This window comes from Serinicoccus hydrothermalis (assembly GCF_001685415.1).
Lineage (GTDB): Bacteria > Actinomycetota > Actinomycetes > Actinomycetales > Dermatophilaceae > Ornithinicoccus > Ornithinicoccus hydrothermalis.
On the sequence record NZ_CP014989.1, the window covers coordinates 1,304,094 to 1,419,104 of the forward strand.

At 72.7% G+C, this 115,011-nt stretch carries 103 protein-coding genes, 2 tRNA genes, 2 pseudogenes and 1 riboswitch (2 of these 108 running past the window's edge); of the genes and pseudogenes, 30 read left to right on the plus strand and 77 right to left on the minus strand.

Going from position 1 to position 115,011, the window contains the following annotated elements; genetic code table 11:
• The 6 genes from SGUI_RS06000 to SGUI_RS06025 all read right to left on the minus strand — a co-directional run.
• A protein-coding gene (locus tag SGUI_RS06000) for a molybdopterin-dependent oxidoreductase (RefSeq protein ID WP_083190527.1) crosses the window boundary here: on the minus strand, window positions 1-1,438 show its 5' portion. 185 nt of this gene lie to the left of the window's left edge; 1,438 of the gene's 1,623 nt are visible here — the first part of the coding sequence; it begins with the start codon at window positions 1,436-1,438; the stop codon falls past the left edge of the window.
• A gap of 144 nt (window positions 1,439-1,582) precedes the next feature.
• Entirely contained in the window at window positions 1,583-2,827 is a 1,245-nt protein-coding gene (locus SGUI_RS06005; protein WP_066637529.1) for a mechanosensitive ion channel, read from the minus strand.
• A gap of 145 nt (window positions 2,828-2,972) precedes the next feature.
• On the minus strand, window positions 2,973-3,734 hold the full coding sequence (locus tag SGUI_RS06010) for an MBL fold metallo-hydrolase (protein ID WP_066637531.1): 762 nt from the start codon (window positions 3,732-3,734) through the stop codon (window positions 2,973-2,975).
• A gap of 40 nt (window positions 3,735-3,774) precedes the next feature.
• Window positions 3,775-4,791 (minus strand): hemolysin family protein, encoded by a 1,017-nt coding sequence (locus SGUI_RS06015; protein WP_066637533.1) that lies wholly within the window; start codon window positions 4,789-4,791, stop codon window positions 3,775-3,777.
• Complete coding sequence (locus SGUI_RS06020; RefSeq protein ID WP_066637536.1) at window positions 4,788-6,236, minus strand: hemolysin family protein; 1,449 nt, start codon at window positions 6,234-6,236, stop codon at window positions 4,788-4,790. Before SGUI_RS06020 ends, SGUI_RS06015 begins: the two co-directional genes overlap by 4 nt.
• Before the next feature lie 145 nt (window positions 6,237-6,381).
• Window positions 6,382-7,953 carry an inorganic phosphate transporter gene (locus tag SGUI_RS06025; RefSeq protein WP_157621751.1) on the minus strand — a complete coding sequence of 524 codons (1,572 nt, stop codon included), beginning with the start codon at window positions 7,951-7,953 and terminating at the stop codon, window positions 6,382-6,384.
• A gap of 76 nt (window positions 7,954-8,029) precedes the next feature.
• On the opposite strand from SGUI_RS06025, the gene SGUI_RS17630 reads away from it, so the two are divergent.
• Both SGUI_RS17630 and SGUI_RS06030 read left to right on the plus strand, forming a co-directional pair.
• Window positions 8,030-8,167: a hypothetical protein gene (locus SGUI_RS17630; RefSeq protein ID WP_191090953.1), complete on the plus strand. Its 138-nt coding sequence runs from the start codon at window positions 8,030-8,032 to the stop codon at window positions 8,165-8,167.
• Window positions 8,164-8,541: a type II toxin-antitoxin system VapC family toxin gene (locus SGUI_RS06030; RefSeq protein WP_066637538.1), complete on the plus strand. Its 378-nt coding sequence runs from the start codon at window positions 8,164-8,166 to the stop codon at window positions 8,539-8,541. Before SGUI_RS17630 ends, SGUI_RS06030 begins: the two co-directional genes overlap by 4 nt.
• On the opposite strand, the gene murI is transcribed toward SGUI_RS06030, so the two are convergent.
• Genes murI through SGUI_RS06055 form a run of 5 tightly spaced genes read right to left on the minus strand, consistent with a single transcriptional unit; the run spans window position 8,535 to window position 11,230 of the window.
• Complete coding sequence (gene murI / locus SGUI_RS06035; RefSeq protein ID WP_066637540.1) at window positions 8,535-9,362, minus strand: glutamate racemase; 828 nt, start codon at window positions 9,360-9,362, stop codon at window positions 8,535-8,537. The two genes, SGUI_RS06030 and murI, sit on opposite strands and share 7 nt — an antisense overlap.
• 13 nt (window positions 9,363-9,375) lie before the next feature.
• Window positions 9,376-9,804: a TA system VapC family ribonuclease toxin gene (locus SGUI_RS06040; RefSeq protein ID WP_066637543.1), complete on the minus strand. Its 429-nt coding sequence runs from the start codon at window positions 9,802-9,804 to the stop codon at window positions 9,376-9,378.
• Complete coding sequence (locus tag SGUI_RS06045) at window positions 9,801-10,052, minus strand: hypothetical protein (protein WP_066637546.1); 252 nt, start codon at window positions 10,050-10,052, stop codon at window positions 9,801-9,803. Before SGUI_RS06045 ends, SGUI_RS06040 begins: the two co-directional genes overlap by 4 nt.
• 31 nt (window positions 10,053-10,083) lie before the next feature.
• On the minus strand, window positions 10,084-10,863 hold the full coding sequence (locus SGUI_RS06050) for a fumarylacetoacetate hydrolase family protein (protein WP_066637549.1): 780 nt from the start codon (window positions 10,861-10,863) through the stop codon (window positions 10,084-10,086).
• Window positions 10,864-10,894: 31 nt separating this feature from the next.
• Window positions 10,895-11,230, minus strand: coding sequence for a DMT family transporter (locus SGUI_RS06055; protein WP_269465838.1), 336 nt, complete (start codon window positions 11,228-11,230; stop codon window positions 10,895-10,897).
• Between the two features lie 21 nt (window positions 11,231-11,251).
• Window positions 11,252-11,318: riboswitch (guanidine-III (ykkC-III) riboswitch) on the minus strand.
• Window positions 11,319-11,399: 81 nt separating this feature from the next.
• On the opposite strand from SGUI_RS06055, the gene SGUI_RS06060 reads away from it, so the two are divergent.
• The gene (locus tag SGUI_RS06060) at window positions 11,400-12,284 is read left to right on the plus strand and encodes a 3-methyladenine DNA glycosylase (RefSeq protein WP_066637552.1); all 885 of its coding nucleotides are present in this window, start codon (window positions 11,400-11,402) and stop codon (window positions 12,282-12,284) included.
• 9 nt (window positions 12,285-12,293) lie between these two features.
• Here the strand turns inward: SGUI_RS06060 and SGUI_RS06065 are convergent, their stop codons facing one another.
• On the minus strand, window positions 12,294-13,394 hold the full coding sequence (locus SGUI_RS06065; RefSeq protein WP_066637555.1) for a branched-chain amino acid aminotransferase: 1,101 nt from the start codon (window positions 13,392-13,394) through the stop codon (window positions 12,294-12,296).
• A 293-nt stretch (window positions 13,395-13,687) separates the two neighbouring features.
• Between SGUI_RS06065 and SGUI_RS06070 the strand changes: the two genes are divergently transcribed.
• Window positions 13,688-14,485 carry a ketol-acid reductoisomerase gene (locus tag SGUI_RS06070; protein ID WP_066637558.1) on the plus strand — a complete coding sequence of 266 codons (798 nt, stop codon included), beginning with the start codon at window positions 13,688-13,690 and terminating at the stop codon, window positions 14,483-14,485.
• Window positions 14,486-14,515: 30 nt separating this feature from the next.
• Here the strand turns inward: SGUI_RS06070 and SGUI_RS06075 are convergent, their stop codons facing one another.
• From SGUI_RS06075 to gatC, 9 genes are all read right to left on the minus strand, one after another.
• Complete coding sequence (locus SGUI_RS06075; protein WP_066642907.1) at window positions 14,516-15,316, minus strand: ABC transporter permease; 801 nt, start codon at window positions 15,314-15,316, stop codon at window positions 14,516-14,518.
• A gap of 35 nt (window positions 15,317-15,351) precedes the next feature.
• On the minus strand, window positions 15,352-16,203 hold the full coding sequence (locus SGUI_RS06080) for an ABC transporter permease (RefSeq protein WP_066637561.1): 852 nt from the start codon (window positions 16,201-16,203) through the stop codon (window positions 15,352-15,354).
• Window positions 16,196-17,119, minus strand: coding sequence for an ABC transporter ATP-binding protein (locus tag SGUI_RS06085; protein ID WP_157621752.1), 924 nt, complete (start codon window positions 17,117-17,119; stop codon window positions 16,196-16,198). Before SGUI_RS06085 ends, SGUI_RS06080 begins: the two co-directional genes overlap by 8 nt.
• Window positions 17,116-17,634, minus strand: a complete 519-nt coding sequence (locus tag SGUI_RS06090) for a SixA phosphatase family protein (protein WP_066637566.1) — start codon at window positions 17,632-17,634, stop codon at window positions 17,116-17,118. The genes SGUI_RS06085 and SGUI_RS06090 overlap by 4 nt, the downstream gene beginning before the upstream one ends.
• Window positions 17,635-17,774: 140 nt before the next feature.
• Window positions 17,775-20,612 (minus strand): cell wall-binding repeat-containing protein, encoded by a 2,838-nt coding sequence (locus SGUI_RS06095; protein ID WP_191090955.1) that lies wholly within the window; start codon window positions 20,610-20,612, stop codon window positions 17,775-17,777.
• Window positions 20,613-20,847: 235 nt separating this feature from the next.
• Entirely contained in the window at window positions 20,848-21,792 is a 945-nt protein-coding gene (locus tag SGUI_RS06100; RefSeq protein WP_066637569.1) for an NAD(P)-dependent oxidoreductase, read from the minus strand.
• An 8-nt stretch (window positions 21,793-21,800) separates the two neighbouring features.
• Window positions 21,801-23,360 carry an Asp-tRNA(Asn)/Glu-tRNA(Gln) amidotransferase subunit GatB gene (gatB, locus tag SGUI_RS06105; protein WP_066637571.1) on the minus strand — a complete coding sequence of 520 codons (1,560 nt, stop codon included), beginning with the start codon at window positions 23,358-23,360 and terminating at the stop codon, window positions 21,801-21,803.
• A complete protein-coding gene (gene gatA / locus SGUI_RS06110; RefSeq protein WP_066637574.1) occupies window positions 23,357-24,895 on the minus strand; it encodes an Asp-tRNA(Asn)/Glu-tRNA(Gln) amidotransferase subunit GatA in 1,539 nt (512 codons plus the stop codon). Before gatA ends, gatB begins: the two co-directional genes overlap by 4 nt.
• A 1-nt stretch (window position 24,896) precedes the next feature.
• Window positions 24,897-25,193: an Asp-tRNA(Asn)/Glu-tRNA(Gln) amidotransferase subunit GatC gene (gene gatC / locus SGUI_RS06115; protein WP_066637576.1), complete on the minus strand. Its 297-nt coding sequence runs from the start codon at window positions 25,191-25,193 to the stop codon at window positions 24,897-24,899.
• 275 nt (window positions 25,194-25,468) lie between these two features.
• Between gatC and SGUI_RS06120 the strand changes: the two genes are divergently transcribed.
• Window positions 25,469-26,278 carry a hypothetical protein gene (locus tag SGUI_RS06120; protein WP_066637578.1) on the plus strand — a complete coding sequence of 270 codons (810 nt, stop codon included), beginning with the start codon at window positions 25,469-25,471 and terminating at the stop codon, window positions 26,276-26,278.
• Here the strand turns inward: SGUI_RS06120 and SGUI_RS06125 are convergent.
• Window positions 26,256-26,816, minus strand: coding sequence for an NADPH-dependent FMN reductase (locus SGUI_RS06125; RefSeq protein WP_237141463.1), 561 nt, complete (start codon window positions 26,814-26,816; stop codon window positions 26,256-26,258). The genes SGUI_RS06120 and SGUI_RS06125 overlap by 23 nt on opposite strands.
• Before the next feature lie 113 nt (window positions 26,817-26,929).
• On the opposite strand from SGUI_RS06125, the gene SGUI_RS06130 reads away from it, so the two are divergent.
• Entirely contained in the window at window positions 26,930-27,460 is a 531-nt protein-coding gene (locus tag SGUI_RS06130) for a DUF421 domain-containing protein (RefSeq protein WP_066637588.1), read from the plus strand.
• Window positions 27,461-27,464: 4 nt separating this feature from the next.
• Here the strand turns inward: SGUI_RS06130 and SGUI_RS06135 are convergent, their stop codons facing one another.
• Window positions 27,465-27,722, minus strand: a complete 258-nt coding sequence (locus SGUI_RS06135; RefSeq protein ID WP_066637591.1) for a glutaredoxin domain-containing protein — start codon at window positions 27,720-27,722, stop codon at window positions 27,465-27,467.
• 22 nt (window positions 27,723-27,744) lie between these two features.
• On the opposite strand from SGUI_RS06135, the gene SGUI_RS06140 reads away from it, so the two are divergent.
• A complete protein-coding gene (locus SGUI_RS06140) occupies window positions 27,745-29,208 on the plus strand; it encodes an MFS transporter (protein WP_237141464.1) in 1,464 nt (487 codons plus the stop codon).
• Here SGUI_RS06140 and SGUI_RS17360 read toward each other — a convergent pair.
• The 15 genes from SGUI_RS17360 to SGUI_RS06210 form a co-directional block, all read right to left on the minus strand.
• Complete coding sequence (locus tag SGUI_RS17360; protein WP_157621753.1) at window positions 29,138-29,377, minus strand: PIN domain-containing protein; 240 nt, start codon at window positions 29,375-29,377, stop codon at window positions 29,138-29,140. The two genes, SGUI_RS06140 and SGUI_RS17360, sit on opposite strands and share 71 nt — an antisense overlap.
• A gap of 27 nt (window positions 29,378-29,404) precedes the next feature.
• A complete protein-coding gene (ligA, locus tag SGUI_RS06145) occupies window positions 29,405-31,555 on the minus strand; it encodes an NAD-dependent DNA ligase LigA (protein WP_066637597.1) in 2,151 nt (716 codons plus the stop codon).
• A 60-nt stretch (window positions 31,556-31,615) separates the two neighbouring features.
• Window positions 31,616-32,206, minus strand: a complete 591-nt coding sequence (locus SGUI_RS06150) for a hypothetical protein (RefSeq protein WP_066637606.1) — start codon at window positions 32,204-32,206, stop codon at window positions 31,616-31,618.
• Window positions 32,207-32,272: 66 nt separating this feature from the next.
• On the minus strand, window positions 32,273-33,259 hold the full coding sequence (locus tag SGUI_RS06155; RefSeq protein WP_066642910.1) for a uroporphyrinogen decarboxylase/cobalamine-independent methonine synthase family protein: 987 nt from the start codon (window positions 33,257-33,259) through the stop codon (window positions 32,273-32,275).
• An 18-nt stretch (window positions 33,260-33,277) separates the two neighbouring features.
• Window positions 33,278-33,982 carry a DUF1345 domain-containing protein gene (locus SGUI_RS06160; RefSeq protein ID WP_157621754.1) on the minus strand — a complete coding sequence of 235 codons (705 nt, stop codon included), beginning with the start codon at window positions 33,980-33,982 and terminating at the stop codon, window positions 33,278-33,280.
• Window positions 33,976-35,106 (minus strand): tRNA 2-thiouridine(34) synthase MnmA, encoded by a 1,131-nt coding sequence (gene mnmA / locus SGUI_RS06165; RefSeq protein WP_066637613.1) that lies wholly within the window; start codon window positions 35,104-35,106, stop codon window positions 33,976-33,978. The genes SGUI_RS06160 and mnmA overlap by 7 nt, the downstream gene beginning before the upstream one ends.
• The gene (locus SGUI_RS06170; protein ID WP_066637616.1) at window positions 35,106-36,347 is read right to left on the minus strand and encodes a cysteine desulfurase family protein; all 1,242 of its coding nucleotides are present in this window, start codon (window positions 36,345-36,347) and stop codon (window positions 35,106-35,108) included. The genes mnmA and SGUI_RS06170 overlap by 1 nt, the downstream gene beginning before the upstream one ends.
• A gap of 246 nt (window positions 36,348-36,593) precedes the next feature.
• Window positions 36,594-37,550 (minus strand): electron transfer flavoprotein subunit alpha/FixB family protein, encoded by a 957-nt coding sequence (locus SGUI_RS06175; protein WP_066637620.1) that lies wholly within the window; start codon window positions 37,548-37,550, stop codon window positions 36,594-36,596.
• Window positions 37,551-37,580: 30 nt separating this feature from the next.
• Entirely contained in the window at window positions 37,581-38,360 is a 780-nt protein-coding gene (locus SGUI_RS06180; protein WP_066637623.1) for an electron transfer flavoprotein subunit beta/FixA family protein, read from the minus strand.
• A gap of 95 nt (window positions 38,361-38,455) precedes the next feature.
• A complete protein-coding gene (locus tag SGUI_RS06185; protein ID WP_066637630.1) occupies window positions 38,456-39,187 on the minus strand; it encodes a hypothetical protein in 732 nt (243 codons plus the stop codon).
• A 15-nt stretch (window positions 39,188-39,202) separates the two neighbouring features.
• Window positions 39,203-39,547: a PadR family transcriptional regulator gene (locus SGUI_RS06190; RefSeq protein WP_066637632.1), complete on the minus strand. Its 345-nt coding sequence runs from the start codon at window positions 39,545-39,547 to the stop codon at window positions 39,203-39,205.
• Between the two features lie 250 nt (window positions 39,548-39,797).
• A complete protein-coding gene (locus SGUI_RS06195; protein ID WP_066637633.1) occupies window positions 39,798-40,598 on the minus strand; it encodes an enoyl-CoA hydratase/isomerase family protein in 801 nt (266 codons plus the stop codon).
• Complete coding sequence (locus SGUI_RS06200) at window positions 40,595-41,191, minus strand: hypothetical protein (RefSeq protein WP_066637635.1); 597 nt, start codon at window positions 41,189-41,191, stop codon at window positions 40,595-40,597. The genes SGUI_RS06195 and SGUI_RS06200 overlap by 4 nt, the downstream gene beginning before the upstream one ends.
• A gap of 46 nt (window positions 41,192-41,237) precedes the next feature.
• A complete protein-coding gene (locus tag SGUI_RS06205; RefSeq protein WP_066637638.1) occupies window positions 41,238-41,705 on the minus strand; it encodes a hypothetical protein in 468 nt (155 codons plus the stop codon).
• A 75-nt stretch (window positions 41,706-41,780) separates the two neighbouring features.
• Window positions 41,781-42,650: a glycosyltransferase family 2 protein gene (locus SGUI_RS06210; protein WP_066637640.1), complete on the minus strand. Its 870-nt coding sequence runs from the start codon at window positions 42,648-42,650 to the stop codon at window positions 41,781-41,783.
• 120 nt (window positions 42,651-42,770) lie between these two features.
• On the opposite strand from SGUI_RS06210, the gene glgX reads away from it, so the two are divergent.
• From glgX to pgm, 5 genes are read left to right on the plus strand one after another with little or no spacing between them, the layout of a single operon-like run.
• Window positions 42,771-44,909, plus strand: coding sequence for a glycogen debranching protein GlgX (gene glgX, locus SGUI_RS06215; protein ID WP_066637642.1), 2,139 nt, complete (start codon window positions 42,771-42,773; stop codon window positions 44,907-44,909).
• Window positions 44,910-44,952: 43 nt separating this feature from the next.
• Window positions 44,953-47,043, plus strand: a complete 2,091-nt coding sequence (locus tag SGUI_RS06220) for a maltotransferase domain-containing protein (RefSeq protein WP_083190532.1) — start codon at window positions 44,953-44,955, stop codon at window positions 47,041-47,043.
• Window positions 47,044-47,053: 10 nt separating this feature from the next.
• A complete protein-coding gene (gene treS, locus SGUI_RS06225; RefSeq protein ID WP_066637644.1) occupies window positions 47,054-48,829 on the plus strand; it encodes a maltose alpha-D-glucosyltransferase in 1,776 nt (591 codons plus the stop codon).
• Entirely contained in the window at window positions 48,829-53,388 is a 4,560-nt protein-coding gene (glgB, locus tag SGUI_RS17635; protein ID WP_066637646.1) for a 1,4-alpha-glucan branching protein GlgB, read from the plus strand. The genes treS and glgB overlap by 1 nt, the downstream gene beginning before the upstream one ends.
• A 13-nt stretch (window positions 53,389-53,401) precedes the next feature.
• Window positions 53,402-55,075, plus strand: a complete 1,674-nt coding sequence (gene pgm / locus SGUI_RS06235; RefSeq protein ID WP_066637648.1) for a phosphoglucomutase (alpha-D-glucose-1,6-bisphosphate-dependent) — start codon at window positions 53,402-53,404, stop codon at window positions 55,073-55,075.
• A gap of 19 nt (window positions 55,076-55,094) precedes the next feature.
• Here pgm and SGUI_RS06240 read toward each other — a convergent pair whose 3' ends face one another.
• The 7 genes from SGUI_RS06240 to SGUI_RS06270 all read right to left on the minus strand — a co-directional run bounded on the left by SGUI_RS06240 (window position 55,095) and on the right by SGUI_RS06270 (window position 62,460).
• Window positions 55,095-56,090 carry a co-chaperone YbbN gene (locus SGUI_RS06240; RefSeq protein WP_066637651.1) on the minus strand — a complete coding sequence of 332 codons (996 nt, stop codon included), beginning with the start codon at window positions 56,088-56,090 and terminating at the stop codon, window positions 55,095-55,097.
• A gap of 52 nt (window positions 56,091-56,142) precedes the next feature.
• On the minus strand, window positions 56,143-57,243 hold the full coding sequence (locus SGUI_RS06245) for a hypothetical protein (protein WP_066637654.1): 1,101 nt from the start codon (window positions 57,241-57,243) through the stop codon (window positions 56,143-56,145).
• 37 nt (window positions 57,244-57,280) lie between these two features.
• A complete protein-coding gene (locus SGUI_RS06250; RefSeq protein WP_066637657.1) occupies window positions 57,281-58,051 on the minus strand; it encodes a DUF1353 domain-containing protein in 771 nt (256 codons plus the stop codon).
• Window positions 58,052-58,063: 12 nt separating this feature from the next.
• Window positions 58,064-59,038 carry a prolyl aminopeptidase gene (pip, locus tag SGUI_RS06255; RefSeq protein ID WP_083190534.1) on the minus strand — a complete coding sequence of 325 codons (975 nt, stop codon included), beginning with the start codon at window positions 59,036-59,038 and terminating at the stop codon, window positions 58,064-58,066.
• A complete protein-coding gene (locus tag SGUI_RS06260; RefSeq protein WP_083190535.1) occupies window positions 59,035-59,643 on the minus strand; it encodes a GNAT family N-acetyltransferase in 609 nt (202 codons plus the stop codon). The genes pip and SGUI_RS06260 overlap by 4 nt, the downstream gene beginning before the upstream one ends.
• Before the next feature lie 17 nt (window positions 59,644-59,660).
• On the minus strand, window positions 59,661-60,866 hold the full coding sequence (locus tag SGUI_RS06265) for an acetyl-CoA C-acetyltransferase (protein ID WP_066637666.1): 1,206 nt from the start codon (window positions 60,864-60,866) through the stop codon (window positions 59,661-59,663).
• Window positions 60,867-60,942: 76 nt separating this feature from the next.
• A complete protein-coding gene (locus SGUI_RS06270) occupies window positions 60,943-62,460 on the minus strand; it encodes an amidohydrolase (protein ID WP_066637668.1) in 1,518 nt (505 codons plus the stop codon).
• A gap of 124 nt (window positions 62,461-62,584) precedes the next feature.
• Between SGUI_RS06270 and SGUI_RS06275 the strand changes: the two genes are divergently transcribed.
• Entirely contained in the window at window positions 62,585-63,961 is a 1,377-nt protein-coding gene (locus SGUI_RS06275; protein WP_083190536.1) for an AI-2E family transporter, read from the plus strand.
• Here SGUI_RS06275 and SGUI_RS06280 read toward each other — a convergent pair.
• The 4 genes and pseudogenes from SGUI_RS06280 to SGUI_RS06290 all read right to left on the minus strand — a co-directional run bounded on the left by SGUI_RS06280 (window position 63,958) and on the right by SGUI_RS06290 (window position 69,232).
• Complete coding sequence (locus tag SGUI_RS06280; protein WP_066637670.1) at window positions 63,958-64,857, minus strand: GNAT family N-acetyltransferase; 900 nt, start codon at window positions 64,855-64,857, stop codon at window positions 63,958-63,960. The genes SGUI_RS06275 and SGUI_RS06280 overlap by 4 nt on opposite strands.
• Window positions 64,858-66,894: 2,037 nt before the next feature.
• Window positions 66,895-67,252, minus strand: a pseudogene (locus tag SGUI_RS18385) (IS1380 family transposase); the annotation flags it as partial.
• A 1-nt stretch (window position 67,253) separates the two neighbouring features.
• Entirely contained in the window at window positions 67,254-67,574 is a 321-nt protein-coding gene (locus SGUI_RS06285) for a hypothetical protein (protein ID WP_157621755.1), read from the minus strand.
• A 2-nt stretch (window positions 67,575-67,576) separates the two neighbouring features.
• Window positions 67,577-69,232, minus strand: a complete 1,656-nt coding sequence (locus SGUI_RS06290) for a 3-hydroxyacyl-CoA dehydrogenase family protein (RefSeq protein WP_066637679.1) — start codon at window positions 69,230-69,232, stop codon at window positions 67,577-67,579.
• 42 nt (window positions 69,233-69,274) lie between these two features.
• On the opposite strand from SGUI_RS06290, the gene nucS reads away from it, so the two are divergent.
• Genes nucS through SGUI_RS06305 form a run of 3 tightly spaced genes read left to right on the plus strand, consistent with a single transcriptional unit; the run spans window position 69,275 to window position 71,337 of the window.
• The gene (nucS, locus tag SGUI_RS06295) at window positions 69,275-69,970 is read left to right on the plus strand and encodes an endonuclease NucS (protein ID WP_066637681.1); all 696 of its coding nucleotides are present in this window, start codon (window positions 69,275-69,277) and stop codon (window positions 69,968-69,970) included.
• 15 nt (window positions 69,971-69,985) lie between these two features.
• Window positions 69,986-70,954, plus strand: a complete 969-nt coding sequence (locus SGUI_RS06300; RefSeq protein ID WP_066642926.1) for a glycosyltransferase family 2 protein — start codon at window positions 69,986-69,988, stop codon at window positions 70,952-70,954.
• Complete coding sequence (locus tag SGUI_RS06305) at window positions 70,951-71,337, plus strand: GtrA family protein (protein ID WP_066637686.1); 387 nt, start codon at window positions 70,951-70,953, stop codon at window positions 71,335-71,337. The genes SGUI_RS06300 and SGUI_RS06305 overlap by 4 nt, the downstream gene beginning before the upstream one ends.
• Here the strand turns inward: SGUI_RS06305 and SGUI_RS06310 are convergent.
• Window positions 71,297-72,946: a DUF6056 family protein gene (locus SGUI_RS06310; RefSeq protein ID WP_157621756.1), complete on the minus strand. Its 1,650-nt coding sequence runs from the start codon at window positions 72,944-72,946 to the stop codon at window positions 71,297-71,299. The genes SGUI_RS06305 and SGUI_RS06310 overlap by 41 nt on opposite strands.
• 83 nt (window positions 72,947-73,029) lie before the next feature.
• Between SGUI_RS06310 and SGUI_RS06315 the strand changes: the two genes are divergently transcribed.
• Both SGUI_RS06315 and SGUI_RS06320 read left to right on the plus strand, forming a co-directional pair.
• Window positions 73,030-74,556, plus strand: a complete 1,527-nt coding sequence (locus SGUI_RS06315; RefSeq protein ID WP_066637692.1) for a gamma-glutamyltransferase — start codon at window positions 73,030-73,032, stop codon at window positions 74,554-74,556.
• 33 nt (window positions 74,557-74,589) lie between these two features.
• Complete coding sequence (locus SGUI_RS06320) at window positions 74,590-75,210, plus strand: cob(I)yrinic acid a,c-diamide adenosyltransferase (RefSeq protein ID WP_066637695.1); 621 nt, start codon at window positions 74,590-74,592, stop codon at window positions 75,208-75,210.
• Here the strand turns inward: SGUI_RS06320 and SGUI_RS06325 are convergent.
• The 21 genes from SGUI_RS06325 to SGUI_RS06425 form a co-directional block, all read right to left on the minus strand.
• A complete protein-coding gene (locus SGUI_RS06325) occupies window positions 75,207-75,635 on the minus strand; it encodes a DUF2550 family protein (protein ID WP_066637706.1) in 429 nt (142 codons plus the stop codon). The two genes, SGUI_RS06320 and SGUI_RS06325, sit on opposite strands and share 4 nt — an antisense overlap.
• Before the next feature lie 16 nt (window positions 75,636-75,651).
• The gene (locus SGUI_RS06330; RefSeq protein WP_066637709.1) at window positions 75,652-75,924 is read right to left on the minus strand and encodes a F0F1 ATP synthase subunit epsilon; all 273 of its coding nucleotides are present in this window, start codon (window positions 75,922-75,924) and stop codon (window positions 75,652-75,654) included.
• The gene (locus SGUI_RS06335) at window positions 75,921-77,267 is read right to left on the minus strand and encodes a uracil-xanthine permease family protein (protein WP_066637712.1); all 1,347 of its coding nucleotides are present in this window, start codon (window positions 77,265-77,267) and stop codon (window positions 75,921-75,923) included. The genes SGUI_RS06330 and SGUI_RS06335 overlap by 4 nt, the downstream gene beginning before the upstream one ends.
• Before the next feature lie 147 nt (window positions 77,268-77,414).
• The gene (gene atpD, locus SGUI_RS06340) at window positions 77,415-78,872 is read right to left on the minus strand and encodes a F0F1 ATP synthase subunit beta (protein WP_066637714.1); all 1,458 of its coding nucleotides are present in this window, start codon (window positions 78,870-78,872) and stop codon (window positions 77,415-77,417) included.
• A 19-nt stretch (window positions 78,873-78,891) separates the two neighbouring features.
• Window positions 78,892-79,797, minus strand: a complete 906-nt coding sequence (locus tag SGUI_RS06345) for a F0F1 ATP synthase subunit gamma (protein WP_022924393.1) — start codon at window positions 79,795-79,797, stop codon at window positions 78,892-78,894.
• Between the two features lie 57 nt (window positions 79,798-79,854).
• Entirely contained in the window at window positions 79,855-81,501 is a 1,647-nt protein-coding gene (gene atpA / locus SGUI_RS06350; RefSeq protein ID WP_066637716.1) for a F0F1 ATP synthase subunit alpha, read from the minus strand.
• Between the two features lie 69 nt (window positions 81,502-81,570).
• A complete protein-coding gene (locus SGUI_RS06355; protein ID WP_066637718.1) occupies window positions 81,571-82,392 on the minus strand; it encodes a F0F1 ATP synthase subunit delta in 822 nt (273 codons plus the stop codon).
• A gap of 1 nt (window position 82,393) precedes the next feature.
• The gene (locus SGUI_RS06360) at window positions 82,394-82,978 is read right to left on the minus strand and encodes a F0F1 ATP synthase subunit B (protein ID WP_066637720.1); all 585 of its coding nucleotides are present in this window, start codon (window positions 82,976-82,978) and stop codon (window positions 82,394-82,396) included.
• 55 nt (window positions 82,979-83,033) lie between these two features.
• Window positions 83,034-83,246, minus strand: coding sequence for an ATP synthase F0 subunit C (locus tag SGUI_RS06365; protein ID WP_066637723.1), 213 nt, complete (start codon window positions 83,244-83,246; stop codon window positions 83,034-83,036).
• A gap of 75 nt (window positions 83,247-83,321) precedes the next feature.
• Window positions 83,322-84,122 (minus strand): F0F1 ATP synthase subunit A, encoded by an 801-nt coding sequence (gene atpB, locus SGUI_RS06370; RefSeq protein ID WP_237141465.1) that lies wholly within the window; start codon window positions 84,120-84,122, stop codon window positions 83,322-83,324.
• Between the two features lie 40 nt (window positions 84,123-84,162).
• Window positions 84,163-84,426 (minus strand): hypothetical protein, encoded by a 264-nt coding sequence (locus SGUI_RS06375; protein ID WP_022924398.1) that lies wholly within the window; start codon window positions 84,424-84,426, stop codon window positions 84,163-84,165.
• A complete protein-coding gene (locus SGUI_RS06380; protein ID WP_157621757.1) occupies window positions 84,423-84,860 on the minus strand; it encodes a hypothetical protein in 438 nt (145 codons plus the stop codon). The genes SGUI_RS06375 and SGUI_RS06380 overlap by 4 nt, the downstream gene beginning before the upstream one ends.
• Window positions 84,861-84,970: 110 nt before the next feature.
• A complete protein-coding gene (locus SGUI_RS06385; RefSeq protein ID WP_066637739.1) occupies window positions 84,971-86,083 on the minus strand; it encodes a glycosyltransferase family 4 protein in 1,113 nt (370 codons plus the stop codon).
• A 60-nt stretch (window positions 86,084-86,143) separates the two neighbouring features.
• Window positions 86,144-87,445 (minus strand): serine hydroxymethyltransferase, encoded by a 1,302-nt coding sequence (locus SGUI_RS06390; protein ID WP_066637742.1) that lies wholly within the window; start codon window positions 87,443-87,445, stop codon window positions 86,144-86,146.
• A 10-nt stretch (window positions 87,446-87,455) separates the two neighbouring features.
• Window positions 87,456-88,319: an L-threonylcarbamoyladenylate synthase gene (locus tag SGUI_RS06395; RefSeq protein WP_066637744.1), complete on the minus strand. Its 864-nt coding sequence runs from the start codon at window positions 88,317-88,319 to the stop codon at window positions 87,456-87,458.
• A gap of 323 nt (window positions 88,320-88,642) precedes the next feature.
• Window positions 88,643-89,497, minus strand: coding sequence for a peptide chain release factor N(5)-glutamine methyltransferase (gene prmC, locus SGUI_RS06400; protein WP_066637746.1), 855 nt, complete (start codon window positions 89,495-89,497; stop codon window positions 88,643-88,645).
• Window positions 89,494-90,573: a peptide chain release factor 1 gene (gene prfA / locus SGUI_RS06405; protein WP_066637747.1), complete on the minus strand. Its 1,080-nt coding sequence runs from the start codon at window positions 90,571-90,573 to the stop codon at window positions 89,494-89,496. Before prfA ends, prmC begins: the two co-directional genes overlap by 4 nt.
• A gap of 94 nt (window positions 90,574-90,667) precedes the next feature.
• Entirely contained in the window at window positions 90,668-90,883 is a 216-nt protein-coding gene (gene rpmE / locus SGUI_RS06410) for a 50S ribosomal protein L31 (RefSeq protein WP_066637757.1), read from the minus strand.
• Window positions 90,884-90,992: 109 nt separating this feature from the next.
• On the minus strand, window positions 90,993-92,993 hold the full coding sequence (gene rho, locus SGUI_RS06415; protein ID WP_083190537.1) for a transcription termination factor Rho: 2,001 nt from the start codon (window positions 92,991-92,993) through the stop codon (window positions 90,993-90,995).
• A gap of 249 nt (window positions 92,994-93,242) precedes the next feature.
• Entirely contained in the window at window positions 93,243-94,202 is a 960-nt protein-coding gene (locus tag SGUI_RS06420; protein ID WP_066637759.1) for a homoserine dehydrogenase, read from the minus strand.
• Between the two features lie 38 nt (window positions 94,203-94,240).
• Window positions 94,241-95,902 carry an arginine--tRNA ligase gene (locus SGUI_RS06425; protein WP_066637762.1) on the minus strand — a complete coding sequence of 554 codons (1,662 nt, stop codon included), beginning with the start codon at window positions 95,900-95,902 and terminating at the stop codon, window positions 94,241-94,243.
• Between the two features lie 85 nt (window positions 95,903-95,987).
• On the opposite strand from SGUI_RS06425, the gene SGUI_RS06430 reads away from it, so the two are divergent.
• Window positions 95,988-96,059: transfer RNA gene (locus tag SGUI_RS06430), tRNA-Arg, on the plus strand.
• 41 nt (window positions 96,060-96,100) lie between these two features.
• A tRNA-Sec gene (locus SGUI_RS17365) sits at window positions 96,101-96,194 on the plus strand.
• Window positions 96,195-96,484: 290 nt separating this feature from the next.
• On the opposite strand, the pseudogene SGUI_RS06440 reads toward SGUI_RS17365, so the two are convergent.
• A pseudogene (locus tag SGUI_RS06440) lies at window positions 96,485-97,274 on the minus strand (serine hydrolase domain-containing protein).
• Window positions 97,202-97,435 (minus strand): hypothetical protein, encoded by a 234-nt coding sequence (locus tag SGUI_RS17965; protein WP_237141525.1) that lies wholly within the window; start codon window positions 97,433-97,435, stop codon window positions 97,202-97,204. The pseudogene SGUI_RS06440 and the gene SGUI_RS17965 overlap by 73 nt, the downstream one beginning before the upstream one ends.
• A 216-nt stretch (window positions 97,436-97,651) precedes the next feature.
• Here SGUI_RS17965 and selA point away from each other — a divergent pair, with 216 nt between their 5' ends.
• From selA to SGUI_RS06485, 9 genes are all read left to right on the plus strand, one after another.
• Entirely contained in the window at window positions 97,652-99,055 is a 1,404-nt protein-coding gene (gene selA, locus SGUI_RS06445) for an L-seryl-tRNA(Sec) selenium transferase (RefSeq protein WP_066637769.1), read from the plus strand.
• Window positions 99,052-100,782: a selenocysteine-specific translation elongation factor gene (locus tag SGUI_RS06450; RefSeq protein ID WP_066637772.1), complete on the plus strand. Its 1,731-nt coding sequence runs from the start codon at window positions 99,052-99,054 to the stop codon at window positions 100,780-100,782. The genes selA and SGUI_RS06450 overlap by 4 nt, the downstream gene beginning before the upstream one ends.
• A 10-nt stretch (window positions 100,783-100,792) precedes the next feature.
• Window positions 100,793-101,821: a selenide, water dikinase SelD gene (gene selD / locus SGUI_RS06455; RefSeq protein ID WP_066637775.1), complete on the plus strand. Its 1,029-nt coding sequence runs from the start codon at window positions 100,793-100,795 to the stop codon at window positions 101,819-101,821.
• Window positions 101,822-101,848: 27 nt separating this feature from the next.
• Window positions 101,849-103,273 (plus strand): aldehyde dehydrogenase family protein, encoded by a 1,425-nt coding sequence (locus tag SGUI_RS06460; RefSeq protein WP_066637778.1) that lies wholly within the window; start codon window positions 101,849-101,851, stop codon window positions 103,271-103,273.
• Window positions 103,274-103,358: 85 nt separating this feature from the next.
• The gene (locus SGUI_RS06465; protein ID WP_066637781.1) at window positions 103,359-104,324 is read left to right on the plus strand and encodes an ABC transporter ATP-binding protein; all 966 of its coding nucleotides are present in this window, start codon (window positions 103,359-103,361) and stop codon (window positions 104,322-104,324) included.
• On the plus strand, window positions 104,324-105,160 hold the full coding sequence (locus tag SGUI_RS06470; RefSeq protein ID WP_066637784.1) for an ABC transporter permease subunit: 837 nt from the start codon (window positions 104,324-104,326) through the stop codon (window positions 105,158-105,160). Before SGUI_RS06465 ends, SGUI_RS06470 begins: the two co-directional genes overlap by 1 nt.
• A 125-nt stretch (window positions 105,161-105,285) precedes the next feature.
• The gene (locus tag SGUI_RS06475) at window positions 105,286-109,257 is read left to right on the plus strand and encodes a multifunctional oxoglutarate decarboxylase/oxoglutarate dehydrogenase thiamine pyrophosphate-binding subunit/dihydrolipoyllysine-residue succinyltransferase subunit (RefSeq protein WP_066637787.1); all 3,972 of its coding nucleotides are present in this window, start codon (window positions 105,286-105,288) and stop codon (window positions 109,255-109,257) included.
• A complete protein-coding gene (locus SGUI_RS06480) occupies window positions 109,254-110,315 on the plus strand; it encodes a GNAT family N-acetyltransferase (RefSeq protein WP_066637790.1) in 1,062 nt (353 codons plus the stop codon). The genes SGUI_RS06475 and SGUI_RS06480 overlap by 4 nt, the downstream gene beginning before the upstream one ends.
• A complete protein-coding gene (locus SGUI_RS06485) occupies window positions 110,302-110,976 on the plus strand; it encodes a GDSL-type esterase/lipase family protein (protein ID WP_066637792.1) in 675 nt (224 codons plus the stop codon). Before SGUI_RS06480 ends, SGUI_RS06485 begins: the two co-directional genes overlap by 14 nt.
• Window positions 110,977-110,992: 16 nt before the next feature.
• Here the strand turns inward: SGUI_RS06485 and pheA are convergent, their stop codons facing one another.
• Both pheA and SGUI_RS06495 read right to left on the minus strand, forming a co-directional pair.
• Window positions 110,993-111,901: a prephenate dehydratase gene (gene pheA / locus SGUI_RS06490; RefSeq protein ID WP_066637794.1), complete on the minus strand. Its 909-nt coding sequence runs from the start codon at window positions 111,899-111,901 to the stop codon at window positions 110,993-110,995.
• A gap of 28 nt (window positions 111,902-111,929) precedes the next feature.
• A complete protein-coding gene (locus tag SGUI_RS06495) occupies window positions 111,930-113,429 on the minus strand; it encodes a sugar transferase (RefSeq protein ID WP_202816611.1) in 1,500 nt (499 codons plus the stop codon).
• A 250-nt stretch (window positions 113,430-113,679) separates the two neighbouring features.
• Here SGUI_RS06495 and SGUI_RS18265 point away from each other — a divergent pair, with 250 nt between their 5' ends.
• Window positions 113,680-114,081, plus strand: a complete 402-nt coding sequence (locus tag SGUI_RS18265) for a S24 family peptidase (RefSeq protein ID WP_066637796.1) — start codon at window positions 113,680-113,682, stop codon at window positions 114,079-114,081.
• Here the strand turns inward: SGUI_RS18265 and SGUI_RS18270 are convergent.
• Window positions 114,047-114,616 carry an arsenate reductase/protein-tyrosine-phosphatase family protein gene (locus tag SGUI_RS18270; protein ID WP_066637798.1) on the minus strand — a complete coding sequence of 190 codons (570 nt, stop codon included), beginning with the start codon at window positions 114,614-114,616 and terminating at the stop codon, window positions 114,047-114,049. The two genes, SGUI_RS18265 and SGUI_RS18270, sit on opposite strands and share 35 nt — an antisense overlap.
• Window positions 114,613-115,011: the 3' portion of a tRNA (adenosine(37)-N6)-threonylcarbamoyltransferase complex ATPase subunit type 1 TsaE gene (tsaE, locus tag SGUI_RS06510; protein ID WP_066637807.1), read on the minus strand. It continues 99 nt past the right edge of the window; the window shows 399 of its 498 coding nt (coding positions 100-498); its start codon lies off the right edge, out of view; it ends in the stop codon at window positions 114,613-114,615. The genes SGUI_RS18270 and tsaE overlap by 4 nt, the downstream gene beginning before the upstream one ends.

Here is a 115,011-nt window from a genome sequence, read left to right on the forward strand (position 1 = left end):
GCAGCGTGGCCTCCTGCCACTCCCCGTCGTCGACCTGCACCTCGACCCGCTCGATGCCGCGGTGCTGGGCCCAGGCGACCCCGGCGATCATCACCTGGCCGTCCTCGTCCGGCTCCAGCTCCCCGTTCGCGCGGGGCACGTCGATGCGCGAGGCCGTCTTGATGGGGCCGCGGGCCGACCAGCCGCGCGGCGTCCAGTAGCCCTCGTCGGCGTCGAACCGGGTCACCTTGAGCTCGGTCACCCATTTCGTCGCCGAGACGTAGCCGTAGAGCCCGGGCACCACGAGGCGCACCGGGTATCCGTGCTCGGCGGGCAGCGGCTCGCCGTTCATGCCCACGGCGAGCAGGGCGTCCCGGTCGTCGGTGAGCGCCTCGATCGGGGTGCCGGCGGTCCACCCGTCGGTGCTGCGGGAGAGCACCATGTCGGCCTCCGGCTGCACCCCGGCCCGCGCGAGCAGCTCCCGGACCGGCCAGCCCAGCCACCGCGCGTTGCCGACGAGGTCGCCGCCGACCTGGTTGGAGACGCAGGTCAGCGTCACGAGCGCCTCGACATGCTCCTCGCCGAGCAGGTCCTCGTAGGAGATCTCGATCTCCTCGTCGACCATCCCGGTGACCCGCAGCGTCCACCCCGACGCGTCCACGCGCGGCACCCGCAGGGCGGTGTCGATGCGGTAGAAGTCCGCGTTGTCGACGAGGTAGGGCGTCTGGCCGGCGATGTCGCTCGTCGCCCCCTCGGGGACCTCCACGGTCCGGGTGGGGGTGGGCAGGCCCAGCGCCTCGACGGTCCGCTGCGCGGCCCGCCCGACGGTGGACAGCGCCTGGCCCGCGGCGACGCCGAGCACCCCGAGGCCGGTGAGGCCACCGCCGAGGAGCAGGACGCTGCGCCGCGAGGACCCGCTCGCGGGCGCCGCCGCAGGGTGCCGCTCGCGGTCCGCCCCGTCGGGCCTGGCTGCGATCACCCGGTCCATGAGCCAGCCGAGCACCCGCGCACCCACGACCACCCCGATCGCGGTCGGGATGAGGTCGAGCACCCCGGTGGCGGGGCGGCTGATGACCGCGAGCAGACCCACCAGGCCGACGACCCCGAAGAGGCCGAGGCCCAGGCCGCGACGGCGCAGCGCGAGCAGACCGATGAGCGCGCACAGCACGGTGAGCGTGATGGCCATGCCGACCCCGAGCGCCAGCTTGTCGGCCGTGCCGAAGGTCTCCACCGCGAAGTCCTTGAGCCAGGGCGGGGTGCGGTCGACGAAGGCGCCCCCGACCGCGAGCAGGGGCGAGGCGGTGCCCGCCGAGCCCAGCCACCGGGTCCAGACCGCGGCCAGGACCTCGGCCAGACCGAGCGTGACGGCTCCGGCCGCGACCCCGGCCAGCGCCGCGGGCAGGCCTCGCCCCGGGGACCTCTGGGTCTGCGTCGGGTCAGGTCGGGTGGTCACGGACATACCTCCATGATGCGCGCCGCGGCTGGAGACTTCCTGGCGGATCTGCAGATCGTCACCGCTTCGTGAGGTGCGCTCCGGACGCGGCACGGGCGCCGACCCTGGTCGAGGACCAGGAGGTCGGCGCCCGTGACGCGGTGGAGCGGGTCAGGCGACCGGGGTGGACGGTCCGTCGTCCGCCTTCTGCTCGACCTTGTTGAGGGTGCGGGCGGCGGCGTCGCGACCACCCAGGCCGAAGGCCAGGGCGGCGGCAGCGGCGCCACCGACGACGACCGCGCCGAAGGCGAGGTTGATGATCGAGTCCGCGATGCCCATGAAGCTCAGGCCCATCGCCACGAAGAGCGCGATCGTGGCCCAGTAGATGATGAGCCCCGAGGTGCCCGTCCCGACGGTCCGGCGCAGCAGGCCGGCGATGATGACACCGGCGGCGATGATCGCCGCACCGAAGAGGACACGGCCACCCAGCTCCAGGACCTCCTCGAGGAAGTTGGTGATCTCCGGGAAGTTGAGGACCCGGGCCGCCATGACGCCGAAGAACAGGATGATGCCGACCTGGGCCACCCGGCCGATGATCGAGCTGGCGCTCTGGCCCTCCGGCACGATGCCCAGCTCCGCCACGGACGTGTCGGTGCCCAGGCCGCGCAGCGTGCTCTCCAGCAGCTGGGCGGCGAACCTGGCGATGAAGACGCCCAGGCCGAGCAGCAGCGCGGCCGCGATGATCCGCGGGATCGCGTCGAGGATCGTCCCCAGCATCGACTCGGCCGGGTCGGAGATGGCCGAGATGCCCAGGATCTGGAGCGAGGCGATCGCCACGACGATGAGGATCAGCGCGAAGACCAGGTTGCCGACGACCGAGGACAGGCTGGTGGAGCTGGTGTCCATGCCGCCGCCACCACCGCGCACGACGCTCTCGCCGGCGCCACCCCCGGCGCCGCCGGCGGCGGAGGCGTCACCGAGCTGGCCACCGGTCATCCGGGAGACGCCACGGTCGAATCCCGCGGTGTCGAGCCCGGTCTGGGTCAGCTGCCGGGCGATCTTGGCGATGATGTAGCCGACGAAGAGAACGAAGCCGGCACCGATGAGGTTGGGCAGGTAGGACAACAGGGTGTCCAGCATGCCCTGGACGGGCTGCAGCACGCCGTCCAGGTTGAACACCTGGAGCACCGCGACGAGGCCGAGCAGCCAGACCAGCAGCGAGGCGATCTGCCCCAGGGCCTCGCCCAGCGACTGACCGTCGGCGGACTGGCGCTGCAGGAACTTCGCCCTGCTCACCAGCTTGGTGAAGGCCGTCTTCACCAGACGCGCCACGACCCACGTGACGATGAGGATGATGAGGGCGATCCCGACCTTCTCGGCCAGCCCCACCCAGTCGTAGTCCCGCCAGGTATTCATCTCTACTCCTTGGTCGATGTCACGAGACCCAGGCCAAGAAATGTGACCTGGACCACACGCACCGTAACAATCCTGAGATGAACCTGAGAGTCGAAACGCCGCCTCGGCGTGTTATTGGTGTTGAAGTTGTGACTGATGAGGTCTCTCAGACCTTGTGGATCTCACTCGCCACAGCCACGTCGACGACGCCCGACCACACCCCCTCGGCCGCCGCGGCCGCCGCGCTCCGCTCCGCCCACGGCGGCAGGTGGGTGAGCAGCAGGCGTGCCACGCCTCCCGCCGCGGCGACGGCCTCGGCCGCGCGCTGCGGGGTCAGGTGTATGCCGCGCGGCGCGTCCTCGTCCGGCCCGAAGCCCGCCTCGACCAGGGCGAGGTCCGCACGGGCGAGCAGCGGCACCAGCGCCTCGCAGCTGTCGGTGTCCCCCGTGTAGGCGAGCACGCGCCCGCCGGCCTCGACCCGCAGGCCGAAGGCCGGCACCGGGTGACGGACGGCATACGGCGTGAGCGTGAACGGCCCGACCCGCACCAGGGCGCGGTCGGCGAGCTCGCCCCACGCCAGACCCGGCATGGGCTCGTCGCCGCGCACGCCGTGCGCCCGCATCATCCGCTGCGCCACGCCCGGCGGACCCCAGACCGGCAGCTCGTCCGTGGCCGGCGCGGGGCCGTGCCGGCGCAGCACGTGCAGCCCGGTGAGGTCGAGGCAGTGGTCCGCGTGCAGGTGGGAGAGCAGGACCGCGTCCAGGGCCAGGGGGTCGGTATGCCGCTGCAGCGGCCCGAGCGCGCCAGGGCCGAGGTCGAGCAGCAGCCGCCACTCCCGCCGCCCGTCGTGCGCCGTGACGAGGTAGCAGCTGGCCGGTCCCTCCGGGCCGGGCACCGAGCCGGAGCAGCCGATGACGGTGAGCCTCATGGGCCCATGCTGCCGCACCGGCCCGACGGACCCGGGCGGCTCAGGCCTCCGAGCGCTCCAGCGGCAGGACGCGGTGCATGATGTCGGCGATGCTCACCAGCCCGACGAGCCGTCCGTCGTCACGCAGCACGGCCAGCTGCTCCCCCGACTGGCGCATCGTGGTGAGCGCCTCGTAGACCGGGGTGGCGGCGGGCAGCACCAGCGCCGGGCGGGCCAGCGTCTCGGCGGGCCGGTCGCCCGGGTGCAGCAGCGTGTCCCGCACGTGCACCACCCGGGGGTCGGTGGTGTCGTCGTCGAGCATGAGGATGCGCTTGTGACCGGTGCGCGCCGCGGCCTGCTGCACGTCGCCGATCGAGGCGTCCGAGCCCACGGCGGCGAGGTCGACCTGCTCCGGCGCGACCTGGGCCAGGGTGAGCTCCTCCAGCTCGAGGGCGTCGGAGATCTGCTCCTGGTAGCTGCTCTCCAGGGCACCCTCGGCGGCCGACTGCTCGACCAGCACGCGGATGGTCTGGGCGTCCTGCCCGCCGACGGCGGCGCGGTCGACCGGCGTGACGCCGCTGGCCGACACGAGGCGGTTGGCGATGGTGTTGACCCACACGAGCAGCGGCCGGACGACCGTGATGAAGCCGCGCATCGGCAGGGCGACGAGGCGCGCCGCCCGCTCCGGGTGCGCGATGGCCCAGGACTTGGGCGCCATCTCCCCCACGACGAGGTGCAGGAAGGTGACGAAGAGCAGGGACAGGGCGAAGGACATACCCCCGGCGAACCAGCCCGGCAGCCCGAGGTCGGCGAGGATCGGCCCGAGCCAGTAGTCCAGCGCGGGCTTGGTGACCGCGCCGAGCGCGAAGGTGCACGCGGTGATGCCGAGCTGCGCACCGGCGAGCATGACCGTGAGCTCGTTCATGCCGCGCAGCGCGGCGCGGGCCGAGGCGGAGTGCTCGGCCTGGCTCTCCAGCCGGCCGCGGCGGGCCCCGAGCAGCGCGAACTCGACGATGACGAAGAGCGCGCTGAGCACGATGAGCAGCGCGGTGACGAGGGTGACGGTCAGTCCGTTCATCGCTGGTCCTCCTCGGTCGCGGCGTCGGTATCGGTCTCGGTACGGGTCGCGGCGTCGGTCCCGTCCTCTGCGTCGTCCTCCGGCTCCGGGTCCTGCGCGAGGGCCCGCTCGACCAGCCGGACGCCCAGCAGGCTCGGCACGTGCCGGTCGATCTCGCGCACCTCGATCTCGACCGACCGACTGACGCGCTCCTCGAGCACCATCTCGGCGGGCGCCTCGGCGAGGTCGACGACGACGGTCTGGCCGACCTCCGGCAGGGCGCCGAGCTCGGCGATGACGAGGCCGGAGACCGTCTCGTAGTCGCCCTCGGGCAGGTCGTGGCCGAGCGCGCGCTGCAGCTCGTCGACGTGGACGTCGCCGTCGGTCCGCCAGAGGTGCTCGTCCTCGGCGACGATGCCCTCGGGCACCTCGTCGTCGTGCTCGTCGGTGATCTCGCCGAGCAGCTCCTCGGCCAGGTCCTCCATCGTGAGGACCCCGGCGAAGCCGCCGTACTCGTCCACGACGCAGGCCAGCTGCTGGCCCGAGCTGCTCAGCTCGGAGACCGCGTCCGGCAGCGCCATGAGGGTGGGCACGATGAGCGGCTCGCGCATGATCTGCCCGGCGTGCTCGGCGTCCGGCTGCCGCAGCAGGTCGACGAGGTTGACCACGCCGACGGGCTGACCCTGGTCGTCGATGACGGGATAGCGGGTATGCCCCTCCGCCATGAGCTGGCGCAGCTCCTCGACCGGGGTGTCGGGGCTGATGACGTCCACCCGCGAGCGGGGCACCTGTGCGTGCTCGACGTCCTGGTCGGGGAAGTCGAGGATCCGGTCCAGCAGCACCGAGAGCTCGGCCGGCAGGTCGCCGCTGTCCCGGGACTCGGCGACGATCCGCTCCAGCTCCTCGGCCGTGGCGGTGGTGTCGAGGTCGTGGATCGGCTCGATGCGCACCAGGCGCAGCAGCGCGTTGGCGGACCAGTCGAAGACCTTGATGAGCCAGCCGAAGACGGCGAGGTAGATGAGGGTGGACCGGGCCAGCGTCCGGGCGAGCGGGCCGCTGTTGGCGATCGCGAGGTTCTTCGGGTAGAGCTCGCCGAAGATCATCTGGACGACCGTGGCGATGGCCAGGGCAGAGACCGTGCCGACGGTGAGGCTGAGCGCCTCGGGCACACCGGTGCCGCCGAGGATGACCGCCAGGCCGCGCCCGACGAGAGGCTCCGCGACATACCCGACGAGCAGGCCGGTCACGGTGATCCCGAGCTGGGCGCCGGAGAGCATGAAGGACGTGCGGCGGGTCACCCGCAGGGCTCGCTCGGCGGCGTCGTCACCCCCTTCGGCCTCGGCCGCGAGCCGCAGCCGGTCGACCGACATGTAGGCGAACTCCTGGGCCACGAAGTAGCCGTTGGCCGCGATGATGAGGGCGATCGCGAGGATGCCGACGAGCAGGAGCAGGATGGCGGTGGTCACGGCGCCGTCCTCCCGGTATGCGCGGGCAGGGACGGGCCGTCAGGACAGCCAGGGGGCATGGATCCGTTCTTCGGGTCTGCGGGTGGGCGAGGGCGAGGTCCCAGGATACGCGAGCGAGCGGCGGTGCCCCGTCGCCGCCCGTCGGTCAGGGGAGCAGCATCCCGCGCAGCGCGAAGAAGAACAGGGCGGAGAGCAACCCCGCCACCGGGACGGTGATGACCCAGGCGGAGGCGATCTTGAGGATGTGCGAGCGGCGGACCAGCTGGCGCTTGAGCGCCTTGCGCAGCTTCTTGCCCTGCGCGGCGGTGATGACGGCCTCCGGGCCCATCTCCTGCAGCGTGTCCAGCATCCGCCGCTTGTCCTCGGGCCGCGCCTCCCGGAAGGCCTCGAGCATCCCCTCGACCTTGGCGAAGTCGGTGTCGTCGCGGTGGGCCCGGAGCACCTTCTCGATCGCCCGGTTCATCCGGTCGTCGAGGAACTCCCGGAGGAAGCCGACGCCGAAGATCCCGCCGAGCGCGACGTGGGTCGAGCTCACCGGCAGCCCGAGCTGGCTCGCGACGATCACCGTGAGCGCGGCCGCCAGCGCGATGCAGAAGGCCCGGGACCGGTCCAGCTCGGTGATCTCGCTGCCGACCGTGCGGATGAGCTTCGGCCCGAAGAGGGCCAGGCCGACCGAGATGCCCAGGGCGCCGATGACGAGCACCCAGAGGGGGATCCCCGCCTCGCCCCCGGCCGCTCCCCCGTCGAGCACCTCGACGATGCCGGCGAGCGGGCCGACCGCGTTGGCGACGTCGTTGGCGCCGTGGGCGAAGCTGAGCAGCGCCGCGGCGCAGATGAGCGGGATGGTGAAGAGGCTGTTGACCCCCTCGGTGTCCTGGGTGAGACCGGGCGCGGCGCGGATGACCATCGGTCGGACGACGGCATACGTGATGACGGCGATGACGAGGCCGCCGAGCAGCGCGACCGGGAAGGAGATGCTGACGAGGTTGGACAGCCCCTTGAGGGCGAGGTAGGTGGCGAACGCCCAGGCCATGACGGCGATGAGCAGGGGCACCACCCGGGTCGCGGAGTCCACCGGCCGGTCGTGGAAGAGCACGGTGCGCTTGAGGAGGTAGAGCGTCCCGGCCGCGATGAGGCCACCGACCAGCGGCGAGATGACCCAGCTCATCGCGATGGAGCCCATGACGTCCCAGTTGACGACCGCCCAGCCGGAGGAGGCGACGCCGCCGCCGAGCACACCGCCGACGATCGCGTGGGTGGTCGACACCGGCGCACCCATGAAGGTCGCGATGTTGAGCCACAGCGCCGCCCCCAGCAGCGAGCCCAGCATCACCCAGACGAAGACCTGCGGGTCGGCGATGCTGTCCGGGTCGATGATGCCGCTCTTCACGGTTTCGACCACGTCGCCGCCGGCGATGATCGCTCCGGCCGCCTCGAAGACCGCCGCGATGCCGATCGCGGTGGCCATGGTCATCGCCATCGAGCCGACCGCCGGGCCGACGTTGTTGGCGACGTCGTTGGCCCCGATGTTGAGGGCCATGTAGCCGCCGATGACGGCCGCCGCGATGAGCAGGTATGCCTGTTCCACGTCCCCGAAGGCCGCGCCGGTGAAGACGATGACGCCGACGATGAAGAGGATGGCGACGCCGATCCGCCCCACCTCGCCTCGGGTGCTCCTGGTGGCCTTCTCCACGGGCCGGAAGTCCACCTGCGTCACCGGTCACCTCGTCTCACGTGTCGTGCGGTCCAACGTCCGGTGAACACTAACTCACCACGGCGGTGGCGGGGTCCCGGTGAGCCGCCGCCGCGACGCCGACGACGACATCGCGGCCATCGCCTCGGCCAGCGGTGCATGGGTCGGCCGCGACGTCGACGGCGCCGGCTACGTCGAGACGCTGCGCTCCGGGTCTCGGCTGCGCGAGAAGGCATGACCGCGCTCGTCGACACCTCCGTGCTCATCGACACGCTGCACGGTGACGCTGCCGCGACCTCGCTGCTGCTGTCCTGCCGCCGGGCCGGACCGGTTCATGCCAGCGAGATCACGCGAGCCGAGGTGCTCCGCGGGATGCGCCCTCGCGAGCGGCGGGCCACCGAGAGCCTTCTCTCCACCCTCACCTGGCACCCCCTCGACACCGGCCTCGCAGAGCTGGCTGGGGACCTCGGGCGTCGCTGGCTGCCCACCCACCGCGACATCGACACCGCCGATCTCGTCATCGCCGCCACAGCGGTGCACCTCGAGGTCCCGCTGCTGACGCGCAACGTCAAGCACTTCCCCATGTTCCCCGACCTCGCGGCACCCTACTGAGCGGCGAGCCGCTCGTCGGCCCGCCCCACGAAGGCGCGGTGCACCTGCTCCACCTCCGGACCGAGGAACCGTCGCGCCAGGTAGTGGAAGCCGTCCGGGTCGCCGGTGGTCAACCACTGGTGGACCGGCTCGTTGTCCTGCGCCGCGAGCAGCCCGGAGTCGGTGAGCACCCGGAAGAGATCGGCCGCGGTCGCCGCCGCGGACGAGACGAGCTGGACCTGCTCGCCGAGGACGTACTGCAGCGCCTGCGTCAGCAGCGGGTAGTGCGTGCACCCCAGGATGAGGGTGTCCACGTCGCGCTCCTGCAGCGGCGCGAGGTAGTCGCGCGCCACCTCGATCACCTCCGGACCGCTCGTCACCCCCGCCTCGACCAGCTCGACGAAGCGCGGGCAGGCCTGGCTCGCGACGTGCACCGAGGGCGGGGCCGCGACGAAGGAGTCGAGGTAGGCCCGTGACTGGTGCGTCGCGGCCGTCGAGATCACCCCGATCTTCCCGTTGCGGGTCACCGCCATCGCGCGCCGCACGGCCGGCCGGATGACCTCGACGACGGGCACGGCATACCGCTCCCGGGCGTCGGCGAGCACCGCGGCGGACGCGCTGTTGCACGCGATGACCAGCGCCTTCACCCCGTGCTCGACCAGCCGGTCCAGGCACTCGAGGGAGAACTCGCGGACCTGCGCGATGGGGCGCGGCCCGTAGGGGGTGCGCGCGGTGTCGCCGAGGTAGAGCACCGACTCGTGCGGCAGCTGGTCCAGCACCTCGCGGGCGACCGTGAGCCCGCCGAAGCCGGAGTCGAAGACCCCGATGGGCGCCTCGGTCATGATCGACGCCCGATCATCGGACCGGGTCCACGACGTCCAGTTCGGCGAAGCGGCCGAAATCGGTGTCGTGCGTCGCGACCGCAGCACTCTCGATGAAGGCGTGGGCGGCGATCTGGGCGTCCGTGGTCAGCGCCGCGGCCGTGCCGACCCCCGCCAGGACCTCGAGCGTGCGGTTGAGGTGTTCTCTCCCGCTGTCCAGGATATGGACGCCTGGCTGAGCGAGCCACGACTCGACGACGGCCTGCGCCTGCTGGACGCTGAACGGTCGGGTGAGCACGCGACGGCTGGTCGCGATGCGGATGAAGCCGAACACGACGACGGGCGCCAGGCCCACGGGCCGGCCCGCCGACAAGGTCTCCTCCCACCACGTACGGGCTCGGTCGTGCTCCGGGAAGGCATCGACGTGCGCATAGAGGAGGACATTGACATCGGGGACGATCATCGGTGGCGCTTGTCCACGATCGTCTCGTCCTCCAGCTCGTCGGCGAGCTCGTTCAGTCGTGCTGGGTCGACCCCGACCACCAGCTCACTGTGGTGCACGTCGACGCGGTAGGGGCGGGGAGCCTGCGCTGGTCGAAGGGCCTGCCGCAGGGCGTCGTTGACGACGCTCTTCATGGAGGTCCGCCGGTCATGGACGGCCTGCTCGAGCAGCCGGACCACGTCCGCGTCCAGGGTCAGCGTGGTCCTCATGAAGACATCATGATGCATCGTGCGTGTGGCATCAAGATGCGTCCCCGGCCACGAAGGGGTTGGCGAGCGCGCCGATGCCCTCAATCTCCACCTCGCACCGCTGCCCGGCGGTGATCGGACCGACCCCCGCGGGCGTGCCGGTGAGGATGACGTCGCCGGGCAGCAGGGTGAAGGCCGCCGATGCGTGCGCGATGACCTCCTCGATGCCGAAGTGCATGTCGGCGGTGGTGCCGTCCTGGCGCACCTCGCCGTCGACCGTGCAGGAGATCCGCAGGGCGGAGGTGTCCAGGTCGGTCTCGAGCCACGGCCCGAGCGGGGTGAAGGTGTCCATGCCCTTCGCCCGGGCCCACTGCCCGTCGCCGCGCTGCAGGTCGCGCGCCGTCACGTCGTTGGCACAGGTGTAGCCGAAGATCACCGACCGGGCGTCCTCGACGGCGACGTCCTTGCACATCCGTCCGATGACGACGGCGAGCTCGGCCTCGTAGGAGATCTCGGTCGCGAAGCCGGGGATGACCACGGGGTCACCGGGCCCGCTGACTGAGGTGTTGGGGATGAAGAACATCATCGGCTCGGCCGGCAGCTCGTTGCCCATCTCGCGCGCGTGGTCCTCGTAGTTGCGGCCCACGGCGACCACCTTGCTGCGCGGGATGACCGGCGCCAGCAGCCGCACGTCGGCGACGTCGAAGGTCTCGCCGGTCAGGTCGATCTTGGTGTAGAGCGGGTCGCCGGAGATCTCGGCGATCCGCTCCCCGGCCCCGTCGACGAGGCCGAAGCGGGGGTCGTCACCGTCGGTGAAGCGGCAGATACGCATGCCGTCAGGGTATGCCGTCGGCGTCGCCTCGTCAGTGGTGGCCCGAGCCGGTGAGCTGCAGGCCGACGATGCCGCCGACGATGGCGACCAGACAGATCACCCGGGCCACCGAGACCGGCTCACCCAGGGCGAGGATCCCCCAGAGCGCGGTGCCGACGACACCGATCCCCACCCAGACGGCATACCCCGTGCCGAGCGGGATGGTCCGCAGCGACCAGCCGAGCCCGATCATGCTCGCGGCGAGCGCGACGCCGAAGAGCACGCTGGGCCACAGCTTGGTGAAGCCGTCCGAGGCGGTGAGGGCCGCGGCCCAGACGCTCTCGAGGACACCGGACAGGATGAGGACGATCCAGGAGATGGCCACCATGATGACGCCCTCCCCGGGCGCGCCACGTCGTCGTCGGAGCCGGGTACGACGTGCCTCGTCCGGGGAACCGCCCACCGCGGGCGTCCACGTCGAGAATCTCACACGGGCGACGGTCGGGGCCAGCTCCGCGCGCCCTCGCGGCACGGGGTCGGCGCTAGGCTGGACCGCCGTGCCGACCCCCACCACCGACCTCCAGCTCCTCGAGGCAGAGGTGTGGCGGGCGCGCGCCGGCGCGCACGCGGAGGCCGTGGACGCGCTGACCGCCGGCCGCCTCGCCCGCCAGGTGGAGGGGCGGACCCACCCCGTCGACGACTTCCTCTGGGAGTACTACGCCTTCCGCCCGGCGCAGCTCGCGCGCTGGCACCCCGGTCCGGGCGTCGGGCTCGCCGACGCCCACGAGCGCGCGGCGTGGAGCGGCTACCTCGTCGACGGGAGCGGGATGGCATACCTCGACGTGGCCGGCTTCGTGCGGCGCCGCGGCCGGACCGTCGCCTTCGTCCGCGACCTGCTGACCGCGACGCTGTCCCGGCCGGGACGCTTCGGCTGCTTCGGGCTGCACGAGTGGGCGATGGTCTACCGCGCCGACGAGACGAGGCACGACTGGCCGCTGCGGCTGGGGCGCGAGGGCACCGACGCGGTGGTCGAGGGCCACCAGGTCGCGTGCTCGCACTTCGACGCCTACCGCTTCTTCACCCCGGAGGCCGCACCGCGCAACGCGCTGCGCCCGACCCGGGAGAGCCAGGTCGAACACGAGCAGCCGGGCTGCCTGCACGCAGGGATGGACGTCTACAAGTGGTGCTTCAAGCTCGCCCCCGCGATGCCCAGCGACCTCACCCTCGACGCCTTCCTGCTCGCCCGGGACATCCGCGAGCTCGACATGCGGGCCGCGCCCTACGACCTGCGCGCGCTGGGCTACGAGCCGGTCCGGATCGAGACGGCCGAGGGCAAGCGCGAGTATGCCGCCGCCCAGCGGGACTTCACCCGCCGGTCGAACGCGCTGCGCCAAAAGCTGCTGGGGGCGCTGGACGCGCTCCCGGCGACGCCGGCGAGGTGAGCCCCGCCCTCAGACGAGCTGGTAGAGCCAGCCGTGGCGGTCCTCGGCGCGGCCGTACTGGATGTCGAGCAGCTCGGCGCGCAGGTCCTCGGTGAGCTTGTGCTCCTCCGGCATGTCCAGCTCGCCGCCGCTCCAGGCCAGCCGGCCCACCGGCGTGATGACCGCGGCGGTGCCGCAGGCGAAGACCTCGGTGATGTCGCCCGAGGCCACGCCGTCGCGCCACTCGTCGAGGGTGAAGCGGCGCTCCTCGACCTGGTGCCCGCGCTCGCGCAGCAGGTCGAGCAGGGAGGAGCGGGTGACGCCGGGAAGGATCGTCCCGGTGAGCTCGGGGGTGACGACCCGGCCGTCGGCATACAGGAAGAAGAGGTTCATGCCGCCGAGCTCCTCGACGTAGCGGTGGTCGACCGCGTCGAGGAAGACGACCTGGTCGCAGCCGTGCTCGATGCCCTCGGCCTGGCTGGCGAGGGATGCGGCGTAGTTGCCGCCGCACTTGGCCGCGCCGGTCCCGCCCGCGGCGGCGCGGACGTACTGGTCGCTGACCCACAGGCTGACCGGCTTGAGGCCTCCGGGGAAGTAGGAGCCGGCGGGTGAGGCGATGACGCTGAAGAGGTAGCGGTTGCTCGGACGCACCCCGAGGGCCTCCTCGGTGGCGATCATGAAGGGCCGCAGGTAGAGGGACATCTCCCCCGCGTCGGCACCCGGCACCCAGGCCTCGTCGAGCGAGACGAGCTCCTTGATCGCGTCCAGGAAGAGCGTCGGCGGCAGCTCGGGCATGGCGAGCCGGCGCGCGGAGTTGTTGAAGCGCTCGGCGTTGCGCTCGGGACGGAAGGTCCAGACGGTGCCGTCCTCGTGCCGGTAGGCCTTCATCCCCTCGAAGATCTCCTGCGCGTAGTGGAAGACCGCGGCGGAGGGGTCCAGCGGGATCGGCCCGTAGGGCACGACCCGCGCGTCGTGCCAGCCCTGCTCCTTGTCCCACTCGACCATCACCATGTGCTCGGAGAAGAGGCTGCCGAAGCCGGGGTTGGTCAGGAGCTCGGCGATCTCCGCCCGCGAGCGACGGTCGCTCGCCTCGGTGACCGCGAAGGACGGGGACGACGCTGTCTGGGTCATGTGCTCAAGGCTATCCGCCTGACGGGACGTCACGACCAGTCGGTTGGTTGACGCAAGGTCAAGTGAGGGGCGGCTGACCTGCGGGTATGCCGGTCCCGCGCCGCCCGCACGGTGGTGCCTCACCGTGTGCCGAGGCATGTGTCACACGCGTGCTCCTGGGCACACCCGGGACACCAGGAAGCGCACGACACCGCGCACAAGCGTGCCCGGCCGCCCCGGCCCCGTCCTCTCCCCGGTCCCTGGGCACCCGGCCGGACCCGGCGGGCCCTGGCGGCCCTCGTAGGCTAGGAGCCGTGACCACCCTCGATCCGGACAGCGCCGACCTGACCCTGCTCCAGGACCGCCAGGTGGCCGTCCTGGGCTTCGACGCCGTGGGTGCGGCGCACGCGCTCAACCTGCGCGACAGCGGGGTCGACGTCTGGGTGGGCACCGACCCGGCGAGCCGGCTCGCCGCCCGTGCCGAGATCGAGGGGCTGCCCGTCGTGGCACCCGAGGAGGCGGCGGCGCGGTGCGACATCCTGCTCGTCCCAGGATCGGCGAGCAGCGAGCGCGACGGGGACGGGGTGCAGCGACTCGTGGACGAGCACTGCGAGCCGGGCGACCTCGTCGTCGTCACCGGCGCCGACGCGGTCAGTGCCGGACGGCTCACCGTGCCGGAGGGGGTGGACCTGGCGCTGCTGCGCGCCATCGGCGACGGGGACCGGGTGCGGGAGGAGTACCTCGACGGACGCGGCTGCCCCGCCCTCGTGGCCGTCGAGCACGACCGCAGCGGCGCCGCGTGGGCCACCCTCACCGCCTACGCCGCCGCCATGGGGGCGCTGCGCTCCGGGGCCGTCGTCACCACCCTGGAGCACGTGGCCCGGGCCGACCGGGTCGCCCGGGACCGCATCCAGACGCAGATGCAGAAGGCGCTCGAGTCGGCCTACGACGGGCTGGCCACGCAGGGCGTCGAGCCCGAGGTGGCCTACGTCGCGCTCGTCCACGAGCTCAAGACGCGCGTCGACCAGGTCTACTCCGCCGGGTTCGGCGGGACCCACCCCCTGGAGCAGGCCGGCCGCACCGTCCGCGAGATGACCAGCTGGCTGCGCTGAGCCGCCCCCACCTCCGGCGCAGCACCCGGTTCAGCGCAGGAAGAGCCGGCGCAGCCGCAGCGTCGTGAGGGCCAGCCCGAGCACGGTCATCCCCACGAAGTAGAGGACGTGCACCCAGGTGGAGGCGTCGAAGTGCCCCACCGACAGCTGGCGCATGAGCTCCACGCCGTGCCACAGCGGCATCGCCATGATGAGCCACTGGATCCACTCCGGGTAGATCTCGATGGGGTAGAGCGTCGCCGAGAAGAGGAACATCGGGAGCAGCGCGAAGTTGATGAGGTCCATCTGCTGGAAGGTCGTGAGGTAACTCGTCACCGCCATCCCGAAGGCGGCGAACCCGAAGGCCACGAGCAGCGCCGCCGGCACCATGAGCACCGCCCACCAGGAGGTCACCAGACCGAGCACGGTGAGCACCCCGAGGAAGCCCAGGGCGTAGAGCAGGCCGCGGAACAGCGCCATGAGGATCTCGCCGAGCGCCACGTCCAGCGGGCCGAGCGAGGTCTGCAGCATCGCCTGGTAGAGCTTGGAGAGCCGCAGCTTGAAGAAGACGTTCCAGGTCGAGTCGTAGATCGCGCCGTTCATCGCCGACGTCGCGAGCAGCGCGGGGGCGATGTACGCGGCATACTCGATCGGCGCTCCACGGGGACCCTCGACCGCACCGACCAGCGCGCCCATCCCCAGCCCCATCGCGAGCAGGTAGAGCACCGGCTCGACGAAGCCGGACACGAGCAGGATCCAGTTCTGGTTGCGGATGACCCGGGCGTTGCGCTCGACGACCGCGCGCACGTTGCCGGACGACAGCGACGCGAGCAGGGGTATGCCCGTGCCCACCGCGGTGGCGTCGCGAGGACCGTCGGTCGTGGCGCTCACGACCGCAGCCTGCGGGTGTAGGTCCGCACCGACCACCGCAGCCCGAGGGCCGCGAGGGTGAGCAGGAACAGCAGGTGGACCGCGGCCATGGGCAGGCCGACGGAGGCACCGTAGGACGCCCACCGGGCCAGCTCGGTCCCGTGCCACACCGGCGAGATCCACCCGATCCAGTGCAGGTAGCCCGGCATGGCCGACAGCGGGAAGAAGGTGCCGGAGAAGAGGAACATCGGCATGACGACGAAGCGCTGGATGAGCGAGAACTGGAAGCCGTCGTCCAGCGTGGCGGCGTAGGCCTGCAGCGGGGCACCGAATCCTGCTGCCGCCAGCATGCCGATCGGCACCACGAGGAACGACTGCGCCCAGCCGGCCGGAGCCGCCCCGAAGGCCAGCATGACCAGCCAGAAGACGAAACCCTGCGCCAGGAAGCGCAGCATCACGGCGGTGAAGTGGCCCAGCGCGACCTGGCTCGGCTCCAGCGGCGAGGCGACCGGGCCGTAGTAGAGCCGGTTCCACTTGAAGCCGCTCATGACGGGGAACGTCATCTCGGCCGAGACCGACATGACGACCGTCGACACGAGCAGGGCCGGCGCGACGAAGACGAGGTAGTCCACGCCCGCCACCGAGCCGACCCCGCGGTCCACGAGCGCCCCCAGACCCACCCCGAGGGCGATCATGTAGAGCAGCGGCTGCGCGACGGCATACAGGGCGATGGGCAGCGCGAAGGCACGCATGCCCCGCAGCACGGTCTCGGCGTAGAACCACACCCCCGAGCGCCGGGCGCGCACCGCCATCTCCGCGTGGTCCGGCGCCCGGCCGGAGGGGGCCAGGGCGGGCTCGACCTCACTCAACGAGCGACCTCCCGGTGAGCCGCAGGAAGACGTCCTCGAGCGAGGAGCGGCGGACCAGCGAGGTGACGGGGTGCAGCCCGCGGGCCGCGACCTCCTCGAGCGCCGCCTCACCGTCCGGGGTGTAGACGAGGATCCGGTCGGGCAGCACCTCGTTGCGCTCCCCCACCCCCTCGAGCTGCTGGACGACCGTGGCGTTGCGGGCCGACCCGAAGCGCAGCTCCAGCACCTCCCGCGTCGAGTGCTGCCGGATGAGCTGCGCCGGCGAGCCCTCGGCGACGATCCGGCCCTGGTCGACCACGACGAGCCGGTCGCACAGCTGCTCGGCCTCGTCCATGAAGTGCGTGGTGACGACCAGCGTCGTGCCGGACTCCTTGAGCCGGAAGAGCCGGTCCCACAGCACGTGCCTGGCCTGGGGGTCCAGACCGGTGGTGGGCTCGTCGAGCAGCAGGATGCGCGGCTCGTTGACCAGGCCGCGGGCGATGGTGAGCCGCCGCTTCATCCCCCCGGAGAGGTTGACCACCTTGTCCCTGGCCTTGGCCTCGAGCTGGGCGAAGGCGAGCAGCTCGTCGGCCTTCGCCGCGAGGTAGGACCGGGACAGCCCGAAGTAGCGGCCGTACATGACGATGTTCTCCCGGACGCGCAGCTCCTCGTCCAGGTTGTCCTGCTGCGGGACCACCCCGAGGTTGGCCCGCACCGCCGGCCCCTGGGTCCCGGGGTCCAGGCCGAGCACGTCCAGCGTTCCACCCGTGCGGTCCAGCGTCCCGCCGATCATGCGCATGGTCGTGGACTTGCCCGCGCCGTTCGGCCCGAGCAGCCCGAAGCTCTCGCCCGCCTCGACCTCGAAGTCGATCCCGTCGACGGCGTGGACCTCGCCGTAGGTCTTGCGCAGCCCCCGGGCCGTGATCACCGCCGTCACGAGGACCGCCCGGTATGCCGCCCCACCAGTCGCGCGCAGCCCAGCGCCACCTCGGACCAGGGCAGGTCGAGCTCGAGCACCGCGGCGGTCGCGGTCGGCATACCGCCCGACATCTCCTCGCGCAGGACGGGCGGTATGCCGCGCGCCTCCTCGTCGGCGAGCTCCCAGGCGGTCGTCGACATCACGGGCTCGTGGCCCACCACCCACAGGATGTCGACGTGGTCCGGCACCTCGCGGACCGCCTCCAGGACGCCGTCCACGCCGCCGTCGTAGACCCGCCGGGCGGGCCAGGTCTCGACGCCGCCCTCCTCGAGCATCGCCTCCAAGGTCTGCACGGCGCGCACCCCGGTCGAGACCACCGCGAGGTCCGGGGCGAGGCCCACCTCGCGCAGCGTCTGCCCGAGCACCGTGGCGTCGCGGCGGCCGCGCGGCTCCAACCGGCGTTCGTGGTCACCGCCCGGACCGGGCGCGGTCGGCTCCGCCTTGGCGTGGCGGACCAGCACGAGTGTGCGCATACCTCTCCTTCCGGGCCCGCCCGCGCGGGCGGGACCATCATCGCCTGTCCGCCCGAGGCACGCGGCAGGGCCGGGGCGGTGGTGCCCGCCCCGGCCCTGCCGGTCACTCCTCCGGGAAGACCCGGTGGATCAGGTCGGCCTCAGCCGACCCAGCCCGGGTACTCCTCGTTGAGCCGGTCCTCGACCGTCTGGGACACCGCGTTGGTGCCACCGAGGATGACGACCCGCTCCGGGCTGAGCCGGTCCAGCTCGGCCAGCGTCGCCGAGGGCAGCTGACCCGGCTTGGTCAGCAGCACCGGCACGTCCTCGGTGCCCGCGAGCGCAGACCCGGCGAGGGCGTCGGGGAAGTCGCGGCCGGAGGCGATGTAGACGAGCGGGACGTCCGGCCCGTGCTCCTGCGCGATCGCGACCGCGGTCTCGTAGCGGTCCCCGCCGGAGACCCGCTCGTCCGCACCCACCGCGGTGAAGACGGTCTCGCTGACCGCACCCTCGCCGCCGAGGACGACGACGTTGTCCGCGTCGAGGCTCTCCAGCGCGGCCGCGGTGGCGGCCGGCACCATGTCCGGACGGGTCAGCAGGACCGGGGCGGTCTCGCTGCCCGCGCGGGCCGCGCCGGTGAGGGCGTCGGCGTAGGCGGTGTCGTCACCGGAGGCGAGGTAGACCGTGTCGACGTCCTCGCCGAACATCATGGCGAGGTTGGCGGAGGTCTCGTAGCGGTTCGCTCCCTCGACCCGGCTCACGTCGCCGTAGGCACCGAGCTCGGCCTCGACGTCGCCGTCGACCGCACCGTCGCCACCGAGGATGACGATGTTGCTCGGGTCCAGCGTGCCCAGCGCCGCCGCCGTGGCGTTCGGCAGCTGGTCGGTCTTGGTGAGCAGCACCGGGGCGGGGTCACCGTCCGGCGTGGTCATCATCTGCGGGACCAGGCCCTGCGAGGCCGCCGGCGAGCCGGACATGGCGTCCGCGAAGCCGGTGCCGGAGGCGATGTAGACCGTGTCGATGTCGGGGTAGAGCGCCGAGATCTCCGCCGCGGTGGCGTAGCGGTCCGTGCCGAAGACGCGCTCGACCATCGGGTCGGGCTCGCCGCCGTCGGACTCCTGGCCGCGGGCCAGGACCGGGATCTCCACGACCGTCTCGCCGGAGGTCCAGCTGAGGTCGCCCTCCTGCCACTCGTCGACCGGGGCGCCGGTGTTGGCGACGGTGATGGTCACCTCGGCGGTGCCACCGGCCGGCACGGTCACCGAGGCCGGCTCGACGGTGACGGACAGGGTGTCCGGCCCGGCGAAGGAGGCCTCGAAGGTCGCGTCCGCCGCACCGGGGTTGGTGACGGTGCGGGTGAGGGTGGTGGGCTCGGCGCCCAGCGCCGGGACCGAGACGGAGGCCGCGTTGAGGTCGTAGCCCGTGCTGGGGTCGGCCAGGAAGGCGTCCCAGTCGGCCTCGGTCGAGTCGAAGACCAGACCCGGCTCGAGGAAGGCGCGCGGCTCGACGAAACCGGTGCCGCCGACGAAGGCCTCGTTGCTCTCGGCGTTCGCGTAGTCGATCGTCGAGGTCAGCATGGCCGACTTGATCGCCATCGGGGACCAGTCCGGGTGCGCACCGGCCAGCAGCGCGCCCAGGCCCGCGATGTGCGGCGAGGACATGGAGGTGCCGGTCAGGTAGCCCCAGTTCGGGCCGTCCTCGTCACTGGCGTAGGGGGCCAGCACGTTGATGCCGGGGGCGCCGATGTCCGGCTTGAGGATCGTCTGCTCGGCGTCGTCGACGGCCACCGGGCCGCGGCCGGAGAAGGCGCCGATCGAGGGGACCGGGCCGTCCTCCTCGCGGTGCGTCGAGGCGCCGACCGTGGTCTGCCACGGACCGACGTGCGCGACCGTCACCCCGTCCTCGGCGGAGTTGCCCGCGGAGGCGGCGACGAAGACCCCGGCGGCGGCGGCGTTCTTGAAGGCCAGGTCGACCGGGTCCTGGTAGCTCTCGGGGTCGCCGCTGATCGAGAAGTTCAGCACGTCGACACCGTCCGCCACGGCGGCGTCGATCGCCGCGATGGAGTCCTCGGGGGCGCACCCCGCGGTGCCGTCGGTGAAGTCGTAGCAGACCTTGTAGGCCGCGACGTGCGCGCCCGGGACCATGCCGGCCATGTCGTAGGTGTTGCCGCTGGTGTCCTCGACGCTGACCTCACGCCCGGCGGCGGTGCCGGCGACGTGCGAGCCGTGGCTGTCGGTGTCGAGCGGGCTGACGCTGTCGTCGTCCGCGACCTCGAGGCCGTAGCTGCGGGCACCCGCGACGAAGTAGCGCGCGCCGACGAGCTTGTCGGTGCAGGCGGCGGCCGGGAAGTCGGCCGCGTCGTCACCCTCGCCGGTCTCGCACTCGCCCGCCCAGGTGGCGGGTGCGGCAGGCATACCGTCGGCGGCGAAGGCCGGGTTGTCGTAGGCGATGCCGGAGTCGATGACCCCGACGACCGTGCCGGCGCCGGCGGACATGGGGCCGCCGAGCTGGGACCACACGCCACCCTGGCCGCGCAGGCCGAGCAGGTCCGGGGAGACGTCGGTGTCCGGCTGGGCCGGGGCGCCGTCGGGGGCGTTCACGACGTCCGTCAGCTGGCGCAGCGTGGACTTGGTCACCGAGACCACGTCGGGGCGCTGCGAGAGCGCGGCGGCCTCGGCGGCGGTCAGGTGGGCGGAGAAGCCGTTGAGCGCCACCGTGTAGCGGTAGGTCGGCTCGGCGGCGACGGTCTTCAGGACCTTGTCCTGCTGCGCCCGGAGCCGGTCGGCGTAGGCGACCGCGTCGCTGGAGGTGGTGTCGACCTTGGCCATCGACGACCCGGCGGTGGCCGGGTTGGTCGCCAGCGGGAGGTCCTTGAGCACCACGATGTAGGTGCCGTCCTGGTAGTCACCGGTCGTCGCGACCGGTCCGGCCGGTGCCGGCCCGTCGATCGCGGAGGCGGCTGCCGGTGCGAGCCCGGCCACGAGGCTGAGTCCAGCCACCGCGGCCAGGGCACGGCGGGCCCCCGACGTTGTCCGTTGCGTCACTGCAATAACCCCTGTTTCAGAGTGGTGCCGGATCGCCGCGGGGCGACCGGCAGATGGGGCCGGGCCTCCCTCGGGCACCGGCTGAGCAGCACCCTATACCGAGGTCGGTAGGTTGGCGCAAGGGTCGATCGAGAACTCGCCAGTTGTTCACCTTCGCCGACATCGACGCAGGTCACAGGCGGATGAAAGGTCAACTACCCACCTGGTGGGCGAGCTCGCCCGCGTCCCGGTATGCCTCGAGCTGGAACCGCAGGTAACTTCCCATCCGGGGCAGCGAGGCGGGCGAGGCTCCCCCGACGTGCGGGACGACGAGCACTCCCGGCGTGGTGAACAGAGGGTGCCCGTCGGGCAGCGGCTCGGGGTCGGTGACGTCCAGCGCTGCCCGGAGCCGGCCCGACCCGCACTCCCGCAGGAGCGCGTCGGTGTCGACGACCGGGCCGCGGGCGATGTTGACGACGAGCGCCTGGTCCGGCAGCGCCGCGAGCTCGTCGCCGCCGATCAGCCCCCGGGTCCGGTCGGTCAGCGGGAGGGTCAGCACGACGACGTCCGCCGTGCCGAGCAGGTCGGGCAGCTCGTCCACACCGTGGACCTGGTCGACGAGGTCGTCGCCGGCCCGCGCCGTGCTCGCGACGGCGACGACCTCGCACTCGCAGGCGAGAAGGCGACGCGTCAGCGCGGTCCCGATGCCGCCGTAGCCCACGACGAGGACCCGGGAGTCCGCCAGCGAGCGCCAGGGACCGGGGACCGAGCGGTCCCACCGAGCCTCGTGCTGGCGCAGGACGTGGTGCGGCAGGTGGCGCTGCGCGGCGAGGACGAGCGCCAGCCCCAGCTCGCTGGTCGCGGTGTCGTGCACCCCCACGGCGTTGGCCAGCTGCACCTCCTCGGGCAGGAAGGGCAGGGCGTGCTCGTAGCCGGCCGAGGCGAGCACGACGGCCCGCAGGCCGGGGACCTCGTCCATGCGCTTCAGCCACGGACCCGCGATCATCGACAGCGCGAGCACGTCCACGTCGCGCCCGCCACCAGGGACGACCTGCTCGTCCTGGTGGTCGTAGGGGACGACCTCGACCCCCTCCACGTCGCCGAGGTGCGGCATCAGCTCCTCGGGGACGGCCGCGACGGGCGGGCGCGCGGGCATACCGGCGCTCAGCCCTCGACGCCGAGCGTGCTGAGGATGAGCTCGCGCGCCCGGGCCGCGTCGGCCTGGCCGCGCATCTTCTTCATCACCTGGCCGATGAGGGCGCCGACGGCCTGCGTCTTGCCGCCGCGGATCTTCTCGACCACGTCGGCGTTCTCGGCGATGACCTCGTCGACCGCGGTCTGCAGCGCCGAGTCGTCCTGGACCAGCTCGAGGCCACGCGCGTCGGCGACCTGCGTCGGCGTGCCCTCACCGGCCAGGACGCCGTCGAGGGCCTGGCGGGCCATGGAGTCGTTGAGCCGGCCGCCGGTGACGAGCCCGTCGAGCTCGGCGACGTCGGCCGGGGTGACCCCGAGGGCGAGCAGGTCGACCGCGCCCCCGTCCTCGCCCGCGGTCTTGGCCCGGCGGGCCAGCTCGCCCATCCACCACTTGCGGGCGGCGGCGGGCGTCGCTCCCGCGGCGACGGTCTCCTCGATGACCTCGGTCGCGCCGGCGTTGACGACGTCGCGCATCTCGAGGTCGCTGTAGCCCCACTCGCCCTGCAGCCGGCGGCGCCGCTCGGCGGGGTTCTCCGGCAGCGTCGCCCGCAGCCGCTCGACGTCCTCGCGCGTCGGGGCGACGGGGACCAGGTCGGGCTCCGGGAAGTAGCGGTAGTCGTCGGCGTCGGACTTGGGCCGCCCGGAGGTGGTGATCCCGGTGTCCTCGTGCCAGTGCCGGGTCTCCTGGAGGATCGACTCCCCCGCGTCGAGCACCGCGGCGTGCCGGGTCATCTCGTAGCGGACGGCACGCTCCACCGAGCGCAGGCTGTTGACGTTCTTGGTCTCGGTGCGGGTGCCGAAGCGCTCGCTCCCCGTCTGCATGAGCGAGACGTTGGCGTCGCAGCGCAGCGAGCCCTGCTCCATCTTGACGTCGGAGACGTCCAGCGCGCGCAGCAGGTCGCGCAGCGCACCGACGTAGGCCCGGGCCACGTCCGGCGCCCGGTCGCCCGCCCCGGTGAGCGGCTTGGTGACGATCTCGATGAGGGGTATGCCCGCGCGGTTGTAGTCGACGAGGGAGTGCGACGCGCCGTGGATGCGGCCGGTGGCGCCACCGACGTGGGTCGACTTGCCGGTGTCCTCCTCCATGTGCGCCCGCTCGATCTCGACGCGAAAGGTGAACGGCTCCTCGTCGACCCCGTCGCGGGGCGGCACCTCGACGTCGAGCCAGCCCTCGAAGGCGATGGGCTCGTCGTACTGGCTCGTCTGGAAGTTCTTCGGCATGTCGGGGTAGAAGTAGTTCTTCCGGGCGAAGCGGCACCAGTCCGCGATCTGGCAGTTGAGCGCCAGGCCGATCCGGATGGCCGACTCCACCGCGGTGGCGTTGACCACCGGCAGCGCGCCGGGCAGGCCCAGGCAGACCGGGCAGGTCTGGGTGTTGGGCTCGGCGCCGAAGAGGGTCGCGCACCCGCAGAACATCTTCGTCGCGGTGCCCAGCTCGACGTGCACCTCGAGCCCGATCACCGGCTCGTAGCGGGTCATCAGCTCCTCGAACGGGACGACGGCCTCGCGCGTGGACGTGCTCGTGCTCATGCGTTCACCTCGATCTCGCGGGCCTGCTCGATGACGTAGCCGCCGTGCACCTCGCGCAACCTGGCCTCCAGCGCCGCGCCGACGGCATACAGGCGCTGGTCCTGCATCGCCGGGGCGAGGATCTGCAGGCCGACGGGCAGACCGTCCTCGTCGGCGGTGCCGGACGGGATCGACATGCCGGGCACGCCAGCGAGGTTGGCGGGGATGGTGGCGATGTCGTTGAGGTACATCGCCATCGGGTCCTGCGTCTTGTCGCCCAGGGGGAAGGCCGTCGTGGGTGCGGTCGGGCTGACCAGCACGTCGACCTGCTCGAAGGCCGCCTCGAAGTCGCGCGCGATGAGCGTGCGGACCTTCTGCGCCTGGCCGTAGTAGGCGTCGTAGTAGCCGCTGGAGAGGGCATACGTGCCCAGGATGATGCGCCGCTTGACCTCGTCGCCGAAGCCCGCGTCGCGCGAGGCACCCATGACCTGCTCGGCGCTGGGGCTGCCCCCGGGCACCTCGCGCAGGCCGTAGCGCATCGCGTCGTAGCGGGCCAGGTTGCTGCTGGCCTCGGAGGGGAGGATCAGGTAGTAGGCCGCCATGGCATACCCGAAGTGCGGGCAGGAGACCTCGCTGATCTCGGCGCCGAGAGCGCGCAGCTGCTCCAACGACTCCTCGAACCGGGCCAGGACGCCGGGCTGGAAGGCGCCCTCGCCGGTGCCGCTGATCTCGCGCACCACCCCGACCCGCAGGCCGGTGAGGTCACCGGTGGCGCTGGCGCCCACGACGTCCGGGACCGGCGCGTCGACCGAGGTCGAGTCCATGGGGTCGTGCCCAGCGATGACCTCGTGCAAGAGCGCGGCGTCGGCGACGGTGCGGGCGCACGGACCGATCTGGTCCAGGCTCGAGGCGAGCGCGATGATGCCGTAGCGGCTGACCGCGCCGTAGGTCGGCTTGGTGCCGACGGTGCCGGTCACGGCGGCGGGCTGGCGGATCGAGCCGCCGGTGTCCGAGCCGATCGCCAGCGGCGCGAGGTATGCCGCCACCGCCGCGCTGCTGCCGCCGCCGGACCCGCCGGGGATCCGGGACAGGTCCCACGGGTTGCGGGTCGGGCCGAAGGCGGAGTGCTCGGTGGAGGAGCCCATGGCGAACTCGTCCATGTTGGTCTTGCCCAGGATCGGCATCCGGGCCTCGCGGAGGCGGGTGACGATCGTGGCGTCGTAGGGCGGCACGAAGTCCTCGAGCATCCGGCTGCCCGCCGTGGTCCGCATGCCCTGCGTGCAGGCGATGTCCTTGACGGCCACCGGGACGCCGGCGAGGCGGGGCAGCGCCTCCCCCGTCGCCCGGGCCACGTCGACCTCGGCGGCGGTGGCGAGCGCGCCCTCGGCGTCGACGAGCAGGTAGGCGTTGAGGGTGGGGTTGAGGCGCTCGATGCGGTCCAGGTGGGCCTGGGTCAGCTCGACCGAGGTGAGGGTGCCGGCGGCGAGCCGGTCGGCCATCTCGACCGCGGTGAGCCGGGTGAGGTCGGTGGCGTCGCTGGTCGTGGTGTCGCTCATCTCACTCCTCGTCCAGGATGCGCGGCACCGCGAAGCGGTCGTCCTGCGCCTGCGGGGCGTTGGCCAGGGCCTGCTCACGGGTCAGGCTGGGCCGCACCTCGTCCGGGCGCGTCACGTTGGTCAGCGGCAGCGGGTGGGACATCGGGGGCACGTCGGCCGAGGCCACCTCGCCGACCTGGCCCACCCAGTCGACGATCTGGTCGAGCTGGCCGGCGAACCGGTCGAGCTCGGCGTCCTCGAGCTGGATCCGGGCCAGCATGGCGACGTGCGCGACGTCCTCGCGCGAGAGGTTGGACATGGCCGCCAGTCTAGGTCGCGCGCGTTGCGGCCCTGTTGCCCGGCACCTGGGGCGGGCGCGCATACCCCTGGGGCGGGCGAGCGCATACCCCTGGGCCCGACCTGGGCAAGGTTGTGCACCGGGACACGGACCTGGGCAAGGTTGTGCACCTCAGGCAGCGCTCTCGACGCGGTATGCCGTGCAGAACCTTGCCCAGGTCCGTCCGGGGGCTCGGTGCGCGCGCCCTGGCCCGATAAGCCGTCGCCGGCTGTTCGGGAGCCCGGTAGCGTCGCCGCGTGAGCACCGACCTGACCCGCACCCCGGACGCGGAGGACTTCCGTGCGCTGGCGCGCAGTGCGCCGTGGCGCTTCAGGACGCTGCACTGGACGCACCGCGCGCAGGATGGTGGCAGCTCGGCGCGGGACGAGCCGGCGCAGGCCTGGCTGGACCGGGAGGAGCCCCGGCTCACGGTGCGGCAGGGACGCGAGGTCTTCACCCACACCGAGGTGCCCTACGGCACCGCCCTGAACATGGTCTGGGAGCCCGGGGAGGAACGCCCCTCAGGGCCCCCTCCGCCCTACGTCCCACCCGGCCGGGACGAGGGCGTGACCTTCCGCGAGGACGGCCTCGTCTCTGCGCGGCCGCAGGGCTGGGCGTGGGACCACTCCGACCCCATGTGGGGCGACTACCGCTGGACCGCCATGCTCGACCCGGCCGAGCTGGCCGACGGCATGTCCCCCGGCGAGGACGACGGCCCTGCCGTGCAGGTGGACGGCGTCGACGTCACCGACGTGACCGAGGTCGAGCTGCGGGGTCGCCGCACCTGGCAGGCGGTGTGCCGCCCGCTCGTCGACGCCTACGACCCCCGGTGCGGGTGCTGCCCGCTGCTGGACAGCGTGGCCAGCCGGCTGGTGGAGTACGGCCCCGACGACCCGACCCTGGCGACGTCCCGGGAGAGCCTGCCGGCGGCATACCTCGTCAGCCTGGACGTGCGGACCGGGGTCGTCGTCGACGTCTCACCGCAGGACGGCGACGGGGCGGGGTGCAGCTTCGGCAACGAGATCCACGCCGTCGACGAGCCGCTCAGGCCGCCAGCGGCTCGCTGACCAGGCGGCGCATCGTCGCCGCCACCGCCTCCGCGACCTCGCGGTCGGTGAGGTCCGCGCCGTCGAAGGCCGCGAGCGAGGAACCCAGCCCGACCGTGGTCTCCAGCGGTCGGGCGCCGGCGATGGTCAGCACGCGCACGGCGTCCTCGCGCGCCCACTGCGCCGCCCGCGGCGAGGCGGCGGCTCCGAGCACGGCCACGGGCATACCCTCCAGCGCGGCCTCGCCACGCGGGCGCGAGGCCCAGTCGATGGCGTTCTTGAGCACGCCGGGCAGGCTGCCGTTGAACTCAGGCGTGACGACCAGCAGGGCGTCGGCGGCGGCCACCTCGGTACGGAAGGTCGTCACGGCTTCCGGCAGGTCCTCGCCATCCAGGTCCTGGTCGTAGTGGGGCAGCAGGGCGGGCAGCACGCTGACGTGCGCGTCGATCCCCGGCGGCAGCTGGGCGATCGCCGCTTCGGCCAGACGCCGGTTGGAGGAGTCGACCCGCAGGCTGCCGACGAGCACGAGCACGGTGGTGGGAGAAGTCTGATCGGTCACCCGGTCGACAACGGGAACCCGGGGCAGGACATTCCGGGCAGGGCGCTCGGTCCGGTGATCGCGGGTGGACCCGGTGGTCGGTGCCCCCGCCCCCGGCGTGGCACGGTCGGGGGATGAACATCACCCTCTTCTGGAACGGCTGGACGCCCATCGTCCACGGCGCCCTCATCGCAACCGTCGGCTACCTCGTGCTGGTGCTCCTGCTGCGGGTCACCGGGCCGCGCACCATGTCGAAGATGACGCCGCTGGACTTCGTCATCGCCGTGACGCTCGGCTCCGCGTTCGGCCGCACCATCACCGCCCAGCAGGTCTCGCTCGTCCAGGCGGTCTGGGTGCTGCTCGTGCTCGTCGCGCTGCAGTGGGCCCTGGCCTGGGCCCGGGCGCGGTCGGAGCGGGTCCGGGGCCTGGTCGACCACCCGCCGGTGGTGCTGTATGCCGACGGCCGGCCGGTGCAGCGGGCGCTGCGGCGGCACCGCCTCGTCGAGTCCGACCTGCACGAGGCGGCGCGGAGTGCCGGGCACGGGTCGCTCGAGCAGGTGCACACCGTCCTGCTGATGCGCGAGGGCAGCCTCGGCGTCGTCACCTACGACAACATCGGGGACGCCTCGAGCATCCGCCCCTTCACCCAGCGCGGCCACGCCTGAGCGGTCAGGCTGCCTTCAGCCGCTCCTTGACCATGCCCGGGTTCGGGTTGGTGTGGGGTATGCCGTCCATCACCACGGTCGGCACGACCTCGTTGCCGTCGTTGACGCTACGGACGAAGGCGGCGGCCTCCTCGTCGTCCCAGATGTTGATCCAGGTCGCGCGGTCGCGCAGCTTCCCGAGCCGCGCCTTGAGCATCGCGCAGAAGCCGCAGCCGGGACGCCAGTAGACGACCACGTCCGCACGGGAACATTGCTCTGTCATGGCCAGACCCTACGCTGTGGCGGTGACGGATCAGCCGCAGGGCGGATACCTCGACCGGCACTCCCCGCGCGGCCGGGCGATGCTCGCCGCGGTGACGCTGGGCTCCGGCATCGCGATCCTCGACGGGTCGATCGTCAACGTCGCGCTGCGCACCATCGGGGAGTCCCTGTCGGCGTCGCTGCCGCAGCTGCAGTGGGTGGTCGGCGGCTACCTGCTCTCGCTCGCCTCGCTCGTGCTCGTGGCCGGGGCGCTGGGCGACCGCATCGGCCGCCGGCGGGTCTACCTCATCGGGATGGCGTGGTTCATGCTCGCCTCCGCGCTGTGCGCCCTGGCCCAGGACCCGGGACAGCTCATCGCGGCCCGTCTCGTGCAGGGGGTGGGGGCGGCCCTGCTCACCCCGGGCGCGCTCGCGCTCATCCAGGCGAGCTACGCCCCCGGTGAGCGGGCGCCGGCGATCGGCACCTGGGCGGGGGTGTCCGGGATCGCCGCCGCGATCGGGCCGCTCATCGGTGGCGCGATCGTCGACACCACGAGCTGGCGCTGGATCTTCGCCATCAACGTGCCGCTGTGCCTGGCGGTCATCGCGCTGGCCTGGTGGTCGGCCCCCGAGAGCCGCGACGAGGAGTCGACCGGGCGCTTCGACCTGGTCGGCTCGGCGCTGGTCGTCGTGACCCTGGGCGCCTCCACCTGGGCGCTCACCACGGCCGCCGAGGCACCGACCGCCGCACTGGTGCTCGCCTGGGTGGTGACGGCGGTCGCGGCGGCCACCTTCCTGCTGTGGAGCCGGCGCGCGAGCCACCCGCTCGTGCCGCTGCACCTCTTCGGCTCGCGGGTCTTCTCCGCGGCCAACGCGATGACGCTGCTGGTCTACGGCGCGCTCGGGGCCGTCATGCTCTTCGTGGTCATCCAGCTCCAGGTCACGTCCGGGTGGTCGGCCACCGCCTCCGGGCTGGCGGGGCTGCCGGTGACGGTGGCGCTCCTCCTGCTCTCGAGCCGCGCCGCGGCGCTGGCCGACCGGGTCGGACCACGGATCCCCATGACCGTAGGGCCGGTCGTCTGCGGCGTGGGCACGGTGCTCATGGTGGGCATCGGGCGCGACACCGGGTGGACCGGCGTCGCGCCCGGCATGGTCGTCTTCGCCCTCGGCCTCGCCCTGCTCGTCTCCCCGCTGACCGCCGCGGTGCTCGCCGCCGTCGCGGACCGGTATGCCGGTCTGGCCAGCGGCATCAACAACGCCGTCGCGCGCACCGGCTCGCTGCTCGCCGTGGCCGCGCTGCCCGCGCTGGTCGGTCTGTCCGGCGACGACTACGCCGACCCCGTGGCCTTCACCGAGGGCTACCGGTGGGCGATGCTGGCGTGCACGGCCCTGCTCGTGGGCGGGGGCGTCATCAGCTGGTTCGGGCTGCGGCCCGAGGTCACCGGACCTCCACCCGCAGGTGCCGCTCGAGGCCGGAGAAGGCATGCCGGTCCCTCGACACCAGCGTGAAATCGTGGGCCGCCGCGGTGGCGGCGATCATCCGATCCATGACCTGGGAGCGGGGCGACGAGCCACCGGCCGTCTCCTGGGTGATGATCCGGTCGTATGCCTGGACGCAGTCGTCGTCGAACGCGATCCCCGGACCGAACCTCTCGCGCAGCGCCAGGTAACGGGCCACCCCACCAGCCTGGTCCGCGTAGACAATCTAGATCGAGCCGGTCTCCAGCAGCCTCACGAACTGTTCCTCGTCGAGCACCGGCACGCGCAGCTCCTGCGCCTTGTCCGCCTTCGACCCGGCGTTGGCGCCGACGACGACGTAGTCGGTCTTCTTGCTCACCGAGCCGGACGCCTTGCCGCCGCGGGTGATGATCGCCTCCTTGGACTCGTCGCGGGAGAAGCCCTCGAGCGAGCCGGTGACGACCACGGTCATCCCCTCCAGGGTGCGCTCGATGGAGGCGTCGCGCTCGTCCGCCATCCGCACGCCGTCGGCGGCCCAGCGCTCCACGATCTCGCGGTGCCAGTCGAGCGTGAACCACTCCGTCACCGAGTCGGCGATGATCTGCCCGACCCCCTCGGTCGCCGCCAGCTCCTCCGCGGAGGCCGCGCGGATCGCCTCCATCGAACCGAACTCGGTCGCGAGCGCCCGGGCCGCGGTCGGGCCGACGTGCCGGATCGACAGCGCGACCAGCACCCGCCACAGCGGCTGCTCCTTGACCTGCTGCAGGTTGTCGACGAGCTTCTGGCCGTTGGCCGAGAGCACCCGCCCGTCCACGACGGCCTCCGGCGGGTCGGTCTTCTTCGCGGCGCGGGTGTAGAGGGGGACGCGCGCGATGTCCTGCGCGGTGAGGGAGAACAGCGTGGCCTCGCCCTCGATCACCCCGGCGTCGAGCAGGGCGCCCACCCCCTCGCCCCCGAGCGCCTCGATGTCGAAGGCTCCCCGGCCGGCGAGGCTGAAGAGCCGCTCGCGCAGCTGGGCCGGGCACTCCTTGCTGTTGGGGCAGCGGATGTCCTTGTCGCCCTCCTTCTGCTCGGCCAGCTCGGTGCCGCAGGACGGGCAGTGCGTGGGCATGACGAACTCGGTCTCGGTGCCGTCGCGCAGGTCGGCGACCGGGCCGAGGATCTCGGGGATGACGTCGCCGGCCTTGCGCAGCACGACGGTGTCGCCGACGAGCACCCCCTTGCGCCGGACCTCGTACTGGTTGTGCAGCGTGGCACGCTCCACCGTGGACCCGGCCAGGAGCACCGGCTCCATGACGCCGTAAGGGGTGATGCGCCCGGTGCGCCCCACGTCGACCCGGATGTCGAGCAGCTTGGTGGTGACCTCCTCGGGCGGGTACTTGTAGGCGATCGCCCACCGTGGCGCCCGCGAGGTCGTCCCGAGCTGGCGCTGCACCGCGACCTCGTCCACCTTCACGACCACGCCGTCCAGCTCGTGCTCGACGTCGTGCCGGTGCTCTCCGTAGTAGCGGACGATCTCGTGCACCTCGGCGGGCGTGTCGACGACCTGGGCCCGCTCGCTGACGGGCAGACCCCACGCCTTGAGCACGGCATACGCCTGCGACTGCTTGGTGATGTCGAAACCGGTCCGGGCGCCGATCCCGTGCACGAGCATCCGCAGCGGGCGCCGGGCGGACACGCGCGGGTCCTTCTGCCGCAGCGACCCGGCCGCCGAGTTGCGCGGGTTGGCGAAGGGGGCCTTGCCCGCCTCGACGAGGGAGGCGTTGAGCTCGGCGAAGCCCTCGAGCGGGAAGAAGACCTCGCCGCGGATCTCGACCAGGGCGGGGATGGGTATGTCCTCGCCCTCGCCCTGGTGCTCCGGCGGGGTGAGCCGGTGCGGGACCCCCTCGATGGTGCGGACGTTGAGCGTGACGTCCTCCCCCGTGCGCCCGTCGCCGCGGGTGAGCGCCTGGGTGAGCAGGCCGTCCTCGTAGAGCAGGTTGACCGCGAGGCCGTCGATCTTGAGCTCGCAGAGGTAGTGGACCTCCGCCCCTCCCGCCTCTCGCTCGACCCGGTCGAACCACTCGTCCAGCTCCTCCGGGGAGAAGGCGTTGTCGAGGCTGAGCATGCGCTCGCGGTGGTCGACCGCGGTGAACTCGGTGGAGAAGGTGCCGCCGACCCGCTGGGTCGGGCTCTCGGGGGTCCGCAGCGCCGGGTGCTCCTCCTCCAGTGCCTCCAGCTCCCGCAGCAACCGGTCGAACTCGCCGTCGCTGACGGTGGGCGCGTCGCGGACGTAGTAGGCGAACTGGTGGCTGCGGATCTCCTCCGCCAGCTCGCCCGCGCGACGCCGGACGTCCTCCGGGGGCTCGGGCTGCTCGGCGGGGCCGTCGGGACGCGTCGAGGGGCTGGTGTCAGTCACGTGCTCATTGTGCTGCACGCCACCGACACCAGCCCCTCGTGCTGGTCCGTCAGCCCCGGGTCAGCGGGTACTCTTGAAGTAGGCGGTCGACTCCTTCTTCCACAGGAAGAAGAGGACGGCCGCGGCGATGATGGCGGAGACGGCGTTCAGCAGCAGCACGAACGTCCCGCCACTGGCACCAGGGATGATGCTGCTGCCGAGCAGCCCGAACACGAAGCTGATGAGGTTGAGAACGGCCAGGACCGTCGCGACGATGCGCGCCCATCCCTTGCCCTTGCCGCAGAAGCGACCGATGAGGAACCACAGCACCGCGGCGATCAGTCCGGTGACCAGGGCACTGATGGGGGTCAAGGCCACCTGCTGGTCGATCATCTCCGGGGTCATCGACCCGCCCATCGCCTCCGAGGCCTGCGACAGCCGGTCGCGGATGCTGTCCTCGCTCTCGAAGAAGCCCACGATGCCGGTGACGAGCGAGACCACGCCCCCGGCGTACATGAGCTTCTCCGCCAGCCCCACCGGCTGCGGCTTGGCGACCGCACCCGCCGGGGCGCCGCCGTGGGCGTCATAGCTCGGCGCGGCCTGGTAGCCCCCCTCGTGCTGCGGTGCGTTCGGGTCGTGATGAGGGTCCTCGTGACCCGGGTTCTGCGACATGTCTCCCCTTCCATGGGCGTGCCGGACGCACGCGTGACGCCGTAACCCTAACGGGGCAGGAGTGACCTAGGCGACAGCCGCCTCGGCGAGCCTGGACGCGACCTGGGAGAGGCTGCGCGTCGTCCGCAGCGCCTCCGCAGGGCTCGCCGACGCCAGCCCGCAGGCCGGGGTGAGGCCGACGTCGGCGAGCGCGGCGACCGGGAGCCCGACCTCGTGCCACCGGCGCAGCAGCGGCTCGAGGGGGTCGGTGGCGACCGGGTCGATGCCCGCCCACAGCAGACGGCCTCCCTCGACCGCCGCCGCGACCTGCTCGAACCGCCCCCGCCCGACCTGCGCGAGGTCCAGCGCGAGGAACCCCGCCCCCGCCTCCGCGACCACGTCCACCGGCGGGTCGCCGGCGCAGGTGTGGACACCGCATACCTGCGCAGCGGGCTGGTCGAGCACCTGCCGCAGCGCGGTCACGACCTCGCCGCGGTCCGGCGTGCGCAGCACGCGGTAGCCCGACTCGGAGCGGATCCGGCCCAGCAGCACGGCGGCGAGCGAGGGCTCGTCCACCTGCAGGACCAGCTCTGCGCCCGGCACCAGGGTCTGCACCCGCGCGAGGTAGGCCCGCACCCCCTCGGTCAGCGAGTCCACCACGTCCCGGGTCGCCCCGGCGTCGTCGAGCACGCGGTCGCCGAGCGGACGCCACAGCGCGGCGGCGAGCGTCCAGGGGCCGGCGACCTGGACCTTGAGCGGACCGGCATACCCGTCGAGCGCCTCGGCCAGCTCGTCCAGGTCCTCGGTGAGCAGGGAGGAGGCGCGCTCGGCGTCGCGACCCGGGCGGTCCACCAGCCGCCACCCCTGCGGCTGCAGGTCGACCGGGAGGTCCACGAGCAGGTGCGCGGCCCGCCCGACCATGTCAGCGCCGGGGCCGCGGGCGGGCAGCTCGGGCAGGTAGGGGACGGGGCGGACGCCGTCGCGCGGACCCTGCGCGAGCTCGCCGCAGACCACCGCGAGCGCCTCGCGCACCCGGGTGCCGGGCCAGGATCCGATACCGGTGACGTCGACCACGGCGGACACTCTAGGTGCTCAGGCCAGCAGGCTGACCACCACGGCCAGGACCACCGTGTTGAAGACGAACGCGACGACGGTGTGCACCGTGGCGGTCCGGCGCACCTGTCCCGTCCGCAGGTCGACGTCGGTGGTGCCGAAGGTCGTCGAGACGGCGAGGGCGAGGTAGGCGTAGTCGGCGAGCGGGCGGTACTGCACCTCCTTGCCCGGGAAGCCCAGGGCCTTGCCCCCGCTCTGCACGTCCTCGACGAGGTAGGCGACGGTGAAGGACACGGCGACCGCGACCCACGACACCACGACGAGCGAGACCCCGAGCAGCACCCGCACCCCGGCGGAGAAGGCAGAGTTCTCGATCACCTCGCCGGGCATCCAGACGATGGTGACCAGCAGCGCCGCCGCCCCGATGAAGAGCGACACCCCCGGCCCGGGCGCGGTGCCGTAGACGTAGCGCTGCGCCCACGAGCCGCGGTCCTCGGCCCGTGCCCACTCCTCCATCTCGGCCCGCGAAGAGCGGACGAGCACCACGAGCGTGAAGACGGTGTAGATGACGAGGTAGATGAGCAGGAAGATCACCGCACTGTCGCTGACGTGGGCGGGGATCTCCTCGAGGCTGCGCGGGCGTCCGCGCACGAGCAGGGCCACCGGCAGGGACAGCAGGATCACCAGCACGGTGCGCCGGGACTCGGGCAGCCACCAGGGCCAGCTGCGCATCTTCGTCAGCACGCGGCGCGCCCCGTGCCGGTGATGGTGGCCGAGCCCACCACCCGGGTGCCGTCGTAGAGCACCACGGACTGGCCGGGTGCGACGCCCCGGACCCGCTCGGCGAGGCGCACCGTGACCCCCGCCGGTATGCCCTCGCCCGCGTCCTCCCGCATGCTCACCCGGGCGGGGTACTCCCGGCCGTGGGCCCGGATCTGCGCGCCCAGCTCCATCTCGGTGCCGGCCGCCGGCGGGGTGCCGCACCACCGCAGGTGCTCCCCCTCGAGGAGGTCTACGCCGAGCAGCTCCTCGGGGCCGACGACGACGGTGTTGGTGCGGGTGTCGGTGGAGACGACATACCGCTTGCTGCCGTCGGCCGGCGGGACCTTCAGCCCCAGGCCACGTCGCTGGCCGACGGTGTAGCCGTGCGCGCCCCCGTGCTCGCCCAGCACCTCGCCGTCGGGGTCGACGATCGGGCCGGGCCGCTCGCCGAGGCGCTTCGCGAGGTAGCCGCGGGTGTCGCCGTCGGCGATGAAGCAGATGTCGTGGCTATCCGGCTTCTTCGCCACCGAGAAGCCGCGCTCGCGCGCCTCCTCGCGGATCTGCGGCTTGGTGGTGTCGCCGAGCGGGAAGAAGCTGCGGGCCAGCTGGTCCGCGTCGAGCACGCCGAGCACGTAGGACTGGTCCTTGGCGTCGTCCACGGCGCGGTGCAGCTCGCGCCGGACCCCGCCGGGGGCGTCGGCGTCGTCGTGCTCCTCGACCTGGGCGTAGTGGCCGGTCGCGACGGCGTCGAAGCCGAGAGCGAGCGCCTTGTCGAGCAGCGCGGCGAACTTGATCTTCTCGTTGCAGCGCAGGCAGGGGTTGGGGGTGCGGCCGGCGGCATACTCCCTCTCGAAGTCCTCGACGACGTCCTCGCGGAAGCGCTGCGCCATGTCCCAGACGTAGAAGGGGATGCCGAGCCGGTCCGCGACCCGGCGGGCGTCGCCGGCGTCCTCGATGGTGCAGCAGCCGCGGGCCGACTCGCGCAGGGTCGAGGCGGACTGCGCGAGGGCGAGGTGGACGCCGACGACCTCATGGCCGGCGTCGAGCATGCGGGCTGCCGCGACGGCCGAGTCGACCCCGCCGCTCATGGCGGCGACGACGCGCATCAGGCGCTCCTCGCCGTCGAGGGGCGGCTCGCGGCGTGGGCGCGGCGGGCGCGCTCCAGCGCGGGCGGCAGCGCGGCGAGGAAGGCGTCGACGTCGGCCTGGCTCGACGCGTGGCCGAGGGTGAGCCGCAGCGCGCCCTTCGCCTCCTCCTCCGGTATGCCCATCGCCAGCAGCACGTGGCTGGGCCGCGGCACCCCTGCCTGGCACGCCGACCCGGTCGAGCAGGCGACGCCGGCGGCGTCGAGGAGGTAGAGCAGCGAGTCGCCCTCGCAGTCGGCGACCCGCAGGTGGGCGTTGCCGGCGAGCCGCTCGGTGGTGTCCCCCGGGGTCCAGGGGCCGGAGACGGTGATGCCGGGGTCGAGGGCGAGCGCGCCCTCCACGAGGGCGTCACGGAGCCGGGCGAGGTGGCGGGCGTGGCTGGCCTGGTGCTCGGCCGCGTGCGTGACCGCGAGCGCGAGCCCGGCTATGGCGGCGGTGTCGAGGGTGCCGGAGCGCAGCCCCCGCTCCTGGCCGCCGCCGTGGGTGAGGGGCACCGGCGCCTGGTCGCGCCCGGCGGTGAGCACGCCGACCCCGAGGGTGCCGCCGATCTTGTGGCCGGTGACGACGCCGAGGTCGACCGCGCTGAGGTCGAGCGGCGCCTGGCCGAGGGCCTGCACGGCGTCGGAGTGGATCGGTATGCCGTGCTCCCGCGCGAGCGCCGCGAGCTCGGGCACCGGCTGGATCGTGCCGACCTCGTTGTTGGCCCACATGACGCTGACCAGCGCGGCGGTGCCGGGGCCGCCGTCGGCGTCCAGCGCCCGCTCGAGCGCGTCGGGGGTGATGCGGCCCTGCGCGTCCGGCTCGACCCAGGTGACCCGCGCGCCCTCGTGGGTGACCAGGTGCTCGACCGGGTCGAGGACGGCGTGGTGCTCGATGCCGCTGACCACGATGCGGTCGCGCGCCGGGTCGGCGGCCCGGCGGGCGGCATACGTGCCCTTGACGGCGAGGTTGTCCGCCTCGGTGCCGCCGGAGGTGAAGACCACCTCGGAGGGCCGGACCCCCAGCGCCTCGGCGACCTGCTCGCGCGACTCCTCGACGACGCGCCGCGCCCGGCGGCCCGGATCGTGCAGCGAGCTGGCGTTGCCGGTCTCACGCATCTCCCGCGCGACGACCTCGACCACCTCGTCCAGCACCGGCGTCGTCGCGGCGTGGTCGAGGTAGGCGTGGGCGGCCTGGGGGTGGTGGCTGGGCGTCGTGTTCATGACGGTGAGCCAGTCTACGAGCGGCCGGGCCCCGCCGGCGCATCCGCGCAGGGTGGCGGCGGCAGCCGGCGGCGACAGGCATGCCGGAGCCCCCGCTCGACCTGGGCAAGGTTCTGCACCGGAAGCAGCGCTCTCGACGTGGCATGCGGTGCGCAACCTTGCCCAGGTCGGAGGATCGGGCGCCGGAGTGGGCCGCTCGGTCAGGTGTGGCGAGGGTCGACCGCCCGGTATGCCGGGGGCCGGGCGTCAGCCCTTGTTCTGCTGCACCTTGTCGGCCGCCTGGGGCAGGACGGTGAAGAGGTCGCCGACGACGCCGAAGTCCACGAGCTCGAAGATCGGGGCCTCCTCGTCCTTGTTGACCGCGACGATCGTCTTGGAGGTCTGCATGCCCGCGCGGTGCTGGATCGCGCCGGAGATGCCGGCCGCGACATACAGCTGCGGGCTGACCGAGACACCGGTCTGGCCGACCTGGTGGGAGTGGGGGTACCACCCGGCGTCCACCGCGGCCCGCGAGGCGCCGACCGCGGCGCCGAGCGAGTCGGCGAAGGACTCGACCGGGCCGAAGTCGCCGCCGGTGCCGCGCCCGCCGGAGACGACGATCGCCGCCTCGGTGAGCGAGGGGCGGCCCGACTTCTCCTTCTCGGCGCGGTTGGTGATGCGCGCGGCCTTCGCCGACTCGGACACCTCCACCGACACCTCCTCCTCGGTCGGGGTCGCCGGGGACTCCTCCGCGCTGACGCTGTTGGGCTTGACGGTGACGACCGGGGTACCCCTGGTCACCGTGGTCGTCACGGTGTAGCTGCCGGCGAAGACCGACTGCGTCGTGCCGACGCCGCCGTCGACCGGCTGCACGTCGACGGCGTCGGTGACGATGCCGGACCCGGTCTTGATCGCGAGCCGGGCGGCGACCTCCTTGCCGTCGTTGCTCGAGGCCACGAGCACGGCCACCGGCGAGACCCGGCCGACGAGGTCGGCGAGCAGCTCGGCGACCGGCGCCACGAGGTGGTCGGTGTAGACGGCGTCCTGCGCGAGGTAGACCTTCTCGGCGCCGTAGCGCGCCAGGTCCTCCTTGGCGGACTCATACCCCTGACCGACGAAGACGGCCGAGGGCTCGCCGAGGCGGCGGGCGGCGGTCAGCATCTCGGCGGTGGTCTTGCGGACGTCTCCGTCGACGTGGTCGACCAGGACGAGGACTTCACTCATGTCGAAACTCCTTGGGCTGTCGTGGTCGGGTCAGGCGAGCTTGCGGTCGGCGAGGAACTGGGCGAGCGCCTCGCCGCCCTGGCCCTCGTCGGTGACGACCTGGCCGGCCTCGCGCGGGGGGCGGGCCTTGGTGTCGGTGACCATCGTCCACGCGGCGCCGAGCCCGACCTGGGAGACGTCGATGTCGAGGTCGTCCAGGCCCCAGGTCTCGACCGGCTTCTTCTTCGCCGCCATGATCCCCTTGAAGGAGGGGTAGCGCGGCTCGTTGATCTGGTCCGTGACCGACACGACGGCCGGCAGGCTGGCCTCGACGGTCTCGGAGAAGGACTCGTTGTCGCGGCGGATCGTCACGGACCCGTCGCCCACGGTGAGCTCGGAGGCGAAGGTGACCTGCGGCATACCCAGGCGCTCGGCGAGCATCGCCGGGACGACCGACATCACGCCGTCGGTCGAGGCCAGGCCGGTGAGCACGAGGTCGACGTCGCCGATCTTGGTGATCGCCTCGGCCAGGATGAGCGAGGTCGCGACCGAGTCCGAGCCGGCGATGGCGTCGTCGAGCACGTGCACGCCCTTGTGGGCGCCCATCTGCAGGCTCTTCTTGATCGCGGTGGCGGCGTCGTCCGGGCCCATGGTGAGCACGGTCACCTCGCCCTCGCCCTCCTCGACGATCTTCAGCGCCTCCTCGACGGCATACTCGTCCAGCTCGGAGAGGATGCCGTCGACACCCTCACGGTCGGTGGTGTGGTCGGCCTCGAAGGCGCGGTCGCCCTGGGCGTCGGGAACGTACTTCACACAGACGACGATGTTCACTGCTCACGTCCTCGTGGTTGCGGGTGGTCGTTGCTGCCATGATGCCACTTGACGCTCGCGTCAACTCCACCGGGCGGGGTATGCCCGTGCGCCCGTCACAGGAAGAGCGTCGGCACCCAGCTGATCGCCATGACGCCGAGGGTGAGCAGCGGGTAGAGCAGCACGCCCACCCGCCGGGAGACGGCACTGCGGCGCGGCACCTCCCCCGGGCCGGTGATCTCGTCCTCGACCGGGTTCACGGCGGCCAGCACGCTCGAGGCCGCCAGGGCGAGGGCGCCGACGGCCATGACCGGGAGAACCGGGAGCGTCGCGATCTCGGTGCGGAGCAGGAGCAGGCAGGCCACGAAGACGGCGAACGGCGTGATCATGACGCCCCAGGCGAGCAGCGGGCGGTCCACGACCAGGCGCAGCAGCGCCGTGGGGCGGAGCAGGAGGGCGGCGGTGCCCAGCGCGGTGAGCCCGAGGACGGCGAGGTAGCCGGTGGTGATGCGGACCGGGCTGTCGGCCAGCCAGGCGGTGAAACCGGCCAGGACGAGCACCATCCCGGCGAGCCCGAGGACCAGCTCGAGGACGGTGCGCCGGTCCAGCCGCCGGCGCTCCCCCTCGGGGAGCGCACGGGCATACCCGACGGGGTCGCCGAAGGCCTCGGACGCGGGCTCGCCCGATTCCCGGACGTGGCTCTCGACGGTGGCCAGCTGGTCGCCGATGACGCGCGGCATGACACCGCGCAGGTTCTGCTCGGTGACGAAGGCGCGCACCCACCCGGGCTCGACGCTGGGCGCGAGCCGCTCGGGGTTGGCGCTGGGACGGTCGGAGATCGAGCTCATGGTGCGCACGGCCCTTCAGACGGTGCGGGCGGCCGCGTCGGTCAGCCCCCGCGTGACGGTGGTGAAGTCGGCCCAGCGAGCTGCCTGCTCACCGGCCAGGACGCGCCCCTGCTCGGTCAGGGCGTAGAACTTGCGGCCGGGCCCGCCCTCGCCGGGGCGCCACTCGACCGCCACGTGCCCGGCCTCCTCGAGGCGGGACAGCAGGGGGTAGAGGGTGCCGCCCTTGACCTTGCCCAGGCCGGCCTCGGCGAGGCGCTGAGTGATGGCGTAGCCGTAGCTGGGTCCGTCGAGCAGGATGCGCAGCACGCACACCCCGAGCACCCCACGGAGCCACTCGCCCGGCCACTGGTCCGCTTCCATGACTAGATGATCTACCTGACTAGTCAGCCTGTCAACTAGTCCGTCCGGCGGGTACGCCCACGCACCCCCGGGGAGGATCGGTGCAGCTGGACCGATCCTCCGCAGATCAGGACGCGACAGCGGGGAGGATCGGTGCAGCTGCACCGATCCTCCCCGCTGGGTGAGAGGTCTGCGGCAGGCCGGGTGAGATCCCCGCCGGGTGAGATCTCTGCGGTTTGCCGGGGGCCGTATGCCGCAGCCCGCCGTGGCCTCAGCGGCCGGTGAAGCGCGCCTTGCCCGGGCCCTCCTCGACGAAGGAGGTCATGCCGATCTTGCGGTCCTCGGTGGCGAAGACGCCGGCGAACTGCATCGCCTCGATCGCCAGCCCGGTCTCGAGGTCGCCGTCGAGCCCGCGGTCGATCGCCTCCTTGGCCGCGCGCAGCGCGAGGGTGGGGCCGCCGACGTAGCGGGACACCATCTCCCGCGCGACCTGGTATGCCTGTCCCGGCTCCGCGACGCGGTCCACCAGGCCCATGGCCAGGGCCTCGTCCGCGTCGACCATCCGCCCGCTGAAGACGAGGTCCTTCGCCCTCGCCGGGCCGACCAGCCGCGCGAGCCGCTGGCTGCCGCCGGCCCCGGGGACGACCCCGAGCAGGATCTCCGGCTGCCCGAGCTTGGCGTCCGAGGCCGCGACCCGGAAGTCGGCGCACAGCGCGAGCTCGTTGCCCGCGCCGAGGGCATACCCCTCGATCGCGGCGACGACCGGCTTGGGGATCCGGGCCACGGCGGAGAAGCACTCCTGGATGACCGGCGCGCGCCGGACCATGTCCGCGTAGGACATGTCCTGCATCTCCTTGATGTCCGCGCCGGCGGCGAAGACCTTCTCACCGCCGTAGAGGACGACCGCCCCGACCTCGTCGTCGTCGGCGACGATCCCGGCGGCCTCGCCGAGGGCGTCCTGCACCTCGATCGAGAGCGGGTTCATCTTCGGCCGGTCGACCCGGATCGTGGCGATGCCGTCCTCGACCTCGACCCGGACGAGGTCGCTGGCGGTGGGGACGGTCCTGCTCACGACTGGTCCTGCGGGTCGCCCTCGCCCGTGCTCTCGCCGCCCGACGAGCCCTGGTCCCCGGACCGGCCCTGCGGGCCGACCGACAGCCACGGGCCGACCTCGGTGCCCTCCGGGGCGCCCTCGGGCAGCTCGGGCTCGAGGCCCTGCTCGGCCTGGGACTTCGCGACGACGTTGCGGTGCCACAGCTGCAGCGCCTGCAGCAGCAGCCCGGTCGCGATCTGGATCTTGGGCTTGGGCTTCTCGGCCCGGGCGATGATCTGCTCGACGGCCAGCACGAGGTTGCCGCTCGCGATGCCGGCCTTGACGAGGTTGACCCCGAGGGTCACGTCGTTGCAGCCGTTGAGCCGGGTCAGCAGGTCCTCGGGCACGCTGCTCGCGATCTGCCACTGGCCGAAGACGCGCATGATGTCGAACTGCTCGCCCTCGATGACCTTGACGAAGAGCTTCTGGTTCTGCACCTCGAAGGACACGTCGCCGGCCTTGTCCAGGTTGGGCGACATCTGCAGGTCCTGCAGCGCGTCGAGGACCCGCCCGGTCAGCGGGTGCTCCTGCGGCGGGGGCGGGAAGTTGGGCAGCGAGGTCGGATCACTCATGACTCCAACGTAACGGCTCGGGCGCGACCCAGCGTCCCGACCCGGGTCAGCGCCCGACCACCTGGACGCTGAGGTTGCCGTGCACGGTGCTGTAGACCCGTGCTCCCCGCCGCGGCTCGGGCAGCACGGACTGCAGCGGCGCGGCCACGCGCACCCTCTCCGTCCCGCCGTCGCCGGCCACGTGGACGGACAGGTCGAAGAAGGTCCGTCCTCGGGCCGCGAGCGCGGAGCCGGGCACGTCGACCCGGAAGACGGAGACCGCGGGCCTGCCGGCCGGCTGGTCCAGGCTGCGGGGCCGGCCCAGGTCGACCGTCGTGGTCGTGTCCTCCCCGCGGGTGCGCAGCGACAGCTCCAGCCCCCGCGAGCGCTCCCCTACGCAGGCACCGTGCACCTCCAGGGTCAGCCGGAGCCGGCCCCGCCACCACCGCCCCCGCACCGCCAGGGCCGCGGCCAGAGGTCGGTCGATGCCCTCCCGCGGGGACTCGGTGAGGCCGGCGAGGTCGCCGGCCCGCACCAGGCGGGACAGCGTCCGGAAGGGTTCGACGAGCCGGGCCTCCAGCTCGGGCGGGACGTGCTCGGTGAGGAAGCGCTAGTGCGCGGCCAGGAACTGGCGGCGTCGCTCCGGGGAGGTCTCGGCCCACCGGGCCGGGCGGTAGTGGTTGAGGCACTTGCGCCGGTAGAGGTCGAGCACGATCCGGTCGGCGCGACCGGGGTCCGGGTCGTGCTCCCGGACCAGCCTGCTCACCTCGGCGACCGACCAGGTGTAGCCGTCCGGGTCGATGGTCTGCGAGCTGATGTTGCGCCCGTCGTCGCGCAGGGTGAGACGGTAGAAGGCATACCCGCCGAGGTAGGACACCCGGTCGGCCAGGAGGTAGGCGCGGGCGAGCATCATCCCGTCCTCGAGCCGCACCTTCTCCTCGGGGAAGCGCAGCTGCTCGCGCTCCAGGAAGCTGCGCCGGAAGAGCCTCTGCGGCGTGAGCGTGTGGAAGACCCGCTCCAGGTCGGCGTCGACCCGCGTCGCCCGGAAGAGGTGGGGCACGGACCGCCCCACGCCGACCGAGCGCGGGACGAGGACGTCGCTGCCGTGCTCGTCGGCGAACTCCACCATGCGGCGCAGTGCCTCCGGGCCCAGCTCGTCGTCGGCCTCGGCGAGAGAGACGTAGCGGCCGCGGGCCAGGTCCAGGCCCCGGTTGCGGGGCCGCCCGGGCCAGCCGCTGTTGTCCTGGTGGACCACCCTCGCCCGCGGGCGCCCGCCCGCCCAGGCGTCGAGCACCGCCGGGCCGCCGTCGGTCGAGCCGTCGTCCACGAGGATCACCTCGAAGGCCGTCTCGTCCAGGTCCTGCGCGGCCAGCGGGCGCAGCAACGACTCGAGGTAGGGCATGGCGTCGTGGACCGGCACGACGACGGACACGCTGATGCCCTCGTGCTGCGGACCGGTGCCCGACGCGACGTCGCCCACCCGGGACCCCCTCTCCCACCCCCCGACCCCGCGGCCGGCGCCGCAACCTTGCGACAGCTGAGTTGTCGCACGCGCCGGGCGGATCGCGCTGGGACGCAGACCCCTCGGTAGTCTGCGCCCGTGCCCCGCCGCAGCATCGAGCGCCCGCCCCCGCTGGGCCTCACCAGCACCGACGCCGGTCCCGAGGTCGCGGTGCTCGCCCGCCACGCGACCGCGGTGGAGGTATGCCTGTCCACCCCCGACGGCGAGCGCCGGATCCCGTTGCGCCGCAACGCCCACGGGATCTGGTGGGACCTCGTGCCCGAGCTGGTGCCGGGGACCCGCTACGGCTTCCGCGTGCACGGCCCGTGGTCCCCCGACGAGGGGCACCGGCACAACCCGGCCAAGCTGCTCCTCGACCCCTACGCCCGGGCGGTCGACGGCGAGGTGACCTGGGGCCCGGAGGTCTACGGCCACGTCGTGGGCGAGAACGGCTGGACCGACCCCGACACCCCCGACGACCGCGACTCCGCCACCCACGTCCCCCGCTCCGTCGTCGTCGACCACGACGGCTTCGACTGGGGGCAGGACGCCCGGCCGGACGTGCCCTGGACCGAGATGGTGCTCTACGAGGCGCACGTGCGCGGGCTCACGATGCGGCACCCGGGCATACCCGAGGAGATCCGCGGGACCTATGCCGCGCTCGGCCACCCGGCGCTGCTCGAGCACCTCACCAGCCTCGGCGTGACCAGCCTGGAGCTGCTGCCGATCCAGGCCTTCACCTCCGAGCCGGCCCTCGTGGGCCGCGGCCTGGTCAACTACTGGGGCTACAACTCCCTCGGCTACTTCGCGCCGCACGCCGGGTATGCCGCCGCCACCGACCCGCAGGGCGTCGTGGACGAGGCCAAGGGCGCGGTGCGGGCGCTGCACGAGGCGGGCATCGAGGTGATCCTCGACGTCGTCTACAACCACACCGCGGAGCAGTCGGTCCGGGACGGCCCCACGCTGTCCTTCCGGGGCCTGGACAACCGCACCTACTACCGCCTCGACGACCGCGGGAGGGACATCGACGTCACCGGCTGCGGCAACACGCTGGACCTGCGGGACCCGCAGGTGGCGCGGATGGTGCTGGACTCGCTGCGCCACTGGGTGCAGGACTTCCACGTCGACGGCTTCCGCTTCGACCTCGCCCCGGCGCTGGCCCGGGGGCGCGACGACGCCTACGACCGGGAGCACGCCTTCCACGTCGCGCTCGAGGCCGACCCGGTGCTCAGCCGGGTCAAGCTCGTCGCCGAGCCGTGGGACGTCGGGGTCCACGGGTGGCGGACCGGGCAGTTCCCCGCGGTCTTCGCCGAGTGGAACGACCGCTTCCGCGACGCGACGCGCACCTTCTGGCTGGCCGACGTGGGACGGCGCCTCCACGGCCAGCCCGGGCACGGCGTGCGGGAGCTCGCGACCCGGGTCGCCGGGTCGGCGGACCTCTTCGCGCGCGACGGGCGGGGGCCCATCGCCTCGGTCAACCTCGTCACGGCGCACGACGGCTTCACGCTCGCCGACCTCACGGCATACGAGCACAAGCACAACCACGCCAACGGCGAGGACAACCGCGACGGGCACGGCGACAACCGCTCGTGGAACCACGGCGTCGAGGGGCCGGACGCCGACCCCGAGGTGCTGCGGCACCGCCGTCGCTCGATCCGCAACCTGCTGGGCACGCTGCTGCTCTCCCCGGGGGTGCCGATGCTCGTCGCCGGGGACGAGCTGGGCCGCACGCAGCAGGGCAACAACAACGCCTACTGCCAGGACTCGGGGCTGACCTGGGTGGACTGGGAGCTGGCGGAGTGGCAGCGCGCGCTGCTCGCGGACACCACACAGCTGCTCGCCCTGCGCCGGGAGCTGGCGCTGCTGCGCGGGCCGGAGTTCGCCCGCTTCGACGCCGTGCCCGGGCGGACCCGCCTGCGCTGGTTCGACGAGCACGGCGAGGTCATGACCGAGGAGCGCTGGAACGACCCGCACCGGTGCACGATCACCGTCGTGCACGACACCCTGCACCAGGACGACCGCGCGGCGGTCGCGCTCCTGCTCCACGCCGGGACCGGGCGCACCACGACGAGGCTCCCGGACCTCGACGGCGTGGAGGGCTGGGAGGTGCGCTTCGCCAGCGGGACCGGCAGCCCGGCGGGCTCGGAGGTGGGCGCCGGGGCCGAGGTCGAGGTCGGCGCGACGACCCTGACGGTCCTCACCGCCAGGGTCGGGGCGGGCCGTCCGGCGGACGGGTGACTGCGCGTGGTTTCCCGGACGGAAGCCGGGTAGGTTTGGCCAGGTGACCGAGCACTCGACCACGACCGCCCAGTCCCGTCCCGACGCCCCGGCGTCCGCCTCCTCCGGCATCGACCGCTCCGCCCTGGCCAGGTTCGGCCAGGAGCCGCTGGGCCGCATCCCCGTCCTCGACGTCGAGCCCGTCGTCGACGGCGGCCGGCGCCCCACCAAGGCCGTGACCGGCGAGATCTTCACGGTCACCGCGACCGTCTTCCGCGAGGGGCACGACGCCGTCAACGCCACCGTGGTCCTCGTCGACCCCGACGGCGGCGAGCACCACGTGCCGATGACCTGCACCAACCCGGGGCTCTCGCACTGGCAGGCGCAGGTGCATGCCGACCGCGAGGGCGTCTGGACGTTCCGGGTCGAGGGCTGGTCCGACCCCTACGCCACGTGGGAGCACGACGGCACGATCAAGGTCGAGGCCGGGGTGGACGTCGAGCTCATGCTCGAGGAGGGGGCGCGCGTCCTGGAGCGCTCGCTCGACGCCGACGAGCACACCGAGGTTGACCGCGAGGTGCTCGAGCAGGCGGCCCACACCCTGCGCCGCAGCGCCCTGCCGGTGGCCGACCGCCTGCACGCCGGCACCTCGCCGGAGGTCGAGGCGGTGCTCGCCCGGACCCCGCTGCGCGAGCTGGTCAGCGCCTCGCCGTCCACCACTCTGCTCGTGGAGCGCCCGCTCGCGCTCACCGGCGCGTGGTACGAGATCTTCCCCCGCTCCGAGGGCGCCACCCAGGACCCGGACACCGGGCTGTGGACCAGCGGCACCTTCGGGACCGCCCAGGAGCGGCTGCCCGCGATCGCCGACATGGGCTTCGACGTCGTCTACCTCACGCCCGTCCACCCGATCGGCTCGGCGAACAAGAAGGGCAAGAACAACACCCTGGACGCCGACGAGCTCGACCCGGGCTCGCCCTACGCCATCGGTGCCGCCGCGGGCGGGCACGACGCCCTGCACCCCGACCTCGGCGACTTCGACGACTTCGACGCCTTCGTCGCGCGCGCCGGCGAGCTCGGGCTCGAGGTGGCGATGGACATCGCGCTGCAGGCCTCCCCCGACCACCCCTGGGCCAGCAGCCACCCGGAGTTCTTCCAGATCCGGGCCGACGGCTCCATCGCCTACGCCGAGAACCCGCCGAAGAAGTACCAGGACATCTACCCCGTCTTCTTCGACAACACCCCGGACGCCGTGTATGCCGAGATCCGGCGGGTGATCCAGGTGTGGATCGACCACGGCGTGCGGATCTTCCGCGTCGACAACCCGCATACCAAGCCGGTGAACTTCTGGCAGTGGCTCATCGCCGACGTCGCCCAGGACCACCCGGACGTCATCTGGCTGGCCGAGGCCTTCACCAAGCCGATGATGATGCGCACCCTGGCCAAGGTCGGCTTCCAGCAGTCCTACACCTACTACGCGTGGCGCAGCACCGCGGCCGAGCTGCGGGAGTACGTCACCGAGCTGGCGACCGAGACCGCGCCCTACATGCGCCCCTCGTTCTGGCCGACGACGCACGACATCCTCACGCCCTACATGAGCAACGGCGGCGTGACCGCGCACCTCGTGCGCTCGGCGTTGGCCGCCACGCTGGTGCCGACCTACGGGATCTACGCCGGCTTCGAGCACGTCGAGGACGTCCCGCGCCCCGGCGCCGAGGAGCACGTCGACAACGAGAAGTACGAGTACAAGAACCGCCGCTGGGACGAGCCCGCCGACGGCCGACCCGACCTGTCCGGCTGGCTCACCATGCTCAACCGGATCCGGCGCGAGCACCCGAGCCTGCACTGGCTGCGCAACGTCAGCTTCCACCAGGCCGAGGACGAGAACCTGCTGGTCTTCTCCAAGCACGGCGGCGGCGCCGGGGACGGCTCGGCGCAGGACACGGTGCTCGTCGTGGCCAACCTCGACCCCTACGCGGTGCGCGGCTCCCGGCTGCACCTGGACCTGCCCGCCCTCGGGCTGAGCTGGGGCGACCGCTTCCGCGCCCACGACCTCGTCACCGGCGCCACCTGGACCTGGGACGACGCGCCCTACGTCGAGCTCGGACCCGGCTACGGGCACGAGCCGGTCCACATCATCCACGTCACCACGGCCTGAGAGGAGCACGATGCGCGGGCTGAACCTGCACCAGCCAGGGCTCAAGAACGACCCGGACTGGTTCCGCAAGGCGGTCTTCTACGAGGTCCTGGTCCGGGCCTTCGACGACTCGACCGGCTCGGGATCGGGCGACTTCTCCGGCCTGATGAACCGGCTGGACTACCTGCAGTGGCTCGGGGTCGACTGCCTGTGGATCCCCCCGTTCTACGCCTCGCCGCTGCGCGACGGCGGCTACGACGTGGCGGACTACACCGCGGTGCTGCCCGAGTTCGGGACGCTGCCCGACTTCCGCGAGCTCATCAGCCAGGCGCACGCCCGGGGCATCCGGATCATCACCGACCTCGTCATGAACCACACCAGCGACCAGCACCCGTGGTTCCAGGCCAGCCGGTCCGACCCCGAGGGCCCCTACGGCGACTTCTACGTGTGGTCCGACACCGACGAGCGGTATGCCGACGCCCGGATCATCTTCGTCGACACCGAGACCTCGAACTGGACCTTCGACCCGGTCCGCCGACAGTTCTTCTGGCACCGCTTCTTCTCCCACCAGCCCGACCTCAACTTCGAGAACGACGCCGTGCAGGCGGCGATGTTCGACGTCGTGCGCTTCTGGATGGACCTCGGCATCGATGGCTTCCGCCTCGACGCCGTGCCCTACCTCTTCGAGGAGGAGGGCACCAACTGCGAGAACCTCCCCCGCACGCACGAGTTCCTCGCGGCGCTGCGGGCCATGGTGGACGAGGAGTACCCGGGCCGGGTGCTGCTCGCCGAGGCCAACCAGATGCCGGCCGAGGTGGTCGACTACTACGGCACCCCCGAGGCGCCCGAGTGCCACATGTGCTTCCACTTCCCGGTCATGCCGCGGCTCTACTACTCGCTGCGCGAGGAGAAGGCGGAGCCGATCATCCGGGTCATGGACGAGACGCCGGCGATCCCGCCCGGCACCCAGTGGGGCACCTTCCTGCGCAACCACGACGAGCTCACCCTGGAGATGGTCTCCGGGGAGGAGCGCTCGGCCATGTACGGCTGGTACGCCCCCGACCCGCGGATGCGCGCCAACGTCGGGATCCGCCGCCGGCTGGCGCCGCTGCTCGACAACTCCCGCGAGGAGATCGAGCTCATCAACGCGCTGCTGCTCTCCCTGCCCGGCTCGCCCTGCCTCTACTACGGCGACGAGATCGGGATGGGCGACAACATCTGGCTCGAGGACCGTGACGCGGTCCGCACCCCGATGCAGTGGACCCCGGACCGCAACGCCGGCTTCTCCACCGCCGACCCCGGCAAGCTCTACCTCCCGGTGATCAGCTCGCTGGTCTACCACCACAACGGGGTCAACGTCGAGGCCCAGATGGCCAGCGGCTCCTCGCTGCTGCACTGGAACCGCGGCATGCTCCAGGTGCGGGCCCAGCACGAGGTCTTCGGGACCGGCGACTACCTCCCCTGCGAGGCAGACAACGACGCCGTCCTCGCCTTCGCCCGGGCGCTGCCGGAGGGCGACGACCGGGACGACGAGGAGCGCGAGGGGCACCCCGGGGTGCTCTGCGTCAACAACCTCTCCTCCCGGCCCCAGGCGACGACCATCACCCTGCCCGAGCGGCTCCGGGGCGCCGACGTCCGCGACCTCTTCGGCGGGCTGAACTTCCCCGACGTCGCCGCCGACGGCACGATCACCCTGACCCTGGGCTCACGCGGCTTCTTCTGGCTCGGGCTGCGTCCGCCCAAGGCCCCGGAGCGCGCCGAGCCCGCCACCACCGACGACCAGGTCCCGACCGAGGAGGCGTCCTGATGGCCACCCTCACCCCGACGTTCGAGGAGTTCCTGCCCGCCTGGGTCGCCCGGCAGCGCTGGTACCGCGGCAAGCAGGCCGGGACCCCCCGGCTGCGGCACGGCGGCAGCATCCGCTGGCAGGACCCCTTCGGCGAGGTCGGCATCGAGGACCACGTCCTCGTCGACGAGTCCGGTGCGGAGCCGATCGTCTACCAGGTGCCCCTCACCTACCGCGCCGAGGCGGTGCCCTTCCTCGAGCACGCCCTGGTCGCGACCGCTGAGCACGACGAGCTGGGCACCCGCTACGTCTACGACGCGACGCACGACCCGGTCTTCGCGCACGTGCTGCTCTCGGAGATGTATGCCGAGCACGACGTCCCGGCGGCGCAGGCGCGTCGCCTCGCGCCCGCGGGGCCCGCACCGGCGCTCGCCGCCTCCCGGGTGCTCATCGGCGAGCAGTCCAACACCTCGATCATCGTCGACATGCACGGCGAGGACCGGCCGGTCATCATCAAGCTGTTCCGGGTGCTGGCCGAGGGGGAGAACCCCGACGTCTCGGTCCAGACCGCGGTGAGCCGGGGTGGCTCGCGGCAGGTGCCGGACCCGGTCGGCGCGGTCGAGGGTCGCTGGGTCTCCCCCGACGGCGCCGAGGCGCACGGGCACCTCGCCTTCGCTCAGGAGTTCCTGCCCGGCACCGAGGACGCATGGCGGCGCGCGCTCGTCGCGGCCGGGGCGGACGAGGACTTCACCGAGGGCGCCCGCTCGCTGGGCGCCGCGACCGCCACGGTGCATACGGTGCTGCGGGAGGCCTTCGGGAGCCACGCCGGCGCCGGCCGCCGTTCCGAGCTGGTCGCGCAGATGCGCACCCGCGCCGAGCAGGCCTTCCGGGACGCCCCCGAGCTGGAGGCATACCGCGACCCGGTGCTCGCGATGTATGCCGAGCTCGAGTCCTCCGACCTGCCCGACCTGCAGCGGATCCACGGCGACTACCACCTGGGCCAGGTGCTCGACGCGCCCGACCGTGGCTGGGTGCTCCTCGACTTCGAGGGCGAGCCGCTGCGGCCGCTCGCCGAGCGCACCGAGCCCGACCTCGCGCTGCGCGACGTCGCCGGCATGCTCCGGTCCTTCGACTACGCGGCGGCCTCGGCCGCCCTCGCCGGCGTCGGCGACCGTGGCGCCTGGGCGGCCGCGGCCCGTGAGGCCTTCCTCGAGGGCTACGCGAGCGGGTCCGACGACGACCTGCGCGCCGGGCAGGCGTCGCTGCTGGCGGCCCTGGAGCTCGACAAGGCGCTCTACGAGGTCAGCTACGAGGCGCAGAACCGCCCCGACTGGGTGGTCATCCCGGTCGCCGCCGTGCAGCGCCTCCTGGGCGCCGCGGGCGACGTGCCCGAGACCGGCACGACGAAGGAGACCCCTGTGAGCACGAGCGACACCCCCGAGACCCGCACGGCCGACACGCCCAGCACGAGCGACGAGGCCCCTTCCCGACCGGACACCCCTTCCGTCCGGCCCGAGGCGGACGCAAGGGGTGTCCGGTCGGACGAGGAGGCGCCTGGTGCAGGGCCCAAGGCGGACGCACGGGGTGTCCGGTCGGAGGACGTCCCAGAGCCTGAGGATGTCCCGGAGCCCGACGGCATCGCCGACGACTACGGCGCCTCGCTCATCGAGGTCGAGCGGCACGACGGCCCGCTGGACCACCCGCCGACCGGGGACCGGCGCGCGGCCAGCGGCGCCGCCCCGGAGTATGCCTCCGGCCGCGGTGCCAGCGGCGGCTACCCGCACGCGCCGGTGCCGCCGCCGGAGGAGATGCAGGTCGGCACCCTGCCGCCCGGGCGACGCACCCGCGAGGAGCTCGAGCTCGGCCCGCGCCCCGGCCGCTCTGCCAGCGGCTGGTCCGGGGAGCCACAGGGCGACCCCGAGGTGCGGCACGCCGCGGCCTGGGACGAGGCCACCGGGTCCGAGCAGGTCGTCACCTCCCGACCCGGTGACCGCACGCCGCTGGAGGAGCCGAGCGCCCCGCCGGCCCCCCACACGCTGCCGCTGGACCTGGACGAGGCGGCCGACGTCGTCGACGGCCTGCACCGCACGCCCCAGGTGCTCCTGGGGGCGCACGCCCACGAGGGCCACGTCACGGTCCGGACCCTCCAGCCCGAGGCCACCGATGTCGAGGTGCTGCTCGCGGGCGGTGACACCGTCCCCATGACGCACGAGACCGGGGGCATCTGGGTCGCCGTCCTCGACCGCGAGACCGTCCCGGCCTACCGGCTCAAGGTGTCCAGCGGCACCGGTTCCGCCGTCGTGGACGAGGCATACCGGCACGGGCCGAGCCTGGGCCAGACCGACCTGCACCTCATCGGTGAGGGCCGCCACGAGGAGCTGTGGCGGGCGCTCGGCTCGCACGTCATGACGGTGCGGGACGAGCTGGGGCAGGTCACCGGGACCCGTTTCGCGGTGTGGGCGCCGCACGCCGAGGCGGTGCACGTCGTCGGCGACTTCAACGGCTGGAACGGCGCCACCCACGCCCTGCGCGCGCACGACGACTCCGGTGTGTGGGAGCTCTTCGTGCCCGGCGTCGCCGAGGGTGCGCACTACAAGTACGACATCACCGGCCCGGACGGCGTGCGCCGCGCCAAGGCCGACCCCATGGCACGGGCCAGCGAGGTCCCGCCCTTCAACAACTCGGTCGTCACCGTGAGCACCCACCGCTGGGGCGATGCCGCGTGGATGGCGCAGCGCGCCGCCGGGGACGTCCACCACGGCCCGATGAGCATCTACGAGGTGCACCTGGGCAGCTGGCGCAAGGGTCTGGGCTACACCGAGATCGCCGACCAGCTCGTGCCCTACGTCGCCGAGATGGGCTTCACCCACGTCGAGCTCATGCCCGTCATGCAGCACCCCTACGGCGGGTCTTGGGGCTACCACGTCACCGGCTACTACGCCGCGGACAGCCGGTTCGGGCACGAGGACGGCCTGCGCCACCTCATCGACCGGCTGCACCAGGCCGGGGTCGGCGTCATCCTCGACTGGGTGCCAGGGCACTTCGCCACCGACCCGTGGGCGCTGGCCCGCTTCGACGGCACCCCGATCTACGAGCACCCGGACCCGCGCAAGGGCTGGCACCCGGAGTGGGGCTCCTACATCTTCGACTTCGGGCGGCCGGAGGTGCGCAACTTCCTCGTCGCCAACGCCACCTACTGGCTGGAGGAGTTCCACGCCGACGGGCTGCGCGTCGACGGCGTCGCCTCGATGCTCTACCTGGACTACTCCCGCGAGGAGGGCCAGTGGGTGCCCAACCGGCACGGCGGCCGGGAGAACCTCGAGGCCGTGGCGCTCCTGCAGGAGGCCAACGCGACGGCATACCGGCGCTCCCCGGGCGTGGTGATGATCGCCGAGGAGAGCACCTCCTGGCCGGGCGTCACCGCCCGCACCGACGAGGGCGGGCTGGGCTTCGGCTTCAAGTGGAACATGGGCTGGATGCACGACACCCTCGGCTATCTCGGCGCCTCCCCCTTCGCCCGCGCGCACCAGCACCACGCGCTGACCTTCTCCCTCGTCTACGCCTTCGGCGAGAAGTACATCCTGCCGATCAGCCACGACGAGGTCGTGCATGGCAAGGGCTCGCTCGTGCGCAAGATGGCCGGCGACGCGTGGCAGAAGTTCGCCACCACGAGGGCCTTCCTCGCCTACCAGTGGAGCCACCCGGGCAAGCAGCTGCTCTTCATGGGCTCGGAGTTCGCGCAGGCGCGCGAGTGGGCCGACGGCGGGTCGCTGAGCTGGGAGCTCACCGAGCAGCCCGAGCACGCCGGGATCCAGAGGCTGGTCCGCGACCTCAACCGCCTGTATGCCGAGCTGCCCGCCCTGTGGCAGATCGACCACCACGAGGACGGCTTCAGCTGGCTGGACGCCAACGACGCCGGCCGCAACCAGTACTCCTTCCTGCGCTGGGGCAACGAGGGCGACCTCGGCCCGGGGCTGCGCCCGGTCGTCGCGGCCGTGGTCAACTTCAGCGGCATACCCCACCATCAGGTGCACGTCGGACTGCCCTACGGCGGCCGCTGGCGCGAGGTGCTCAACACCGACGCCGAGGACTACGGCGGCTCGGGCCAGGGCAACATGGGCTCGGTCGAGGCGGTCGACCACCCGCACCAGGGCCAGCCCTGGTCGGCGCTCATCACGGTCCCCCCGCTGGGCGCGGTCTGGCTGGTGCCGGACCCCGTGGACGAGCAGGACCTCACCCGGCGCTCCGAGCCGGAGACCGCCGCGGCCACGACGGCCGAGGAGACCGGCGAGGTCGTCACCGGGGCGACGGAGGAGGACACGGACGTGGACAGCACCGACAACGGCACCGAGGACGGCGCCGAGGGCCTCGACGAGGGCTCCACCGAGGAGCTGGCCCACGGCGAGCTCGCCCCGGAGCACCCCTTCGTCGCCGAGGGTGGCCAGCCGATCGACCACGAGGAGCGCACGACGGTCGCCACGCTGGACGAGAGCGACGGCGAGGCGGCCGGCCAGGACTTCTCGAGGTTCGGCGTGGCCCACCGGTCGGACGGCGACGAGGCCGCCGACGAGGAAGAGTGAGAGGCAGAGGCTGATGGCACGACAAGACCGCGCCGGCACGAGGGCGACGCAGGAGGACCTGGTCGACGTGGAGGCCCTGCTGCGGGCCTACACCGAGACCGTCCCCGACCCCGACGACATCGACCAGCAGGTCGCCTTCGGCACGTCGGGGCACCGCGGCAGCTCGCTGGACGCCACCTTCAACGAGCAGCACATCCTGGCCACCACCCAGGCGATCTGCGACTACCGGGCCGGGCAGGGCACCGAGGGCCCGCTCTTCCTGGGCAAGGACACGCACGCGCTGTCGATCCCGGCCTGGCGCAGCGCGCTCGAGGTGCTCGTCGCCAACGGCGTGGACGTGTGGACCGAGGGCTCGGAGGAGGAGTTCACCCCGACCCCGGCGGTGTCGCGGGCGATCATCGCGCACAACCTCGAGGGCGAGGCCCCCCGGCCGGAGGCCGACGGGATCGTCATCACGCCCTCGCACAACCCGCCCCGCGACGGGGGTTTCAAGTACAACCCGCCGCACGGCGGACCGGCCGACACCGACGCGACCGGTTGGATCGCCGACCGGGCCAACGAGCTGCTCCGCGGCGGCCTCGCCGAGGTCAGCCGGGTGCCGCTCGAGGAGGCCCTGCAGTCGGTGCAGACCTACGACTTCATGGGCGAGTACGTCCGGGCCCTGCCCCGGGTCGTCGACGTCGAGGCGATCCGCGAGGCCGGCGTCCGCATCGGCGCCGACCCGCTCGGCGGCGCCTCGGTGGCCTACTGGCAGGCGATCGCCGACGAGCACGGGCTCGACCTCACCGTGGTCAACCCCGACGTGGACCCGACCTGGTCGTTCATGACGCTGGACTGGGACGGCAAGATCCGGATGGACTGCTCCTCCCCGGACGCCATGGCCTCGCTCATCGACATCATGTCGGGCGAGGGTGGCGGCTCCTACGACGTGGCCACCGGCAACGACGCGGACGCCGACCGGCACGGGGTCGTCACCCCCGACGGCGGCCTGCTCAACCCCAACCACTACCTCGCGGTCGCCATCGACTACCTCTACGGCGGGGCCCGGCCGGACTGGCCGCGCGGCACCGCCATCGGCAAGACCCTGGTCAGCTCCTCGATGATCGACCGCGTCGCCCGGGCCCTGGACCGCGAGCTCACCGAGGTGCCCGTCGGCTTCAAGTGGTTCGTCCCCGGGCTCATGGACGGCTCCATCGCCTTCGGCGGCGAGGAGTCCGCGGGCGCCTCCTTCCTGTGCCGTGACGGCTCGGTCTGGTCCACGGACAAGGACGGCATCATCCTGGCGCTGCTCGCCTCCGAGATCATCGCCCGCACCGGCCGCTCCCCCTCGCAGCGGTATGCCGACCTCGTCGCCGAGGTCGGTGGCGGCCAGACCCCGGCCTACGCCCGGATCGACGCACCCGCGGGCCGGGAGCAGAAGGACCGGCTCAAGAAGCTGTCCGCGGACGACATCAGCGCCACCGAGATCGCCGGCGAGCCCATCACCGCCATCCTCACCGAGGCGCCCGGCAACGGCGCGGCGATCGGCGGGGTCAAGGTGACCACGGAGAACGCCTGGTTCGCCGCCCGGCCCTCCGGGACCGAGGACGTCTACAAGATCTACGCCGAGAGCTTCCGGGGGCCCGAGCACCTCGCGCAGGTGCAGGCGGAGGCGCAGCAGGTCGTGGACGCCGCGCTGGGCGGCTAGGCGCTCAGGGTCCGCCGGCTCAGTAGAGCGCGCTCATGAGCGCCCGGCGGGCCTTGCCGACGCGCTCGTCCTGGCTGCCGATGACGTCGAAGAGGCCGAGCAGGTGGTTGCGGGCCCGGTCGCGGTCCTCGCCGCTGGTGCGGCGGACCGTCTCGACGAGGCGGCCGAAGCCGTCCTCGACGTGCCCGCCCACCAGGTCGACGTCGGCGGCGTCGATCTGCGCCTGCACGTCCTCCGGCCGGTCCGCGGCGGCCTGCCGCACGGCGGCCAGGTCCATCGAGGCGGTGCGCTCCAGCAGCCGGACCTGGCCGAGCCCGAGCCGGGCCAGCTCGTCGGCCGGGTCCTGCTCGAGCGCCTTCTCGTAGGCGGAGATCGCGCCCGCCCAGTCGCCGCGGTCGATGGCGTCGTAGGCCTCCTGGTGCAGCGGCGGCAGCTCCTCGGCCGGCTCCTCCTGCTCCCCGTTCTCCTCCGGCACCCCGTCGTCGTCGCCGACCTCCACCCGGCCGGTGACCGCGTTGGTGACCGCCGCCTCGAGGAACTTCTCGAGCAGCTGGTCGACCTGCTCCATCGGCTGCACGCCGAGGTAGAAGGGCATCGGCTGGCCGCTCAGCAGACCCATGACGACGGGCAGGGAGGACACCTGGCCGAAGACCTGCTGCAGCACCGGGGTCAGCGCCTGCAGGATGCCGGGGCTGCCGGAGATGTCCACGCCGGCGACCTGGAAGCGGCCGCCCGAGGTGCGGGCGCGCTCGGCGAGGTCGCGCAGGTGGGTGAGCGACTCGGGCAGCTGCGGGCTCCACAGGACCATGACCACGGGCGTCGTGAGGCTAACGTTGACGACGGACTCGAAGGTCTCGTCGCTCACCTGGACCAGGGCGCCGCTGCGGCCCGGCACTCCCCCGCCGGACCCTGCCTGCGGCGCGGCGCCGCCCGAGGGCGCGCCCGCTCGCGGGGAGAGCTGGGAGAGGTCGACGGCTCCGCGCAGCGCGGCGGTGGAGAAGGGCTGATCGGTCATGCGTCCAGGGTAGGCCGTGCGCGGGGTGCTCCCCGACGCGGCCGGTGGGTGACTACTCGCCGGAGGCGTCCACCAGCTGCTCGGAGGCGGCGATCATCTCCGGCTTGAACTCGACGTCCTCCGAGGGGGCCCGCATCGCGACGAAGACCGACGTGCGCAGGGTGGCCTGCGAGGTCAGCACCTCGGTGTCCTGGAAGGCGCGGAAGGCGTCCGGGGTCGTCAGCTGCGTGCCCGCGTCGACCACGAACTGGGTGTCGCGCAGCAGCGAGCCCATGACGAAGCCGGTGCCGTCCTCGAACAGCAGGGTGGTGACGTCGTCGGAGACGAGCCAGTTCTTCTCCCGCAGCTCGGCCTGACCGTCGAGCTGCGCCGCCTGCTCCTCCGCGGCGTCGCGGACGGCGGGGGCATACCCGTGGGTGCGGTAGTCGGGGACCTCGTCGGGCTGCGGCCACTCGGTGTAGGCACCCACCGACTTGAGCAGCTCGCGCGGCTGCATCGTCAGCTCACCCTTGCCCTCGCGCAGCACGGGGCTGCCCGCGGAGCGGCCGTCGAAGGTCGGGACCTCGGTGCCCGGCAGCATCGCGGCCTCCCAGGTGATGCGGAAGTCCTCGGTCTCGCCGCTGTCGCTCGTGAGCAGGTGCAGGCGCGGCGCCCCCTCCTCGGGGACGCTCTGCACGAGCAGGTAGGCGGGGGTCTCGCCGTCGTCGCGGCTCACCGCGAGCACGATGGGCTCGACCGGGTTCTCCTCGAGGTCGACCTCCGCGGGCTCCCCGTCCACGCCCTCGAGGCGGTCGGCCGCCTTGTGCGCGCGCAGCGCGGTGCCGGCGAGCGAGGCCTCCTGGGCCTCCTGGATGTCCTCGCCGTCGCCCTGGTCGGCGCGGACCCGCTCGGTCAGCACCTCGGTGGCGACCTCCTCGGCGTCCTCCAGCGAGATCGCGCCCGCGTCGGCCTCGGTCGTCATCTCGACCGTGGTCTCGCTGGCGTCGTCGGCGGCGGCGGCCTCGGTGGCCGTGGCAGTGTCGTCGGCGGTGGCGGTGGTGCCGCCCTGGTCGGCACCCTCGGTCGGGTCGCCGGCCGTCTCGTCGCCGGAGCACGCGGCAAGAACGAGGGCCGAGCTCAGCGTGGCGGCGGCGGTGATCCTGGAGAACTTCATAACGATATGGTAAACATCGCCCTCGCGCGCGGCGAAATCAGCGATCTCCCAGGGAGGTCTCCGCATCGGCGTCGCGCCGGTCCCGCGTCCGCACCCCGTCCTCGTCGGCCGGACCGCTCACGATCCGCTCCAGGACGAGGTAGAGACCATAGATGGCGAGCAGGGCGGCCGTCACGTGCAGGAGCAGCGCCAGGGCCACACCGATGATGACACCGGCCCGCCAGTACCTCCCCCAGGAGACCGCGAGCACGCTCGGGACGAGGACGGCGAAGAGCGCGCCCAGCGCCAGCTCGGCCGGCCAGGGCCGGTCCCCCATCCACGGCACGACGTCCCACACGTCGAAGAAGTCGAGGGTCGCCGCCGTGCCGAGCAGGGTCACGAGGCCGAGCAGGCCGACCAGCTGGATGCGCTTGACCAGGTCGCCGCTGGCCCACAGCGTGCTGATCGTCACCGCGGCCCACATGAGCCAGGCCCGGACCCGGCCGGTCCCCAGGGCGATCATCGCCGTGCGAAAGATCCGGTCCGCCTCGTGCCGCCGGACCGGCGGGCCCTCATGGCTCCCCGGCCGGACCAGCGCGTCGTGCAGGACCGCCGCGGGCAGGAAGTCACCGCTCTTGGGCACCAGCCAGGTGAACAGGTCCGGGACCGAGGCGAAGTCGGTGACGAAACCGGCGGGGACGACGAGGGCGTCGGCATACTCCGGCGTGGTGTAGCCGACCGCGCGCAGCAGGGTGAAGTCCCGACCGTCGACGCTGCGCAGCTCCAGCCGGAGCGGACCACCAGTCTCGACGTCGAAGAACTCGCCCATGGTGCTCCTCCTCTAGCCCGCGAACCTGTCCGTCGCGCGGATGAGCGCGTCGAGGTTGCCCGGTTCGGAGAACGCATGCCCCGCGTCAGATACCACCTGGAAGTCGGCGTCCGAGAGCCGGGCGGCGAGGTCGAAGGCGGTGCGGGCCGGGGTGCACATGTCGAGGCGGCCCTGGACGATGACCGTCGGCAGGTGGGCGATCCGGTGGGCCTGGTCCAGCAGCGCGCCCTCGCGCAGGAAGCCGCCGTGCACGAAGTAGTGGTTCTCGATCCGGGCGAAGGCCACGGCCTGGGCGGGCTCGGTGGCCTTGCGGTAGCCCTCCTCGTCCGGCAGCACCGAGATGACCCGGGACTCCCAGCCGCTCCACGCCTGGCCCGCGGGCACGTGCACCGCGGGGTCGGGGTCGAAGAGCAGCTCGTGGTAGGCCAGCTGCATCTCGTGCCGCCGCTCCGGGGCGACCGGGGCGACGAACTCCGCCCAGTGGTCGGGGTAGACGTGCTCGAGGTGGCCGCGCTCGTACATCCAGGAGAGCTCGGCGGGGCGCAGCGTGAAGATGCCGCGCAGGACGAGCTCGGTGACCCGCTCAGGGTGCGCCTGGGCGTACGCCAGCGAGAGGCAGGAGCCCCAGGACCCGCCGAAGACCTGCCAGCGCTCGATCCCCAGGTGCTCGCGGATCCGCTCCATGTCGGCGACGAGGTGGGTGGTGGTGTTGGTGGCCCAGAGCGCGTCGTCGACCGTCGTCGAGGCGTGCGGGGTGGACCTGCCCGCCATCCGCTGGTCGAAGAGCACGATGTGGTAGCGCTCGGGGTCGAAGACCCGACGCTGCTTCGGGCTGGTGCCGCTGCCGGGGCCGCCGTGCACGAAGACGACCGGCTTGCCCTCAGGGTTGCCGGACTCCTCGACGTAGACCTCGTGGCCGTCGCCGACGTCCAGCATCTGGGTGCGGTAGGGCTCGATCTCGGGGTAGAAGGTGCGTCGCTCGCTCACCCTCCGACGGTAGCGCTCCGGTCCGACCTCCCCGGCGCGGGGCGGACCATGCGCAGCTCGACGACGCCCTCGTGGCCGTCCAGGCCCTCCGTGCCGTCCGGCGCGAAACCCTGCTGCTCGTAGAAGCGGACCGCGCGGTCGTTGCCCCGCGCCACCCAGAGGTATGCCGCGCGGTCGCCGAGGGCGCGGGCCAGCAGCTCCTGGGCGAGGCCGGTGCCGTGGAGCTCCGGCGCGACGTTGAGGGTGAAGAGCTGGTGCGGGGTGGGTGGGTCCTCGTCCCGGGCCGGGCCGTGGAGGCAGAAGCCCGCGGGCTGCCCGTCGCTGGTCGCGAGCAGGATGCCGCGGCCGTCGTCCGGCACCGCGCCGGCGTCGTAGGCCGCGACCACCTGGTCCCACATCGGTCGGAACTGCTCGGGGTCGAGGGCGTCGACGACCTCGTCGGACATGATCCCGCGGTAGGTCGCCGCCCAGACCCGGGCGTGCAGCGCCGCGATTCCCTCGGCGTCCCCGGCCCGCGGCTCCCGGAGCTCCCAGGTCGCACGGACCGGCTCCTGCGACCCGTCGCGTCCCGAGGTGTACCCCGGGGGCTGTGCGGGCTCGCTCATCCTCCGACCGTCGCCGCTCAGCGCTGCGGGACGGTGACGATGAGGGCGTCGCCCTGGCCGCCGCCGCCGCAGAGCGCGGCCGCGCCGGTGCCGCCGCCACGGCGCTGGAGCTCCAGCGCGAGGTGCAGCAGGATGCGGGCCCCGGACATCCCGATCGGGTGGCCGAGCGCGATGGCCCCGCCGTTGACGTTGACCTTGTCCTCGTCGAGGCCGAGCTCGGCCACGGAGGCCAGGCCGACGGCGGCGAAGGCCTCGTTGATCTCCACGAGGTCCAGGTCGGTCGGCTCGATGCCCAGCTTGGCGCAGGCGGCGGCGATGGCGCGCGCCGGCTGGCTCTGCAGCGTGGAGTCCGGCCCGGCCACCATGCCGTGGGCGCCGATCTCGGCGATCCACTCCAGACCCAGCTCCTGGGCCTTGGCCTTGCTCATCACGACGACGGCGCACGCGCCGTCGGAGATCTGCGAGGCCGAGCCGGCGGTGATCGTGCCGTCCTTCGTGAAGGCCGGCCGCAGCTTGCCCAGGGACTCGGTGGTGGTGTCGGCCCGGATGCCCTCGTCGGTGCTCACGGTGACCGGGTCGCCCTTGCGCTGCGGGATCTCGACCGGGACCACCTCGTCGGCGAAGAGGCCCTCGTCCCACGCGGCGGCCGCCCGCTGGTGGCTCCGTGCGGAGAAGGCGTCCTGCTCCTCGCGGGTGAAGCGACCCTCGTCGTCGGCGCTGTTGGCGGCCTCGGTCAGCCCGCCCATCGCCTGGTCGGTGAAGACGTCCCAGAGCCCGTCGTAGGCCAGGTGGTCGCGCATCGTCACGTCGCCGTACTTGAAGCCCGAGCGCGACTTCTCCAGCAGGTGCGGCGCCTGGCTCATCGACTCCTGGCCCCCGGCGACGACGACCTCGACCTCGCCGGCCCGGACGAGCTGGTCGGCGAGCGCGATCGCGTCGATGCCGGACAGGCAGACCTTGTTGATGGTCAGCGCGGGGACGTCCATGGGGATCCCGCCGGCGACGGCCGCCTGGCGCGCCGGGATCTGCCCGGCCCCCGCGGTCAGCACCTGGCCCATGATGACGTAGTCGACCTGGTCCCCCGAGACCCCGGCGCGCTCCAGCGCACCGGCGATGGCGTGACCCCCGAGCTCGGCCCCGGACAGGCCGGAGAGCGACCCGAGCAGCCGCCCCATCGGGGTGCGGGCTCCCGCGACGAGGACGGACGTGGTGGCTTCGGACATGGGCTCGACTCCTCCGGCGACGGTGACAGGTATGCCTGTCTCGTCACTGTAACCGGGCCGCGCGCTTGCCCCCGGGTCAGCCTCCGTGGACCACCTGGCCGTCGAGCACCGTCGCGCTCACCAGGGTGTAGCGGAACCGGCGGGCCCGCTCGGCGCTCGTGGCGGCCTGCGCCAGCGGGTCCTGCTCGAGCAGGACCAGGTCGCCGCGGTCGCCCTCGCGCACGCGCTGCCCGTCCACCGAGGCGGCCAGCGCCTCCCGCGGCGTGATCTCCTGCTCGGGGTGCCAGCTCTCGCCGTCCTCCGGGCCGCGGTGCACCGCCGCGGCCATCGCCAGCCAGGGGTCCAGCGGCGACACCGGCGCGTCCGAGCCCAGCGTCAGCTCGATGCCCGCGTCGAGGAAGCTGCGCAGGGTGAAGGTCCGGTCGGTGCGGTCGGGCCAGCACTGCTCGGTGACCGAGCGGTCGTCCAGCAGGTGCGCCGGCTGCACGCTGGCCACCACCCGCTGGGGCAGCTCGGCCCAGCGCCGCACGTCCAGCGGGTCCACGAGCTGGGCGTGCTCCACCGACCCGACGGCGCCCGTGGCCGCGAAGGCGTCGAGCACGGCGCCCACCGCGGCGTCCCCGATGGCGTGCAGCGCGGCCCGTAGCCCCGCACCCTTCGCCCTCGCCAGCAGCTCGGTGAGCTCCTCCACCGGGTAGTTCGCCGCCCCGGCGGGGTCCTTGAGCAGGTGACCGTCGGCATACGGGGCGCAGCACCACGCCGTGCGCGTGTTGAGCGAGCCGTCGGTGATGATCTTCAGCGGGCCCATCGTCACCAGGCCGTCGGTGGCCCGGATGGGCGCGCCGGTGCGCAGCCCGGCGGCGATGGCGTCCTCGAGGCCCTCGGGGTAGACGCCGGTGCGCGCGCGGAGCGGGGGCATACCCTCGGCGGTCCGCTCGCGCCACTGCTCCCACGGCCGCCCGAACTCCAGATCGACGATCCCGACCACGCCGAGGGTGTGCGCGGCCTGGATCGCCCGGGAGACGGCGTACTCCGACTCCTCCCGGGCGCCGTGCAGCCGCTGCAGCCGGTCGTAGAGCGGGAACCACTCCGCCTCGGCGACGACACCCTCCACCTGGGGGCCGTCGAGCAGGCGCAGCGCGGCGCTGTTGAGCCAGCCGTGGTGGCCGTCGCCACTGATGAGAGCCACCGGGACCTCCCCGGTGACGGCGTCCAGCGCCGCGACGGTCGGCTGCTCGAGCCAGCGGCCGGTGCGGTGCCCCCACCCCACGAGCACCCCCGTCGGGCTGTCGAAGCCCCAGGTGAGGCGGTCCACCACGCGGGCCAGCACCTCTGACGGGCTCGCCGTGCCCGAGGTGTCCAGCCGGGTCTGCCCGAGGCCCCACTGGACCATGTGCACGTGCTGGTCCCACAGCCCCGGCACGACGTGGCGCCCGCCACCGTCCAGGAGCGGCACCCCGGGCACGTCCCCCAGGCCCGGGGCCACCGTGGCGATGACCCCGTCCCGCACGAGGACGTCCACCGGCTCGACCGGCGCCTTCGGGTCGTCGTCGATCGCGACGACCCGCACGTCGCGCAGCAGCAGATCGTTCATGCGGGGGATGCTAGTGCGACATACCGCGCCGGCTGCGGGGGGCTGGCGGACCACCGCCCTACGGTGGTCACATGAGTCCCGTCCGTCACGCCCGCAGGCCGACCCCTGCCGCGGGGACCGCACGGTGACGACGCAGCAGACACCACGGCGCACCCCGCCCGAGCCGGTCCTCGACGACAGCCCTGAGGGCCGTGCCGCCCGGCTGCGCCGCGCCGCGCGGGCCATCAACCCGGCGGCGGCGCCCCGGGCCGGCGTCCGGGCGGTCCAGCGCTGGCAGACCTTCCGGGTGCGCCAGCGCGAGCTGCTCGACGAGAGCAACCGGCTGCAGTCCGAGCTGTGGGCGCAGATCCACGGCGCGGGCCCGGCGCCCTCCACCGGTGCGCAGGGCACGGAGCAGACCCCGCCCGCCGGCGACCAGCGGAGCCGTCGCCGGGACGAGCCCTCGGGCCGGACCCGCCAGCCGCTGCTCTGGGCCTCGCCCTTCTCCATCGGGTTCACCGGCGCGCTCGGTGTGCTGCTGGCCTGGCTGCTCGTCCAGAACCTCACCCGCCTCTCCTCGGTCCTGACCTACCTGCTCATCGCGGTCTTCCTCACCCTCGCCCTCAACCCGCTCGTGGAGTGGCTGACCCGGCGCGGCGTGAGCCGGCCGAGCAGCGTCTTCGTCGTCTTCATGGGCTTCGTCACGGTCGTCGCGGTGAGCGCGGTGACCCTGCTCCCGGGGGTGGTCGCCCAGGCGGTCACCCTGGTGGAGCGCGCGCCGCAGGTCGTGGAGGAGGTCGCGGCGTCGCCGTGGCTGGTGGAGCTGGACCAGCGGTATGCCGTGAGCGAGCGGGCGACCACCGAGCTGGACCGGCTGCTCACCGAGCGCGGGACGTGGACCACGCTCTTCGGCGGGGTCCTCGGCGCCGCGGGCTGGGTCGCCGGCAGCCTCGTCGGAGTCCTCACCTCGGCCATCCTCACCCTCTACCTCCTGGCGACGCTGCCCGCGGTCAAGGACGGGGCATACCGCCTCGTGCCGTCCAGCCGCCGCTCCGGCGTGGTCCGGCTCGCCGAGGAGATCATGCGCCGCGTCGGGGGGTATGCCCTCGGCCAGGCCACGGTCGCGACCATCAACGCCGTCTGCTCGTGGCTGATGATGCAGGTCCTGGGCATCCCCTACGCCGCGATCCTCGCGGTCTCGGTCGGCCTGCTCGGCCTCATCCCGCTCATCGGGGCGACGCTGGGCGCGGTCATCGTCGCGCTCTCGGCGCTCACCGTCTCCCCCACGCTCGCGCTGGTCGTGCTCGTCTACTACGTCATCTACCAGCAGCTCGAGAACTACTGGATCGTGCCGCGCATCATGAAGCGCACCGTCTCCGTGCCCGGCGCCGTCACCGTCGTCGCGGTGCTCGCGGGCGGGACCCTGCTCGGCGTCCTCGGCGCGCTCATCGCCATCCCCGTCGCCGCCGGGCTGCTCCTCATCTACGAAGAGGTACTCGTGCCGCGGCAGGAGCGGCTCTAGCCCGCTCGCTGCGGCTGCGGCTGCGGCCACGAGCGGTAGCCGAGCAGCTCGGCGTCCCGCACGTAGCCGAAACCCTCGTAGAGCGCGACGGCGGGCGCGTTGACCTCGTCGACCACGAGGTCGACCGTGCCTTGACCGGACCGGCGCAGCAGCTCGCGCGAGATGGCGGAGAGCATCCCCGGCGCGAGCCCGGTGCCCCGGTGACCGGGCGCGATCGCGAGGAAGTCGAGATATCCGGCGCCGTCGGCCTGGATCTCCCCGGAGGCGTAGCCGGCGACCTCGCCGTCGCGCTCCAGGACCAGGGTGGCCCGCGCCTCGTCCGCCAGCAGCTGGCGGGCGCTGGCGTAGGTGCCGGGGAAGGCCTCGTCGTGCAGGGAGGTGAGGGCGTCCAGGTCGGCGGGCGTGGCGACGCGGGCGTCCGGCGCGGCGGCCGGCCAGCGCTGCGCCGTCGCGGTGGTGGCCCGGTAGGCGATGCTCACGCCGGTGGCGTGCCAGCCGAGGTCGGCGGCCAGCCGCGCCATGCCGGTGTGCGCGGGGGCCGCGCTCAGCTCGTGCCGCTCCACCCCGGGCGGCAGCTGCTCCAGGGCCGCACGCACCAGCGGTACGGCGTGCTCGGACCAGGTCCGGTCATCCAGGGTCCACGGCCCGTGGATCCAGCTGCGCATCGTGTCCTCGGGGTCGACGTCGTGCAGCACCGCCCCGACCACCCGGCCGGAGGGGTCCACGGCGACGCGCAGGGTCTCCTGCCAGGGGGTGTCGAGGTCGTCGAGCTCGGCCCGGATGCCCTCGGCCTCGGTACCGAGGTAGGCGCAGGCGGTCGCCGGCGAGCGCTGGGCGGCGACGACGATGTCTATCGCGGCGTCGCGCTGCGCTGCGTCGGCAGGGGTGATGGTCATCCGGTGAGGCTAGCGACGACCGGCGCGCGCGGGCCAGCGCATTCTTCTAGGCTCGCCCGGACCCTTCTCGGGGGCGCGGCTCAGGCGAAGGGTCCGCCGGGCGGCGGCGCTCGAGGGCGGACCAGCAGACGGTATGCGAGTGGCGCCGGTTCTCGGCCTCCTGCATCCCGGCGACCGGCCAGGCGACCGCATGGGCATCAATAGAGAAGAGTCGCCGTCAACAATACAATCCCGGCCGGTACGAACATTCTTTTCTCCGACAACATCTGTTCAGAGACAGGCATACTGGACAATACACGGCTACGCACCCAAGACAACCCCAAGGATTGAAGCAAGCGAAAGCACACGCTGCACAGCAATTGAAAGCACACGTGTAACTGAAATCCACACACCTGCATGGGTAGCAAGGGGGACATTGGGACGTACTGGTACACGATCTGCCGGCAGTGGTTATCGGCAGTGGCGACCCCGCTAGCGAACCCAAATCGTCCACGGCGCGATCTACAACACCCGAGTCGACACTGAGGTCTAAGCGCAAGAGATCTTCTGCTTGAGACCAGCGGAACAATAGAACTCTATTGCGAGAATCGCCGTTTTGCTCTAACGAATACGAAACCAACATTGAGTTATCAGCCTGCGCCGAAACTGCGGTGAGCGTACCACCTTGATTCGTCTGATGTATGGCTCCAAACAGTTCCAACTGCTTTCGCGCTCCATCTGAGCCGACCGCGAGGGACATCACAAGTCCGGCTGCCCGGTGCCCAGCCTCCGCAGCTTGCCTCACGCCCTTGACGGACGACACATCGAGCAGGGATTTTTCGCGACTGCGCGTCGGCATTTCCTCCGAGGCAACAAGTTCCAGTTGCTGCAGCCAGTCCTTCTCCTGATCTGGCCCCCTTCGCTCTGCCCCCACGGCCGGGCTGGCAGTCAGGTAGGACAATCCTGCACCCACACCTAGAAGCCCGCGCAAGAAGGTGCTTCGCCGCACGCTTGGGCCGTCGCCAGTCGGCACCCCTGATTCGCCGGGACCCAGGGCAACTGCTACTGCTGCCGTTCGCCTCGGCCCAAGGACCCGAATCAACTGCGGCAACATGCTCATTCCCGACCATGTCTCGACTTCATCGCTAGAACGCCATCGCACTAGTGTCGGCCTGTTCAACATGTCACCCTGTGCAGACTTCGCTATTTCCAACAGCTGAGGGTCGCGCAGACTTACCGCGCGGACGCGGTTTCCAGATGCTTGTTGAACTCTCTGTGCGACATCACTACACGTACTACACCCTGAGTCAAAAGCCAGGTAATACTCTGACATGAACACTCACACCCCACTCGTCGCATGGCGCGTCAATCGCACGCGGCGACGCTCGTTAACTCTCACTTGACGTCTCACAACCATCTTCCCCACCCATGCAATAACCATAGGCACGGACATCCAAAGGGCACCCTGCCCCCAATGCTCTCCCGCCAGGAAAATGACGGCTAGGATGACCCCCAACACCAACAGAGCTAGGACCTCGGCCGCAATCTTTGAGTGCTTCCACATGATCACGTAGCCACACAACGCCCAGACAAGGATAAAAATTGCCCCGAGCCACGAGCGCGGGGCGCTACTGAAAAAGTAGCCTAGCACCGCAAATGAGACAGCTACAGCAAGAGTCGGACCCGTGGTCACCCCCGGCGTCCTCCCATTGCTGCTTTCTATTCTCATGCCTTGAACCTGCCTCCCCGAGGAAGTACCCTGTTGTACAGTATCAAGTGATACAGAATCGGTCAAGAGGGGACTGTCCGGCTAGCCTCGATCTTTCATCGGGTGCGGTCGACGGGTGGTGGCGGCGTCGCGATGACGGTCGGGGGCTGATTCTGGAACCGGGGTACGACAAGAATCCGGGAGTGCGTCCAGGGGCATCGGGTTCCACGTGCCGAGGGGCCTGTTGCTGCTGGTTGGGTCAGGACGATGGCGGGGATCAAGGCGTGGCCGCGCCGGCCAGGCGGGTTCAGCCGGTCAGGACGAACTGGGCGTAGGCGGCGTCTTTCTTCAGGTGCAGGACCACGCGGCGGCCGGCAGGCCCGTTCCCGCACGCCCGCTCGTGCCCAGTTGACCGCCCGCACGGCCGCGTCGTCCTCACCGGCCAGGCTTGTCAGGGTGCGGGAAACCGTGGCCTCGAAGGCGACCTTCCCTGACACGCCGGGTTCGGCCCGCAACGGGCCAGGTCAGCCAGGCAATCCCCACCCAGCGCGAGAGGCAACGCGAGATCGGTGAGGATCTTGCTCGGGTCAGGCAACGCGGTCGGCTTCGCAAGGCAGTCACGTCAGCCCGCGGGCCGGAGGTCAGGCAGGTGGCCTTGACGGCCCGAGTCAGCAACACTCCACCAACTTGGGCAACCGCACCCGAGCGATCAGGCGAAGGAGCCGCCGGGGCGGCGGCGCTCGCGGGCGGACCAGCAGACGGTGTGCCAGTGGCGCCGGTTCTCGGCCTGCTGCATCCCGTCGACCGGCCAGGCGACCGTGTGGGCGACCCCGGCACCGACCTGCTGCTGGCACCCGGGGCAGCGGTAGCTCTTGCCGCTGTCGTTGGGGCGGACCTGGCGCACCGCCCAGACCTGGCCGGCGAAGCGCACCTCCTGCGGCCCTCCCCGTGGCGGCAGCCCCGGGCCCCCGCCCGTCCCGGCCCGGCGCCGGGGTCGTCCCCCGCGCCGCGGCCGGTTGGAGCGCGGCACCCTCAGCCCGTGAACGGGCGGTCGAGCAGCACGTGCTCGATGAGCAGCGGCGAGGGCTGCACCGACTCGCGCGGCAGGCCACCGGCCTCGGTGAGTTCCTCGCAGACGGACAGGACCTCCTCGGCCCCGATCTGGTCGATCATCGCGAAGGGCCCGGCGGGGTAGCCCAGGCCGTGCTGCAGCGCGGTGTCGATGTCGTCGACGGAGGCATAGCCCTCGTCGAGCATCCGGACGGCGTCCATGAGGTGGGGCATGAGCAGGGCGTCCACCACGAGGCCCGGCCGGTCCCGGCAGACGACCGGCTCGGCGCCGATGCTCGTCACCACCGCCCGCAGCGTGGCGACGGTGTCGTCGTCGGTGGCGCCGGAGCGCCCGATCTCGACGACCTGGCCGTTGCCGGTCGGCGCGTGCATGCGCAGGACCGCGGCCTTCTCGGGCCGACCGGAGAGCGCGCCCACGGCGACCGCGAGGTCCTCGTTGAGGGTCGTGAGGACGGTGTCCGGCCCGCAGATCTCCCCCAGCAGCTCCCACAGCTCCTCGCCGGCCTCCACGGGCGCCGGCTCGTCCTCGCCGTCGAGCTCGCCGCCGGGGACGGCGGCCGCCTCGACGACGACGCCGGCGTCGGCCAGGGCGGCGAGCTCCTCCCGGTCCTGGGCGTCGGCGACGTGGGTGACGGCATACCCCCCGTCGCGCAGCCGCGAGACCAGCTCGTCGGCGATCTCCCCGGAGCCGACCACCCCGACCGAGGAGAGCCCGGTCGCCCCCGGGACCGCGTCCTCCCCGACGACCTTCCCGCTCCCGGGCCTGTCGTAGGTGTAGAAGCCCTCACCGCTCTTGCGCCCGAGCAGGCCGGCGGTGACCATGCGCCCGAGCATCGCGCTTGGCGCGTGCATGGGGCTGCGGCTGTGGGCGTAGATGACGTCCCCGATGTGGTCGCACACGTCGAGCCCGACGAGGTCCATGAGCGTGCACGGTCCCATCGGCAGCCCGGCGCCGACCCGCATGGCGGTGTCGAGGTCCTCGCGCGAGACGTGCCCCTGCTCGAGCATCCGCAGCGCCGAGACGAAGTAGCCGAAGAGCAGGTAGTTGGCCACGAAGCCGGCGCGGTCCCCCACGACCACCGGCTTCTTGCCGATCCGCTCGGCCAGCTCGACCACCGCGTCGCGCACGGCCTCGTCGGTGCGCACGGTCGTGATGACCTCGACCAGCTTGAGCACGGGCGCGGGGTTGAAGAAGTGCATCCCGACGACCCGCTCGGGGTGTGCCGTCCGCGCCGCGATCGTCGTGATGGACAGGCTGGAGGTGTTGGACGCCAGCACGGCGTCCTGCCCGACGATGCCGTCGAGGGTGGAGAAGACCTGGTGCTTGAGGTCCATCACCTCGGGCACCGCCTCGACGACGAGGTCGGCAGGGGCGAGGTCCTCCATGCGCGTGGTGATGGTGACGCGGCCCAGGATGTCCTGCTGCCCGGCCTCGTCGAGCCGGCCCTTGGCGACCGCACGGTCGGTCGAGGCCTGCAGGATCCCCCGCCCGCGCTCGGCGAGCTCCTCGGTGGTCTCCACCCCGATGACGTCCAGCCCCCCTCTCGCGAAGACCTCGACGATGCCCGCACCCATGGTGCCCAGCCCGATGACCCCGACCGTGGTGACCTGACGCATACCGCGATCATGTCACGCGCCCCGGACACTAGGGTGGGGCCCGTGCGCGTCGTCATCGCCCGGTGCTCGGTGGACTACCACGGGGCCCTCGAGGCCCATCTGCCGCTGGCCACCCGGCTGCTCATGGTCAAGGCCGACGGGTCGGTGCTCGTCCACTCCGACGGCGGCTCCTACAAGCCGCTGAACTGGATGGCCCCGCCCTGCGCCATGGCCACGACGGAGCCGGACGAGGTGGAGGCCGAGCAGGGGGTCCAGCAGGTCTGGCAGGTCTCGCACGCCAAGCGGGACGACACGCTGCGGGTCAAGATCCACGAGGTGCTCTCCGACACCAGCCACGACCTCGGCATCGACCCGGGCCTGGTCAAGGACGGCGTGGAGGCCCAGCTGCAGGCGCTGCTGGCCGAGCACATCGGCACCCTCGGCGACGGCTACACGTTGCTCCGGCGGGAGTACCCCACGGCCATCGGCCCGGTCGACATCCTCTGCCGGGACGCGGGCGGCGCCACGGTGGCCGTCGAGATCAAGCGGCGCGGGGACATCGACGGCGTCGAGCAGCTCACCCGCTACCTCGAGCTGCTCAACCGGGACCCGCACCTCGCGCCGGTCGAGGGGGTCTTCGCCGCGCAGCTCATCAAGCCGCAGGCGCGGGTCCTCGCCGGTGACCGCGGCATCCGCTGCGTCACCCTCGACTACGAGGCGCTGCGCGGGCTGGACGACGCCGAGGCCCGTCTCTTCTGAGCTAGCGTGAGCGGCATGCCAGCCCTGTCCGTCGTGGTGCCGTGCCTCAACGAGGAGGGCACCCTCGTCGAGCTGCACGAGCGGTTGCACGGGGTGGCGGACACGCTCGGGCTGGGCCCCGAGGACCTGGAGCTGCTGCTCGTCGACGACGGCTCGACCGACGCCACGCTGGAGCTCGCCCGGGGCCTCGCGGACGCCGACCCGTCCACCGTGGTGGTGCGCCTGTCCCGCAACTTCGGCAAGGAGGCGGCGATGCTCGCGGGGCTGCGCGCCGCCACCGGCGAGGCGGTCGCCCTCATCGACGCGGACCTGCAGCACCCGCCCGAGCTGCTCGCCTCGATGTACACCCTGCTGCGCACCACCGACGCCGAGCAGGTCGTCGCCCGCCGCGACCGGGCCGAGGACCCCTTCGTCCGCTCGCTGCTCTCCCGCCTCTACTACCGCCTCGTCAACGGCCTCATCGAGACCGTCCGGATCCAGGACGGCGTGGGCGACTTCCGGGTCATGGACCGGCCCGTCCTCGACGCGGTGCTCGCCCTGCCCGAGCGCAACCGCTTCTCCAAGGGACTCTTCTCCTGGGTCGGCTTCCCCACCGCCACCGTCGGCTACCGCAACGTCTCGCGCGGCAGCGGACGCTCGGGGTGGACGCTGCGCTCGCTGCTCGACTACGGCATCGACGGGGCGCTGGCCTTCAACACCCGGCCGCTGCGCCTGCTCCTGCACCTGGGCGGCTGGGCCGTCCTCGCGGCCCTGGCCTACCTCGTCTGGCTGCTCGTCGGCTACCTCATGCACGGCGTCACCCAGCCGGGCTACATCACGACGATCGCGGTCATCACCCTGCTGTCCGGGGTGCAGCTGCTCGCGGTGGGCGTCATGGGCGAGTACGTCGGCCGGATCTACCAGGAGGTCAAGGCCCGCCCGAGCTACCTCGTGCACGAGGTGATCCGGCACCAGCCCGGTCCCGGCGGCAGCGACGCCGGATGAGGGCGCTGCTGCGCTTCGTGCTGGTCGGGGTGGCCAACACGGCGGTCTACTACCTGTTCTACCGCCTGCTCCTGCTCGGTATGCCCTATGTCCCCGCCCACCTGCTCGCCTGGTCCGGGGCGGTGGTCTTCTCCTTCTTCGCCAACAGCCTGTTCACCTTCGGGGTGCGCCCCACCTGGCGCCGCTTCCTCGCCTTCCCGCTCACCACCCTGGTCAACCTCACCTTCACCACGGTGGGCTCGGTGCTGCTCGTCGAGGCGGCCGGCATGGACGAGCGCTACGCCACGCTCGTCATGGGCATCGCGGCCGTCCCGCTGACCTTCGTGCTCACCCGCTACGTGCTCACGGCGGGTCGGGAGCAGCCCGCTCCCCCGCCCGGGTGAGGGTGCGCTGCCAGGTCGTCTCGCAGCCGGTCGTGCGGGTGGTCGCACGGTCCTCGCGCCGCTCGGGGTCGGTCAGCAGCACCCCGTCGGGCAGCTCGTAGAAGTGCCGGATGTCGCAGGCGTAGCGCGGGAGGTAGAAGGCGCGGCGGTAGGCATACCCCTCCTCCGGCAGGTCGGGGACGACGACCTCGCCGGCGCCGGTGGAGCGCGCCCGCTCGACCTGGGCGACCAAGCCGTCGTAGGCCGCGGCGTTGCCCGCGGCCCGGGTCGAGGTGACCGCGACGTAGGTCGTGGCCGACACCACCGTGCCGACGAGGGCGAGCACGAGCAGCGCGCGGGCGGTGCCGGCGGCCCGGCCGCCGCGGTCCCCCGCTGCGTCCAGGACCAGGCGGGCCGCGCAGGCCACCGCCAGCACGAGCGCCGTCGTGGGCAGGAAGAAGGCGCGCTGCCCGCAGACCGAGGCCACGATCGGCACGCCTGCCGCGACGACGGCCGCCGCCGTGAGCGCCAGCACGGGGTATGCCGTCCGCGCACCCCAGGCGTGCACGACCAGGACGAGGACGCTCACCACGAGCACGACGGCCGCGGCGAGGACGAGCACGGCGACCGCGGTGGCCGGGACCGCGGTGTCGGCCTCGGCGCAGAGGTCGGCGAGCCGCGGCCACCCGCGGCGGACCAGGAGAAGGGCCACCCAGCTCAGCATGCCGGCCACGAGCGGCACCCAGGCGGGGCGGCGTCCGGCGAGCACGGCGCCGACCACCGCCAGCGCGCCGAGCACGAGCCACCAGCCCAGGGTGAGCGAGGCGAACATCAGGGTGCTGCGCGACAGCGCCTGCAGCAGCGGCAGCACGAGGTCCTCCTCGCCGGTCCGCCGCCACAGACCGGGCGCGCTCGCCAGGACGACGAAGCCCACCGCCGAGGTGACCACCGCCGCCCAGGTGCCGGTCTGCCCCCGGCCGGGGCGGCGCAGCGCCAGCGCCAGCACGGTGACCACGAGCGTCGCCACCGACGACACCTCGTGGCCGAGGTGGGCATACAGGACCACCGGCAGGACCAGCCACGCCCCGCGCTCGCCGAGCGCGCCGCTCACCGCGGCCGCCGCGACGAGGAAGGCGAGCGTCGCCAGCGGGTAGTTGGCCAGCCCGGACACCCAGAGCAGCCCCTCGCCGGTGAGCCAGGAGTGCGCCTGCACGGCGAGGAAGGGCAGGCCCAGGCCCAGGACCGCCCACAGGACGGGCGAGCGCCGGGTGCCGCCCGCGAGCCGCAGCCAGGGCCAGGTGGCCAGTCCGAGGAGCACCATGACCAGGACGCCGACCACCGCCGCACCCGGGCGACCGCCGAGCAGGACGAGCCGGGCCACGGCGTCGGTGGCGCGGCCGTTGCGCCAGGAGTAGTCGAAGTGCCACGAGGCCCACCAGCCGGACCACGTCCGCGCGTCCCCGGGCTGCTGCCCGGCCATGGCGTGCAGGAAGTCGTCGCCGTGCGGGAAGCCGTGGCGCAGCACCAGGGCCCAGCCGCCGGCCGCCACGAGCACGGCCACGGCGACCACGGCCGCGGCGAGCGCCGGACGGCGCGCCGACGCCGCGGGTCGCCCGGGAGCAGTGGTCACGTCGGACACGATGCCAGAGCCGTCCGGACGGCCCGGTGTGGTGCCCGCACCCGCAGCCCCGCGGCTGCGGCACAATCGGACCCGTGACCCGTCCCGCCGCGATCGCCGCCCCCAACACGCACGCCACCGAGGCCGCCCGGCACGCCCTCGCCTCGGGCGGGACGGCGGTGGACGCTGCGATCGCGGCGATGGTGACCGCGACGGTCACCGAGCCCGGGGTCGTCTCCACGCTCGGCGGGTGCTTCGTCAACGTGTGGGCCGACGGCTCCGACCCGGTCGTCGTCGACGGCAACGTCGAGATGCCGGGCCGGGGCATGAGCGAGGACGTCCGCGGGACCGGGATGATCGAGGCCGCCTCGGACTACGGCGGCGGCATGGTGACGTATGTCGGTCCGGGCTCGGTGGCCACGCCCGGGATGCTGGCGGCCATGGGGTGGGCGCACCAGCGCTTCGGCGCCGCGCCCTGGGCAGAGCTGATGCAGCCGGCGGCGGACGTGGCGCGGGCGGGCTACCCGCTGAGCCGCACGGCGCAGTCCTACCTCGTGCTCGTCACCGACACCATCCTGGCGTGGGACCCGGCGACGCAGGCCCTGCTCACCGTCGACGGCGGGCCGCCCCCGGTCGGGCACCACGTCGTCGATCCGGTGCTCGCCGACACCCTCGAGCACCTCGGCGCGCAGGGCGCGGCCGACGCCTACCGCGGCGACGTGGCCCGGGCGATCGACGCCGACATGCGCGAGCGCGGCGGGCTGCTGTCGCTCGCCGACCTCGAGGCATACCAGCCGGTGGTGCGGACCGCCCTCCGCAGCCGGCTCGGCCCCTGGGACCTCGGCTGCAACCCTCCCCCCTCGATCGGCGGGCCGGTGCTCACGGCGCTGCTCCGGCTGCTCGGTGCGACGAGCGGCGAGATCGACCCGGCGCAGGTCGCGCTGGTCATGAAGGACGTGCTCGACATCCGGCTCGACCGGATCGACATCTCCGAGGACCTCGAGGCCGCCGGTGCCGAGCTGCTGCAGACGCTGCACCGGATCGGGGCGACCGGGCTGCCGACCTCGCCCTCGACCGCGCACGTCTCGGTGGTCGACGGCGACGGTATGGCGTGCGCGCTCACCGCGTCCGCGGGCTACGGCTCGGGCATGACGATCCGGGGCACCGGGCTCGTCGCCAACAACTCCCTCGGCGAGCTCGAGCTCAACCGCCTCGGCCTGCACGCGCTGGCCCCGGGGACCCGGCTGGCCTCCAACATGGCGCCGACGACCGCCCGCCGCGACGACGGCGCGGTGCTGGCCATCGGCACCCCGGGCGCCGACCGGATCACCACGGCCCTGGCCCAGGTCCTCACCCACATGGCCCGGCACGGCGAGGACCTGCAGACGGCGATCGACCGGCCGCGGATGCACCCGCGCCGGCTGCAGGACGGCACGACCCGGATCGACCACGAGGAGGACGCCGAGATCGCCGAGAGCCTCGACGCCGCCGGGCTGACCCGCTTCGAGCACGCGCCGAGCTCGATGTACTTCGGGGGCGTGGGCGCGGCCCTGCGCGCACCCGACGGCGAGCTCACCGCGGCCGCCGACGACCGCCGGGTCGCCGCCACCCTGGTCACCTGAGCCGCGGACGGCCGCACGTGGGAGCATGCGGTCATGGTCAACCTCACCCGGATCTACACCCGCACCGGCGACGGCGGCAGCACCGCGCTCGGCGACAACGGCCGCACGGCGAAGACCGACGTGCGGCTGGCCGCCTACGCCGACACCGACGAGACCAACGCGGTCATCGGGGTCGCGCTCGCCTGCGGCGACCTCCCGGAGGACGTGCGCGAGACGCTGTCCCGCATCCAGAACGACCTCTTCGACGTCGGCGCCGACCTGTGCATGCCGCTCAAGGCGGAGTATGCCTGGGAGCCGTTGCGGGTCCGGCAGGAGTGGGTCGAGGAGCTGGAGGCCGACTGCGACCGCTACAACGCCGACCTGCCGGCCCTGCGCTCGTTCATCCTCCCGGGCGGCTCCCCCGGGGCGGCGCTGCTGCACCAGGCGCGCACCGTGGCCCGGCGCGCGGAGCGGTCGGCCTGGGCGGCGCTGGCGGAGTACGGCGACCAGCCCTCGGCGCAGGGGGCGGACAAGGGCGAGGGCGGCGTCAACCCGCTCACCGCGACCTACCTCAACCGGCTCTCCGACCTGCTCTTCATCCTCGCCCGGGTCGCGGCGCGGGCGGGCGACGGAGAGGTCCTGTGGCAGCCCGGCGGGGGGCGGGAGCCGGCCTAGGCGACCTGCGAGTTCCAGCCGGGTGGGACGGCCTCGACCCAGGAGCGCAACGCGGTGTAGTGCTGCTCGCCGAGCGCGAGCTCGAAGCTGGCCGTGCCGTAGCGGACCGGCACCCGGATGAGCTGGGCGCCACCCAGGTCCGCGGCGTCCTGCGGGTCCAGCGCACCGGCCACGCCGAGGTCGAGGTTGCCGCGCATCCAGGGGCCGACGGACAGACCGCCCCGTCCCCGGAGGGCGAGGCGGTCCTCGGTGAAGCGCAGCGTGCCGCGGCGCCAGGACTCGGCGTCGTCGGAGCGGTAGGCGGCCGGCATGGGGGGACAGGTGCTGCCCCGCTGCCCGGCCAGGTGAAAGGTGAACAGCCCCAGGCCCAGGATGACCAGACCGCCGACGACGGCCATGAGCACCAGGACGAGGGAACCGGTCATGTGCGGGAGGGGAGGGTCAGCTCGTGGCCAGCGAGCCGGCGTCGACCCGCTCGGCGACGATGACCACCTTGTCCTCGTCGACGGAGAGGAAGCCCCCGTCGATGGTGACCTCCTGCGCCGAGCCTCCGGTGGTGATGCGCACCTGGCCCTGGACCAGGACCGCGAGCACGGGGGTGTGGCCCGGCATGATGCCGAGGTCGCCCTCGATGCTGCGGGCGCTCACCATCGACGCCTCGCCCTCCCAGACCTTGCGGTCCGCGGCGACGAGCTCGACCTGCAGTGCACTCACGAGTGATGTCCCTTCGGGTGGGTGGTTCGGTCCTCCAGTCTACCGGCCCGCTCCCGCGGGGCGGCACCCGCCGCGAGCCCGGGGTCGACGGCCCCGGTGACCCGGTTGATCGCCCGCATCCCGTGGAAGACGAGCAGGGCCGCGGCCGTGCCGAGGGCGATGCCCTCGAAGGTCAGCGCACCGGTGGCCCAGGTGTAGTTGGCGATCCCGACGACGAGGGCGACCGCCGCGGTCGAGAGGTTGATCGGGTTGCCGAAGTCGACGCGGTTCTCCACCCAGATGCGCACCCCGAGGATCCCGATCATGCCGTAGAGCACCGTGGCGGCGCCGCCGAGGACGCCGGCGGGCACGGTCTGGATGAGCGCCCCGAACTTCGGCAGGAAGGCCAGGGCGACCGCGGTGAGCGCCGCCACCCAGTAGGCCGCCGTGGAGTAGACCCGCGTCGCCGCCATGACGCCGATGTTCTCGGCGTAGGTGGTGGTCCCCGAGCCACCGCCGGCCCCGGCGAGGGTGGTCGCCAGGCCGTCGGAGAGGAGGGTGCGCCCGAGCATGTGGTCGAGCGCGTCGGCCGAGTCACCGGTCATCTGCGCCACCGACTTCACGTGCCCGACGTTCTCGGCCACGAGGACGAGGACGACCGGCAGGAAGAGCCCCACCACCCCGAGGTGGAACTCGGGGGCCATGAGCGGCGGCGCACCCAGCCAGCCGGCGTCGGCGACCACGGAGGTGTCGACCTCGCCGCGGAGCAGCGCGACGGCATACCCGACGAGGACGCCGAGCAGGATCGACAGGCGGCCGAGCAGGCCGCGGAAGAGGACGGTGCAGAGCAGGATCGCGACGAGGGTGGCCAGCGCCGTGACCGGGGCCTCCTGGACGTTGCCCCACGCGGCCGGCGCGAGGTTGAGCCCGATGAGCGCGACGATCGTGCCGGTGACCACCGGCGGCATGAGGCGGGCGATCCAGTGGTGCCCGACGAGCTGCACCACCAGCCCGACGGCCGCGAGCCCGATGCCGGCCAGCACCACGCCGCCGAGGGCGCCGGCCGGCCCGTGCTCCGCCTGCGCGGCCGCGATCGGCGCGAGGAAGGCGAAGCTGGAGCCGAGGTAGGACGGCACCTGGTTGCGCGTGATGAGCAGGAACAGCGCCGTGCCGAGGCCGCTGAAGAGCAGCGTCGTGCTCGGCGGGAAGCCGGTGATGAGCGGGACGAGGAAGGTGGCGCCGAACATCGCCACCACGTGCTGCATGCCGATCCCGACCGTCGGCAGCCACGCCAGCCGCTCCCCGGGCCCGACGACCTCGCCCGGCGCGATCCGGCGGCCGTCACCGTGAACGGTCCAGCGCATCCCTCTCCCCTTCGTCCCGACCGGACAGGCCTTCGGTCCGCCCGCACCCCGCACCGGACAGGCCTTGCGTCTGGCGCCCGGTGGCACCGAACAGGCCTTGTGTCCCGCGGTCGCGGGACACAAGGCCTGTTCGGTCGCGGAGAGCGGTCAGCTGTTCTTCTCCAGCTCGGCCGCCTGGCGCTCGACGTCCTCGAGGCCACCGCACATGAAGAAGGCCTGCTCCGGGAGGTGGTCGTAGTCACCGTCGGCGACCTTGGTGAAGGCCTCGATGGTCTCGCTCAGCGGCACGGTCGAGCCCTCGATGCCGGTGAACTGCTTGGCGACGTAGGTGTTCTGCGACAGGAACCGCTGGATGCGACGGGCGCGGCCGACGAGGATCTTGTCCTCCTCGGAGAGCTCGTCGATACCGAGGATCGCGATGATGTCCTGCAGCTCCTTGTAGCGCTGCAGGATCGACTTGATCCGGACCGCGGTGTCGTAGTGCTCCTGGCTGATGTAGCGCGGGTCGAGGATCCGGCTGGTCGAGGTCAGCGGGTCCACGGCCGGGTAGATGCCCTGCGAGGCGATCGGGCGGGACAGCTCGGTCGTCGCGTCCAGGTGGGCGAAGGTGGTCGCCGGGGCCGGGTCGGTGTAGTCGTCGGCCGGCACGTAGATCGCCTGCATCGAGGTGATCGAGTGACCACGGGTGGAGGTGATCCGCTCCTGCAGCGTGCCCATCTCGTCGGCGAGGTTCGGCTGGTAGCCGACGGCGGAGGGCATACGGCCCAGCAGCGTCGACACCTCGGACCCGGCCTGGGTGAAGCGGAAGATGTTGTCGATGAAGAGCAGCACGTCCTGCTTCTGGACGTCGCGGAAGTACTCCGCCATCGTCAGCGCGGACAGCGCGACCCGCAGCCGGGTGCCCGGCGGCTCGTCCATCTGGCCGAAGACCAGGGCGGTCTGGCCGAGGACGCCGGCCTCCTCCATCTCGACGATGAGGTCGTTGCCCTCGCGGGTGCGCTCACCCACGCCGGCGAAGACGGACACACCGCCGTGGTCGCGGGCGACACGGGCGATCATCTCCTGGATGAGCACCGTCTTGCCGACCCCGGCCCCGCCGAACAGGCCGATCTTGCCGCCCTGCACGTAGGGGGTCAGCAGGTCGATGACCTTGATGCCGGTCTCGAACATCTGGGTCTTGGACTCCAGCTGGTCGAAGGCCGGAGCCTGGCGGTGGATGCCCCAGCGCTCGTTGACCTCGAGGGTCTCCCCCTCGGGCAGGTCGAGCACGTCCCCGGTGGCGTTGAAGACGTGCCCGAGGGTCACGTCGCCGACCGGTACGGTGATGGGGCCGCCGGTGTCCTGCACCTGCGCACCGCGGACGAGGCCGTCGGTCGGCTGCAGGGAGATGGCGCGCACCATGTTGTCGCCGATGTCCTGGGCGACCTCGAGGTTGACGGTCTTGGTGTCCCCGCCCACCTCGACCTCGGTCTTCAGCAGGTTGTAGAGCGCCGGCATCTGTCCGGGGGGGAACTCGACGTCGACGACGGGGCCGATGATCCGGGCCAGCCGACCCACGGCGCCCTGGGTCTGCTCCGTGCTGGGAGCCTCGGTGGTAGCAGTCATGGCTACGTGCTTCCTCTCACTACTTGGCGTCGGCGAGGGCGCTCGCGCCGCCCACGATTTCGCTGATCTCTTGGGTGATCTCGGCCTGACGGGCCTGGTTGGCAAGACGGGTGTACGTCTTGATGAGCTCCTCGGCGTTGTCCGTCGCCGACTTCATGGCCCGCTGGCGCGCGGCCAGCTCGGAGGCGGCGGACTGGAGCAGGGCGTTCCAGATCCGGGAGGTGATGTAGCGCGGCAGCAGGGCGTCCAGCACCTCGGCGGCGTCCGGCTCGAACTCGTAGAGCGGGAAGCCGTTCTCCGGCGTCTTGGGCGCCGCGTCCTCGACGACCTCCAGCGGCAGCAGGCGGGTGACCTGCACCTCCTGGGTCACCATGTTGACGAAGCGGGTGTAGACGAGGTGGATCTCGTCCACCCCACCCTCGGCGCCGTCGCTGCCCCGGGTGAACTCGCCGATGAGCCGCTTGGAGATCTCCTGCGCGACGTCGAAGGTCGGGGAGTCCGAGAAGCCGCTCCAGGAGTCCGCGTAGTCCCGGTTGCGGAAGTTGTAGTACGACTCCGCCTTGCGCCCGGTCAGGTAGGGGACGAACTCCATCCCGGAGTCCTGGACGAGCTCGCGCAGCTGCTCGCTGCGCTTGAGCACGTTGGCCGCGTAGGCCCCGGCGAGCCCGCGGTCGGAGGTGATGATGAGCACCCCGGCCCGCTTCTGCTCGTCCCGCTTCGTGGTGAGCGGGTGGTCGACGTGCGCGTGGGTGGCGACCGCCGACGCCGCCCGGGTGATCGCCCGGGCGTACGGCGTCGTCTCCGCGACCCGCTGCCGCGCCTTGACCACCCGGGACGCGGCGATGAGCTCCATCGCCCGGGTGATCTTCTTCGTCGACTGGACGGACCGGCTGCGCTGGCGGTACTCCCGCTGCTGCGCTCCCATATCTCGCCTCTCTCGTCTTCGCTGGTGGTCGTTCGGTCAGCTGGTATGCCCGGCGCGTCAGCTGCGCTGGACGGTCAGCTGCTCCTGGTCGACCTCGTCATCGCCCATGGCCTCGGCCGGGTCCTCCTCGGCGGAGCCGACACCGACCTCGGCGCTGTCGTCCGGGGTGAACTCGGACTGGAAGGCGCTCATCGCGTCCTTGAGGGCCTGCTCGGTGTCGTCCCCGAGCTTGCCGCTCTCGCGGATGCCGTCCAGCAGGCCGTCGTGCTCGCGGTGCAGGAACTCGACCCACTCGGTCTCGAAGCGGCGGACGTCGCTCACCGGCACCTCGTCGATGTGTCCGTTGGTGCCGGCCCAGATGACCGCGACCTGGTCCTCGACCGAGACCGGGGAGGACTGGGGCTGCTTGAGGATCTCGACCATGCGCGCGCCGCGGGCCAGCTGGGCCTTGGAGGCGTCGTCCAGGTCGGAGGCGAACATCGCGAAGGCCTCCATCTCGCGGAACTGCGCGAGGTCGACCTTGAGCCGTCCGGAGACCGACTTCATCGCCTTGATCTGCGCGGCGCCACCGACGCGGGACACCGAGACACCGACGTCGATCGCCGGGCGGACGTTGGAGTTGAACAGGTCCGCCTGGAGGTAGATCTGTCCGTCGGTGATGGAGATGACGTTGGTCGGGATGTAGGCCGAGACGTCACCAGCCTTGGTCTCGATGATCGGCAGCCCGGTCATCGAGCCCGCGCCCATCTCGTCCGAGAGCTTGGCGCAACGCTCGAGCAGCCGCGAGTGCAGGTAGAAGACGTCGCCCGGGTAGGCCTCGCGGCCCGGCGGACGGCGCAGCAGCAGCGACACGGCGCGGTAGGCCTCGGCCTGCTTGGACAGGTCGTCGAAGACGATGAGCACGTGCTTGCCGTCGTACATCCAGTGCTGGCCGATGGCCGAGCCGGTGTAGGGGGCGAGGTACTTGAAGCCGGCCGCGTCCGAGGCAGGGGCGGCGACGATCGTCGTGTAGTCGAGCGCGCCCTGCTCCTCCAGCGTGCCGCGCACCGAGGCGATGGTCGAGCCCTTCTGGCCGATCGCGACGTAGATGCAGCGCACCTGCTTGTCCGGGTCACCGGACTCCCAGTTGGCCTTCTGGTTGAGGATCGTGTCGATCGCGACCGTGGTCTTGCCGGTCTGCCGGTCGCCGATGATGAGCTGGCGCTGGCCACGGCCGATCGGGATCATCGAGTCGATCGCCTTGATGCCGGTCTGCAGCGGCTCGTGCACCGACTTGCGGGCCATGACGCCGGGAGCCTGCAGCTCCAGCGCACGGCGGCCGTCGGTCTCGATGTCGCCGAGGCCGTCGATCGGCTGGCCCAGGGGGTTGACGACGCGACCGAGGTAACCGTCGCCGACGGGCACCGAGAGCACCTCGCCGGTGCGGCGGACGTCCTGGCCCTCCTCGATCCCGGAGAAGTCGCCGAGGACGATGACGCCGACCTCGTGCACGTCGAGGTTGAGCGCCAGCCCGAGCGTGCCGTCGGCGAACTCGAGCAGCTCGTTGGTCATCACCGAGGGCAGGCCCTCGACGTGGGCGATGCCGTCACCGGCGTCGACCACCCGGCCGACCTCTTCGCGCGAGGCGCTGCCCGGCTCGTAGGACTGGACGAACTGGTCCAGGGCGTCCCGGATCTCCTCGGGACGGATCGAAAGCTCCGTCATGTCTCTTCTCCTCGTCGTGGCCCTGGGCTTGTGGTCGGGCCGGTGCTGTGGGGTCTGTGGTGGGTAGGGTCAGCCGGCCATGAGGCGCCGGGCCTGGTCGAGCCGGTGGCTCACCGTGCCGTCGATGACCTCGTCGCCGATCTCCACCCGGATGCCACCGACGACATCGGGGTCGATGACCACGTTGGTGTGGACGGTGCGGCCGTACTGCCGGCTGAGCGTGGAGCGCAGCGACTCCTCCTGCTCGGGCCGCAGCGGGATGGCCGTGGTGACGACCGCGGTCACCTGGTCCTGGAGCTCGGCGGCCTGCTCGAGGTAGGCCACGAGCGTGCGCTCCACGCGGGCACCGCGGACGCCGACCGCGGCCTGGGCGGCCAGGGTGACGGTCTCCGGGGCGGCCTTGACCGAGAGCAGCCGCTCCACGAGGGAGCGCTTCGCCGCGACCGGCGCACGCCGGTCGCCGAGCGCGGACTGCAGGTCGGGGGTGGACTCGACGATGCGGCTGAAGCGGAAGAGCTCGTCCTCCACCTGGTCCAGCCTCCCGGCACGCTGCGCGTGCACGAGCTGGGCCTCCACCGACACCCGCTCGAGCGCGGTGGCCAGGTCGGTCACACCGGACCAGCGCTGGGACACCGTGGCCTTGGCGGCGTGCAGCGCCCCGTCACCGATCTTGCCGCTGAGCAGACGCTCGGTGATCGCGGCCCGCTCGGAGCCCTCCCGCGAGGGGTCGGCCAGGGTGCGCGCCAGCACGGCGTTGCCGTCCACGAGACGGGCCAGGGCCCAGAGGTCCTCCCCGACACGCGCCGGGTCGACGGACCCGCCGTCGTGCTCGAGCACCTCGTGCAGACCCTCGCGGGCCCCGTGGAGGGAGCGGCGGTAGGCGCTGTCCATGTCAGCGACCCTCGTCGCCCGCGCCGAGCTTCTCCGGGGTGATGGCTCCGGAGTCGAGGTCGGCGAGGAAGCGGTCGACGATCCCACGCTGCCGCGCCTCGTCGTCGAGGGACTCCCCGACGATCTTGCTGGCCAGCGCGGTGGAGATCTGCCCCACCTCGCCGCGCAGCTGGACCATGGCCTGCTGACGCTCGGCCTCGATCTGCTTGTGCGCGGTCTCGGTGATGCGGTGGGCCTCGACGTTGGCCTGCTCGCGCATCTCGGCGATGATCTGCGCGCCCTGCTCCTTGGCCTTCTCGCGGATGTGCGCGGCCTCGGCCCGGGCGTCGCCGAGCTGCTCCTCGTACTTCTTCTTGGCGGCGGCGGCCTCGGCCTCCGCCTTCTCGGCACGCTCCATGCCGCCCTCGATGGCGTCCTGGCGTGCGGTCACGATGCCCTCGAGGCGGGGCCAGGCGACCTTCCAGACGACCAGGAAGATGACGCCGAACATGAGCAGGCCCCAGACCAGCTCCGGCGTGTGCGGGAAGATCGGGGATCGCTCCTCGGTCCCCTCCGCGGTCCTCACGACCAGCGTCTGTAGCGACACGGTGTCTCCTTCAGCAAGATGAGCGGGCGGCGCCCGGTAGGCCGACGCGACTTCCTTAGACGATGAAGAAGAGGACGAAGCCCAGGATGGCCAGGGCCTCGGCGACGGCGAAGCCGAGGATGGTGAACGGCGTCAGCGCGCCGCGGGCCTCGGGCTGGCGGGCCACACCGTTGAGGTAGGCGGCGAAGATGAGGCCGACACCGATGGCCGGGCCGATGGTGGACAGGCCGTAGCCGACCAGGGCGATGGCGGGAGCAAGGGCTTCCATTGTGTCTCTTTCTGTGTGGTGTCACCGGCTGGTGGCAGCCGGTCGATCGTGCGGTCTCGGTATTCGGTTAGGGGGTCAGTGGCCCTCGGCGAGTCCGTCGCCGATGTAGGAGGCCGCGAGCAGCGTGAAGACGTAGGCCTGGACGACCTGGATGAGCAGCTCGAAGAAGGTCATGAGGAAGGCCATGAGGAAGGACCCGGCACCGGCGATCGCCATGAGCGCACCCTGCTGCACCAGGAACCAGCCGCCGGCGACGAAGAGGGTGAGGATCATGTGACCGGCGAACATGTTGCCGAAGAGTCGCAGGGCCAGCGTGAGGGGCCGGGTGACGAAGTAGCTGAAGATCTCCAGGAGCAGTACGACCGGCCGGATGACCAGCGGCACGCCCTCCGGCACCATGTGCTTGAAGTAGCCGATGAAGCCCTGCTGCCGGAAGCCGGCCAGGTGGTAGACGACGTAGACCACCGCGGTGAGTGCGATGGGCACCCCGATGACCGCCGTCGGCGCGAGCATCACGAGCGGGGTGATACCCATGAGGTTGTTGGCGAGCACGAAGAAGAAGATGGCCAGCAGGAACGGGACGTACCTCTTGTAGTGCTTGCTGCCGATGAGGTCACGCGAGATGTCGTTGCGGACGAAGCCGTAGACCGTCTCGAAGAGGAACTGGCCCTTGCCGGGGACGAGCCGGAGGTTCTTGGTGCCCAGCGTGAGCAGCGCCACGAGGCCGATGGTGACGAGCGTCATGACGAACATCGGGCGGGTGATCTCCCAGCCCTCCGGCCCGAAGTAGGGCTGCCAGAAGTCGGCCGGGGACGGGGCGTGGAAACCGGACTCGTCCGCCAGGACTAGTGGTCGTCCCAGGGTCACACTGGTCACGCGAACTCCTTCGCAACGTGATCGGGGGCCAGCAGGGATGTCATTGAGTACCGTACCTGACCCAGATGATGTAGATGGACAGAGCCATTCCCGCGAGGATGCCGACGGCGACCACCCAGTCCTGGCCGATCCACCGGCCCACGAGCAGGGCGATCCCGCCGAAGAGGATGGGGCCGGCGAGCAGGTAGGAGATGACGCTGGTGCCCATCGAGGTCTCCGGGCTCTGACCGCCCTCGTCCCGGTCGTCCCGGGGCGGGAGCCCGTCGTCGCGCTTCGGGGTGTGACCGAACAGCGAGTACCTCATCGCGCCCCTCCCTCACCCGGCAGGGACACGTCCAGCGCCGGCTGGCGCCCGGTGAGGTAGACCTGCACGAGGAACACCTGGTAGAGCACCGCGCTGAGCAGGGCGGAGAGGGCGAAGGGCCCGCGCTCGAGCCACGGCTCGCCCCGCAGGACCAGGGCGACCGAGGCCAGCAGCACGACCACCACCAGCAGGATCATGAAGGCCCCGGGCAGGACGACCGCCTCGTGCTGCCGCAGCAGCCACCGGACGGCGACGAGCCCCGCGGTGAGGGCCCCGACGACGACGATCCCGGCGAGGACGACGGACCCGGCCGCGCCCCAGGAGCGGAACAGACCGGTGAGGAGCACCGCGGCAGCGAGCCCCACCAGGGTGCCCACGGAGGCACGCCGCACCATGCGAGCCGCGACATCTTCTGTCACGTGGCGCTCGGACATGTCGGCTCGTTCCGTCCCGGGTCGTGTGTGGTGGTCTGGCATCTCAGGGCGACGCGCTTGTGAAAGTTATCACAAGCACGGGGTGGGCCACGAACCCGCTGGTCACAGGCCTACGTCGAGGTGGCGTCGGAGGAGCGTGCCGGCTCGGCACGCCAGGTCAGCCCCACGGCCAGGACGAGCAGCCCGAGGATGCCGGTCAGCGACACCCAGAAGGGCAGGTAGGCGAAGGACACGCTCCCCGCCGCGATGAGCAGGGCCCAGAGGTAGAGGAGCACCACCGCCCGCCGGTGGCTGTGCCCGATGTCGAGCATCCGGTGGTGCAGGTGGCCGCGGTCCGGCTTCCACGGCAGCTGACCTGCCCTGGTCCGCCGCAGGACGGCCAGCACCATGTCGAGGAAGGGCAGGGCGAGGATGGCGAGCGGGATGAGGATCGGGAGCAGGAAGGCCGTCGCCGCGGAGGCGCTGGCGACCGAGGAGCTCGGGTCCACCGACCCCGTCATCGAGATGGTCGCCGCCGCGAGCAGCAGGCCGAGCAGCAGCGCCCCGGCGTCCCCCATGAAGAGACGCGCCGGGTGGAAGTTGTGCGGCAGGAAGCCCAGGCACACCCCGATGAGGGCGGCACTGATGAAGGTCGCCTCGGAGAAGACGTTGGGCGGGTCGAAGTTGCGGCTGATCAGGTAGGTCCAGCCGAAGAACGCCCCTGCCGCGATGAGCACCACGCCCGCCGCGAGCCCGTCCAGCCCGTCGATGAAGTTCACCGCGTTGGTGGAGATGACGACGACGAGGATGGTCAGGGTCACCATCACCGGCTCGGGCAGGTAGGTCACGCCCAGGATGGGCAGCGAGAGCAGCCGCACGCCGTAGAACGCCATGATCCCGCCGGCCAGGATCTGTCCGGCCAGCTTGGTCATCCAGTCCAGCTCGCGGATGTCGTCGATGGCCCCGAGCGCGGTGATGAGGGCCGCGGCTGCCAGCACGCCGAAGAGCCGGGGCGTCGCGTCGAAGAGCTGCCCGTGGTAGGGCAGCTGGGAGCCGAGCAGCACCGCCGCCGCGAAGCCCAGCAGCATGGCGACCCCGCCGAGCCGAGGGATCGGCACCGAGTGGACGTCGCGGTCGCGCACCGCGGTGATGGCTCCCACGCGCAGGGCGAGGCGGCGGACCAGGGGGGTGGCCAGGTAGGTCACGATCGCTGCTGTCAGCAGCACCATCATGAACTCGCGCACCGGCGCCTCTCCCCTCTCGGCGGCTCGCGACGGCGGTATGCCGCGCGGCGCCGTCCCGAGTCAGCCCGCGGCGGGCTCGGGGTAGGCGGGGTAGGACGTCACGAGCTCGCCGACCTGCGCCCGGATCTCCCGGGCCACCGGGTGCTCCGGGTCGCCGTCGGTCTCGGTGACGGCCCGGTGGATGAGGTCGGCGATGGTGCCCATCTGCTCGGTGCCCATGCCCTGGGTGGTGACCGAGGGGCTGCCCACCCGGATGCCCGAGGCCACGTTGGGCTTCTCCGGGTCGAACGGGATGGCGTTCTTGTTGAGCACGATCCCTGCGGCGTCGCAGCGGGCCTCGGCGTCCCGGCCGGTGACCCCGACGCCGCGCAGGTCGTGCAGGGAGAGGTGGGTGTCGGTCCCTCCCGTGATGGGCCGGATGTCGTGGGCGTCGAGCGCACCCGCCAGCGCGGCCGCGTTGTCGAGCACCTGCTGGGCGTAGGCCTGGTAGGCCGGGGTCATGCACTCGGCGAAGTTGACCGCCTTGCCGGCGACGCCGTGCATGAGCGGGCCGCCCTGCATCATGGGGAAGACCGCGCGGTCGATCTTCTTCGCGTGCTCCTCCTTGCAGACGATCGCCCCGCCGCGCGGACCGCGCAGCACCTTGTGCGTCGTGAAGGACACGATGTCGGCATGCGGCACCGGCGACGGGATGACCTTGCCGGCGACCAGCCCGATGAAGTGCGCGGCGTCCACCCAGAAGATCGCACCGACCTCGTCGGCGATCGCGCGGAAGCGCTCGAAGTCGATGAGGCGCGGGATCGCCGAGCCGCCCGCGAGGATGATCCTGGGCCGGTGCTCCTTGGCCAGTGCCTCGACCTGGTCGTAGTCGATGTCCTCGGTGTCCTGGGCGACGCCGTAGTGCACGGCGTTGAACCACTTGCCCGAGAAGCTCACCTTGAAGCCGTGGGTGAGGTGCCCGCCGTGGTCCAGGGACATGGCCAGGATGGTGTCCCCCGGCGACGCGAAGGCGCCGTAGACCGCCTGGTTGGCGCTCGCCCCGGAGTGCGGCTGCACGTTGGCGTGGTCGGCGCCGAAGAGCTCCTTGGCCCGCTCGATCGCGAGCTTCTCCACCTTGTCGACCTCGGCGCACCCGCCGTAGTAGCGGGCGTCCGGGTAGCCCTCGGCATACTTGTTGGACAGCGTGGACCCCAGGGCGGCGAGCACGGCGGGGCTCGTCTGGTTCTCGCTCGCGATGAGCTGGATCCCGGCCCGCTGCCGGTCCAGCTCGGAGACGAGGAGCCCGGCGATGTCCGGATCCTGCTCCAGCAGCGCGGAGAAGGAGGGGCCGTAGTAGGTGTCCGGACTCACGCGGGTCGTCATGGTCCTCACTCTAGGGGGTGCTCGGCTCCCCTGCGGAGGAGGTCGCAGGGATGGTGCGCATCGATCCCGAGGCCGCCGGGACCCCGCTCGGTCGCACCGACCCGACGAGCGCCGCCCGGTCGTCCTGGGCGTCGTCGTCCCCGGCGGCGTCACCCTCGGGTATGCCGTCGTGCTCCCCACCCTCAGCGGCGGGCTCGGCGTCGGAGGGCGAGTCGTGCAGGACGGTCCTCCCCAGCACCGCCCGGATGTCCTCGGCGCCCAGCGCACCGAGGCGCAGCACGACCGGCTCCTCCCCCGTGCAGTCGAGGATGGTCGACGGCTCCCCGCCGGTCCGCGGGCCGCCGTCGAGATAGGCGGCGACCGCTCCGCCGAGCTGGTCCAGGGCCTCCTGCGCCGTGGTCGCGGCGGGCTGGCCGGTGACGTTGGCGCTGGACACGGCCAGCGGCCCGACCTCGGCGAGCAGGCTCAGGGCGATCTCGTCGTCCGGCATGCGCAGCGCGACGGTGCCGTTCGTCTCGCCCAGGTCCCACTGCAGCGAGGGCTGGGCCCGCAGCACGAGCGTGAGCGGCCCGGGCCAGAAGTGGCGCATGAGCATCCGGGCATACATCGGCAGGTCGGTCGCCAGGCCGTCGACGGTCCGGGGGTTCGGCACCAGCACGGGCGGAGGCATCTCGCGCCCGCGGTGCTTGGCCGCGAGGACCATCGCCACCGCGACGACGTCGAAGGCGTCGGCCCCCACGCCGTAGACCGTGTCGGTCGGCAGGACCACCACCTTGCCCTCACGAACCACCTCCGCGGCACGGGCGAGCGAGGACTCGCGCTGGTTCTCCTCCGTGCAGTCGAGCAGGCGGTCCTGCGGCGGCGTGGCGGACATGGGGCCTCCCTCGAGTCGATGCGATAGGCGCTCATCGTTGCACGAGCCGCAGGTGTCTGTTCGGGTTGCGGCTTTCATCCGATCCGTGTTCAGTTGAAGGTTGACGCACGCGCCCACCGGCGCCCGACCCACACGAAGGAGTGCTTTGTATGCGCGGTAGCGGAATGATCTGGACCATCGTCGGAGTTCTGTTGATCATCGCCCTGCTGATCTGGATCTTCTCAGCCATGTGAGTCCCACGTCTCACCGGCAACGACCCTCGGCGTTCTCGCCGAGGGTCGTTGTGATGCCACGGGTCCACGACGCCGCTCGTTGCAGGGGTGTCAGGTTGACGTGCGCGCCTGCACGACCCGAGGCTTGCCGGAAAGATCGGCGTGGTCGAGGACGGACTCCCAGCCCGCCCCCATGAGAAGCTCGACCACGGCGGCACCCTGGACGTCGGCGTGCTCCATGAGGAAGGCACCGGACGGGCGCAGCAGGTCCCGGGCCCGGGCCGCCACCTGCGCCGGGACCTCGAGCCCGTCGGCCCCACCGCCGTAGAGCGCCAGCCCCGGGTCGTGCTCGCGCACCTCGACGTCGACCGGCACGGCGTCCGGCGGGATGTAGGGCGGGTTGCTCACCACGACGTCGACCCGGCCCAGCAGGTCGGCGAAGGCCTCCTGCGCCTCCCCCAGCCGCAGGTCGACGTCGGCACCGAGCGCGGCGACGTTGGCGCGGGCATACCGGTATGCCTCGGGAGACAGCTCCACGGCGCCCACCCGGGCGTCCGGTCGGGCCACGGCGATCGCGAGCGCGACGGCCCCGCTGCCGGTGCACAGGTCGACGACGACCGGCTCCCGCAGCGGCGCCAGGTGCCGCAGCGCGAGGTCGACCAGCGTCTCGGTCTCGGGACGCGGGACGAAGACCCCCGGCCCCACGCTCAGGTCCAGCCCGTGGAAGTGCGCGGTGCCGGTGAGGTGCTGCAGCGGCTCGCGCCCCGCGCGGCGGACCACCAGCTCGAGGAAGCGGGCGTGCGCCTGCGCCCCGACGCTCTCGCGCAGCACCCTGCCCCGCCGCACCTGGGAGACGTCCTGCCCGAGGGCGTGCGCGAGCAGCAGCTCGGCGTCGACCCCCGGGCTCGGCACCCCCGCGCCGGCCAGCCGCCGGGTGGCGGCGCGGACCAGCTCGTCGACGGTCACTGCCGGCTCACGGCGTCCAGCCGCGCGGCCTCGTCCGCGTCCACGGCGGACTGCACGACCGGGTCGAGGTCGCCGTCGAGCACCTGGTCCAGGTTGTAGGCCTTGAAGCCGGTCCGGTGGTCGGCGATGCGGTTCTCCCCGAAGTTGTAGGTGCGGATGCGCTCGCTGCGGTCCACGGTCCGGACCTGGCTGCGCCGGGCCTGGCTGGCCGCCGCCTCGGCCTCCTCGACGGCGATCTGGTGCAGGCGCGCGCGGAGCACGCGCAGGGCCGACTCCTTGTTCTGCAGCTGGCTCTTCTCGTTCTGGCAGGAGACGACCAGCCCGGTCGGCAGGTGCGTGATCCGGACCGCGGAGTCGGTCGTGTTGACCGACTGCCCGCCGGGCCCGGAGGAGCGGAAGACGTCGATCTTGAGGTCGTGCGGGTCGAGGTCGACCTCGGCCGGGTCCTCGATCTCGGGCATGACGAGCACCCCGGCCGCCGAGGTGTGCACCCGGCCCTGGCTCTCGGTGACCGGCACCCGCTGCACCCGGTGGACGCCGCCCTCGTACTTCAGCCGGGCCCACGGCGCGTCACCCGGCTGCGGCGTGCCCGGCGCCGCCACCGACACCCGGGCCTCCTTGTAGCCGCCGAGGTCCGAGGGGGTGGCGTCGAGCATCTCGGTCCGCCAGCCCCGCCGCTCGGCGTAGCGCAGGTACATCCGCATGAGGTCCCCGGCGAAGAGCGCCGACTCCTCGCCGCCCTCTCCGGCCTTGACCTCGAGGATCACGTCGCGGTCGTCGTCCGGGTCGCGCGGGACGAGCTGGCGCCGCAGGTGCTCCGCCGCGTCCCCGGCCGCCTGCTCCAGGTCGGGCAGCTCGGCCGCGAAGGCCGGGTCCTCCTGCGCGAGCTCGCGCGCGGCCTCGAGGTCACCGGTCGCCGTCTCCCAGGACCGGTATGCCGCGACGACCGGCCCGAGGGCGGCATACCTCTTGTTGAGCCGCCGCAGCGCCGAGGGGTCGCCGTGCACCGCGGGGTCGGCGAGCTGCCGCTCGATGTCCGCGTGCTCCTCGAGCAGCGGTCGGGCGGAGTCGAACACCGTGCCCTCCTCAGGTGGTGACGTGGATCGAGGTCGCCGGGAACGGCGAACGCCGGCCCCACGAGCATCTCGCGGGACCGGCGCTGCACGGGTCCTAGTTGGCGGCCTTCTTGCCGTAGCGCTCCTGGAAGCGGGCCACCCGGCCACCGGTGTCCAGGATCTTCTGCTTGCCCGTGTAGAACGGGTGGCAGTTGGAGCAGACGTCGGCGTTGATGCGGCCGGACGTGGCGGTGCTCCGGGTGGTGAACGACGCGCCGCAGGTGCAGGTGACCTGGGTCTCGACGTACTCCGGGTGGATGTCCTTCTGCATGTCTCTCCTCGGGATGGCGTATGTCCCCGGGTCGCCCGCGCGGGTGCGCGGCCGTGAACCGGTGGGCCAGCGGATCAGTCTACGTGATCTGGACGGTCCGGCGGACCGCTCAGTCCTCGTCGTCCAGCCGGACCGAGCTGGTCTGCTGGACCTGGGTGAGGAACTCGTAGTTGTGCTTCGTCTTCTTCAACCGGTCGATGAGCAGTTCGATTCCCTGCTGCTGGTCGAGCGCCGCCAGGACCCGGCGCAGCTTCCACATGATCTTCAGCTCCTCCGAGCTCATGAGGATCTCCTCGCGCCGCGTGCCGGAGGCGTTGATGTCGACCGCCGGGAAGATCCGGCGGTTGGCGAGCTGGCGGTCGAGCTTGAGCTCCATGTTGCCGGTGCCCTTGAACTCCTCGAAGATCACCTCGTCCATCTTGGAGCCGGTCTCGACGAGAGCGGTCGCCAGGATCGTCAGGGAGCCGCCGTTCTCGATGTTGCGCGCGGCGCCGAAGAACTTCTTCGGGGGGTAGAGCGCGGCCGAGTCGACACCACCGGACAGGATGCGGCCCGAGGCCGGGGCCGCCAGGTTGTAGGCGCGGCCCAGGCGGGTGATGGAGTCCAGGAGCACCACCACGTCGCCCCCCATCTCGACCAGGCGCTTGGCCCGCTCGATCGCCAGCTCGGCGACCGTCGTGTGGTCGCTGGCCGGGCGGTCGAAGGTCGAGGAGATGACCTCGCCCTTGACCGCACGCTGCATGTCCGTGACCTCCTCCGGGCGCTCGTCCACGAGGACGACCATGAGGTGGACCTCAGGGTTGTTCGTGGTGATCGCGTTGGCGATGGCCTGCAGGATCAGGGTCTTGCCCGCCTTGGCCGGCGCCACCAGCAGTCCGCGCTGGCCCTTGCCGATGGGGGCGACCAGGTCGATGATCCGGGTGGTGAGGTTCTTCTGCTCGGTCTCGAGCCGCAGCCGCTGCTGCGGGTAGAGCGGGGTGAGGCTGGAGAACTCCGGCCGGCGGCGTGCCTGCTCCGCCTCCTGGCCGTTGATGCTGTCCAGCCGCACCAGCGCGCTGAACTTGCCCTTGTCCCGCTTGTTGCCGGTCGAGGACACGGTGTGCTGGCCGGCGTCGTTGCCCTCCTGCGGGGCCTTGATGACACCGGTGACGGCGTCGCCCTTGCGCAGCCCGTGCCGCTTGACCATGCCCATCGGGACGTAGACGTCGGTCGGGCCGGGCAGGTAGCCGGTGGTACGGATGAAGGCGTAGCTGTCGAGCAGGTCGACCACACCGCCCACCGGGACGAGCACGTCCTCCTCGGTGTAGCTCTCGGCCTCCTGCTGGCCCCCGCCCTGCTGGCCGCCACCCTGCTGGCCGCCACGGCCGCGCTTGCGGTCCCGGTTGCGGTTGCGGTTGCGGCGGCGCCCCCGGCGGTTGCCGTCGTCGTCGTCGTTGTCGCGGTCGTTCTCGCCCTGACGACGCTGCCCCTGCCCGTCGCCCTGCTGACCCTGGTCGCCGCCCTGACGGGACTGCCCGTCGCCCTGGCGGGACTGCTGGCCCTGGTCGCCGTGGCGGGGCTGCTGACGGGAGTCGTCCTGGCGGTCGCGCTGGCCCTGCTGCCGGTCGCGCTGCTCGTCCTGGCGGCCGTCCTGCCCGCTCTCGCGGTCGTCCCGCCGCTGCTCGCGCTCCTGCTGGGGGGCGTCCTGGTCGTCGCCGCCACGCTCCTGCGCGGTGCGGGGCGCGCCGGCGGCGGCACCGCCGCGACGGCTGCGCCGGGTACGGGAGCCGTTGCCCGGGGTCTCGGTGTCCTCGCGCTCGGCCTGTGCGCGGTCCAGCGCGGCCTCCAGGCCGGCGGCGTCGCCGCCCTGGCCGCTCGAGCCCTCCTGCCGGCGCCCCTGCGCCGGCCGGCCACCCTCGGCGGGGCGGTCCTGCTCGGCCGGCGGACGCGCCGCGCCGTTGGTGGAGGCGGCGCCCCCGCGCTGCTCCCGGATGGCGGACACCAGGTCCGCCTTGCGCATCTTGGGGTTCACGGTGATGCCCATGCCGGACGCGAGCTGCTGCAGCTCGGCCAGGCGCAGGGTGCTCAGCGCGCCCGTGCGGGTCGCGCTGGCGTCGGTGATCTCAGTCACGTGGGATTCCTTCCCCCTTCGGTCTGCACCGGTTCGGGGTCTGAGGTGTCGCGATGCACGAGAAGTGGCACCACGGTCGGACTCGCACGGGGACGACCCGGAGCTGGCGGCCTCAAAGATCAGGACACGTCACTGATGGTCGAAGGCCCGTGCGTGTGAGGTGCCTCGGAGCCGACCATCACATGGTCGGCGTGGTCACGAGACGCCCTCAAGATAACACGCAGGGTGCGCCGATCCATACCGACACGGTCAGCGGCGGGCGACCGCGAGACCGGCGCGCACGAGGTCGCCGAGCACGGCCGAGGCGGTCTCGTCCCCACCGGCGCCGGCACCGACGAGGGTCACCGGCCCGGCGAGCACGGTGTCCAGCTCGACCAGGTTGGTGCCGCCCCGGGTCCGCGCGAGCGGGTCCTCGGCGGGCAGCACCTCCGGCCGCACGGCGCAGCGCACCGCACCGTCCGCGCCCCGCTCGGCGCTCGCGACCAGCTTGAGCACCCCGCCCTGCTCCGCGGCGGCCGCGAAGTCGGCGTCGGTGAGCCCGGAGATCCCGGTGACGTCGACCTCGTCCGGCGGCGCCGGGACGTCCCAGGCGGTCCGGGCCAGCAGGGCGATCTTGGCGGCGGCGTCCAGCCCCTCGAGGTCCTCGGTGGGGTCCGCCTCCAGGTAGCCCAGCTCCCCGGCCTGGCGCACCGCGTCGGCGAAGGGCACCCCTTCCCGGGCGACGAGGTCGAGGACGTAGTTGGTCGAGCCGTTGACGATCCCCCGGATCCGGGTGATCTCGTCACCGGCCAGGGACTCCCGCACGACGGCCAGCACCGGCACCGCGGCCATGACGGCCGCCTCGTGGTGCAGCCCCGCGCCGTGCTCCTGCGCCAGCGCCTGCAGCTCCACGCCGCGCCGGGTGAGCAGCTGCTTGTTGGCGCTCACCACCTGGGCCCCGCGACGCAGGGCCGCCTCGATGAGCTCGCCGGCGGGCTCCAGCCCGCCCATGAGCTCCACGATCACGTCCGCGTCCTGCGCCAGCGCGTGCGGGTCGTCGGTCAGCAGGTCGGCCGGTATGCCCTCGCGCACCCGGGTGGTGTCCCGGACCGCCACTCCGAGCAGCTCCACCGGGGCGCCGAGGCGCGCGGCATACCGGTCGGGATGCTGCAGCAGGGCGCGGGCGACGGCGGCGCCGACGGTCCCGCCGCCGAGGAGGGCGACCCGCACAGGGGCAGCGGAGGCCGTGCCCGTCTGAGACACCTCGCTCACATCCGCTCCGGTGCGCTGACGCCGAGCAGGTCGAGGCCGTTGGCGAGGACCTGCCGCATGGCGTCGTTGAGCCACAGCCGGGTGCGGTGCAGGTCGGTGATCTCCTCCTCCGCGCTCATCGGCCGGACGCGGCACTCGTCGTACCACTTGTGGAAGTGGCCGGCGAGGTCCTCGAGGTAGCGGGCCACCCGGTGCGGCTCGCGCAGCTGGGCAGCCTGGGCGACGACGCGCGGGAAGTCGCCGAGCGCGGCCAGCAGGACCGACTCGGTCGGGTGGTCCAGCAGCGCGGGGTCGAATCCGTCCTCGCGACGCACCCCGTCCTCGCCCGCCAGGCGGGCGACGTTGCAGGTGCGGGCGTGCGCGTACTGCACGTAGAACACGGGGTTGTCGTTGGACCGCTTGCGCAGCTCCTCGCCGTCGAGGTCGAGCGGGGTGTCGGCGGGGAACCGGCCCAGGCTGTAGCGGATGGGGTCGGCGCCGATCCAGTCGAGCAGGTCGGAGAGGTAGACGGCGTTGCCGCGGCGCCGGCCCATCCGCTCGCCGCTGATGTTGATGAGCTGGCCGATGAGGACCTCGATGTTGGTCTCGGGGTCGTCCCCGGCGCAGGCGGCGATCGCCTTGAGCCGGCCGACGTAGCCGTGGTGGTCCGCCCCGAGCATGTAGACCTTCTCCGGGAAGCCGCGGTCCTTCTTCGACAGGTAGTAGGCGCAGTCCGCGGCGAAGTAGGTGGGCTCCCCGTTGGCCCGGATGAGCACCCGGTCCTTGTCGTCGCCGAAGTCGGTGGTGCGCAGCCAGACGGCACCGTCGGCGTCGTAGACGTGGCCCTGCTCGCGGAGCCGGTCGACCGCCTGGGCCACCGCCCCGGCGTCGTGCAGGCTCTTCTCGCTGAACCACACGTCGAAGGTCACGTGGAAGTCGGTGAGCGTCTGCTCGTTCGCGGCGACCTGGAGCGCCATGCCGGTGTCGCGGCAGACCTCGAGCGCCTCCTCCTCGGGGAGGGAGAGCAGGTCGGGCCGGGCCTGCTGCACCTGCTCGGCGAGCGCGTCGACGTAGTCGCCGGCATACCCGCCCTCGGGCACCTCCTCGCCGCGGGCGCGGGCCAGGACCGAGGTCGCCAGCCGCATCGTCTGCGCCCCGGCGTCGTTGGTGTAGTGCTCCGCGGTGACGTCCGCCCCGCTCGCCGCGAGCAGCCGGTGCAGCGCGTCGCCGAGGGCCGCCCACCGGGTATGCCCGATGTGCAGCGGCCCGGTCGGGTTCGCGGAGACGAACTCCAGGTTGATGATGCGCCCGGCCATGGTGTCGTTGCGGCCGTAGGCCGGCCCCGCCTCGACGATGCTCCGCGCCAGCTCCCCGGCGCTCGCGGCGTCGAGGGTGATGTTGAGGAAGCCCGGGCCGGCCACGTCGACCGCAGCGACCCCGGCGACGTCCTCCAGCCGCGGGGAGACGAGCTCGGCGAGCCGGCGCGGGGGCATACCCGCCCGCTTGGCCAGCTGCATCGCGACGTTGCTCGCCCAGTCCCCGTGCTCGCGGCTGCGGGGTCGCTCCACGCGCAGCGCCTCGACGGCCGGGACGTCGGCCTCGGCGAGGGCCAGGTCGCCCGAGGCGGCAGCCTCGGTCAGCACGGCATGGATCGCTGCAGCGAGCTGTTCAGGGGTCACCCGCACCAGTCTAGGGGCGCCTCATCCGGTGCCCGAACCGGGATTTCGGGCACCTGTCGGGGCGCTGCTAGAGTTGTTCGCTGTTGCCCCCGTAGCTCAGGGGATAGAGCACCGCCCTCCGGAGGCGGGTGCGCAGGTTCGAATCCTGCCGGGGGCGCTCCCCTCCTCACCGAGGGTGCGCAGGCAACAGGTCTGCGAGGAGGTGTCAGGGTTCCTGGTGGGCCCCCCGGGTCTCAAACCCGTGGAACGGCGACCCGTCGTCGTTGGCAGGTTCGATTCCTGTCCGCCTCCGCCCCTCCTCCCGGAAGGCGAGGAGCCGCGTCGCCACCACGACCAGGCTCACGAGCGCCCAGACCGCCACGAGGATCAGCGCGGCGGACCAGAGTCCGAAGACGTCCAGCGGCGTGGCCGGGTTGCCGGGCCCCACGGTCAGGCCGATGAAGAGGAAGGCCGCGCACGCCGGCATGACGGCGTGCGGTGAGAGCCGCAGCAGCCGTCGCCACCATCCGTGCCCAGCTCGTGCGCGGGACCATGCCCCCGCCCTCGACACCCCACGGATCCCGAGCGCGACGACGAGGGCGCTCACCGCGAGCAGGACGAGGTCGATGATCGTCGACGTGGGGCGGCCCACCTCGGGCACGCGTCCCAGGCCGATGTCGACGAGGCCGGTGCTGATCTCGAAGGGGTGGGAGTACGTCGTGGTGAAGGTGTCAGCAGGACGGCTGTCGCCAGACCACTGCTCGGCACCAGGTCCTGGCGGGCCGCATAGCGCGTCAGCGCGCCGTCGTGACCGATCCGAGGGGGATCGGCGGTGCTGGTGTGCTGCCACCCCAGGGCGTAGGTCCCGGTGCCCGGCTGCTTCTCGTGGGACTGCTCCACGAGGTCGGCGGAGAGCAGCCTGACCCCGTTCGGCGCCACGCCACCCTGCTGCTTCATGGACAGCCAGGCGCCCAGGTCCTCAGCGGTGCTGATCACTCCTCCAGCGCCTCCCACGGAGGCCCGCAGCTCGCGCAGCGGGAGCGCGAAGCCGTACATCGAGACGGACCCGGCGTCCAGGCCCGGTCGGTCGCTCGCCGTCAGGACCGACGTCGTGTCCTCCATCCCGAGCGGGGTGAAGATGTGCTCCTCCAGATAGGCATCGAACTGCTCGCCGGAGACCACCTCCACGAGCCGTGCGAGCGTGCGGTAGTTGAGGTTGCTGTAGTGGTACTCCGTCCCGGGGTCGGACCGTGATCGCCGAGGAATCCGCCCCCTGCATGGAGAACGCCGGCAGGTAGTCGGTGACCGGTGCGCCGAGGGTCACCGTGCCGTCGTCGACCAGCTGCAGGACCGCGAAGGCGGTGAAGGACTTCGCCAGGGAGCCGACCGCCATGGGGGTATGCGCGGTGACGTCCCCGCTGCCCCGGTCACGACGACGGCGCCGTCCTCCACCACGACGTAGGCCGCCCCGGCGATGTCGTTGGTCGCGACGTAGTCGGTCACGAAGCGTTCTGCGGCGCCGGCGTCATAGGTGTCCGCGTCGGGTCCGGCCACGGCTCGCGGAGTGCCTGACACCAGGACACCCAGGCAGAGGCACACGGTGAGGCACAGGGCCGCGCCTCCCCGGAGGAGCCCTGCTACGTTCGGGACGGTGGGTGGTGGATGCATGTCCGCGAGCCTGCCGAGTCCCGCCGCCGCCCACGAGCCGGCTGTCCCCACCGGGAGGCGGGGGTTGTCCCGACAAGGTGGGAAGGCGTGAGACACGAGCTCATGGGTGAAGGCCAGGGCGGTCGCCCGGGTCGGGCACCACGGCAGCCCGGGCAACCAGACCCGCGCCGCGGCATACCGTCCACGGACGCAGTGCTGCGCGCCCCCGCGGTCGCGCCCCACGTCACCCGCCTGGGTCACGAGCGTGCGCTCCCGGTCGTCCGCGAGGTGCAGCGGCGGGCGCGCGCCGGCGACGGGGATCTCGACCCGGCAGCCGTCGTCGCCACGGCAGCCATACAGCTGGCCGCCCTCGACGCGGGCGGCGGCCCACGGCCTGTCCTCAACGCCACAGGCGTGGTCGTCCACACCAACCTCGGCCGCGCGCCGCTGGGCGAGGCGGCACGGGCCGCCCTCCTCGACGCCGCTGGGTATGCCGACGTCGAGCTGGACCTGGCCACCGGCGCCCGCGACCGGCGCGGCGGCGAGGTGCTCGACGCGCTGCGCGGGGCGGTGCCGGAGGCGCAGGACGCGCTGGTCGTCGGCAACGGTGCGGCCGCCCTGCTCCTGGCCACCACCGCGCTCGCGGCCGGCCGGGAGGTCGTGGTCAGCCGGGGCGAGATGGTCGAGATCGGCGACGGCTTCCGGCTGCCCGACCTCGTGGAGTCCGGCGGGGCGCGGCTGCGCGAGGTCGGCACGACCAACCGCACCCACCTGAGGGACTACGAGGACGCGCTCGACCGGCCGGGAGCGGACGTCGGTGCGCTGCTCAAGGTGCACCCCAGCAACTTCCGCGTCGAGGGCTTCGTCAGCAGCGTGACGGTGGCGCGCCTCGCCGGGCTCGCCCGCGAGCGCGACCTGCCGCTCGTCGTCGACCCCGGCAGCGGGCTGCTGGAGCCGGACGGAGACCTGCCCGACGAGCCGGACGCACGGACCACGCTGCGCGACGGCGCCGGGCTGGTCACGGCGAGCGCCGACAAGCTCCTCGGCGGGCCGCAGGCCGGGATCGTCCTCGGGGACGCCGACCTGGTGGCGCGGCTCCGGCGGCACCCGATGGCACGCGCCCTGCGCGTCGACAAGCTCACCCTGGCCGCCCTGGCCGCGACCGTCTGCGACCGCGGCTCCACGCCGGTGACCCTCGCCCGGCGCGCCCGGGGCCCGGGGCTGCGCGAGCGCGCCGACCGCCTGGCCGCGGCGCTGCGCGGGCACGATATCGAGGCCGAGGTGGTGCCGCACGCGGGGCGCGTGGGCGGCGGCGGCGCCCCGGGCGTGGAGCTGCCCGGCTGGGCGGTCGCGGTCCCCGAGGACCTGGCGCAGCGTCTGCGCCTGGGACGACCGGCGGTCCTGCCCCGGGTGCACGAGGGACGCTGCCTGCTCGACCCCCGGTGCATACCCGAGGAGCAGGACGAGGTGCTCCTGCGGGCGGTGGTCGAGGCCGCCGCCGACGTACCTGAACAGCCCCGCCGATGACGGTCGTCGCCACCGCCGGCCACGTCGACCACGGCAAGTCCGCGCTGGTGCGCGCGCTCACCGGGATGGAGCCGGACCGGTGGGCGGAGGAGCGCCGGCGCGGGCTCACCCTCGACCTCGGGTATGCCTGGACCACCCTCCCCCGCTCCGGCGCCGTGGCCTTCGTCGACGTGCCGGGCCACCGCCGGTTCATCGGCAACATGCTCAGCGGTCTCGGCCCCAGCGCCGCGGTGCTCCTCGTCGTCGCGGCCGACGGCGGTTGGAGCGCCCAGTCCACCGAGCACCTCCTCGCGGCGCACGCGCTGCGGCTGCGGCACGGCGTGCTCGCCGTGACCCGCTGCGACCTCGCCGACCCCGGCCCAGCGCTGGCGGAGGCCCGCGAGCGGCTCGCGGGGACGAGCCTTTCCGGCATACCCGCCGCCTGCGTGTCGGCGCGCACCGGCGAGGGGCTGGAGGACCTACGGTCCCTCCTCGACTCCTGCGTCGCGGGTATGCCCGTCCCTCCCGCAGACGCCCCGGTGCGGCTGTGGGTCGACCGGTCCTTCACCGTGCGCGGCGCGGGCACCGTCGTCACCGGCACGCTGCCTGCGGGAAGCGTCGCGGCCGGGGACCGGCTGCTGCTGACCTCGGCCCGCGGGTCGCCGCGCCGCCCGGTCCTGGTGCGGGGGCTGCAGACCCTGGGACGCGACGCCGCCCGCGTCGGCGGACCGGCCCGGGTGGCGCTCAACCTGCGCGGCGTGGAGGTGGACGAGGTCGGCCGCGGTCAGGCGCTGCTGGGCGGGGAGCGACCGTGGTGGCCGACGTCGACGACGGACGTCCTGCTCGACGCCGACGTGCTCCCCGCCCGGGTGAGCGTGCACGTCGGCACGGCGGCGGTGCCGGGCCGGCTGCGCGTCCTGGAGGCGTGCCACGCCCGGCTGCACACCGAGGCCCCGCTGCCGCTCGTGCCGGGCGACCGGGTGATCCTGCGGGACCCGGGCCGCGAGGGGGCCCTCGTCGGGGCGGAGGTGCTCGATGCGGTGGTCCCGCCGCTGCGGCGCAGCGGCGCCGCACGGCGCCGGGCCGCGGCGCTGCGTCAGGACGCGCACGGCGTGGAGCTGGACGGCCGGGTGGTCACCGCCGCCACGGCCCGGCTGTGGGGCGAGGCGCTCGCCGCGCTGGTCCGCGAGCGCGCTGACGCGGACCCGCTCGACCCCTGGCTGCCGCTCGGCACCACGCTCACGACGCTGCGGCATCAGGTCGGCGTGCCGGACCGGGCGACGCTCGAGGCGGTCGCGGCCCGCCAGCAGCTGGCGGTGCGCGACGACCGCGTGGGGCCGACCGCCCGGCACGACCGGGGACCGGCGCACCCGCCGACGGCCGTCCCGGACGACCCTCCCGGCCTGACCGCTCTCCTCCACCGTCTGGCCCGGGACCCCCTGGACGCGCCCAACCGCCCGGAGCTCGAGGCCCTGGGCATCGGCGGGCGCGAGATCGCCGCCGCGAGCGGCCGCGGCACCGTCCTCCGGCTGCCGGGCGAGGTCCTCCTCGGTGCGCAGGCACCGGCGCGCGCCCTGGCCGCCCTCGCCGACCTGCCGCAGCCGTTCACCACGAGCGCGGCGCGCACCGCCCTCGGGGTCAGCCGCAGGGTCGCGATCGCGCTGCTCGAGCACCTGGATGCGCGGGGGCATACCCTCCGTGACGCGGCGGACACCCGCAGGCTCCTCACCCGCGACCCCTCCTCCTAGGCTCGTCGGTATGCCCGAGCGCACGACCGGACCCCGCCCTCCGTCCCCCCGGCTCACCTCCCTGGCGGCGGGCGGAGGGTGCGCCTGCAAAATCCCGGCCGAGCGGCTCGAGCAGCTGGTCGACGGCCTGCCGGCACCGGCCGGCGACGCGGCGGCCCGGCTCCTCGTCGGGGTCGAGCACGGGGACGACGCCGCAGCCGTCCGGCTGGAGGGTGAGCTCGCGGTGCTCTCGACGGCCGACTTCTTCACCCCGGTCGTGGACGACCCGGCCGACTGGGGCCGGATCGCGGCGGCCAACGCGCTCTCCGACGTCTGGGCGATGGGCGGCACGCCGGTCCTGGCGATCAACCTGCTCGGCTGGCCCTCCGACCTCGACGACGACCTCGCGCGGGAGGTGCTGCGCGGCGGTGCCGAGGTCGCCGCGCTGGCCGGGTGCCCGCTCGCCGGCGGCCACTCGATCACCTCCCCGGAGCCGCTCTACGGCCTCGCCGTGACCGGCACCGCCCGGGCCGACCAGCTCATCCGCAACGACGCCGCGACCCCCGGCCTCCCGCTCACGCTCACCAAGCCGCTCGGCAGCGGCATCCTCAACAACCGGCACGGTCGCACCGGCGAGGTCTTCCCCGAGGCGGTGGCGACCATGACCGCGCTCAACCGCGAGGCCTCCGCCGCCGCGGTGGCCGCGGGCGTGCGGGCGGGCACGGACGTCACCGGCTTCGGGCTGCTGGGGCACCTGTGGAAGATGTGCCGGGCCTCCGGGGTCTCCGCGCAGCTCGACGTCGATGCGGTCCCGGCGATCGCGGGCGCCCGGGAGAGCCTCGCGAGCGGCTACGTGCCCGGGGGCACCCGGCGCAACCTGGACTGGGTGCGGCCGCACCTCGATCCGGGCAGCCACGTCGACGAGGACGACCTGCTGCTGCTCGCCGACGCGCAGACCAGCGGCGGGCTGCTCCTCGTCGGCGAGGTGCCGGAGGGGGTGGGCACGCCGATCGGGTGGACCGTCCCCGCCGGTGAGGTCCCGGCCCTGCGACTGCACTGATCCGGCGGGCGCCCTACGGTGAGCGGTATGTTCACCGCCCTCCCCTTCGTCGGCGGCACCGAGCTGCCGGCCGAGCAGACCTACGACAACATCGACCCCGCCGACGGCTCGGTCCTCGGCCAGGTCGCCCGCTCCGGACCCGCCGAGGTCGACCGTGCCGTGCAGGCCGCGGCGCGGGCGCAGCCGGCCTGGGCCGCGACCTCGCCCGAGCACCGCGCCGACACCCTCACCCGCTGGGCCGACCTCGTCGACCAGCACCGCGAGCAGCTGGCCCGCACCGAGTCCCAGGACACCGGCAAGCCGCTGTCCCAGGCCCGCGCCGACGCGACCGTGGCGGCGCGCTACCTGCGCTACTACGGCCGGGTCGTCGAGGCCTTCTACGGCGAGGCCATTCCGCTCGGCCCGGAGCTGCACGCCTACACCCGGCGCGAGCCCTACGGCGTCGTCGGCAGCGTGGTCGCCTGGAACTACCCGCTCCAGCTCGCGGCCCGGTCCATGGCCGCCGCAGCGGTGACCGGCAACGCCGTCGTGCTCAAGCCGGCGGACGAGACGCCGCGCACCGCGCTCGCGCTCGCCGCCCTGGCCCAGGAGGCCGACGTGCCGGACGGGGTCGTCAACGTCGTGCCGGGCCTGGGGGCCGAGGCCGGGGCGGCCCTGACCGCCCACCCGCAGATCACCCACCTCGGGTTCGTCGGCTCGACCGAGACGGGCCGCGCGGTCGCCCGCGCCGCCGCCGAGCGGGTCGTCCCGGCGGTGCTGGAGCTGGGCGGCAAGTCCGCCCACGTGGTCTTCGCCGACGCCGATCTCGAGGCGGCGGCCGACGCCATCACCCGCAGCATCCTGCAGAACGCCGGCCAGACGTGCTCGGCCGGCTCCCGGCTCGTCGTGCACGCCGACGTCCGGGAGGAGCTCGTCGCCGCGGTCGCCGAACGCTTCCGCGCGACCACCCTCGGCCGCGGGCTCGACGACCCCGACCTGGGCCCGCTCGTGTCGGTCCGGCAGCAGGAACGGGTGCGCGGCTACGTCGAGGGCGCCCGCAGCGGCGAGCTCGTGGTCGGGGGGTCGGCTCCCACCGACGGTGGCGCGGACGGCGCCTTCTGGCTGCCCACGCTCATCGACGGGGTGGATCCCCGGGAGCCCATCGCCCAGGAGGAGGTCTTCGGGCCGGTCCTGGTCACGACGCCCTTCGAGGACGAGGCGCAGGCGCTCGCCCTCGCGAACGGCACGGCATACGGGCTCATCGCGGCGCTGTGGACCCGCGACCTGTCGCGGGCGCACCGGCTCGCGGCGGACCTCGAGGCGGGCCAGGTCTTCGTCAACACCTTCGGCGCCGGGGGTGGCGTGGAGCTGCCCTTCGGCGGGGTCAAGGCCTCGGGCTACGGCCGGGAGAAGGGGATCGAGGCGCTCGCCGGCTTCACCCGCACCAAGACCGTGGCCGTACGCCTCGGCTGACTCCCACTCAGGGGGGACGGGAGCGGACCGGATCTCCCCCCGGGGACTGATGCCCGCCCGGTGAGCGCGCTGCTTGACTGGACGCATGACGACACCAGACGCGCAGGCCGCGCCCGGGACGGGGATCAGCGTGCGGGGGCTCAGCAAACGCTTCGGCACCTTCACCGCCGTCGACGACCTGACCTTCGAGGTCGCCCCCGGGCGGGTGACCGGCTTCCTCGGGCCCAACGGCGCCGGCAAGACGACGACCCTGCGGATGCTGCTCGGGCTCATCACCCCCACGGCGGGCGAGGCGCTCATCGGCGGGCGGCGGTATGCCGACCTGCCGCGGCCGATGACCACGGTCGGGGCGGCCCTCGAGGCGACCGGGTTCCACCCCGGGCGCACCGGGCGCAACCACCTGCGGGTGCTCGCCGCGACGCACGGCATCCCCGACTCCCGGGTCGACGAGCTGCTCGAGCTCGTCGGCATCCCCGCGGCGGCGCGCAAGAAGGCCGGCGGCTACTCCATGGGTATGCGCCAGCGACTGGGTCTCGCGGCGGCGCTGCTCGGGGACCCCGACGTGCTGCTGCTCGACGAGCCGGCCAACGGCCTGGACCCCGAGGGCATCCGGTGGATGCGCGGCTTCATGCGCCACCTGGCCGCGGAGCAGGGCAAGACCGTGCTCGTCAGTTCCCACCTCCTCGGGGAGGTCGAGCAGACCGTCGAGGACGTCGTCATCATCGCCAACGGCCGGCTGGTGCGCCGCGGCACCATGGACGAGCTGCACGGCGAGCCGGCCGTGCTGGCGCGCACCGCCGATCCCGGAGCCCTGGGCCACGCCCTGGAGCAGGCCGGGCTGCAGGTCGAGCTCGCGCCCGACCAGGGCGAGGGCGCGCTGCGGGTCCACACCGGCGACCTGGCCGCCGTGGGCGACGTCGCGCTGGCGGCGGGGCAGCCGGTGCACGAGCTCCGACCGCTGCGGACCGACCTCGAGCGGCTCTTCCTGGAGCTGACCGAGTCGCCCGAGCACCGCAACCGCAACCGCTCGACCGGGACGGAGGCCGCCTGATGATGACGCTCGTGCGCGCCGAGCTGCGCAAGACCAGCACCACCCGCATCTCCTGGACCATGCCGGTGGCGATGTTCCTCGTCGGTGGCCTCTTCGCCGCGCTGCAGGGCTTCGCCCTCGTGAGCTTCGGCGAGATCCCGGGGCCGGACGGCCAGACGATCGCCCCGGTCGAGGCCTTCGGCGAGACCGCGATCGCCCGGCTGGTCTACACCGGCGGCTTCCAGTTCGGCTACCTGCTGGCCCTCGTCCTCGGCATCCTGTCGATGAGCGGGGAGTTCCGCCACCAGACCATCACCGGCACGCTGCTGAGCACCCCGCGGCGGGGCCGGCTCATCCTGGGCAAGCTGCTCGCCCTGGCGGTCGTCGTCACCCTCAACGGGCTGGCCTTCATCGCGGGCAGCCTCGTGGGAGGCGGGCTCATCCTGCTCTCCGGCGACGTCGCCCTCTTCCCCGACGCGGGCGGTCTGGTGCTGACGCTGCTGCGGCTGCTCCTCGTCCTCGTGCTCTGGGGCCTCATCGGGTTCGGGCTCGGTGTGCTCGTCACCAACCAGGTCGTGGCCCTCTTCGCGGGCATCGCCATCGCCCTGCTCGTCGAGCCGCTGCTGAGCTTCCTCATCCAGTTCCTCGACCCGGTGGCCGAGGCCGCGCGCTACTTCCCCAGCCAGGCGACGACGGCGGCCCTCGACCTGTATGCCGGGGTGGACGCCGAGGCCGCCGACATCTTCGGCGGCGGTGACCTGCTGACCTGGTGGGTGGCCGCGCTGGTGCTCCTCGGCTACGCGCTGGTCATGACTGTCCTCGGCTGGATCGTCACCGCACGTCGCGACGTCGCCTGACGCGTCCGCGCCACCCCCGGACCACCTCCTGCGCCCGGTTCGCGCAGACGATAGGCTGAGGGTGGCGCGTGCGCTTGTCGGCGCGCGTGCGGCAGTCCCCGGACGTGAGATGAGGCGCAGACCCCGTGGCCAACCCGCAGAGCAGCGACACCACCGTCGACTTCGGAGCCAACGAGTGGCTCGTCGAGGACATGCGGGAGCAGTTCGACGAGGATCCCGGGTCGGTCGACCCCGCCTGGAGACGCTACTTCGAGAACGGCTCCTCCAGCAGCAACGGGTCGGGGTCGAAGACCCCTTCCTCCACCCCGACGTCCTCGTCGCCGCAGTCGTCGGGCCGGAGCGCCGACAGCAACGGCGGGGCCTCGACCCGCACCGCGCCCGCCAGCGGACCCAAGGTCGCGCCGGCACCGCCGCGGGAGAAGGGGTCGTCCACCTCCGGCGGCAGGTCCACGACGTCCGGCAAGGATGAGGACAGCAGCAAGGGCAAGGGCAGCACCGACGGCGAGGCCAGCTCCCAGGACATGAGCAAGCCCACGCCCAAGGACGACGACAAGGCGAGCACCCCGGACACCAAGACCGACGGGGGGAAGAGCGGCGGCGGCAGCAGCGGCAAGGACAAGAGCGGCGGTGGCGGCAAGGATGAGGACAAGGGCGCCAAGGCGCCGATGTCCCGCGAGGCCCCGGCCCCGAAGAAGAGCGGCCCGCAGGAGGATGTCACGCTCGTCCCGCTGCGTGGGGCGGCCGCACGGGTGGTGTCCAACATGGACACCTCGCTGGAGGTCCCGACCGCGACCAGCGCGCGCAACCTGCCCGCCAAGCTGCTCATCGACAACCGCACCGTCATCAACAACCACCTCGCGCGCAGCCGTGGTGGCAAGGTCAGCTTCACCCACCTCATCGGCTACGCCATGGTCCGGGCGCTGAAGTCGATGCCGGCGATGAACAACGGCTTCTCCGTCGAGAACGGAAAGCCGACCCTCGTCGAGCCCGCGCACGTCAACCTCGGCCTGGCCATCGACGTGCCCAAGTCCGACGGCACCCGCCAGCTGCTCGTCCCGAGCATCAAGAGCGCGGAGGCGATGAGCTTCTACGATTTCTGGAGCGCCTACGAGAACGTCGTGCGCAAGGCGCGCGACGGCAAGCTCACCATCGAGGACTTCCAGGGCACGACGATCAGCCTCACCAACCCCGGCGGCATCGGCACGCTGCACTCCGTGCCCCGGCTCATGAAGGGGCAGGGCGCCATCATCGGCGTCGGGTCGCTGGACTACCCCGCGGAGTGGCAGGGTGCGGCGAGCGAGCGGATCGTCGCCAACGCCGTGAGCAAGATCCTGACCCTCACCTCGACCTACGACCACCGCATCATCCAGGGTGCGCAGTCCGGTGAGTTCCTCAAGATCATGCACCAGCTCCTGCTGGGGCAGGACGGCTTCTACGACGACATCTTCACCTCGTTGCGGATCCCCTACGAGCCGATCCGCTGGAACCTCGACATCGCGGCCACGCACGACGACGACATCTCCAAGCCGAGTCGCATCCAGGAGCTCATCCACGCCTACCGGGTCCGCGGCCACCTCATGGCCGACACCGACCCGCTGGAGTACCGCCAGCGCCGCCACCCGGACCTAGCCATCGAGAACCACGGGCTGACCCTGTGGGACCTGGACCGCGAGGTGCCGACCGGCGGCTTCGGCGGCAAGCCGCGGCTCAGCCTGCGGCGCATCCTGGGCATCCTGCGCGACACCTACTGCCGCACCGTCGGCATCGAGTACATGCACATCCAGGACCCCGAGCAGCGCCAGTGGTTCCAGAAGAAGCTCGAGGTGCCCTTCGAGAAGCCCGCACCGGCCGAGCAGCTGCGGATCCTGCGCCGGCTCAACGCCGCGGAGGCCTTCGAGACCTTCCTGCAGACCAAGTTCGTCGGTCAGAAGCGGTTCAGCCTCGAGGGCGGCGAGTCGGTCATCGCGCTGCTGGACAAGGTGCTCAACCGGGCCGCCGACGACGGGCTGAGCGAGGTGACGATCGGTATGCCCCACCGCGGCCGCCTCAATGTGCTCGCCAACCTCGCCGGCAAGTCCTACGGCCAGATCTTCCGCGAGTTCGAGGGCAAGCAGTCCCCCGGCTCGGTGCACGGATCCGGTGACGTGAAGTACCACCTCGGCACCGAGGGCGAGTTCACCACCGAGGACGGCAAGACCACCCGCGTCTACCTGGCCGCCAACCCCTCCCACCTGGAGGCGGTCAACCCGGTGCTCGAGGGGATCACCCGGGCCAAGCAGGACCGCGTGAGCCGGGAGACCGGCGCGGACCCCTCGACGGTGATGCCGGTGCTCATGCACGGTGACGCCGCCTTCGCCGGCCAGGGCGTCGTGCTGGAGACGATGCAGATGTCCCAGCTCCCGGCATACCGGACCGGCGGGACGCTGCACGTGGTCATCAACAACCAGGTCGGCTTCACGACCGCACCGCAGCACTCGCGCTCCTCGGTCTACTGCACCGACCTCGCGCGCACGGTGCAGGCACCGATTTTCCACGTCAACGGCGACGACCCGGAGGCCGTGGTGCGGGTCGCAGAGCTGGCCTACGAGTTCCGCCAGGAGTTCAGCACCGACGTCGTCATCGACCTCGTCTGCTACCGCCGGCGGGGCCACAACGAGGGCGACGACCCCTCGATGACCCAGCCGCTGATGTACGACCTCATCGAGGCCAAGCGCTCGGTCCGCAAGCTCTACACCGAGTCGCTCATCGGCCGCGGCGACATCACGGTCGACGACGCCGAGGCGGCGCTGCGCGACTACCAGAAGCAGCTGGAGAACGTCTTCACCGAGACCAAGAAGGCGCTCAAGGAGGATGACGGCGGACAGGGGCTCGAGCGCCCGCACGCCCAGGAGAAGGGCGACCAGGCCGCCGCGCCGCGCCCGACGGCGATCGACCAGAGCACGGTCGAGGCCATCGGCGACGCCTTCGGCAACCCGCCGGAGGGCTTCACCGTCCACCCCAAGCTGGCCAAGCTGCTCACCTCGCGCCAGGAGATGACCCGCAAGGGCGGGATCGACTGGGGCATGGCCGAGCTGCTGGCCTTCGGCTCCCTCGTCATCGACGGCACGCCGGTCCGGCTCGTCGGGCAGGACAGCCGCCGCGGCACCTTCGTGCAGCGGCACGCGGTCCTCACCGACAACGAGACGGCCGCGAACTGGACCCCGCTGCACACGCTGGCGAAGGAGCACGACGGCGCCACCTTCGAGGTCTACGACTCGCTGCTCTCGGAGTTCGCGGCCATGGGCTTCGAGTACGGCTACTCCGTGGAGCAGACCGACGCCCTCGTCCTCTGGGAGGCCCAGTTCGGGGACTTCGTCAACGGCGCCCAGGTCGTCGTCGACGAGTTCATCAGCTCCTCGGAGCAGAAGTGGGACCAGCGCAGCTCGGTGGTCCTGCTCCTGCCGCACGGCTACGAGGGCCAGGGCCCGGACCACTCCTCGGCCCGCATCGAGCGCTTCCTCTCGCAGTGCGCCGAGGCCAACATGATGGTCGCCTACCCCTCGACGCCGGCGTCCTACTTCCACCTGCTGCGGTCGCACTCCACCGCCCGGCCGCGGCGGCCGCTCATCGTCTTCACCCCGAAGGCCATGCTCCGGCTCAAGGCGGGCGCGAGCCCGGTGGAGGACTTCGTCGAGGGCACCTTCGAGCCGGTGCTGCCCGACCGCGCCGACCTCGACAAGAGCAAGGTGGAGCGGGTCCTGCTCGCCTCGAGCAAGCTGGTCTACGACCTGGAGGACGAGCGCACCAAGCGCGAGGACGACCGGACCGCCATCCTGCGCGTCGAGCAGCTCTACCCCGTCCCGGGCAAGCAGCTCGCCAAGCTCACCGCGGAGTACCCCGAGGCCGAGCTGGTCTGGGTGCAGAACGAGCCGAAGAACCAGGGTGCGTGGCCGTTCATGGCGCTCAACCTGCCCGAGGCCCTGCAGCAGCACGGCGAGGAGCGTCCGCTGCGCGTCGTGAGCCGTCCGGCCTCGGCCTCCCCCGCCACCGGGTCGGCCAAGGTGCACGCCGTCGAGCAGGCAGCCCTGCACGACGAGGCCTTCTCCGGTCGCGCATGAGCGGCGCGCTGGTCGGACCCGCCCGGCTGCCGGAGGGTCTGTCGGCCTCCGCCCCGGGCGAGGAGGACATCGACGACCTCGTCCGCCTGCTCCGCCGCCACGAGCGCGAGGCCCGTGGATGGCCCGGGGCGCAGAGCGACACCGTCCGGGCCGAGGTCAGCGGGCGGGGCGCGAGCACGCACCGTCACGAGATGGTGCGCGACGCCCACGGCACGGCCCGTGCCTGGCTGAGCCTGCACGACCGGGCCGCGGGCCGCGTGCTCGTCGGCGTCACCCTCGACCCCGACCTCCCGGACGAGGAGGCCGACCCGCTGGCGCGGTGGGCGTTCACCCGGGTGGACGAGCTGGGCCGCGAGCTGCTCGCCGAGCGCGGGATGGAGAGCACGCAGCTGGACTCCGGCGCCTTCGCCGACGACGAGCGGCAGCAGCGCTGGCTCCGCGAGGCGGGCTACGACCACGTCCGCGACTGGTGGCAGATGACGCGAGCCGTCGACCCCGGGACGGACGAGGGTCTGCCGGAGCTCAAGGAGGGCGTCAAGATCTTCCGGGTGCGGCAGGACGACGGCGTGGGTATGCCCGACGAGGAGGACCTGCGCGCCGTGCACCTCGTGCTGGAGCAGTCCTTCGCCGACCACTTCAACTCCTACCGCGAGACCTTCGAGGAGTTCGTCGCGCGGCTGCGCGAGGACCCGGGCCACCGGTGGGACCACTGGTGGCTGGCCACGGTGGACGGCGAGCCGGCCGGGGCCGTGGTGGCCTCGATCAGCCGCGGCGGCGTCGGCGAGGACGGCACGGCCAGCCCGGACACCTCCTACATCGACTACATCGGGGTCCACCGCCGGGCCCGCGGACGCGGCGTCGCCAAGGGTCTGCTGCGCACGGTGATCGCGGACGCGGCCGCCCGTGGCCGTGCCGCCGTCGGGCTGGAGGTCGACGCCGACTCCCCCACCGGCGCCGACGGGCTCTACCGCTCGCTGGGGTGGGAGACCAAATACGTCACCCAGTCGTGGCACCGCGGCCTGGACGAGGACGAAGAGGAGAGCAGTGAGCAGCGCTGAGCGCGAGGGGCGGGTGGAGCTGGAGTACACCCCCAGCGCCGACTTCCAGGTCGCCGAGGGTCCACGTGACGTCGGCCTGTGCTTCGTCGGCGACGGCTTCGTCGCCGGTTACGGGGACCCCAAGGCCCTGGGCTGGGTCAACCGGGTGGTGGGACGCACCGATCTCGCCGCCGACGAGGGCGGCTCGCTCACGAGCTACAACCTCGGGGTGCGCGGCGCGAGCTCGGCCGACGTCATGGCCCGCTGGCGCGCGGAGTGCCCGGCCCGCTGGGCGGGCCGGTCCGAGCGCCGCCTCGTCATCGGCGTGGGCGCGGAGGACGTCGCCCAGGGCGTGACGACCGCCCGCTCCCGCCTCAACCTGGCCAACGTGCTGGACGAGGCCAGCTCGACGGGCATCGCCACCTTCGTCGTCGGCCCGACGCCCACGCTGGACGCCGAGGTCAACGGCAAGCTGCAGGTGCTCGCCGACGCGCTCGCCGACGTCTGCGCCCGCCGCGGCGTGCCCTACGTCGACTGCTTCGCCCCCCTGCTCAGCCACGACCAGTGGCAGTCCGACCTGGCCGCCGGCGACACCGTGCACCCCGGCCAGGCGGGCTACGGCCTCATGGCCTGGCTCGTCCTCAACGGCGGCTGGACCCGCTGGCTCCAGCTGGACCGCTGAGCGGCGCCGGACCGGGTCACAGGCTCTCGAGCCACTCCCGCGCCTCGCGGTACGCCTGCTCGTCCGCGTGCACGGGCACCGCGGGCACCCGGCCGTCGGCGCGGGGGTAGGAGCCGAGGAAGCGCACGTCGCGGCACGTGCGCCGCAGCCCCAGCAGCGCCTCGCTCATCCGCGCCTCGGACAGGTGCGCGTCGGCGTCGATCCAGAAGCAGTACTCCCCCAGGCCCTCACCGGTCGGGCGGGACTCCAGCCGGGTCAGGTCGATCCCCCGGACGGCGAACTGCTCCAGCAGCTCGAGGAGCGCGCCCGGCCGGTTCTGCCAGATCAGGGCGACGAGGGTGGTGCGGTCCGCCCCGGTCGACGGGGGCACCGGTGCGTCACGGCGCAGCAGGACGAACCGGGTCAGGGCACCGTCCCGGTCGGCGATCCGCCGGGCGAGGGGGGTGAGCCCGTAGGCCGCCCCTGCCTCGGGCGAGGCGATCGCGGCGTCGTAGCGACCCTCGGCCACCGCCTGCGCGGCGCGCGCGGTCGAGGACTCCTGGACGAGCTCGGCCCGCGGCAGGTGCTGCGCCAACCAGTCCCTGGTCTGGGCCGCCGCGTGCGGGTGCGTGGCCACGACGTCGACCTGGCCGAGGGTCGTGCTGCCGCGGGACAGGAGGTCGAACTGCACCTCGACGAGGATCTCCTCGCAAATCCGCACCCGGGCGTCCTCGAGGAGGGCCTGGAGGGTGGCGGGCACGGACCCCTCCACCGAGTTCTCGAAGGGGACCACCGCCGCCTCGGCGTCGCCCTCGCGCAGCGCGGCGATCGCGGCCGGAACGGTGGGCGCCGGCCACGCCTCGTGAGCGCGACCGACGTCCCACTGGCGCACGGCCTGCTCGGTGAAGGTGCCGGCCGGGCCGAGATAGGCGACGCGGGAGCTCACCCGGGCACCCTAGCCGAGGCGGGCTCGCTCAGTAGGCGCCGCTCTCGGAGCCGAGCACGACCCGCGCGGTGCGCCACATGATCATGCCGTCGAGGAGGGGGCTCCAGTTCTCCACGTAGTAGAGGTCGAGGCGCACCGCCTCCTCCCAGGAGAGGTCGCTGCGGCCGCTGATCTGCCACAGGCCGGTCATGCCGGGCCGCACCAGCAGACGGCGGTGCGTGTCGCGGGCATACTCGGCCACCTCGCGCGGCAGCGGCGGACGGGGTCCGACCAGGCTCATCTCGCCGCGCAGCACGTTGAGCAGCTGGGGCAGCTCGTCCAGGGAGTAGCGCCGGATGAAGGCGCCCACGCGGGTGACCCGCGGGTCGCGCTGCATCTTGAACATCGGGCCGGCGCCCTCGTTGGAGTCCCTCAGCTCGGCGAGCCGGTCCTCGGCGTCCATGACCATGCTGCGGAACTTGAACATCGAGAAGCTGCGACCGTCCTGGCCGATGCGCTCCTGACGGAAGAGCACCGGGCCGCGGTCCTCGAGCTTGACCGCCAGCGCCACGGCGAGCATGACCGGCAGCAGGACCAGCGTGACCGCCAGGGCCATGAGCCGGTCCATGACGTTCTTGAGCACCCGCTCCGGCCCGACGAAGCGCGGGGCCTCGACGTGGATGAGCGGCAGGCCCTGCACCGGGCGGGTGAGCACCCGGGGGCCGGCGACGTCCATGATGCCGGGGGCCACGACGAGGTCGATGTCGGTCGACTCCAGCGCCCACCCGAGCTGGCGCAGCCCGGTGGTCCCGAGGCCGGCCGAGGAGGAGACCGCCACGACGTCCACGTGGTGGTCGAGGGCCTGGAGCAGCACGTCCGACTCCGGGCCGAGCACCGGCACGCCCTGCACCGTGCCCTCGGCGTCGTCGACGCAGGCGCCCAGGACGTTGTAGCCGGCGTCCGGGCTGCGGCGCAGCGCGGTGACGAGCCCGGCGACGTGGTTCGCGTCACCGACGAGGATGACGCGGTCGGACAGCTGGCCGCTCTTGCGACGGGCCACCAGCCAGCGCCGGGCGCCCCAGCGGCCGGCGAGCAGCATCAACGTCCCCAGCGGGAAGGCCAGGATCACGAAGCCACGGGCGATCTCGAGCCGGAAGGCGAAGCCGACGATGGCGACGGCGGCGAAGACCCAGGTGGAGGCGGCGAAGACCTGGCGGTACTCCTGCACCCCGTGGCCCACGGTGCGGCCGTCGTAGGCCCGCTGGACGTGGAGGGCGAGCACCCAGACGAGAACCAGGGTGAAGGCGATGTAGCCGTAGCCGATGCCGGAGACCCGCTGCATGGACTCGTCCAGCCCGAAGCGGGTCACGTAGGCGACCAGGACCGCCACGGTGATGAGCACGAGGTCGAGCACCTTGAGGGTGCTGAGGTAGGGCGCGAGGTAGCGCCGGGCACGGTGCGGCGTCCTGCGACCGCCGCTCGGTCGGTCGACCATCCCCTGGAGCGAGTCCGGGATGACGAAGGGGTAGCTGGCGTCGACGGTTCTCATCGACGTCCCCGACGCCTCACGTGCTGCGGTGCCTGCGATCACGGTCACGGCAATTCCCATCCTGTCCCTGCGGTATGCGGCCGATCCCCTATCAGCCTGACCTTACTGAATCTTTACCTAGCTCTCAGTAAAGCACCAACCCCCGACGGCGTCTACCCCACACGCAGAAAATGTCCGTTCCTTGGACATCTCGTGCTCATCCCATCGTCGACCCGATGTCACCCCTGGGTCGCTCGCTACCCTACCGCGTGTGAGTGACACGTGGGGACACCCCGGCGCGGTGGGGGTGGCGCGCGTGACCGGATCCTCGATGCTGCCGATCCTGGCGCCCGGTGACCGGCTGCTGGTCCGCCACGGCGGCCGGCCGCGTCCTGGCTCCGTCGTCGTGGTCCGACTGCCGCCGGACCACGCCGGCAGTCCCCGGCCCCTGGCGGTCAAGCGGCTGGCGGGCATCCGTCACGACGGAGCGCTCTGGGTGCTCTCCGACGGGCACGGCACCGACTCCCGCGAGCTGGGGCATCTCGAGCCGCAGGCCCTCGTCGCCGTCGCGCTGCTCCGGCTGCCCCGCCGGCGCCCGCGACGCTGGCCGCGGCTGCTGCGCCCGGACCCCTCCCGGCTCAGCGGGCGAGACCGCGGGCGAGGAGCGGCCTGAGCTCCACCACCTGGGCCCGGAGCCGGTCGTAGACCGCGTCCGGCTGCCGGTAGGGATCGACCAGACCTTCGCCGGCCGGGCGGGTCGCGGCGCCCCGGGCGGCCCGGGCCGCCGTGCACAGCTCGGCCAGAGCCGTGGCCGGCTCCTCCCACGTCGGGAGGTCCTCGTCCGGCACGGCCGCGACCAGCCCGGCGAACTCCTGCGCGGTGAAGGTCCGCCGCAGCGCACGGGGGTCCAGCTGGACGACCTGCGAGCGGTGCGTCGGCGTCGCGGCGAGGACGAGAGCGGCGTCGGACACCAGCTCGGCGGTGAGCCGCCGGGCCACGAACCCGGTCGGGTCGCCACCCAGCCCGACGAGGATCTCGGCCGACCGCTCGTCCATGGGCGCGCCGACGAGCGCCCCGGTCCCGGCGGAGCGGACGGCGACGCGTCCGGGTCCGTGCGCGCCGTCGACGTCGCGCTGGAGCATCCGCTCCAGCAGCGGGGAGCGGCAGACGTTGCCGGTGCATACCGTGAGGATCGTCGGTGCGCTCATCGCTCCTGCCCCACCTCGTCCAGTCCGTCGGCCCAGCGCTCCCCCACCCCGCGCAGCACCGCGACCCGCTCCTGCTCTTCCTCGTCCTCGCTCCGGGAGCGCTGCAGCAGCACCTCGAGCCGCTGCGCGGCCAGGCTCTCGGCCAGCCCCTCCCCCCACTCGACCACCGTCACCGACTCCTCCAGCGAGGCGTCCAGGTCGAGGTCGTCCAGCTCGGCTCCGCCGGAGAGCCGGTAGGCGTCCACGTGCACGAGGTCCGGGCCCCCGGTGAGGGACGGGTGGACCCGGGCGATGACGAAGGTCGGCGAGGTGATCGGCCCCCGCACGCCCAGGCCCTCGGCCAGCCCCTGGGTGAAGGTCGTCTTCCCGGCGCCGAGGTCGCCGGTGAGCACCAC

Coding starts and splice junctions, on each gene's coding strand:
- SGUI_RS06380 (WP_157621757.1), bottom strand. CDS start 84,860: ATGTCCGAGCGCCACGTGACAGAAGATGTCGCGGCTCGCATGGTGCGG.
- SGUI_RS06335 (WP_066637712.1), bottom strand. CDS start 77,267: ATGCGCTGGACCGTTCACGGTGACGGCCGCCGGATCGCGCCGGGCGAG.
- SGUI_RS06010 (WP_066637531.1), bottom strand. CDS start 3,734: ATGAGGCTCACCGTCATCGGCTGCTCCGGCTCGGTGCCCGGCCCGGAG.
- SGUI_RS06050 (WP_066637549.1), bottom strand. CDS start 10,863: ATGCGTATCTGCCGCTTCACCGACGGTGACGACCCCCGCTTCGGCCTC.
- glgB (WP_066637646.1), top strand. CDS start 48,829: ATGGCCACCCTCACCCCGACGTTCGAGGAGTTCCTGCCCGCCTGGGTC.
- SGUI_RS06290 (WP_066637679.1), bottom strand. CDS start 69,232: ATGCGTCAGGTCACCACGGTCGGGGTCATCGGGCTGGGCACCATGGGT.
- mnmA (WP_066637613.1), bottom strand. CDS start 35,106: ATGCGCGTCGTCGCCGCCATGAGCGGCGGGGTCGACTCGGCCGTCGCG.
- SGUI_RS06015 (WP_066637533.1), bottom strand. CDS start 4,791: ATGAACGGACTGACCGTCACCCTCGTCACCGCGCTGCTCATCGTGCTC.
- SGUI_RS06305 (WP_066637686.1), top strand. CDS start 70,951: ATGAGGGCGCTGCTGCGCTTCGTGCTGGTCGGGGTGGCCAACACGGCG.
- SGUI_RS06365 (WP_066637723.1), bottom strand. CDS start 83,246: ATGGAAGCCCTTGCTCCCGCCATCGCCCTGGTCGGCTACGGCCTGTCC.
- SGUI_RS06150 (WP_066637606.1), bottom strand. CDS start 32,206: ATGTCGCAGAACCCGGGTCACGAGGACCCTCATCACGACCCGAACGCA.
- SGUI_RS18270 (WP_066637798.1), bottom strand. CDS start 114,616: ATGAGCGCACCGACGATCCTCACGGTATGCACCGGCAACGTCTGCCGC.
- murI (WP_066637540.1), bottom strand. CDS start 9,362: ATGACCGAGGCGCCCATCGGGGTCTTCGACTCCGGCTTCGGCGGGCTC.
- SGUI_RS06170 (WP_066637616.1), bottom strand. CDS start 36,347: ATGAACACGACGCCCAGCCACCACCCCCAGGCCGCCCACGCCTACCTC.
- SGUI_RS06345 (WP_022924393.1), bottom strand. CDS start 79,797: ATGGGAGCGCAGCAGCGGGAGTACCGCCAGCGCAGCCGGTCCGTCCAG.
- SGUI_RS06185 (WP_066637630.1), bottom strand. CDS start 39,187: ATGAGCTCGATCTCCGACCGTCCCAGCGCCAACCCCGAGCGGCTCGCG.
- SGUI_RS06465 (WP_066637781.1), top strand. CDS start 103,359: ATGACGACACCAGACGCGCAGGCCGCGCCCGGGACGGGGATCAGCGTG.
- SGUI_RS06175 (WP_066637620.1), bottom strand. CDS start 37,550: ATGAGTGAAGTCCTCGTCCTGGTCGACCACGTCGACGGAGACGTCCGC.
- atpD (WP_066637714.1), bottom strand. CDS start 78,872: ATGACTGCTACCACCGAGGCTCCCAGCACGGAGCAGACCCAGGGCGCC.
- SGUI_RS06480 (WP_066637790.1), top strand. CDS start 109,254: ATGAGCGGCGCGCTGGTCGGACCCGCCCGGCTGCCGGAGGGTCTGTCG.
- rpmE (WP_066637757.1), bottom strand. CDS start 90,883: ATGCAGAAGGACATCCACCCGGAGTACGTCGAGACCCAGGTCACCTGC.
- SGUI_RS06130 (WP_066637588.1), top strand. CDS start 26,930: ATGAACATCACCCTCTTCTGGAACGGCTGGACGCCCATCGTCCACGGC.
- SGUI_RS06450 (WP_066637772.1), top strand. CDS start 99,052: ATGACGGTCGTCGCCACCGCCGGCCACGTCGACCACGGCAAGTCCGCG.
- selA (WP_066637769.1), top strand. CDS start 97,652: ATGGGTGAAGGCCAGGGCGGTCGCCCGGGTCGGGCACCACGGCAGCCC.
- atpA (WP_066637716.1), bottom strand. CDS start 81,501: ATGACGGAGCTTTCGATCCGTCCCGAGGAGATCCGGGACGCCCTGGAC.
- SGUI_RS06030 (WP_066637538.1), top strand. CDS start 8,164: ATGACCGCGCTCGTCGACACCTCCGTGCTCATCGACACGCTGCACGGT.
- SGUI_RS06065 (WP_066637555.1), bottom strand. CDS start 13,394: ATGACCCAGACAGCGTCGTCCCCGTCCTTCGCGGTCACCGAGGCGAGC.
- SGUI_RS06495 (WP_202816611.1), bottom strand. CDS start 113,429: ATGAGAACCGTCGACGCCAGCTACCCCTTCGTCATCCCGGACTCGCTC.
- SGUI_RS06300 (WP_066642926.1), top strand. CDS start 69,986: ATGCCAGCCCTGTCCGTCGTGGTGCCGTGCCTCAACGAGGAGGGCACC.
- SGUI_RS06325 (WP_066637706.1), bottom strand. CDS start 75,635: ATGACCGGTTCCCTCGTCCTGGTGCTCATGGCCGTCGTCGGCGGTCTG.
- SGUI_RS06460 (WP_066637778.1), top strand. CDS start 101,849: ATGTTCACCGCCCTCCCCTTCGTCGGCGGCACCGAGCTGCCGGCCGAG.
- SGUI_RS06320 (WP_066637695.1), top strand. CDS start 74,590: ATGGTCAACCTCACCCGGATCTACACCCGCACCGGCGACGGCGGCAGC.
- SGUI_RS06245 (WP_066637654.1), bottom strand. CDS start 57,243: ATGAAGTTCTCCAGGATCACCGCCGCCGCCACGCTGAGCTCGGCCCTC.
- gatC (WP_066637576.1), bottom strand. CDS start 25,193: ATGTCCAACCTCTCGCGCGAGGACGTCGCGCACGTCGCCATGCTGGCC.
- SGUI_RS06270 (WP_066637668.1), bottom strand. CDS start 62,460: ATGAACGATCTGCTGCTGCGCGACGTGCGGGTCGTCGCGATCGACGAC.
- SGUI_RS06355 (WP_066637718.1), bottom strand. CDS start 82,392: ATGGACAGCGCCTACCGCCGCTCCCTCCACGGGGCCCGCGAGGGTCTG.
- SGUI_RS06135 (WP_066637591.1), bottom strand. CDS start 27,722: ATGACAGAGCAATGTTCCCGTGCGGACGTGGTCGTCTACTGGCGTCCC.
- SGUI_RS06055 (WP_269465838.1), bottom strand. CDS start 11,230: ATGGTGGCCATCTCCTGGATCGTCCTCATCCTGTCCGGTGTCCTCGAG.
- gatB (WP_066637571.1), bottom strand. CDS start 23,360: ATGAGCACGAGCACGTCCACGCGCGAGGCCGTCGTCCCGTTCGAGGAG.
- SGUI_RS06470 (WP_066637784.1), top strand. CDS start 104,324: ATGATGACGCTCGTGCGCGCCGAGCTGCGCAAGACCAGCACCACCCGC.
- SGUI_RS06045 (WP_066637546.1), bottom strand. CDS start 10,052: ATGAGGACCACGCTGACCCTGGACGCGGACGTGGTCCGGCTGCTCGAG.
- SGUI_RS06250 (WP_066637657.1), bottom strand. CDS start 58,051: ATGGGCGAGTTCTTCGACGTCGAGACTGGTGGTCCGCTCCGGCTGGAG.
- SGUI_RS06040 (WP_066637543.1), bottom strand. CDS start 9,804: ATGATCGTCCCCGATGTCAATGTCCTCCTCTATGCGCACGTCGATGCC.
- SGUI_RS06200 (WP_066637635.1), bottom strand. CDS start 41,191: ATGAGTGATCCGACCTCGCTGCCCAACTTCCCGCCCCCGCCGCAGGAG.
- SGUI_RS06375 (WP_022924398.1), bottom strand. CDS start 84,426: ATGAGGTACTCGCTGTTCGGTCACACCCCGAAGCGCGACGACGGGCTC.
- gatA (WP_066637574.1), bottom strand. CDS start 24,895: ATGAGCGACACCACGACCAGCGACGCCACCGACCTCACCCGGCTCACC.
- SGUI_RS06190 (WP_066637632.1), bottom strand. CDS start 39,547: ATGGAAGCGGACCAGTGGCCGGGCGAGTGGCTCCGTGGGGTGCTCGGG.
- SGUI_RS06005 (WP_066637529.1), bottom strand. CDS start 2,827: ATGAATACCTGGCGGGACTACGACTGGGTGGGGCTGGCCGAGAAGGTC.
- SGUI_RS06240 (WP_066637651.1), bottom strand. CDS start 56,090: ATGACCGATCAGCCCTTCTCCACCGCCGCGCTGCGCGGAGCCGTCGAC.
- SGUI_RS06280 (WP_066637670.1), bottom strand. CDS start 64,857: ATGACCATCACCCCTGCCGACGCAGCGCAGCGCGACGCCGCGATAGAC.
- SGUI_RS06265 (WP_066637666.1), bottom strand. CDS start 60,866: ATGTCCGAAGCCACCACGTCCGTCCTCGTCGCGGGAGCCCGCACCCCG.
- SGUI_RS06395 (WP_066637744.1), bottom strand. CDS start 88,319: ATGTCCGCCACGCCGCCGCAGGACCGCCTGCTCGACTGCACGGAGGAG.
- SGUI_RS06260 (WP_083190535.1), bottom strand. CDS start 59,643: ATGAGCGAGCCCGCACAGCCCCCGGGGTACACCTCGGGACGCGACGGG.
- pgm (WP_066637648.1), top strand. CDS start 53,402: ATGGCACGACAAGACCGCGCCGGCACGAGGGCGACGCAGGAGGACCTG.
- SGUI_RS06390 (WP_066637742.1), bottom strand. CDS start 87,445: ATGACGACCCGCGTGAGTCCGGACACCTACTACGGCCCCTCCTTCTCC.
- treS (WP_066637644.1), top strand. CDS start 47,054: ATGCGCGGGCTGAACCTGCACCAGCCAGGGCTCAAGAACGACCCGGAC.
- SGUI_RS06100 (WP_066637569.1), bottom strand. CDS start 21,792: ATGCCCGCGCGCCCGCCCGTCGCGGCCGTCCCCGAGGAGCTGATGCCG.
- selD (WP_066637775.1), top strand. CDS start 100,793: ATGCCCGAGCGCACGACCGGACCCCGCCCTCCGTCCCCCCGGCTCACC.
- SGUI_RS06090 (WP_066637566.1), bottom strand. CDS start 17,634: ATGCGCACACTCGTGCTGGTCCGCCACGCCAAGGCGGAGCCGACCGCG.